This is a genomic window from Microbacterium terrae (assembly GCF_017831975.1).
In the GTDB taxonomy this organism is placed as follows: Bacteria; Actinomycetota; Actinomycetes; order Actinomycetales; family Microbacteriaceae; genus Microbacterium; species Microbacterium terrae.
Window position 1 is genome coordinate 1,246,897 of the sequence record NZ_JAFDSS010000001.1, and the last position, 113,588, is coordinate 1,360,484.

Genomic DNA, 113,588 nt, shown 5'->3' on the forward strand with positions numbered 1-113,588 from the left:
GCGAGTGCGCTCGATGCGCTCCGCCAGCCGCTCGAGTCCGGCGAGATCACGATCCATCGCGCCGGGGTGACCGCCGCGTTCCCCGCGCGGTTCCAGCTGATCATGGCCACGAACCCCTGCCCGTGCGGTGACTTCGGCATCCGCGGCGGCACCTGCTCCTGCCCACCCGCGGCCATCCGGCGGTACCGATCTCGGCTGTCGGGCCCGATCCTCGATCGGATCGACATCGAGCTCACCCTCGCCCGGGTGTCGGTCGCGCACGGCACACCCGCCGCACCCGCGATGTCGACCGCGCACGCCCGGGGCATCGTCGCCGAGGCGCGGGCCCGCTCCGCGCGGCGACTCCGCGAGACGCCGTGGTCGACGAATGCGCAGGTGTCCGGCCAGTGGCTGCGGGACGGACCGTCGGCACCGCCGCCGCTCGTACGTCGGCCGTTGGATGCCGCGCTGCATCGGGGCGCGCTCACGCTCCGCGGGTACGACCGGGTTCTGCGCGTCGCGTGGTCGCTGGCCGACATCGACGGAGCCGCGCAGCTCGAGGTCTCGCACATCGGGCGCGCTCTCTACCTCAAGAAGGGAATCACCCCGTGACCGCCATCGACGTCTCAGCCGACGCAGCACGCCGGGCGCTGGGCGCCAGCGACGAGCCGGACGACGTGCTCATCGACCGCTTCGCACGCGCTGCCTGGAGCCATCTCATCGAGCCGGGCGACGGTGTGGCCGGGCGCCTCATCGCGCACCTCGGAGCCGGCGAGGCGCTGCGGCGCGCGTTGGCCGATGCCGACGTCGACGGAGCGCTCACCGCCCAGGAGTACCGAGACGGCCGCCGTCGCTGGCTGCCGCGGGCCGATGCGGCAGACGTCGCCCATGCGCTGATGGTGGCGCGGCGTCATGACATAGCGCTGCTCACCCCGCGCGACGCGAGCTGGCCTTCCCTCCTCGACGACCTCGGGCCGCATGCGCCGGTGTGCCTGTGGGTGCGCGGCGACGTGACGCGCATCGCACCGGCCCGCGCTGTCGCGATCGTCGGTGCACGGGCTGCGTCGGGCTACGGAGAGCACGTGGCGCAGGAGATGTCGGCCGATCTCGCCGGGAGCGGGGTGACGGTGGTGTCAGGCGCCGCGTACGGCATCGACGCCGCTGCCCATCGCGCGGCGCTCGCGTGCGACGGCCCCACCGTCGCAGTTCTCGCGGGCGGGGCCGACCGTGCCTATCCGGCGGGCAACACCCGCCTCATCGACACCATCGCCGCCTCCGGTGCGATCGTCAGCGAGTCGCCGCCGGGCGCGAGTCCCACCAAATGGAGGTTCTTGCAGCGCAACCGCATCATCGCGGCGGTCTCGCACGCGACAGTGGTCGTCGAGGCCGGGTGGCGAAGCGGGTCGCTGAACACGGCGAGTCACGCGCTCGCGATCGGCCGGCGCGTGGGCGCGGTGCCGGGACCGGTCACGAGCGCCGCATCGGCGGGGTGTCATCGCCTCCTGCGCACCGAGCCGGTCGACTGCATCACCTGTGCCGACGACGTGCGCGAGATGATCGGCATCGGGGGAGCGGTGCCGCTCGCGTTGCCGACTGACGGGCGACCGCCGACCGATGACCTCACGCGCATCCGCGATGCCTTGAGCGCACGCGCGTGGCGTGACCGCGACGACATCGCCCGCCGAAGTGGCCACGCGCCCGACGACGCCGCGTCCCTCCTCGGCATCCTCCTCCTCGGGGGTGAGGTGGAGAGCTCGGATGCCGGGTGGCGACTGGTGCCACGTGCGTCGGCGCGCAGTGCCTGAGGCCGGCGGCCCCGATGCGGGGGCAGGTGGCGGCCGGGCCGGTCGTGCCCGCTGCGCCGGCTGATGGTGCTGAGGGGCCGCGTCGGTCACCGCCGCACGGGCATGCCGCGCCGGCGCCCGGCGCGCCCGCCGCCGAGCCGAACCAGGTGCGGGCATCCTGGGGTGATGCAGTTCCACGCGGCATCCGACGCCTTCCTGACGCACCTCGCGCAGGTACGTCGGCTCTCCCCGGCGACGGTGCGGGCATATCGCTCCGATCTCGCCGACCTCGAGCGCTCGGCCTGTCGCCCGAGTGTCGCCGACGTCGATCTCGAAGACCTCCGGCAGTGGCTCTGGGTGGCGACGCAGCGCGGCGACGCGCGCTCCACGATCGCGCGCCGCACGGCTGCCGCCCGATCGTTCTTCTCCTGGGCGCTGGATGCCGGGGTGATCCCCACCGACCCGAGTCTGCGGCTCGTCGCGCCCAAGCGCGGGCGGACGCTGCCCCAGGTCGCGACCGCGACCGGGATGGCGGAGGTGCTCGATGGTGCAGCGGCGGCCGCGCGTGACGGCGACCCGGTGGCGCTCCGCGACCACGCCATGCTCGAGCTGCTCTACGGCGCTGCGATCCGTGTCTCCGAGCTGTGCGGCCTCGACGTCGACGACGTCGACCGCGGGCGGCGGACCGCGCGCGTCATCGGCAAGGGGTCGAAGGAACGCGTCGTTCCGTTCGGCGCGCCGGCCGGCACCGCGCTCGAGGCGTACCTCGTGCGCGGTCGCTCCGCACTGGCGGCGCGGTCGGGAGCGGAGCTGACTCGCCCCGGGGGTGCGCTGTTCCTCGGTGTGCGCGGCGCGCGGATCGGGCCCCGTGCGGTGTACGACGTCGTGGCGCGGGTGGTCGGCCCCGAGGTGAAGGCCGCGGTCGGGCCGCATGCGCTTCGGCATTCCGCAGCGACGCATCTGCTCGACGGCGGCGCCGATCTGCGGGCTGTGCAGGAGATGCTCGGACACGCGAGCCTCGGCACCACGCAGATCTACACGCACGTCTCCGCGGAGCGCCTCGCGGCGACGTATCGCCTCGCGCACCCGCGCGCCTGACCCCCGCGCCCGGTACCCTCGCGCCTGACCTCCGGCGCGCGGGCGTCAGCAGCAGGGGAGCAGCACGGCGCGGGGGACTCCGCCGAGCAGCAGCAGAGGATTCACGTACTCGCCGTGCAGCCGCACGCCGAAGTGCAGGTCTCCGTTCGCGGCATGCCCGCCGCGCGTCAGCGTGCCGACGGGAGCACCAGCGCCGATCGAGGCACCGACGCCCACCGATGCGTCGATCGGCTCCAGGGTCGACACCCACCCGTCGCCGTGATCGATCGTCAGCACGCCTCTGCCCGCCACGGATCCCGCGAACGCGACGACTCCTGCAGCAGGCGCCCGTACGGACTCGTCAGCCGTCGGCCGGAGGTCGATGCCGCGATGCCCCGGCCCATAGGCGTGAGGCGGGGCGACGAACGGCGCACTCACGCGCGCTCCGTGCAGCGGCCACGTCCAGGAAGGCTGGGCGGAGTCATCAGCATCCGCCAGGGCGGCGACCGGCTCGGCGGTCTCGGGCGCGTACATACGACCCGGCTGTGCTTCTGCCGCGGCTGAACCGCGCGCCACGGCAGCATCCTCGGAGATGGCGATCGCCGAGACGAGGATCATCGCCACCAGGGCGCCGGCCCGCAGCGCGACCACGGGCGCATGCTCACGATGGGGCGAGCGACGACGGCGGAGGGCGGCGCCGATGAAGGTCATCTGCTCACCCTGGAGGCGTGCCCTCGCATCCGGGGTGCAGCCGCATGTGGACTGTGGACACCGGGCGCGCACGGACAGCGGGGGAGGAGCCTCCTCCTGCTACACTGGAACCCGCATCCTGCTCGTCAGGATGACTCCGCGTGCCCAGAGCGCGTCGTCGGTTCACCGTGACGCGCGGCATCCACACCCAACGGTCCTTCCTCGATTCAGAGGCGGGCGGGAGTGCGCCGGGCACCAGGCTCGTCGGCAGATGTCCGACGCGAAACAACCGCAACAGGCGCGAACGCGCCGGATTAGGAGAACGGCCATGGCCGTCGTCACCATTCGCCAGCTGCTCGACAGCGGCGTCCACTTCGGACACCAGACCCGCCGGTGGAACCCGAAGGTCAAGCGCTTCATCCTCACGGAGCGCAGCGGCATCCACATCATCGACCTCCAGCAGTCGCTGTCGTACATCGACAAGGCGTACGAGTTCGTCAAGGAGACCGTCGCCCACGGCGGCACCGTCCTCTTCGTCGGCACCAAGAAGCAGGCGCAGGAGATCATCGCCGAGCAGGCGACCCGCGTGGGCCAGCCCTACGTGAACCAGCGCTGGCTGGGTGGTCTGCTGACCAACTTCTCGACCGTCTCCAAGCGCCTCGCGCGCATGAAGGAGCTCGAGGAGCTCAACTTCGAGGACCCCGCGGCGAGCGGCTTCACCAAGAAGGAGCTCCTGCTCAAGAAGCGCGAGCTCGACAAGCTGCACAAGTCGCTCGGCGGCATCCGCAACCTCCAGAAGACGCCGTCGGCGATCTGGATCGTCGACGCCAAGCGCGAGCACCTCGCGGTCGATGAGGCCACCAAGCTCGGCATCCCGGTGATCGGCATCCTCGACACCAACGCCGACCCCGACGAGTTCCAGTACCCGATCCCCGGCAACGACGACGCGATCCGCTCGGTGAGCCTGCTCACGCGCATCATCGCCGACGCCGCGGCCGAGGGCCTCATCCAGCGTCACCAGCCCAGCGAAGAGGCCGCAGACGCCGAGCCGCTCGCCGACTGGGAGCGCGAGCTGCTCGAGCAGCCCGCCGAGGTCGTCGAGGCGCCCGTCGCCGAGGCCGAGGTCGTCGAGGCCGCTGAGGTCGTCGAGGCTCCGGCAGCCGAGGCCGAGGCCGTCGAGGCACCCGCAGCCGAGGCTGAGGTCGTCGAGGCCGACGCTGCCGCGACCGACAAGTAAGTCGATCCGCTTCATATGAACTCCGTCGCGGCGGGGTCGTGCTGAGCCGCCAGGCCCGCACGATCCCGCCGCGTCATCCACGAGAACTCACAGAACCAAGGAGCCGCCACACCATGGCAAACTTCACGATCGCCGACATCAAGGCCCTGCGCGAGCAGCTGGGCACCGGCATGGTCGACACCAAGAAGGCGCTCGAGGAGGCCGACGGCGACCTCGAGAAGGCCGTCGAGATCCTGCGTCTCAAGGGTGCGAAGGGCAACGCCAAGCGCGCCGACCGCTCGACCAGCGAGGGCCTCGTCGCCGCCAAGGAGCTCGATGGCAAGGTGACCATCATCGAGCTCAACAGCGAGACCGACTTCGTCGCGAAGAACGAGCGCTTCATCGCCCTGGCCGACAGCGTCCTCGACGCCGCCGCAGCAGCCGGTGCCGACTCGGCCGAGGCCGCACTCGCCGCCCCCGCCGGCTCGCAGACCGTCGCCGAGCTCATCTCGGACGAGGCCGCGATCATCGGCGAGAAGGTCGAGCTCCGCCGGGTCAGCACGCTGGCGGGCGACAACTTCGAGATCTACCTGCACAAGACGAGCAAGGACCTTCCCCCGCAGGTCGGCGTGGTCCTCGCCTACAGCGGTGACGACGCCGAGACCGCTCGCAGCCTCGCGCAGCACATCTCGTTCGCGAACCCGTCGTTCCTCAGCCGCGACGAGGTCCCCGAGGCCGACGTCGAGAAGGAGCGCGAGATCGTCACCGAGATCTCGCGTAACGAGGGCAAGCCCGAGGCCGCCCTGCCGAAGATCGTCGAGGGTCGCGTCAACGCGTTCTTCAAGCAGGTCGCACTGCTCGACCAGGACTACGCGAAGGACAACAAGCTGTCCGTCGCGAAGGTCGCGCAGGACGCGGGTCTGACCCTCACGGGCTTCGCCCGCTTCAAGGTCGGCGCGTAACACGTGCGAAGGCCCGCACCGGATCGCTCCGGTGCGGGCCTTTTCCATGCCCGGTTCCCAGGCCCGGTTCGATAGGTTTGCCCCAACGAGAGGATCGTCGTGATCAGTGAGACCACCGGACGCCGCCGCGTCCTTCTGAAGCTTTCGGGTGAGGCGTTCGGGGGAGGCCAGCTCGGCGTCAACCCGGATGTGGTCGGCCAGATCGCCCGAGAGATCGCCGAAGCGGTCGACCGGGTCGAGATCGCCGTCGTCGTCGGCGGGGGCAACTTCTTCCGCGGTGCCGAACTCAGTCAGCGCGGCATGGACCGCGGACGTGCGGACTACATGGGCATGCTCGGCACGGTCATGAACGCGCTCGCCCTGCAGGACTTCCTCGAGCAGGCGGGCGCGGCGACGCGCGTGCAGTCCGCGATCGCGATGACGCAGGTCGCGGAGCCGTACATCCCCCGCCGCGCAGAGCGGCACATGGAGAAGGGCCGCGTCGTCATCTTCGGCGCCGGCGCGGGTCTGCCGTACTTCTCCACCGACACCGTCGCAGCCCAGCGCGCGCTCGAGATCGACGCGCAGGAGGTGCTCGTCGCGAAGAACGGTGTCGACGGCGTGTACACGGCAGATCCCAAGAAGGATGCGACCGCGACGAAGATCGACCGCATCACGTACATCGACGCGCTGCAGCGCGGCCTGAAGGTCGTCGACTCGACGGCGTTCAGCCTGTGCATGGACAACAAGATGGATATGCGGGTGTTCGGCATGGAGCCGGCCGGCAATGTGACGCGTGCGCTTCTCGGCGAGCCCATCGGCACGCTGGTCACGGCCTGACGCCGCCGCCTGAGTAGACTTGACGAAGCCCCAAACACCCAAGGAGACACTGTGATCGCGGACGTCTTGGCCGAATCCGGAGCGCGCATGGATCGCGCCGTCGAGGCCGCGAAGGAGGACTTCTCCACCGTGCGCACCGGGCGTGCGAACCCGCAGCTGTTCCAGAAGGTGCTGGTCGACTACTACGGCAGCCCCACTCCGCTGGCGCAGCTCGCGTCGATCAACAGCCCCGAGGCGCGCACCCTCATCGTGACGCCATACGACAAGTCGGCGCTCAAGGCGATCGAGCAGGCCATCCGCGATGTGCCGAACCTCGGTGTCAACCCGACAAACGACGGCAACATCGTCCGCGTGACGATGCCCGAGCTCACCGAAGAGCGCCGCAAGGAGTACGTCAAGCTGGTCCGCTCCAAGGGCGAGGACGCGAAGGTGCACGTCCGCGGCATCCGCCGCAAGTCCAAGGACGAGCTGGATGCGCTCAAGAGCGAGATCGGCGAGGATGAGCTCGCCCGTGCCGAGAAGGAGCTCGACGCACTCACGCGCGCGCACGTCGACGAGATCGACGAGGCGCTCAAGCGCAAAGAGGCGGAGCTTCTCGAAGTCTGAGGAACTGACATGACGGATGCTTCCGGGGAGGCGCCCGAGAGCGGCGGCTCCGCGGAGTCGCCGCCCGTCGGCGACAGTACGGCGGTGCGGCCGGGATCCGGCGACGGACGCCACGGCGCCCGACACCATCTCGACGGCACGGAATCGACCGGGAGCCTGCAGGAGCACGTCCGGGCGGCGCGGACCGAGTTCGAGTCGCATGTCGCGAGTGCGCGTGCCGAGTTCGAAGAGGCAAACGAGCGGATCAAGGCGCGCACCGGCCGCGATCTGATCGTCGCGACACTCATCGGACTGGTGATCGGCGGGGTGCTCCTCGCGTCGCTCGTGTTCGTGAAGTGGACGTTCATCGTCTTCGCCCTCGCGGCGGCGATCCTGGGCATCTTCGAGTTCTCCCGTGCGCTGACCGGCGCCGGGCGCCGCGTCGACGTCGTGCCGCACATCATCGCGGCAGTCGCACTGATCCTGACCGCGTACTACCTCGACCCGTGGCTCCACTGGGTGGGCGTCTTCGTCGCGGTGGCGTTCGTCATCGTCTGGCGGCTCGTCGCGCAGATGGCGGCCCACGACGGTCGCCGGTACGCGGATGTGCTCGGTGACACGGTCATCGCGGCCTTCCTGCAGCTCTACGTCGCGTTCCTCGCCAGCCTGTGCGTCGTGCTCCTGCGTCAGGAGGACGGCCAGTGGTGGGTGCTGGCGTTCATCGCCGTCGCGGTCTCGGTCGACACCGGCGCGTACGCCGCGGGGATCTCGTTCGGCCGGCATCCGATGGCGCCCAAGATCAGCCCGAACAAGACCTGGGAGGGCTTCGCCGGCGCTGCCGTCGCGGCAGTGCTCGCGGGTGTGCTGCTCGGCCTGTTCATGCTCGGCCTCACCTGGTGGATGGGCGCGATCTTCGGCCTGTGCGTGCTGGCGACTGCCACCGCGGGCGATCTCGGCGAGTCGATGATCAAGCGCGACCTCGGCATCAAGGACATGAGCTCCTGGCTGCCGGGGCACGGCGGCGTGCTGGACCGTCTCGACTCCATTCTTCCGTCCTCCATGGCGGCGCTTGCCCTCTACTACTTCTTCACCCCCCTGGTGGCATGATGACGATGACCGAACCGGCTCCCGCCGGCTTCCCCGATGTCCACGGACGCGCGAAGGGCTACGCCAAGCGCCCCGTCGACGAGTTCCTGGCGCGCGCCCGCGATGCCTTCGAGGTCGGCGGCGAGCCGATGAGCGCGGGCGACGTGCGCTCCGTCGCATTCCCGCTCGTGCGCGGAGGCTACTCGATCGCCGCGGTCGACGCCGCACTCGGCCGCATCGAGGATGCCTTCGCCGCCCGTGAGCGCGAGAGCGCGATGTCTGCCCTCGGTGCCCGCGCCTGGGTCGGACAGGCCCGCGAGACTGCCCAGGTGCTGCTCGACCGCCTGTCGCGCCCTGCGAAGGAGCGCTTCGACCGTGTCGGGGTCCTCCGGTACGGCTATCGGGTCGCCGAGGTCGACCTCGTCGCCGACAAGCTCGCCGCCTATCTTGCGACGGGGGAGGAGATCACTGTCGACCAGGTGCGGTCTGTGGCCTTCCGCATGGAGCGTCGTGGCTACCGCGAGTCGCAGGTCGACGCCGTCCTCGACGCCCTCGTCGAGGTCATGCTCGCCGTCCGCTGACGTGGTCGCGGTGACCTCCACCCATGTGCGGCGTGCGGCGGCGCGGCCCGATGGCCAGCCGCCCTCGCCGCAGGTACAATCGTGCTCACTGTGACTTCCGGAACCGAGCTGACCCCCACGCGCCGCTCCCGTCGTGAAGCCCTGACGACGACTCCCGCACCGGCACGCCGACCCGCCGCCGCACCTGCGGCCCGCTGGTCGCGTCGGCGTGGAGTGACAGGTGTGTTCGCGGCATTCGCCGTCGTCGGCTTCGCAGCGGCGTACATCGGACCGGCGGGCGTCACCTTCGCCGAGGCGAACGCGCAGGAGCCCGCAGTGACGCTGTACGCCAGCTCCGTGGGCGATGCGCAGACGCGCGCGGCCGACCTCGATGCCGAGCCCGCCGAGGCGGAGGGCTTCGACCGCGGCGGCTACTCCGTGCACGTCGAGGAGCCCGAGCCCGTCGTCGTGGCAGAGCCGGCGTCGAGCTCCTCCTCGGCATGGAGTCCGCCCTTCGTGAACCCCGACCCCGGATCGGCGCAGGCCGTCGCCTACGACATGGTGAAGGCGCGGGGCTGGGGCGACGGCGAGTTCGCCTGCCTCGTGGCGCTGTGGAACAAGGAATCGGGCTGGCGCGTGAACGCGTACAACGCGGGAAGCGGGGCGTACGGCATCCCGCAGGCGCTCCCGGGGAGCAAGATGGCCAGCGCGGGCGCCGACTGGGAGACCAACGCCGGCACGCAGATCTCGTGGGGCCTCGGCTACATCGGCGGACGCTACGGCACGCCGTGCGGCGCGTGGGGCCACTCGCAGAGCGTCGGCTGGTACTGAGCCCATGCCCCGGTCGAACCGCCGCCGCCCTCCAGGCGGCGGCGAGGATTCCTTCGAGCGGCTGCTCGCGGGGTGGAAGCGCACCGAGACGCGCCGCGGCGCGGAGTGGACGGTGCAGCCGGTGTCGGCTGCGCAGGCGCAGAAGGAGTACATCTGCCCCGGGTGCGGGCGCACCGTCGGCATCGGGGTGGCGCACCTCGTCGCCTGGCGTGCGGACGGGGTTCTGGGAGACGCGGCGGACCTCGCCGCGCGACGACACTGGCATCAGGCCTGTTGGAGGATCGGCTGACATGGAGATCCGGGGGCCCATCCTGCTTCCCGCGCGTCGGGAAGACATCGAACTCGAGACGCTCGACGGGCTGACGCTCGTCGGCGAACTCGCGCTGCCGGAGGACCGCGAGCCGGTCGCGACGCTGGTGACGCTGCATCCGCTTCCCACGGCCGGCGGATTCATGGACTCGCACATCCTGCGCAAGGCCGCAGGCCGGCTTCCCGCCCTCGCCGACCTCGCGGTGCTCCGGTTCAACACGCGGGGCACGACATCGCCGCGCGGCACCAGCGACGGCGCCTTCGACGGCGGGCGGGCGGAGGCGTTCGACGTCGCGGCGGCCATGGACTTCGTGCGCGAGCGCGCGCTCCCGCGTCCGTGGCTCGTGGGCTGGTCGTTCGGCACCGAACTCGCCCTCAAATACGGACGCGACCACGACGTCGAGGGCGCCGTCCTGCTCTCGCCGCCGCTGCACCGCGCGAGCGACACCGAGGTGGCGGCCTGGGCGGGGGATGACCGGGCGCTGATCGTGCTCATCCCCGAGTTCGACGACTATCTGCGTCCCGTCGAGGCGGCAGAGCGCTTCGCGGTCGTGCCGGAGGCGACGCTCATCCCGGTCGAAGGCGGAAAGCACCTGTGGGTCGGCGAGACGCAGACACGGCGGGTGCTCACCGAGATCGTCGCGGCGGTCAACCCCGACGCCCTGCCCCTGCCCACGGAGTGGCGCGGCGGGGCACCCGACACGGACTGATCGACTCAGTGCTCGTTCTGCCGCGGGATGATCACCTGGCGGTAGATGATGAGGATGCTCGCCGCGATGGGGATCGCGACGAGGGCACCGAGAAGGCCCAGCAGCGCGCCGCCGGCGAGGGCGGCGATCACCACGACCGCGCCGGGCACCGACACCGCACGGCCCATGATGCGCGGTGAGATCACATACGCCTCGATCTGCATGTAGATGAGGTAGTAGATCGCGGCGATGAGCGCGGTGGTCGGCGACCCCAGCACGAGGCAGGTCAGCACGATGATCGTCGAACCGGTGAGCGTTCCGACCAGCGGGATGAGTGAGAAGAAGAACGCGATCACGGCGAGCACCGCCGGGAACGGCGCCTGGATGATCGAGAGGAAGATCGCGCTCAGCACGCCGTTGATCACACCGAGGCTGAGCTGTCCGATGACGAAGAATCCGACGGAGTCGGTGATCTGCTCGGCGAGGTCGATGAATCGCTCGCGCTTCGAGGCCGGAACCAGCTGGTAGACGGAGCGCTTGAGGCTGGGCGTGGAGGCCGTGAAGTAGATCGTGAGGATGAGCACGATGAACGCGCCGGCGAGCCCGGCCAGGATCGCCCCGCCGACCGCGATGATGCCGCCGCCGATCTGCTCGCCGAGTGCCGCGTAGTCGAGGGTGTTCAGCCAGTCCTGCACGTACTCGAAGACCTCGTCGACCTGGAGGAGCGGGAAGGTGTCGGTCATCCAGGTGCGCAGCTCTTCGACGGGATCGTACGTCCCGCTCTCGAAAAGGCGGGCGACCTGGGCGACGAGCTGGCCGACCTGCTGCACGATGATCGGCACGACCATCAGGATGATGCCGGCGAACGCCGCGAGCACGCCGAGGATCGTGATGAGCACCGCCGCCCATCGGGGGAGCTTGCGACGCTCGAGCCAGGCGACCACGGGGTCGAGACCGAGGGAGAGGAAGAGTGCGGTGCCGACGTACAGCAGGATGGTCGACAGTGTCTGGATGCCGCCGATCACCAGAAGGCCGAGCCCGACACCGAGCGTGGCGACGAACGCGACCCGGAAGGGATTGTGCACCTTCATTGAGAACCGGCCTCCCATCGATGGACGCGTGATGCGCCCGCTCGGTCAGGATACGCACAACGGCGGCCACGACACGGCAATGGCGCCTCCCGGGCTGCTTTCAGGCGTCGTTCGCTAGTCTGAAACGTCGAGTCGAGTGTCTGCGCTCTCTGCGCGGGCCGTGAGAGGTGTAGTTCGTGCGTTTCGTGTGGGCCGTGGCGGCTTTCGTCCTCGCTGCCGTGATGATCGGGGCGGGCATCGCGCAGCGCACCGTCTTCCAGGGACCGACGACCGAGACGGCGACGATCTCCGTCGAGGAGGACGCCCCGTACCTGCTCATCGACGGCGCCGTGTTCAACACCGCGCCCGGCGCTCAGACGCTGCGCGCCTACGGCGAAGGCGAGATCTTCGCGTCCTACGGGCGCACCGCCGATATGGAGGCGTGGCTCGCCGACGCCGACTACAACGCGGCCACGGTGGCCGACGACGGGGCGATCACCACGACCCTGATCTCTCCCGAAGCACCCGACGAGTCCGAGGCGGGCGAGACGACCGAAGACCCGGCCGACGAGACTGCCGAGGAGGCGCCGGCGGAGGAGGGCGACCCTGAGGCGACGGTCGGCCGCGACCCCGCGGGCAGCGACCTCTGGCTCGACGAGTTCGAGCAGACCGACATCCTCATCGCCCCCCTGCAGCTCCCCGAAGGCATGAGCGTGCTCGTCGCGACCGACGGCACGGCGCCCGCGCCCGACCGGGTCTCGGTGTCGTGGCCCATCGCCAGCCCCACGCCCTGGGCCGGCCCGCTCATCGCACTGGGCGCCATCCTCATGGCCGTCGGCGTGTTCCTCTACATCCTCGCCATCCGCCACGTCCGCCGTGCGCGCGGGCCCCGCCGCAAGGGCCTGCCGCTGCCGGTCACCGAGCCCATCGACCTCGCGGTCGAGCAGGAGAGCAAGGGCGTCATCAGCTCGACGCCCTCGCGTCGCTCGATCGCAGACGGCAAAGGGCGCCGCGCGTTCGCGGTGATCCCCGTCGTCGCGGTGTCGGCGCTGCTGTTCACCGGCTGCACCGCTGACGCATGGCCGCAGCTCGCAACGACCCCCACCCCGACGCCGACGGCGACCGTCATCGTGCCCGAGGGGCAGCAGCAGCCGGCCGTCACGAAGGCGCAGGCCGAGCGAATCCTTACCCGCGTCTCCACCCGCGCAGCGGAAGCCGACGAAGCCCGCGACATCGATATGGCGGATGACCGACTCTCGGGCGCGACGCTCGAGGTGCGCAACACCAACTACGTGCTCCGCGGCGAACTCGATGACTACGAATCGCCCGATCCGGTGCTCAGCAAGCCGCTCGAGATCATCCTGCCGCAGGCCTACGACGAGTGGCCGCGCTCCTTCCTCGCCGTCGTCGACGACGAGGAGACCAAGACGTCGAGCATCATGGTGCTCACCCAGGACGACCCGTGGAGCGAGTACCGGCTGTCGTACACTGCCCGGCTCGAGGCGTCGACCCTCATGCCCGACCTCGCGGCGTACTACATCGGCGCGTCGCTGGTGGCTCCCGACTCGCCGTTCCTGATCATGCCGCCCGACGAGGTGGCCGCCGCGTACGCGGACGTCATCAACAACGGCGACGAGAGCGAGTACGCGAGCCTGTTCGACGCCGAGGGTGACCAGCTGCGCGTCAACATCGCGGCGGATCGCGAGCGGCGCCTCGCCGACTTCGAGAAGACGGGCAAGGACACCGGCGATCTGACCTTCTCGACCGAGGCCGGGCCGAACGAGCCGTGGGCAATCGCCACGCTCGAGAGCGGCGCGATCGTCGCGGTCGACATCCACGAGATCGACACCGCCACGCCGACCGAGGAAGGCGCGGCGATCAAGCTCCCCGAGAACAAGACCGTCGAGGCGCTCACGGGCGTCTCCGAGTCGCTGACCGGCTTCACGACGACCTACAAGGACCAGGTCTTCTTCTACGTCCCCGGTCAGGGCTCGAACGAGAAGATCCGGCTCCTCGGCTATTCCTCCGACATCCTCAACGCGAAGGTGATCAAGTGACAGACGCGTCCCCCGCCGCATCGCTCCGCGGCGCCGTCGACCTCTCCACGCTGCGCAATCGCCCGGCCCCCGGTGCGACCGCGCCCGCCGCGGCGCAGCCCGTCTCCGGTCTGGTGATGGACGTCACCGACGAGATGTTCCCCCAGGTGCTCGAGCTCTCGCGCACCGTCCCGGTCGTCATCGACCTCTGGGCCGAATGGTGCGGACCGTGCAAGCAGCTCAGTCCCGTGCTCGAGAAGGTGATCGCCGAGCTCGGTGGGCGGATGGTGCTCGCCAAGGTCGACGTCGACGCCAACCCGCAGCTCGCCCAGGCATTCCGGGCGCAGTCGATCCCGCTCGTCGTGGGGCTCGTCGCCGGCCAGCCGGTGCAGCTGTTCACCGGTGCCGTACCCGAGCAGCAGGTGCGCGAGATTCTCGCACAGCTCCTCGACCTCGCCGCGCAGAACGGCGTCACGGGCTCCGTCGACGCGGGAGACGGAGAGGGCGAGTCCGCCCCCGCCGAAGCGGTGGAGCCCCCGCTCGCGCCGCTCCACGCCGAGGCGTTCGCCGCGATCGAGGACGGCGACTACGCGCGCGCGATCACCGCCTACGAGAAGGCGCTCGCGGAGAACCCCCGCGACGCCGACGCGAAGGCGGGACTCGCCCAGGTGCGTCTCCTCGACCGCATCCAGGGAGCGGACCTGCAGGCTGCGCGTGCCGCGGCCGCTGCCGCACCGACCGACATCGAGGCGCAGTTCGCCGTCGCCGACCTCGACCTCGCCGGCGGGCACGTCGACGACGCGTTCGGTCGTCTCCTCGACCTCTTCGCCCAGCTTCCGGGCGACGCCCGCACGCCGGTGCGCGAGCGGCTCGTCGAGCTGTTCACGCTGATCGGCGATGCCGATCCCCGCGTCGTACGAGCACGTGGGCGCCTGGCGTCGCTGCTGTTCTGACCGCCTGACGCACGCGGCGGCCGGGGTGCCCGTGACGGCACCCGGCGCCGACGTCGCACGCTCAGCCCTGCGTGGGTGAGGGGATGTGCGCCTGCGGGTCGTGCCGCAGCCACAGCACGCCGAGCGGCGGAAGCGTGATCGAGGCCCGGCCGTCGGCGTCGGCGCTCACCACGCCGAGGTTTCCGACGCCGCTGCCGCCGAACTCGGTCGCGTCGGTGTTGAGCACCTCGTGCCAGACGCCGGTCTCCGGCAGGTCGAGCGCGAGCGCGCTGATGGGCACGCCCGAGAAGTTGCCGATGACCGCCACCGTGTTGCCGTGCCAGTCGCGCCGCGTGAACGCGATGACGTTGGGGTTCCAGGTCGGCGCGCCGAGACGGTGGAACGCCGCACCGTCGGCATCGCGCGCCCATAGCGCCGAGTGGTCGCGGTAGGTGCGGTTGAGGGTGCCCACGAAGGACTGCAGCTGGGCGTGGGCCGGCTGGTCGAGCAGCCACCAGTCGAGCGAGCGACCCTCGGACCACTCCGACATCTGCCCGAACTCCTGACCCATGAACAGCAGCTGCTTGCCGGGGTGCCCCCACATATAGGCGAGGAACGCGCGCATGTTCGCGAGCTTCTGCCAGTGGTCCCCGGGCATGCGGTGGAAGAGGCTGCCCTTGCCGTGCACGACCTCGTCGTGGCTGATGGGCAGCACGAAGTTCTCGCTGAACGCGTACACGAACGAGAACGACATCTCGCCTTCGTGGTGCGACCGGTACATCGGATCACGCGCGATGTACTGCAGGGTGTCGTTCATCCACCCCATGTTCCACTTGAAGCCGAAGCCGAGTCCGGCCCGGCTCGTCGGAGCGGTGACACCCGGGAAGCTCGTCGACTCCTCGGCGATCATCGCGATGCCAGGGTAGCGCTTGTACGCGGTGGCGTTGACCTCCTGGAGGAAGCGGATCGCCTCGAGGTTCTCCCGCCCGCCATGGATGTTCGGCACCCAATCGCCGTCCTCGCGCGAGTAGTCGAGGTACAGCATCGACGCGACGGCATCCACCCGGAGTCCGTCGACGTGGAACTCCTCCAGCCAGTAGAGCGCGTTCGCGACGAGGAAGTTGCGCACCTCGTTGCGGCCGAAGTCGAAGATGTACGTCCCCCAGTCGCGGTGCTCGCCGCGCCGCGGGTCGGGATGCTCGTAGAGCGCTTCGCCGTCGAAGCGCGCCAGCGCGAACGCATCCTTCGGGAAGTGTCCGGGCACCCAGTCCATGATCACGCCGATGCCGGCCTGGTGCAGACGGTCGATCAGGTACCGCAGGTCGTCAGGGTGCCCGAACCGGCTGGTCGGCGCGTAGTACCCGGTGACCTGGTAGCCCCACGAGCCGCCGAACGGATGCTCCGCCAGCGGCAGGAACTCGATGTGGGTGAATGCCTGCGCGGAGACGTACTCGATGAGCTGATCGGCCGCGTCGCGGTACGACAGACCCGGACGCCACGAGCCGAAGTGGAGCTCGTACACCGACATCGGCTGCGAGATCGTGCTGGTTCGTGCGCGCTGCGTCATCCACGCGTCGTCGTGCCACACGTGCTTCGCCTGCACGACGACGGATGCGGTGGCCGGCGGCACCTCGGCGGCGCGGGCCATCGGGTCGGCCTTCGTCACCCAGGTGCCGGCGCGGGCGAGCAGCTCGTACTTGTAGGTCGCGCCGGCGAGCACGTCGGGGACGAAGATCTCCCAGACGCCGCTGCCGCCCATCGACCGCATCGCGTGCCCCTGGCCGTCCCAGTCGTTGAAGTCGCCCACCACGCGCACTGCGCGGGCGTTGGGTGCCCAGACTGCGAACGCGGTGCCGTGCACGCCGCCGTACTCCCGCACGTGCGAACCGAGCACCCGCCAGAGCTCTTCGTGGCGTCCTTCGGAGATGAGGTGCAGATCGAGCTCGCCGATCGACGGGCCGAAGCGGTACGGGTCGTCGGCGTCGAAGTCGGAACCGCCGCTGTACTTCGCGACGATCCGGTAGGCGCGTGCGTCGCCGGCGCGGGAACCCTCCCAGATGCCCGCGCGCACGTGCTCCAGGGGCACGCTGGTGCCGTCGTCGAACCGCGCGGTCACGCTCGTCGCGAGAGGGCGCCGCACGCGGACGACCCAGGCGCTGCCCCCCTCGGCGTCGGCGACGGGATGCAGGCCCAGCACCGCGTGCGGATCGTGGTGCGACCCGGTGCCCACCGTGTCGAGCAGATCATCGGAGAGCGTCATCGGGGCTCCTTCACGTGCAGGATGTGCACCGGCTCGCTGAACGCGTCGAGTCGGACGTAGTTGTGGTCGGACCAGGTCCAGCGTGCTCCGGTGACGAGGTCCTCGACCTCGAAGACGTCTCCGGGTTCGACACCCCAGACGCGGGTGTCGAGGTGCACCGTGGTCTCGCGCACCGAGTGCGGGTCGGTGTTCACGACGACGATGATCGTGTCGGCAGCCCCCGTCGGAGACAGCTCGGCTTCGATGCGCTTGGCGTAGACGAGGATCGCGTCGTCGTCGCTCCAGTGCACCGAGAGGTTGCGCAGCTGCCGCAGTGCCGGGTGGGCGCGGCGGATCTCGTTGAGGCGCCGCAGGAAGGGCGCGAGCGAGTCGCCGGATGCCTCGGCGCCGGCCCAGTCGCGGAACTTGTACTCGTACTTCTCGTTGTCGATGTTTTCTTCGGATCCCGGCCGGGCGACGTTCTCGAACAGCTCGTATCCGGCGTAGACGCCGTAGACCGGTGCCGCGGTGGCGGCGATGGCCGCGCGGATGACGTAGGCGGCGCGGCCGCCGAACTGCAGGTACTCGGTGAGGATGTCGGGGGTGTTGACGAAGAGGTTCGGGCGCAGGAAGTCCGCCGTCTCGCCTGCAAGCCCGGTGAGGAACTCCTCGAGCTGCTCCTTGGTGTTGCGCCACGTGAAGTAGGTGTAGCTCTGCTGGAAGCCCGCGGAGGCGAGACTCTGCAGCGGTGCCGGGCGCGTGAACGCCTCAGCGAGGAAGACCACGTCGGGGTGCTCGGCGGTCACCGTGCGGATCAGCTGCTCCCAGAACTGCAGCGGCTTGGTGTGGGGGTTGTCGACGCGGAAGATGCGCACCCCCTGCGCGATCCAGTGGCGCACGACGCGCATCACCTCGGCGAGGATGCCCGCCGGGTCGTTGTCGAAGTTGATCGGGTAGATGTCCTGGTACTTCTTCGGCGGGTTCTCGGCGTACGCGATCGTGCCGTCGGGGAGCGTCGTGAACCACTCCGGATGCTCGGTCACCCACGGGTGGTCGGGAGCCGCCTGCAGGGCGAGGTCGAGGGCGACCTCGATGCCCTCCGCCCGAGCCGCCCGCACGAAGGCGCGGAAGTCGGCGAGGGTGCCGAGGTCGGGATGCACCGTGTCGTGGCCGCCCGCGGCGGAGCCGATCGCCCACGGCGACCCCGGGTCGGCGGGCCCCGCGTCGAGGGTGTTGTTCGGGCCCTTGCGGTTGAGCGTGCCGATGGGGTGGATCGGCGGCAGGTAGAGCACGTCGAACCCCATGCCCGCGACACCGGGGAGGCGCTTGATCGCGGTGCGGAAGGTGCCGCTCTTGACCGTGCCGTCGCGAAGACGCTTCGCTCCCTCGGAGCGGGGGAAGAACTCGTACCAGGCGCCGACGCCGGCGCGTTCGCGTTCGACCAGCAGCTCCGCCTCCGGACCGATCGACACGAGCGACATCAGCGGACGAGCGTCGAAGATCGCGGCGATGGCGGGGTCGTGCACGATCGCGAGGGCGGCGGTGTCGGAGGCGGCGTCGTCGCGGAGGGCCGCGGCGGCAGCCTCGAGCGCGCGCCGCTGAGCCACCGGTCGCGACTTCTCGGCGATCGCGCGGTCGAACAGCTCGGCGCCCATCCGCCGCATGAGCGGCGTGTCGACGCCGGCCGCGATCTTGAGCGACGCCGCGTGCTCCCAGGTGGCGAAGTCGTCGCCGAACGATTCGAAGCGGAATCGCCACACGCCTTCGGCCAGGAGCGCGATCTGCGCCTCCCACCGGTCGAACCCGTCGAGGAGCGGAGTGAGGCGGTGGAGGGATTCGTCGCCCGAGGGGCTGAACAGCCGCACCTGCACGCCGATGAGGTCGTGACCCTCGCGGAACGCGGTGACGCCGAACGGGACGACCTCGGTGGCGAACGCCTTCGGCCGGTGCGTCCCCCAGGGGACGGACGGGGTGGGCTTCGCCATCGGGATCCGCAGCGACTCGGTGGAGCGCTCGGCCTGCCAGGAGCGGGTCGGTCCGACGGGGATCGAGGTTGCGCTCTTCCAGGGCCGGGAGCGCGCGGAGCGCGAGGTCGTTGCCACGGTTCGAACCTATCGTGAGCGATCGCAGCGGGACAGGCGGCGCGGCACGAAGACGTTCAGGTTCGCCCGGTTCCGACGCGCGGTCACTGGGCGCGGAACAGATGCATCGATGTTCCGGGCAGCTCGATCACGGCGCCGGGTGCATGCACATCGTGAGCGGCTCCGGGCTGCTCGTCGGCGCTCGACCACAGCGAGGTGAAGCCGGTGACGCCGTCGATCTCGGGGAGCGTGACCGCGATCGGCCGTTCGTTCCCGTGGACCATGAGCAGGATGCGGTTGAACTCCTCGTTCTCCGGCGTCGATGCCGCCACGTACTGCAGCGTGCGGTGTGTGGGATCGGTCCAGCGCTCGATCGACATCGTCTCGCCGTGCTCGTCGTACCACTCCATGACCGAGGCGGACGGCGTGTGCTCGTCCAGGCGCGCGAAGTGGATGGGACGCAGTGCCGGGTTCTCGCGTCGGAGGCGCAGCAGCGTCTGGACGTGCGCGTGGATGTCCTCCTGCCACGGTGCGTGCTCCCAGGAGAGCCAGGTGAGAGGCGAGTCGTGGCAGTACGCGTTGTTGTTGCCGCGCTGGGTGCGTGCGAACTCGTCGCCTGCCGTGAGCATGGGGATGCCCGCCGACAGGAGCAGCGTGCCGAGGAGGTTGCGCATCGCCTTGCGGCGCGTCGCGAGGATGCGCTCGTCGTCGGTCGCACCCTCGGCCCCGTGGTTGAACGACCGGTTCGTGTCGGCGCCGTCGCGGTTGTGCTCGCCGTTGCCCAGGTTGTGCTTGACGTCGTACGAGACGAGGTCGCGCAGCGTGAAGCCGTCGTGCGCCGTGACGAAGTTGACGCTCGCCAGCGGACCGCGCTCCTGGCTGAAGGTGTTCGACGACCCGGCGAGGCGGGTAGCGAACCCGCCGACGCCGACGGGCGACGTCGAGGCGCGCCGGGCGTAGTCGACGTCGCTGAGCCAGAAGTTGCGCACGCGGTCGCGATAGCGGTCGTTCCACTCGTGCCAGCCGTCGCCGAAGTTGCCGGTCTGCCATCCGCCCATGCCGACGTCCCACGGCTCGGCGATCTTCTTGACGTCGGCGAGGGCCGGGTCGTCGAGGATCGCCTGCAGCAGAGGATGCTCCGGGGTGAAGCTGTGCGACTCGTCACGGCCGAGCGTGGCGGCAAGATCGAATCGGAAGCCGTCGATCTGGACGTCGTTCGCCCAGTAGCGCAGCGAATCGAGCACCAGCCGGGCCGCGGCATCCTGAGATGTGTCGACGGAGTTGCCGCATCCGGTCACGTCGATGTAGGCGCCGTCGTCCTGCTGGCGGTAGTACGCGCGGTTGTCGATGCCGCGCAGGCTCGACCGCGGTCCGCCGATGCCCTCCTCGGAGGTGTGGTTGTAGACGACGTCGAGGATGACCTCGAGACCGGCCTCGTGCAGCAGCTTCACCATTCCCTTGAACTCGCGCAGCACGGCCTCGGGGCCGGCCTGGCGCGCTTCGTCGGTGGCGTACGGCGCGTGCGGGGTGAAGAAGTTCAGGGTGTTGTAGCCCCAGTAGTTCGCCAGGCCGTGCTGGAGGAGGCGCGGTTCGGTGACGAAGGCGTGCACGGGGAGCAGCTCGATGCTCGTGACGCCGAGTCCCAGCAGGTGCTCGACCATCGCGGGGTGCGCGAGCCCGGCGTAGGTGCCGTGCAGGGCGGGCGGCACTTTCGGGTGGCGCTTGGTCAGGCCCTTGACGTGGCCCTCGTACAGCACGGTCCGATCCATCGCGACGCGCGGCTTGGTGACGCCGCCCCAGTCGAACGACCCGTCGACGACGACAGACCGCCAGTCCGAGAAGCCGCCCCGGTCGAGGCCGCGCGAGTACGGCTCGATGAGTAGCGAACCCTGGTTGAAGGTGTTCCCGGGGCCATGCGGTCCGTCGACGCGGATGCCGTAGCGCACGCCCGCGCGAAGCAGCGGGGTGGTGACCGACCATACGCCGCCGCCCACGGCGGTGAGGGGCTCGGTGTCGATGATCCAGTCCAGGTCGGTGTCGTCGAAGACCACCAGCTCGACCGACGATGCGGCGCCGGACCACACGCGCAGGGTGCCGCCGCCTTCGCCGAGGGTGACCCCGAGTCGGTCGAGTTCTGGACGGTGCAGACCGGCCGGAGGCGCGGTCACGGAAGCGGTCTCGGGCATGGTTCTACAGTAGTAACGCCGTGAGTCACGGAGGTTACGCCCGGACGGAGGTGGTCATGGCGGTCTATCTGGATCATGCGGCCACCGAGCCGCTGCGCTCCCAGGCGCGTGATGCGTGGCTGGAGGCATCGGTCGCGGTCGGGAACGCCTCGTCGATCCACGGCTTCGGTCAGGCGGCGAGGCGGCTGCTCGAGGAGGCGCGCGAGCGCGTCGCCGCCGTGCTGTCGTGCGATCCGATCGAGGTGGTGTTCACGTCGGGCGGCACCGAGTCGGTGAACCTCGCACTCCGGGGTCTGTGGACGAGCCGCGCCGCGGACGCGACCGCGATCGTGCTCCCCGACGGTGAGCACCACGCGACGCTCGACACGGTCGAGGCGCTGCGCACGCAGGACGCTGCGCAGGTGCGCCCGGTCGCGCTCGACAGCCTCGGCAGGATCCGGCCCGACGCCTTCGCACGCGAACTGCCGGGTGCGGCGCTCGCGACAGCACTCGTCGCGTCGAACGAGGTGGGGACGATCTCGGATGCCGCGGCCCTCGCCCGCACGGCGGCCGAGGCGGATGTACCGCTCCACCTCGACGCGGTGGCCGCGTTCGGCCACATCGACGTGGACTTCCGCTCCTGGCGCGGCGCCGCGAGCGGCACGACGGGCCTGGTCGCGTTGAGCGTGTCGGCGCACAAGGTCGGCGGTCCGGTGGGTGTCGGCGCGCTCGTCGCGGCGCGGACCGCGGCGATCGCGCCGCTGTTCCACGGCGGTGGGCAGCAGCGCGGAATCCGGCCGGGCACCCAGGACATCCCGGGGGCCGTGGCGTTCGCCGCGGCCGCCGAGGCGGCGGTGTCGGAGCGTGCCGAGGAGGCCGCGCGTCTGTCCGCGCTCCGCGACCGCCTCGTCGGCACCATCCTCGCGACCGTGCCGGAGGCCCGTCTCCTGGGCGACCCGGTGGACCGGCTTCCGGGGAACTCTCACCTGCTGTTCCCGGGCGCATCGGGTGAGACCCTGCTCTTCCTCCTCGATCAGGCCGGCGTCGCGGTCTCGACGGGATCGGCGTGCCAGGCCGGCATCCCCGAACCGTCGCACGTCGTGACCGCGATGGGGTTTAGCCCGGACGAGGCGCGGCAGGTGCTGCGGCTGACGCTCGGGCGAACCACCACCGACGCCGACGTCGACGTCGCGGTCGCCGCGTTCCCCGCGGCCGTCGAGCGGGCTCGCGCGGCATCCGGCCTCTCCTCAGGGGCCCGCTCGTAGACTGGTGTCATGCGGATCCTTGCGGCCATGAGTGGGGGAGTGGACTCCGCCGTCGCGGCTGCACGGGCCGTGGAGGCGGGGCACGACGTCGTCGGCGTCCACCTGGCGCTGTCGCGCGCGGGCGGGACCCTCCGCACCGGAAGCCGTGGCTGCTGCACGATCGAGGACGCCATGGACGCGCGACGGGCCTCCGACCGCCTCGGCATCCCGTTCTACGTCTGGGACTTCTCCGAGCGGTTCCGTGACGACGTCATCGACGACTTCATCGCCGAGTACCGCTCCGGCCGCACTCCGAACCCCTGCATGCGCTGCAACGAGAAGATCAAGTTCGCCGCCCTTCTGGAGCGCGCTCTCGAACTCGGCTTCGACGCGGTGTGCACGGGTCACTACGCTGCGCTGGTCGACGGTCCGGACGGGCGTGAGCTGCACCGCGCATCGGATGCCGCGAAGGACCAGTCGTACGTGCTCGGTGTGCTCACGGCCGAGCAGCTGGCGCACACGTACTTCCCGCTCGGGTCGACGCCCTCGAAGGCGGTCGTCCGCGCCGAGGCCGAGGCCCGCGGGCTGTCGGTCGCCCAGAAGCCCGACAGCCACGACATCTGCTTCATCCCCGACGGCGACACGAAGGGCTGGCTGGCCGACAAGGTCGGCGCCGCGACCGGCGATGTCGTGGACCGTACCGGCGCCGTGGTGGGCTCGCACGAGGGCGCGCACGCGTTCACGGTCGGGCAGCGCCGCGGGCTGTCGCTCGGCGTTCCCGCACCCGACGGGAAGCCGCGGTTCGTGCTCGAGGTGCGTCCGGTCTCCAACACTGTCGTGGTCGGACCCAAGGAGGCGCTCGCGACGGCCGAGATCTCGGGGGAGCGCTTCTCGTGGGCCGGCCGGCCGCAGTCCGAGGGGCGGTTCGAGTGCGAGGTGCAGATCCGCGCCCACGCAGACCCGGTACCCGCCCGCGCCGTGTTCGACGACGGCGTCATCACGGTGGTGCCCGAGACTCCGTTCGACGGTGTCGCCCCGGGCCAGACCGCCGTGCTCTACGACGGCACGCGCGTGATCGGGCAGTTCACGATCGACCGCACCGTCTCTGCCGTTCCCGTCGCCGTCGCCGGCTGATTTGAGCGGGGCGCACACGCGCGGTGCGCCCGGACGGGTGTCGGCGGGCACTCCTAGACTGACGTGGTGACAGATGCCGCATCACCTGTGGAGATGAGCCTCGACGACGCGCGCACCGAGGCTCGCGAGCTGACCGAGCGCATCGTCTCGGCCCGCGACGCCTACTACGGGCGCGACGCGGAGCTCGTCGACGACGCGACCTACGACGGGTGGATGCACCGCCTCGAGGCGCTCGAGCGACTTCATCCCGAATTGCAGGGACAGGACTCGCCGACCCAGACCGTCGGGGCGGCCGAGAACTCGATGTTCGCACCCGTCGAGCACGCGGAGCGCATGCTCAGCCTCGACAACGTGTTCTCGCCGGAGGAGCTGCGCGAGTGGTGCGTGAAGACCGCCGCATCGGCCGGTCGACCGGTGCGGTGGCTCACTGAGCTGAAGATCGACGGGCTCGCCATCAGCCTCCGCTACGAGCGCGGCGTGCTCATCTCTGCCGCGACGCGCGGCGACGGCCGCGTCGGCGAAGACGTGACGGCGAACGCCGTGCGGGTCACCGGCATCCCGCAGCGTCTGGCGGGAACGGGGCATCCGCCGATCGTCGAGGTGCGCGGTGAGGTGTTCATCCCGGTCGCGGCGTTCGAGCGGCTCAACGCCCTGCAGGCCACGATGCGCGACCGGGCGCTCGACGAGACGCGCGCCCGCAGCCGCAGCTTCGACGAAGCCAAGGCCCGACTGAGCGCGGAGCGCCGGTTCCCGTCGTTCGCGAACCCGCGGAATGCGGCGAGCGGGGGCCTCCGCCAGCAGCTCGAGAAGAAGGACGGCCTCGAGCTCGAGGCGGGGCAGGCGCGACTCGACTCCCTCCGGCTCTTCGTGCACGGTATCGGGGCATGGAATGAACCGCCGGTCGCCTCGCAGAGCGAGACGTACGCACTCCTGGCCGAGTGGGGTCTGCCGACGAGCCCGTACTTCCGCACGGCCGACGACATCGACGGCGTACTCGAGTTCGTCGCGCACTACGGCGAGCACCGGCACGACGTCGAGCACGAGATCGACGGCGTCGTCGTCAAGGTCGACGAACTCGAGCTGCACGACGAGCTCGGGGCGACCAGCCGGGCGCCGCGGTGGGCGATCGCGTACAAATACCCTCCGGAGCAGGTCAACACGAAGCTGCTCGACATCGTCGTGTCCGTGGGCCGAACGGGTCGAGCGACTCCGTTCGCGGTGATGGCGCCCGCGCGGGTTGCCGGCAGCGTGGTGCGCCAGGCCACGCTCCACAATCAAGACGTCGTGCGCGCCAAGGGCGTGCTCATCGGCGACACCGTGGTGCTGCGCAAGGCGGGCGACGTCATCCCCGAGATCCTGGGCCCGGTCGTCGAACTGCGCGACGGGACCGAACGCGAGTTCGTCATGCCGACCGGCTGCCCCGAATGCGGTTCGCCGCTCGCCCCGGCGAAGGAGGGCGACATCGACCTGCGCTGCCCGAATACGAGGGCGTGCCCGGCGCAGGTGCGGGGCAGGGTGGAGCACATCGGCTCCCGCGGGGCGCTCGACATCGAGGTGCTCGGCGAGGTGACCGCGGCCGCGCTCACACAGGCCGAACCGCCGGCTCAGGCGCCGCTCGAGACCGAGGCGGGGCTCTTCTCGCTCTCGCTCGAAGACATCGTCCCCGTCTCGGTCATCGTCCGCGACGCCGAGAGCGGTGAGCGCAAGGTCGATGAGACCACCGGTGAATTCATCCGGCGCACGCCCTTCCAGAAGCTCGGCCCTGCCCAGTACCCGCCCGGCACCGAGCACCTCGACGCGGCGGAGCGCCGACGGGCGGGCATCCGAAAGGATCACCGCGAGGTGCTCCCCTCCGAGCAGGCGGTGAAGCTCATCGCCGAGCTCGAGAAGGCCAAGACGAAGGAGCTGTGGCGTCTGCTCGTCGCGCTCAACATCCGGCACGTCGGTCCGGTCGCGGCCCGCGCCCTCGCTCAGTGGTTCGGCTCGCTCGACGCGATCCGCGCGGCCGACCGCGACGGCCTCGCCGATGTCGAGGGCGTCGGCGCCATCATCGCCGACTCGCTCCAGGACTGGTTCGCCGTGGAGTGGCACCGCGAGATCGTCGAGCGATGGGCGGACGCCGGAGTGCAGTGGTCGACTCCGGGGCACCCCGGTCCGGGCGCGGCGGCGGCGGCCGGAGGCGTGCTCGACGGACTGACCGTCGTCGCGACGGGATCGCTCGAGGGCTACACCCGCGAGGGTGCGCAGGAGGCGATCCTCAGCGCCGGGGGCAAGGCGGCGTCGAGCGTCTCGAAGAAGACCGACTTCGTCGCAGCGGGTCCCGGAGCCGGCTCGAAGCTGGCGAAGGCGGAAGAGCTCGGCATCCGCATCCTCGATGCCGCGCAGTTCCGCGTGCTCGTGGAGCAGGGTCCGGACGCGCTCGGCGCCGGGTAGCCGCCGAGGGCGGCGAACACCGTGCGGCGACTGTGCTCCGCAAGACCGGCTCCGCGAACCGCATCGAACTCGCCCGGTGGGCGAGCGCCGTCACGCGCCCGTCGTGAGCGCGAGAAGCCGGTCGCGCACCTGACGGCGGAGCACCTTGCCGATGAGCGACTTCGGCAGCTCGTCGACGACGAAGATCCGCCGCGGCACCTTGTACGGGGTCAGGATGCCGCGCACGAACTCGCGCACAGCCTCGACATCCACGTCGGCCCCGCCCGAGACGACGATGGCCGCCGCGACCTCTTCGCCGGAGTGATCGCTCGGCAGCCCGACGACCGCGGCGTCTTCCACCAGCGGGTGCTGACGCAGTGCGTTCTCCACCTCGGTGGGGGCGACGTTGAAGCCGCCGGTGATTATCAGCTCCTTGATGCGGTCGACGATGCGGATGAAGCCCTGCTCGTCGATCTGCACGATGTCGCCGGTGCGGAACCACCCGTCGACGAAGACGGCCTCCGTCTCCTCCGGCTTGCCGTAGTAGCCGCTGAACACCTGCGGTCCGCGCACGATCAGCTCGCCGCGCTCGCCCGCAGGCACATCCTCGGTGGGGTTGTCGGGGTCGACCACGCGGCATTCGGTTCCGGGCAGGGGGAGTCCCACCGTTCCCGGCACCCGGTTGTCGGCCACGGGGTTGGCCATCAGCACGGGCGAGCACTCGCTCAGGCCGTAGCCCTCCACGAGGAACCCGCCCGACGCCTCCTCGAACGGCACGACGAGTTCGTGGGGGAGCGCCATCGCACCGGAGATCGCCACCTGCGTGCCGGCGAGGGATACACCCTGCTCCCGCGCGGCCTTCAGCAGACGGTCGGCGATCGGCGGAACGAGCGGCAGGAAGGTGGCGGGATGCTTCTTCGTGACGGCGAGGACCATGTCGGGATCGAACCGCGGGAAGAGCACGAGGCGCGCACCCATCGACATCGCGAAGGTGAGGCACAGCGTCAGCCCGTACGCGTGGAACATGGGGAGCACCGCGTAGACGACGCATCCGTCTCCCCGCACGATCGACGGCACCCACGCCTGCGCCTGCGCCGCGTTCGCGAGCAGGTTGCGGTGGGTGAGTGTCGCGCCCTTGGGGGTGCCCGTCGTGCCGCTCGTGTACTGGATGAGGGCGACGTCGTCGGTGCCCGGCGCCGGGTGCGACGCGGGGAGCGGTGCGGAGCCGACGATCGTCTCCCACGACACGGTGCCGCTCACGCGCTCGTACAGCGCCTCCCGCGACTCTCGCGCCTTCGCGATCGGGAGCTTGAGCGCGAGGCGGGTCGCGAGCGGCATCGCCTGGATCACATCGACCGAGATGAGCGAGCTCACCTGCAGGTCGACTGGGAACTCCTGGACGCTCTTCACGACCTTCGTCCACACGATGGCGTGCTTCGCACCGTGGTCCTCGAACTGCTTGCGGAGCTCGCGAGGGGTGTAGAGCGGGTTGTGCTCGATGACGACGGCACCGAGCCGGAGGATCGCGTAGAACGCGATGATGTGCTGCGGGCAGTTGGGCAGCACGATGGCCACCGGGTCGCCGGCCTTGACGCCCTGAGCGCGCAGACCGGCGGCGGCCCGGTCGATCTGCTCCTGCATGGCCCGGTACGTGGTCTCGCGGCCGAAGAACTGCAGGGCCGGCGCATCGGGGTAGTCGCGGGCCGACGCCGCGACGATGTCGACCAGGGACCCGGTCACGGGAGCGAGGTCGTCGGGCACACCCTCGGCGTAACTGGCGATCCAGGGGCGAGGCGGGTCGTAGGTCGTCACGGCGAACAGCCTACGCGCACGGGTGCGACCGCCGAGGGACGATGGCCACGGTGGCGGGTGCGGTGCTGGCTAGACTTGACGGGTGTCTGAAATCACCCCTGATCTCGTGCGCCATCTCGGTGTGCTCGCCCGGATCCAGCTGAGCGCCGAGGAGGTCGAGCGCCTCACCGGGCAGCTCGACGCGATCGTCGACAACATCGCCAAGGTCTCCGAGGTCGCCACTCCCGACGTCGTCGCCACCAGCCACCCGATCCCCATGCAGAACGTGTTCCGCCCCGACGTGCCCGGCGACATGCTGACGCCCGCCCAGGTGCTGCAGAACGCGCCGGACTCGGCTGACGGCCGGTTCCGTGTGACGGCGATCCTCGGTGAAGAGCAGTAAGGGAAGCGCAGTGACCGATCTGACGAAGCTGAGCGCCGCCGCGCTCGCTGACAAGCTCGCCTCCGGCGAAGTATCGAGCGTCGAGGCCACCCAGGCCCACCTCGATCGCATCGCCGCGGTGGACGGCGACGTGCACGCGTTCCTCCACGTGAGCGACCACGCCCTCGACGTGGCGGCCGACATCGACCGTCGTCGTGCCGCCGGCGAGACGCTCGGCCCCGTCGCGGGGGTTCCGCTCGCCATCAAGGACGTCCTCGTGACGACCGACATGCCCTCCACGAGCGGATCGAAGATCCTCGAGGGGTTCATGTCGCCCTACGATGCGACTGTCGTCGCGCGCGCTCGCGCGGCAGGACTCGTGCCGCTCGGCAAGACGAACATGGACGAGTTCGCGATGGGCTCGTCCACCGAGCACTCCGCGTACGGTCCCACCCGCAACCCGTGGGACCTCGACCGCATCCCCGGCGGCTCCGGGGGCGGCTCGGCCGCCGCCGTCGCCGCGTTCGAGGCACCTCTCGCCCTCGGCTCCGACACCGGCGGCTCGATCCGCCAGCCGGCGCACGTCACCGGAACGGTCGGACTCAAGCCCACCTACGGCGGCGTGAGCCGATACGGCGCCATCGCGCTGGCCTCGTCGCTCGACCAGGTCGGCCCGGTCACCCGCACGGTGCTCGACTCGGGCCTCCTGCACGACGTCATCGGCGGGCACGACCCGCACGACTCGACCTCGCTCACCGACAGCTGGCCGTCGTTCGCCGCGGCCGCCCGAGAGGGCGCGACCGGCGAGGTTCTCAAGGGTCTCAAGGTCGGCGTCATCACCGAGCTCCCCGACAGCGGCTTCCAGGCCGGGGTGTCGGCATCCTTCCGGGCTGCGCTCGCGGCGATGGAGGCGCAGGGCGCGGAGATCGTCGAGATCAGCGCCCCGCACTTCGAGTACGGGGTCGCGGCGTATTACCTGATCCTCCCAGCGGAGGCGTCGAGCAACCTCGCCAAGTTCGACTCGGTGCGCTTCGGCCTACGTCTGGACGTCCCGGGCGGAACCGTCGAGGACGTCATGGCCAAGACGCGCGACGCCGGCTTCGGCGACGAGGTCAAGCGCCGCATCATCCTGGGCACCTATGCGCTGTCGGCGGGGTACTACGACGCGTATTACGGGTCGGCCCAGAAGGTGCGCACGCTCATCCAGCGCGACTTCGACCAGGCGTTCGCGCAGGTCGACGTCATCGCGACGCCGTCGGCGCCGACGACCGCCTTCCGCCTCGGCGAGAAGATCGACGACCCGCTGCAGATGTACCTCAACGACGTCACCACCATCCCCGCGAACCTCGCCGGGGTCCCCGGCATCTCGATCCCGTCGGGCCTCGCCGAGGAGGACGGGCTTCCCGTGGGCATCCAGTTCCTCGCGCCCGCCCGCGAAGACGCCCGCCTCTACCGGGTGGGTGCGGCGCTCGAGGCTCTGCTGGTCGACTCCTGGGGCGGACCGCTGCTGGATCGCGCCCCTGTCCTGCGACAAGCTCAGGGTCCGACGGGAGGAGCCCGCTGATGGCGAAGGACAAGCTGATGGACTTCGACAAGGCGCTCGAGCTCTTCGAGCCGGTGCTCGGGTTCGAGATCCACGTCGAGCTCAACACCGAGACGAAGATGTTCTCCGCGGCGGCGAACCCCGCGCACCCCGCGAACCACGACGCCGCGCCCAACACCCTGGTGGCTCCGGTCGACATGGGTCTTCCCGGTTCGCTCCCGGTCGTCAACGAGACCGCCGTGCGCTCGTCGATCAGCCTGGGCCTGGCGCTCGGCTGTTCGATCGCACCGTCGAGCCGGTTCGCGCGGAAGAACTACTTCTACCCCGACCTCGGCAAGAACTACCAGATCTCGCAGTACGACGAGCCGATCGCGTTCGAGGGCCAGGTCGAGATCGAACTCGCCGACGGCACCATCGTGGAGATCCCGATCGAGCGGGCGCACATGGAGGAGGATGCAGGCAAGCTCACTCACATGGGTGGCTCGACCGGCCGCATCCAGGGCGCGGAGTACTCGCTCGTCGACTACAATCGTGCGGGCGTGCCGCTCGTCGAGATCGTGACGAAGCCGATCATGGGGGCCGAGCACCGCGCGCCCGAGATCGCGAAGGCGTACATCGCAACGATCCGCGACATCGTCATCGGCCTCGGCATCTCGGAGGCGCGCATGGAGCGGGGGAACCTCCGCTGCGACGCGAACGTTTCGCTGCGCCCCCGCGTCGCGCCCGGCGAGACCGCGCACCCGCTCGGCACCCGCACCGAGACTAAGAACGTCAACTCGATGCGGTCGGTCGAGCGTGCCGTGCGCTACGAGATCCAGCGGCAGGCGGCGATCCTCGCCGGCGGCGGGTCGATCACGCAGGAGACGCGCCACTGGCATGAGGACACCGGCACAACGTCGCCCGGTCGCCCGAAGTCCGACGCCGACGACTACCGCTACTTCCCCGAGCCCGACCTCCTTCCGGTCGTCCCCGCTCTCGAGCTGATCGAGCAGCTGCGCTCGGAGCTGCCCGAGCCGCCGGCGGCACGTCGTCGCCGACTCAAGGCGGACTGGGGCTTCAGCGACATCGACTTCCAGGGCGTGGTGAACGCCGGGCTCCTGAGCGAGGTCGAGGCCACCGTGGCCGCCGGCGCCGCGCCGGCCGCCGCCCGCAAGTGGTGGACCGGTGAGCTTCTGCGCATCGCGAATGCCGACGACAAGGAGCCCGCGGAGCTCGTGAGCCCTGCCGAGGTGGCCGAGCTGCAGGGCCTCGTCGACGCGGGAACGCTCACCGACAAGCTCGCGCGTCAGGTGCTCGAGGGCATGATCGCCGGCGAGGGCACCCCGCAGCAGATCGTCGATGCCCGCGGCCTCGCGGTCGTCTCCGACGACGGCGCGCTCATCGCGGCCATCGATGAGGCCCTCGCCGCGCAGCCCGACGTGCTGGAGAAGATCCGCGACGGCAAGGTGCAGGCCGCCGGCGCCGTCATCGGCGCCGTCATGAAGGCGATGAAGGGCCAGGCGGATGCCGCGCGCGTGCGCGAGCTCGTCCTGGAGCGCGCCGCCGCACAGTAGCTCGCACGAACACCGTCGACGGACGAGGGGCAGACAGTCATCGCCCCTCGTCCGTCCGCGTCTTCGCCGATGGGCGGATGTCGTCGGAGGGGCGCAGAATGGACCTATGGGACGCGGTGACGGTACAGGACGCCTCGCGTCGCCTCCCGATGCAGACGACACCGGCGCCGGCATCCTGCACGTCGATATGGACGCGTTCTTCGCGGCTGTCGCGGTCCTCGACGACCCGACCCTGAAAGGGAAGCCGATCATCGTCGGTGCGCCGGAGGGGCGTGGCGTCGTCTCCAGTGCCTCATACGAGGCCCGGCGCTTCGGCGTCCGCTCCGCGATGCCCGTCGGACAGGCGCTGCGGCTGTGCCCGACGGCGATCGTGGTGAGCTCGCCGTACGCGCGGTATCTGGAGGAGTCGGCGAAGGTGATGGATGTGTTCCGCAGCTTCACGCCGCTCGTCGAGCCGCTCTCCATCGACGAGGCGTTCCTCGATGTGCGCGGTGCGCGGCGCCTCTGGGGCCCGCCCGGGCAGATCGCCCGGATGCTGCGCGAACGTGTGCTCGCCGAGACCGGGCTCACCTGCTCGGTCGGTGCGGCCGCCACCAAGCACGTCGCGAAGATCGCGTCGACGCTGAGCAAGCCCGACGGGCTGCTGATCGTCGCCGAGGCCGACACGGCGCGCTTCCTGGCGCCGTTGTCGGTGCGGGCGCTCTGGGGCGTCGGCCCGAAGGCGTCGGAGGCCCTCGAGAACCGGGGGATCCGCACCGTCGCCGACGTGCTGCAGACTCCCGACGCCGTGATCGACCGTGTGCTCGGCGCGGCGATGGGAACGCGGATCCGCCAGCTCGTGCGCGGAGTCGACGCACGCTCGGTGGAGACCACCCACGTCGAGAAGAGCATCGGCCACGAAGAGACCTTCGAGGTCGACATCGCGGACGATGCCGTGCTGCGCTCGGAGCTGCGCCGGCTCGCAGACCGCGTGGGTGGGCGTCTGCGCTCGCACGGCTGGGAGGCGATGACGGTCGCGATCAAGGTGCGCTTCGCGGACTTCACCACGATCAGCCGATCGCAGACGCTGGCCGAGCCGACGGACGTCGGACAGCGGATCGGCGACGCCGCGCACGAGCTGTTCGCGGGGGTCGATCGCCGCCAGGCGGTACGCCTCGTGGGCGTCCGCGCCGAGCGGCTGCGACCGGCCGGTCAGACGCCCACCGGCCTGTGGGACGACGACGCCGAATGGCGGCGCGTCGAAGGCGCGCTCGACGTCGCCGCCGCGAAGTTCGGTCGAGGGGCGGTCACGCGCGCGAACCTGCTCGGTCCGCAGCGCGGCGGCGGCACACTCCCGTCGAATCCACGGCCGGCGGGCCTCGACCAGGGCTGAGTGCCGCGAACGGTGGTGGGCGGCGCTGGACTGCGGGTAGCGTGGTGCCCATGCCCAACATCGCACTCGAGCTCGGTAAGCAGTCCGCCTCCTTCGGCGTCACGGGGGCGTACGGCGAGCAGCAGGACGTCGACGGCATCCGCATCATCCCGGTCGCTCTGAGCGGCAGCGGGTTCGGTGGCGGATCCGACGAGACCGGCAACGGCGGCGGAGGCGGGGGAGGCTGGTCTGTTCCGGTCGGCGCGTACATCCGCCGCGGTGACGACCTGCGGTTCGAGCCCAACATCGTCGCGTTCCTCGCCGTCGCCATCCCGTTCGTGTGGGTCGCCGGTCGCGCGCTCAGCCGTGTCATCCGCGTCCTCAAGAAGTAGCGGCGACGCGGTAGCCGACGCGCTCGACGACGCAGCCGACCGCATCATCCGCGCGGTCGCCGCCGTCGGCGCGGCGAATCCCGTCGTGCTCATCGACGGTCGAAGTGGTGCGGGCAAGACATCGCTGGCACGCCGTGTCGTCGGTCGGTGGCCCCTGAGCGGTCGGGTGCAGCTGGTCGCACTCGATTCGATCTATCCCGGCTGGGACGGGATGGATGCCGGCGTGGCGATCGCCCGCGACGAGATCCTGTTCCCGCACGCCCGCGGGCTCGTCGGGGTGTGGCAGCGGTGGGACTGGGAGCTCGGCGAGCCCGCGGAGGCGAATGCGGTCGACCCGTCGCTTCCGCTCATCGTCGAGGGCTGCGGCATCCTGACGCCGTCGACCGCGCGGGTGTCGGATGTGCGGGCGTGGGTGGACTCGCCGACGCTGTCGCGCAAGGGCCGGGCACTCGCGCGGGACGGTGACGCGTTCCGCCCGCACTGGGCACGGTGGGCGGCGCAGGAGGACGCGCACATCTCGCGGGACGATCCGCAGAGACTCGCAGGGATCGCCGTCCACGTTCCGTGAGGTCGGCTCAGTCTCCGTCGTCGAGAGCGGTGACGAGCCCGTGCAGGCGGAAGCCGAGCCAGTCGTAGATGCCGAAGCGGGGGTCGGCTTCATCGTGATCGTCCTCCGCCGCGATGCCGAGGCGCTCCGCGAGCACCAGCCGCAGGGCGGCGAGCGTGCGCAGCCACGCCTGGGTCTGCTCGGCGTCGAGGGCGATCGTCACGGTCTCGGTGAGGACCCGGTCGCCGGCATCGGGAGGAATGGTCGCGGCGTCGTGCACCGTGGCGAGCACGACGGCGGCGTCGGCAGCCCGGCGATCGAGGAGCTCGGACTCGGTGAGGGAGCGGAACTCGTCGGCGGCCTCGGCATCGCCGCGGTACGCATCGGGCACGAGACGCGCGATCGCCGGATCGGTGCGGGGATCGCCGTCGCCGGAGTCGTCGACGAGTTCGGCGAACTGCGTGACCAGCTCGGCGAGATGCGCGGCCTCGATGCGCGCGATGTCGAGGACCACCTGGTGCGCGGTCATCGCGGCGCCTTCCGAACCGTCGCCCAGAGGCCGTAGTCGTGCATCGCCCGCGCATGGAGCTCCATCTGCTCGCGCGCGCCCTCGCTCACGACCGCGTGTCCGTCGTTGTGGACGGCGAGCATGAGCTGCTCGGCGCGATCACGGGGGAACCCGAAGTACTCCCGGAAGACGTGGGTGACGTAGCTCATGAGGTTGACCGGGTCGTCCCAGACCACGGTCTGCCACGGTGTGTCGGGGTCGACCGCTGTGACGAGATCGGTGCGCTCGTCGACGTCGGGAGTCGTGATCGGCGACATCACGCCCACCCCAGTTCGTGCAGGCGGTCGTCGTCGATGCCGTAGAAATGCGCGATCTCGTGGACGAGGGTCGTGTGCACCTCGTCTCGCAGAGACTCGGCGTCGTCGCAGGCGGCGAGATGCGGCTCGCGATAGACGATGATGCGGTCGGGGAGTTCGCCCACGCCGTAGCGCTCGCGCTCGGTCAGGGCCCAGCCGTCGTACAGGCCGAGCAGGTCGAGGCTGCCGTCTTCCGGACGGTCCTCCACGACGAACACGACATTGTCGAGCCCGTCGACCATGTCGTCGGGGAGTCGATCGAGCTCATCGACGACCAGCTGCTCGAAAGCCGCGGCATCCATCTCGATCATGATGCTGTCCGCATCCACATGGGGTGAGTAACGGGACTTGAACCCGCGACCCCCTGGACCACAACCAGGTGCTCTACCAACTGAGCTATACCCACCATGTCTCCCGCCTGCGCGGGCAACTCGAATATTCTCTCACATCTCCGGTGCGAACTTTGACACCGCCGCAGCCGCCGCGCTGCGCGCGTCGTCACTCGTCGGGCCGGGTTCGGGCACGAAAACCGCCTGCCGATAATAGGCGAGTTCACGGATCGACTCGAGGATGTCGGCGAGGGCGCGGTGACCGCCGTCTTTCGAGGGAGCGTGGATGTACGCCCGGGGGTACCAGCGGCGCGAAAGCTCTTTGATGCTCGAGACATCGACATTGCGATAGTGCAGCCAGCGGTCGACGCGCGGCATGTACTTCGCAAGGAACATGCGGTCGGTGCCGATCGTGTTGCCCGCCAGGGGAGCCTTGCCCTCGAGCGGGACGAACCGCTGGATGTACTCGAGCACCTGGAACTCGGCGTCGCCCAGGCTGACACCGCCCGGGATCTCATCGAGGAGGCCCGACTTCTGGTGCATCTTCGTCACGAAGTCGTTCATGTTCGCCATGGCCGATGCGTCGGGCTTGATGACGACCTGGAAGCCCGGGTCGAGCGGTCGCAGTTCGAAATCGGTGACGACGACCGCGATCTCGACGAGTTCGTCGACCGACAGGTCGAGGCCCGTCATCTCGCAATCGATCCAGACCAGACGATCGTTTTCGGAAGCCCCCACCATGTGCTCCATCCTAGTGAGGCCTCCGACACGGGCGTCGACCTCGTGCCCGCAAGCCCGGCGGCTACGCTTATAGGGCCCTCGTAGCTCAATGGATAGAGCATCGGCCTTCTAATCCGGTGGTTGCAGGTTCGAATCCTGTCGGGGGCGCCACACTCTTCGGCCGCCGGAATCTTCGGCGGCGACACGCGGCGCGGCTCTGGTGCGCCCCGGAAGTCGGGCGTAGCGTCGGATGCGTCGGAAGGGGTTCGATGATGAGCATCACCGAGACACACCACCCGCTGTGGGTGGCATACGGCACACAGGGCGTGGTCGGTTCGATCCGCAAGTCGGACGACGGTTACACGGTGACGATGGCGGGCGCCGATGCCAGTGCCGGCACCTACCCGTCGATGGAGATCGCGAAGAGTGCGCTCCATGCGCACATGACTCCGGGGAGCGACTGGCCGGAGTTCCGCGAGCACTGAGGCTGCGACGCGTGCAGCCGCAGTGGCTGCACGCGCTTCAGCGTGCCGGCCGCCTCGTCGTCTGTGCGGTCTCCTTCTGGATCGACGTTCCGGACGGTGCCGGGGGCGTCTCCGCGCCGGAGCCGCGACGTGTATCGAGCAGCGGCAGGGTGACGTGCACGAGCGGCCCGATGAGCACCGCGAACAGCACGGTGCCGATGCCCACCGTTCCGCCGAGCATCCAGCCCGCGAACAGCACCGACAGCTCCACCGCGGCACGGCATGCCCAGATCGGCCAGCCGAAGCGGGAGTGCAGTCCCGTCATGAGGCCGTCGCGCGGGCCGGGACCGAACCGTGCCCCGATATACAGGCCGGAGGCGACCGCGACGAGCAGGATGCCGCCGAGGAGGGTCACGGCCTGCAGGGCGAACCCGCTGACCGGCGGGAGGAGCCACAGCAGAGCCTGCATGCTGGTGCCGACCAGGAGGATGTTCAGCACCGTGCCGATGCCGGGCCGCTGGTGGAGGGGAATCCACAGCAGCAGCACGAGGAACCCGATGATGTTCGTGACCCAGCCGATCCCGACGCCGGTCCGAAGCGACACGCCCTGGGCGAGCACCGTCCAGGGGTCGACGCCGAGGCCGGCGGCGACGGTCAGCCCGCAGCCGACGCCGTAGAGCACCAAGCCGATCAGCAGTTGAGTCACGCGACGAGTCATAGAGCGATCCAACCGCATGATTGGCCTGAGGATGCCATGCCAATTCGGCTAATGTGGCTCCATGGACTCCCGGATCTCCGCGCGCGCCCTCACCGCGGCGCTCGGCGGCTGGCGAACGCGCGAACCCGCGTACGAGGCACTGGCTGACGGCATCCGTCTGCTGTGCCTCGACAACAGGCTCGCGCCGCGAACTGCCCTTCCTGCTGAACGCGAACTCGCACACGCGCTGTCGGTAAGTCGGAGCACCGTCGCCGCCGCGTATCGCAGCCTGCGCGACAGTGAGCACATCGCGAGTCTGCGCGGCTCGGGCAGCGTGACGCTGCCGCTTCGTCGACGCGATGCGTCGCGTCTCGACGCCGTCGACGGGATGATCGACCTGCAGCAGGCCACTCCGCCGGCCTGGCCCGGATTGGCCGGGGTGATCTCCGACCTCGCCAGTCAATCCGCTGCGCTCGTGGCCCGCGTGGGGTACGACGTGCTCGGCCGCGCAGACCTGCGCGAGATCATCGCGCAGCGATACACCGACCGCGGGATCGTCACGTCGCCCGCCGAGGTGCTCGTGACGACCGGGGCGCAGAGTGCGATCCACCTGCTCGGCTCGCTGCTCCTCGGCCGTGGCGACCGTGTGGTCATCGAGACGCCGACCTACCCGCATGCCGCCGAGTCGCTGCGGCGTGCGGGAGCCCGCCTGGTCGGGGTGCCCGTGACTGTGGACGACGGATGGGATCTCGACCGCGCCGAGCAGGCTTTCGCGCGTACGCTGCCCGTGCTCGCCTACCTCATGCCCGACTTCCACAACCCGACGGGGCGATCCATGTCGGAGATCGAGCGGGCGACGATCCTGTCGGCCGCCGAGCGGTCGGGCTCGGTGCTGATCCTCGACGAGACCACAGCGGAGCTCGACATCGACCGCGGCCCGCTCGATCCCGGCTTCCCTGGCGACTCGGAGGCCGTGGTGCGGATCGGTTCGCTCGGCAAGACCGTCTGGGGAGGGCTGCGGGTCGGCTGGATCCGCGCCCACTCCGACCTGATCCGTCGCCTCGTCGCCGTGCGGCCGGCCCACGATCTCGGAACCCCCGAGTTCGAGCAGGCTGTCGCCGCATCCGTCCTGGCCGACTTCGATCCGGTCGTGGCGCAGCGCGGTGATCTTCTGCGCTCCGGCCGTGACCGCCTCGCCGCCGCGATCGCCGCTCGGCTGCCCGAATGGACAGTGCCCCGCGCACGCGGCGGTGTCTCGCTGTGGATCGAACTCGACGCGCCGCTCAGCACACCGCTCGTGCTCGAGGCGCGGTCGCGCGGGATCCTGTTGACTGCCGGACCGCGCTTCGCGGTAGCTGGCGGCTACGACCGGCACCTGCGGATCCCGTTCACGGCCCCGCCGGACGATCTGGAGTACACCATCGACGTGCTGGCCCAGTCCTGGCGGCACGTGCGCGAGGGCGCGCCGGCGCGATACCTCGAGACGCTGGACGCGGTGGTCTGACCGCGGATCTCATCGAGAGAACACGAGGCAGTCGATCGCATCGTCGGCAGACCAGAAGTCGCCGAGGTCGCGGAACCCCCGCGTCGGGGCGTGGAATCGCCTCGCGCGGAAGCGCGTCTCGCCGTCACTGGTGAGCGTCTGGATGTGGCCGATCACGCGACCGACCCCGTCGACGACGCGCCACAGGCCGGTGGCGGCTGCAGCGAGCCGGACGGCGTGCGGCCGGGCGAACGTGGGCGGCGGCGTGGGCGTGGCGAGAGCTGATGCGGACATGACTCCTCCTTCGCGTTCGAACATACATTCGACCTCGGACATCCCATCTCGTCCTCCCCAACCCGCCTGCGGCGAGCGCTCTCCCCAGTGCGCCCTGCGCGCCGGTCACGCACCGTCGGGCCGATGGATCCTGGATCCGCGTCGGTGCCCGCCGGGCACGCAGGCACCGACGCGGCCGAGGAGGGTCCTCGACCACAGCGAAGGAGGATCGCGCATGAGCGACATGATCACCATCACGGGCAACGTCGCGACGGAGCCCGAACAGAAGCGACTGCCGAACGGCGTCGCGCTCACGACTTTCCGGCTGGCGAGCGGTCGCCGTCGGCTGGATCGTGAGACCGGCGCGTGGGTGGACAGCGGGACGAACTGGTACCGGGTCTCGGTTTTCCGTCGGCTCGGAGATCACGCGTTCGCATCTCTGCGCAAGGGCGAGCGTGTGCTGGTGCTCGGCCGACTCAAGGTCCGCGAATGGGACAACGGGGTCAAGAGCGGCACCGACGTCGAGATCGAAGCCGATGCGCTCGGCCACGATCTGCTCTTCGGCACCTCGTCGTTCAGCAAGACCGCGAACGCCGGCTCGTCCGGCGAACGCGGCGAATCCGAGTGGGCCGCACCCGGCGTGGAGGCGGCGCAGGGCATCGACGATGACCCCGCTTCGTGGTCGGTGGCGGCGCTCGGGGCTGCGGCCGCCGACGATGGCATCGCCGACGGCGACGACGGGGAGGCGGACGCCGATTCCCCGACCGGACGCGACTCCGTCATGGCATCCTCCGGCTCGATCGGATCGGTCCTTCAGGACACGCCGTTCTGATCCGGCGCACGTCGGCCGCGCCTCGGCCGCGTCATAGACTCGTCGCGTGATCCGACAACCCGCGCATATGGCCGGGGCGCCACGGCGCGCGGCTGGCGTGTTCGCCGCGGGACTCCTGGCGACGGCAATCGGCCTGACGGGGTGCACGGGCACCGCGCCCGGTGGTGGCACGCCGACCCCGGCGCAGTCGTCCACCGGCGGGGGCGCGAGCGCCAGCGCGTCGCCCGTTCCATCGGAAGACGCCGGACCGCTGCTCGTTCCCGACGGGTCCGCGATCGACAACCTGCCGCTGTTCGCGTCGGTCACCGACACGGTGTGGGCGTCCGGCGACCGAGCCGCCGGCCGCGCGTACGTCGACGCCCTCGCCGCAGCCGGCTTCGACAAAGCGGCCATGCAGGTGACGCAGGATGTGTCGACGGTGGGCAACGCCGCCGAGAGCATCCAGTTCTCGGTGCTGTGGGGCGACGACTGCCTCGTGGGCCAGGTCGGGCCTGCGACAGGCGACCCGGTGGCCGTCGTCGTCACGGCGACGCTCGAGGGCACGTGCCTCGTCGGCGAGACGCGCCCCATCGACTGGTGATCCGCGGCGCGGATCCGCGGCCGCCGGGCAGTGGCGCTGCGGGTAGGCTGAGACGCTGACGTCGTCACGCAGAGGAGAGCTTTCGAACAATGGCTGAGTACATCTACTCGATGGTCCGGGCCCGCAAGGCCGTCGGAGAGAAGCTGATCCTCGACGATGTGACGATGGCGTTCCTCCCCGGGGCGAAGATCGGCATGGTCGGCCCGAACGGCGCCGGAAAGTCCACGATCCTCAAGATCATGGCCGGCCTCGACACGCCCTCGAACGGCGAGGCGAAGCTGAGCCCCGGGTTCACCGTCGGCATCTTGATGCAGGAGCCCGTCCTCGACGAGACGAAGACCGTGCTGGAGAACATCCAGGACGGCGTCGCCATCAAGGCGAAGCTCGACCGTTTCAACGAGATCTCGGCGCTGATGGCCGATCCCGACGCCGACTTCGACGCGCTGCTGGCGGAGATGGGATCGCTCCAGGAGGAGATCGACGCCGCCGACGCCTGGGATCTCGATTCCCAGCTCGAGCAGGCGATGGACGCCCTCCGCACGCCTCCCGGCGATGCCGCGATCGCGCCGCTGTCCGGTGGTGAGAAGCGCCGTGTGGCGCTCGCCAAGCTGCTGCTGCAGAAGCCCGACCTCCTGCTCCTCGACGAGCCCACCAACCACCTCGACGCCGAGAGCGTGCTCTGGCTCGAGCAGCACCTGCAGAAGTACGCGGGCGCCGTGATCGCGATCACGCACGACCGGTACTTCCTCGACAACGTCGCGGAGTGGATCGCCGAGGTCGACCGCGGCCGGCTCATCGGCTACGAGGGCAACTACTCGACCTACCTGGAGAAGAAGGCCGAGCGTCTCGCCATCCAGGGCAAGAAGGACGCGAAGCTCGCCAAGCGTCTCGCCGAGGAGCTCGACTGGGTGCGCTCCAACGCCAAGGGCCGCCAGGTCAAGTCCAAGGCACGCCTCGCCCGCTACGAGGAGATGGCCGCCGAGGCGGAGCGCACGCGGAAGCTCGACTTCGAAGAGATCACGATCCCGCCGGGACCGCGTCTGGGCAGCGTCGTGATCGAGGCGAAGAAGCTGCAGAAGGGCTTCGACGGACGCTCGCTCATCGACGGACTGACGTTCAGCCTGCCGCCGAACGGCATCGTCGGCGTGATCGGTCCGAACGGTGTGGGAAAGACCACGCTCTTCAAGACGATCGTCGGACTCGAGCCGCTCGACGGGGGAGACCTCAAGATCGGTGAGACGGTCAAGATCAGCTACGTCGACCAGTCCCGCGCGAGCATCGACCCGAACAAGACGCTGTGGGAGGTCGTCTCCGACGGTCTCGACATCATCACCGTCGGCAAGACCGAGATCCCCTCGCGCGCGTACGTGTCGAAGTTCGGGTTCAAGGGACCCGACCAGCAGAAGAAGGCCGGTGTGCTCTCCGGTGGTGAGCGCAACCGTCTGAACCTCGCGCTCACGCTCAAGGAGGGCGGCAACCTGCTGCTCCTCGACGAGCCGACCAACGACCTCGACGTCGAGACGCTGCAGTCGCTCGAGAACGCGCTGCTCGAGTTCCCCGGCTGCGCCGTGGTGATCACGCACGACCGCTGGTTCCTCGACCGCATCGCGACCCACATCCTCGCCTACGAGGGCACCGATGAGAACCCCGACCAGTGGTACTGGTTCGAGGGCAACTTCGAGGCATACGAGGAGAACAAGGTCGCGCGCCTCGGTGCCGACGCGGCGCGCCCGCACCGCACCGCCTACCGCAAGCTCACCCGTGACTGACCAGGACGACGCCGTGGAGGCAGTGGCCGCCGGTCACCGCCTCCACGTCCCCATCCATCTGCGGTGGGGCGACCTCGACGCGCTCGGGCACGTCAACAACACGTCGATGCTGAAGCTCCTCGAAGAGGCACGCCTGCGCGCCTTCTGGCGCCCCGAGGACGGGTCGGATGCCGCCCCGACAGCGGTGTTCGACATGTCGGTTCTCGAGGGAGGCGGCACGCGCGCGACGCTGATCGCCCGCCAGGAGATCGAGTACCTCCGGCCGGTGCCGTACGGGCAGCGTCCGCTCGACGTGCAGCTCTGGGTCGGCCGCATCGGCGGATCGAGCGTCGAGGTCTGCTACGAGGTGTTCAGCCCGGCCGGCGCCGAGCCGCAGACGCTGTACGCGCGCGCGTCGGCAGTCGTGGTGCTCGTCGACACCTCTACCGGCCGTCCGACGCGATGGGGCCAGGGCGAGCGCGCCGCGTGGTCGCCCTTCATCGGCGAGCCGATCCAGTTCGCGAACCGTCGCTGAGCGCGCTCTGCGCACACCGCGCTCAGTCCGTCGCGGCGTCCTCGGGCACGCGGACCATGACCTCCTGAGCGATGCTGGCCAGCAGCCGCCCGTCCGCTGAGAAGATGCGTCCGGTGGCGAGTCCGCGACCGCCCCGCGCCGACGGGGATTCCTGCGCGTAGAGCATCCACTCGTCGACCCGCCCGAATCGGTGCCACCACATGGCGTGGTCGAGGCTCGCGACCTTGAGGCCGCGCGTCTGCCACGGCACCCCGTGCCGGCGCAGGATCGACTCCTGGATGGTCAGATCGCTGAGGTACGCGAGGGCGGCGCGGTGGATGAGGGGCGAGTCGGGGATCGGGCGGCGCACCTTCATCCACACCGCCTGGCTGGGTCGCTGCTCGCCCTCGACCGACACGTAGATCGGCGATGGGATGTGGCGCAGCTCCACCGGCCGGTCGGTGAACAGCCGCTTCGAGACCGGGTGCAGGCCGACGAGGCCGGCCTCGACGTCGGGGAGCTCGTCGGGCATCGGCACATCGGCGGGGAACGGCGCCTGATGCTCGAGACCCGGATCCTCGTCCTGGAACGACGCGATCATCGAGAAGATCGGCACGCCGTCCTGATAGGCCTGCGTGCGGCGGGTCGAGAAGGAGCGGCCGTCGTGGATGCGGTCGACCGAGAACGTGATGCCCTTCGATGCGTCGCCCGGGCGCAGGAAGTACCCGTGCATCGAGTGCACGAAGCGGTCTCCCTCGATGGTGTGCTGCGCCGCCACGATCGACTGGGCGAGGACCTGACCGCCGTAGACCCGGCCGAGGGGCATCGACTGCGACACCCCGGTGAAGATGTCCTCGGTGGTGCGGGCATCCGATCCTGCGAGGTCCAGCACGGCGAGCATCGAGGCGACGGGGTCGTTCTCCGGGGCGATGCCGTCGGGCACGGGCTGGGTGGCGTCGGTCACAGTGTCTCCGTCTCGGGGCCGTGCCGGCCGGTCGGGGGCCGCGCGTTCCGCTTGGTAGTTTAGGGCGGATGTCGCAGCGCCTGATCTTCCCCGACGCCCATGCCGCCTCCGATGCCCTGACCTTCGCCGGCCGCACCCGCCAGCTCGGTGACGGCGCGGTGCGCCTGCGCGCCGCAGACGGGGTGCTCGTGATGACCTCGGCGCCCCTGGCCCCGCGCGGACTGTTCGACGCCACGCCGACCGTGCTCGGCATGCGGATGCTGCCGGTCGACCCCGAACTGGTCTGCGACATCGTCGTGGACGCGCAGTCGCTGGCCGGGGCGGTCGGAGAGACCACGGCGGTCGAACTGCCCGACGTCGCGGTCTCGGCGCCGTGGACGGGTGTCACCCCGCCGCGCTCGGGGTGGGACGAGGTCGCCGGCATCCGGGCATCCGTGCTCGCATCACGCGCGCAATGGGGCATCGCGTCGGTGGCGGAGGCGATGCCGCAGAACCCGGGTGAAGACGTCGTGCGCTCGATCCGCGCCTCAGTGTGGGGCGCTCCCGACGACGCGCTCGGCGGACTGCCGCTGGGCACCGCGTTCGCCGCGTTCGCGCTGGGTTTCATCGCCGGCGACGAGGTGGCCCGTGTGCGGACGGCTGGGCCCTGGACTCGGCTGACGCTGGAGCGCGGCCACGTGATCGTGCGGGGTCCGGTCCGCACCGGGCTCACCGACGTGCGCTCGACCGGCACGGCGAGCTGACCCGTTCTGCGTCGTGCGGGTGCGACACTTGCCCCATGGCTGTGATCGACAACGCGATCTACGTGGACGGGCATCGGGTGTCGACTCCGGATGACCTCGCGTCGACTTCCGAGGCCCTCGCCGAACACGGGGGATTCGCGTGGATCGGCCTCTACCGTCCGGGGCCCGACGAGCTCGGCCTGGTCGCGGGGGAGTTCGATCTGCATCCCCTCGCGGTGGAGGATGCGCTCGTCGGCCACCAGCGCTCCAAGCTCGAGCGCTACGGCGACACCCTGTTCCTCGTGCTGCGGCCGGCGCGATACCTCGACGATGTCGAGGCCATCGAGTTCGGCGAGGTCGATCTGTTCGTCGGCCGCGATTTCGTCGTCGCCGTGCGGCACGCGGAGTCGCCCGACCTCGCCCGCGTGCGCGCGCGCCTGGAGAGCGCACCCGAACTGCTCGGCCGCGGGACCATGGGGGTGCTCTACGCGATCCTCGACCAGATCGTCGACGAATACGCGCCCGTGATGGAGGGCCTCGAGAACGACATCGACGAGATCGAGGCGCAGCTGTTCAGCGGCGATCCCGCCGTGACCAAGCGCATCTACGATCTGGCGGGCGAGGTGATGGAGACCAAACGCGCCATCGCCCCGCTGCAGGGGATCATCACCGCGATCCGCGACGACCTCGAGTCGCGCGAGAGCGTCGACGACTCCGCTCTCGAGCTGCGGCGTGGCCTGCGCGACGTGCTCGACCACGTCCTGCGCACGGTCGAGAAGATCGAGGAGTACCGTCAGACCCTCCAGAACGCGCTGACCGTCCACGCAACGCTCGTCGCGCAGCGTCAGAACGAGACGAGCCTGGCGCAGTCCGAGCAGACGAAGCGCATATCGAGCTGGGCGGCGATCATCTTCGCTCCCTCGCTCATCACCGGCATCTACGGCATGAACTTCGTGTTCATGCCCGAGTTGGCGTGGCCGTGGGGCTATCCGCTCGCCCTGCTCGCCATGGCGGCTTTCGCGTTCACCCTGTACCGCATCTTCAAGAAGCGGAGCTGGCTGTAGCTCACACCGCCGCTGCGGCAGCCCGTCCGGCGATCCGTCCCGAGAACAGGCATCCGCCCACGAAGGTGCCCTCGAGTGCGCGGTAGCCGTGCACGCCGCCGCCGCCGAATCCGCTCGCCTCGCCCGCTGCGTACAGGCCCGGGATGGGCGATCCGTCGGCGCCGAGCGCACGGCCCGACAGATCGGTCTCGATGCCTCCGAGCGACTTGCGGGTGAGTACGTGCAGCTTCACCGCGATCAGCGGTCCGTTCTTGGGGTCGAGGATCCGGTGCGGGGTCGCCGTGCGGATGAGCTTGTCGCCCCGGTAGGCGCGGGCAGAGCGCAGCATCGCGATCTGGGCGTCTTTCGTGAAGTCGTTGTCGACCTCGCGGTCCCGCGACTCGACCTCGAGCCGCACCTGAGCGGGGTCGAGCACGTCGCCGCCCGGAAGGGCCTGCATGCCTGCGATGAGCTCGTCGAGGGTGTCGCGCACGACGAAGTCCGCCCCCTGGTCCATGAAGGCCTGCACGGGCCCGCCGGCGCCCTTTCCGAGCCGCGTCTTCGCGAGCAGGCGCACGTCCTTGCCGGTGAGGTCGGGGTTCTGCTCACTGCCCGAGAGCGTGAACTCCTTCTCGATGATCCTCTGCGACAGAACGAACCAGGAGTGGTCGTGTCCGGTCGCGCGCAGGTGCGCAAGCGTGCCGAGCGTGTCGAAGCCCGGGAAGAGAGGAACGGGCAGTCGTGCGCCGGTCGCGTCGAGCCAGACCGACGACGGGCCGGGGAGGATCCGGATGCCGTGCTCGGGCCACACCGGGTTCCAGTTCTGGATGCCTTCCACGTAGTGCCACATGCGGTCGCCGTTGATGAGCCGGGCGCCCGCCGCCGCCGTGACGGCATGCATCGAGCCGTCGACGTAAGCCGGAACGCCGGTGATCATCGTCTCCGGCGCCGTACCGAGCCGTGCCGGCCAGTTCGCTCGGACCAGATCGTGGTTGCCGCCGATGCCGCCCGACGACACGATGGTCGCGCCCGCCGCGATCTCGAACTCCCCGACCGTCTCGCGCGAGGTCGCGACGCCGCGTGCCGCCCCGCTCGGCGCCAGGACGTCGCCGCGCGCGCCCGTGACCACGCCGTCGACGTCGACCAGTGCCGTGACGCGGTGACGGGGGAGGACGGTCAGGCGCCCGTCCGCCTCGGCCTGTTCGAGCGCCGCTTGGAACGGTGCGACCAGCCCGGGCCCGGTGCCCCAGGTGATGTGGAAGCGCGGCACCGAATTGCCAGGCCCGGTCGCCGTGTAGCCACCGCGCTCCGCCCACCCCACGACCGGGAAGAAGCCGACGCCCTTCTCCCGCAGCCACGCGCGCTTCTCCTGATGCGCGAAGTGCAGGTACGCCTCCGCCCAGCGGCGGGGCCAGGCATCCTCGTCGCGATCGAACCCGGCGGTGCCGAACCAGTCCTGACGGGCGAGTTCGAGCGAGTCGGTGATGCCGAAGCGGCGCTGCTCGGGGGAGTCGATGAAGAACAGGCCGCCGAACGACCACCACGCCTGGCCGCCGAGGTTGCTGCGGGGCTCCTGGTCGATCACGACGACCCGTTTGCCGGCGGCGACGGCTTCGCCTGCGGCGACGAGGCCGGCGAGACCCCATCCGATGACGAGCACATCAGCGGTGTGCGTGGCGGTTGCGGGCATTGTCGACTCCTTCGTCAACGGGCGGGGGGAGGGGGGGGGGAGGAGAGTCAGTCGTCGTCGCGGGGCGCCGAGACGATCGGGATATGGGACCGGGGTGCATCGCCTGCGGGGGAGCCCGTCGTGGCGTCACGGCCCGCGGCGGCCGGTCCGATGCCCGTGGGCTCGAACGTGTTCACCATCGCATGCGCGGCGCGCTGCAGGTAGTCCCACAGCGTGGCCTCGTGCAGCGGCGAGAGATCGAGCTCGTCGACGGCGACGCGCATGTGCTGCAGCCAGCGGTCACGCGCGTCGGGGTTGACGTGGAACCCCGCGTGCCGCATCCGCAGCCGCGGGTGACCCCGCTGCTCGCCGTACGTGGTGGGGCCGCCCCAGTACTGCTCGAGGAACATCAGCAGTCGGTGCTCCGCCGGGCCGAGATCCTCCTCGGGATACATGGGTCGCAGCACCTCGTCGTCGGCGACGCCGCGGTAGAAGGCGGCGACGAGCCGCACGAACACGTCATGGCCGCCGACCTCGTCGTAGAAGCTCACCGGCGTGGCGTCGCTCACGGCTTGTCCTCGGCTTCGGAGGACTGGTCGTCGGATGCGTCGGGGGCGGTGTGCGGCTTCGACTTGGCCGTCCGCTTCGGGCGCCAGACCGGCCGCTCCGCGATGGGCTGAGCCACCGGGTTCGGCCGGGTCTTCGGCGGATTGGCGCCGCGCACGCGCAGGGCGCCCTCGATGCCCGTCGGCATGACGGCCGACAGCGACGGGAGTGCGATGCCCAGGTCGTCGAGCGCGTGCTTGATGCGCATGCGCAGCTCGCGCGCGACGTCGTCCTTCGCGTTCGCGCGGGTCTTCATGACGAGACGGATCACCAGCGCGTCTCCTGAGATCGACTCGAGGCCCCAGACCTCGGGCTGCTCGAGCACGCGGGTGCGCCACTTCGGGTCGGCCGCCAGATCGCGGGCGGTCGTGAGCAGGGTCTTCTCGACGAGGTCGATGTCGGAGTCGACGGCGACGGCGAGATCGATGATCACGCGCGACCAGCCCTGCGAGAGGTTGCCGATGCGGGTGATCTCGCCGTTGCGCACGTACCAGAGCGTGCCGTTCACGTCGCGGACGTGGGTGATGCGCACGCTGACGTACTCGACGACGCCCGATGCGAGCCCCAGATCGACGACGTCGCCGATGCCGACCTGGTCTTCGGCGACGATGAAGATGCCGTTCAGCACGTCCTTCACGATGTTCTGCGCGCCGAAGCCGAGCCCCGCGCCGATCGCCGCGCTCAGCAGCGTGAGCGAGGCCAGCACGTCGGGCGCGACGACCATGATGCAGAGCATGAACGCGATGATCACGATGATCACGCCCACGATGTTCTGCAGGATCGACCCGAGCGTGCGCGTGCGCTGCACCAGCCGAACCGAAGCCAGTGGCGACCGCTCGAGAGCCATGGTGTCGAGTACGCTCGCGCGGGACTTCGCGCCGTTGACGATCCGGTCGACGACGCGGCGGATCACGATCCGCAGGATCCACGCGACGATGATCGCGCCGACCACGATGCCGAGCATCGTCAGCAGGGTGACGCCCGCGTCCACGAGCCACTGGCCGATCGTCGCCCAGAAGGTGGGATCGGTGATTTCGGGCGTGTCGGTTCCGGTCGTGTCGCCGCCGGTCGAATCGAGGGGTGGTCTGATCATCGGGACGATCCTAACGACGGATGCCTCGGCCCGCCTGAGAGCGGGGCCGAGGCATCCGAGGGTCGATCACTGCGCGTCGCGCTCCTGCACAGCGAGTGCGCGCTCGACGCCGGCGAGGTTCTCGGCGACGAGGCGACGCAGGGCGGGGGCGGCGTCGGCGTTCGCCTCGAGCCAGGCGCGCGTGGCGTCGCGCAGCGCGACGTCCGCGAGCGGGGCCGGGTACAGGCCGACGATGAGGTACTGGGCGATCTGGTACGTGCGGGAGTCCCAGATCGGCAGCAGCGCTGCGAAGTACGCATCGACGAAGCCGGCGAGCAGGTCGCGCCCCGCGGGGTGGACGAAACCGGCCGCGGCCGAGCGCACGATGGTGTTCGGCTGGTCGGCGTTGTCGACCAGCGACGACCAGGCGATCTGCTTGGCCTCGGCCGTCGGCAGCGCGGCGCGAGCCTGCGCGGCGAACTCGCCGCCCTTGGCGGTGTTGTCCGCGGCGAGGGCGGAATCGACGTCGGCCGCGGTGACGAGGCCCCCGGCAGCGAGCGAGACGAGCAGCTGCCACGAGAGGTCGGTGTCGATCTCGAGGCCGGCGAACGTCGCGTCACCCGAGCGGAGGCTTGCGACCTTCGCCCACTGGTCCGCGGTCGCAGCGGCGCCGGCGAACGCGGTGACGAACTGCAGCTGGCTGTCGCTGCCCGCGTCGGCGCCCTCAGCGAGCGCCCAGAGCGCGTCGGCGACCTTCTCGCGGGTCGCCTCGCGCTTGGCCGGTGCGACGTACGCGTTCGCCGCGAGGAGCAGCTGTGCGAGCGTGGTGCGGACGGTGGTCGACTCCGTCTCGGAGCCGATGTTGCGCAGCACCAGGTCGACGTAATCGGATGCCGATGCCTCGGCGTCGCGGGTCTGGTCCCACGCCGCGCCCCAGACGAGCGAGCGCGCGAGCGGGTCGCTGATCTGTCCGAGGTGGTCGATCGCGGTCTTCAACGAACGCTCGTCGAGGCGGATCTTCGCGTAGGCGAGGTCCTCGTCGTTGAGCAGCACGAGGTCGGGGCGCGTGAGGCCCTTCAGCTGCGGAACCTCGGTGAGGTCGCCGTCGACGTCGAGCTCGATGTGGTGCACGCGCCCGAGCGCATCGCCCTCGAGGCTGTAGAAGCCGACACCGAGACGGTGGGGGCGGATCGTCGGGTAGTCAGCCGGAGCGGTCTGCACGATCGCGAACCGGGTGATGACGCCGTCGGCGTCGGTCACGATCTCGGGCGAGAGGGTGTTCACGCCGGCGGTCTCGAGCCACTTGCGCGACCAGGTCGACAGGTCGCGGCCGCTCGTGACCTCGAGCTCGGCCAGCAGGTCACCCACCTCGGTGTTCGACCACTGGTGCTTCTTGAAGTAGGCCGCCACGCCGGCGAAGAACTCCTCGATGCCCACCCAGGCGGCGAGCTGCTTGAGCACCGACCCGCCCTTGGCGTAGGTGATGCCGTCGAAGTTCACCTGCACGTCTTCGAGGTCGTTGATCGTCGCGACGACCGGGTGCGTCGAGGGGAGCTGGTCCTGGCGGTACGCCCACGACTTCTCCATGGCGTTGAACGTGGTCCACGCCTCGGTCCACTCGGTCGCCTCGGCAGTGGCGATGGTCGACGCCCATTCGGCGAACGACTCGTTGAGCCAGAGGTCGTTCCACCACTTCATGGTGACGAGGTCGCCGAACCACATGTGGGCGAGCTCGTGGAGGATCGTGACGACCCGTCGCTCCTTGACCGCGTCGGTCACCTTGGAGCGGAAGACGTACGTCTCTGTGAAGGTCACCGCGCCGGCGTTCTCCATCGCCCCCGCGTTGAACTCGGGCACGAACAGCTGGTCGTACTTCGCGAAGGGGTACGGGAAGTCGAACTTCTCCTCGAAGTACGCGAAGCCCTCGCGCGTCTTGTCGAAGATGTAGTCGGCGTCGAGGTGCTGCCAGAGGCTCTTGCGACCGTAGACGCCGAGCGGGACGACCCGGCCCGATGCGCTCGTGAGCTCCGAGAACGTCGACTCGTAGGGCCCGGCGACGAGCGCGGTGATGTACGACGAGATGCGCGGGGTCGGCTCGAACGTCCACGTCGCGACACCGTCGCCGGCGGCGGTGGGCTCGGGCGTGGGGGAGTTGGAGACGACCTTCCAGGCGGCCGGGGCGGTCACCGTGAACTGGAACGTGGCCTTGAGGTCGGGCTGCTCGAACACCGCGAATACGCGGCGCGAGTCGGGCACCTCGAACTGGGAGTACAGGTACACCTCGCCGTCGACCGGGTCGACGAAGCGGTGCAGGCCCTCACCGGTGTTCGTGTACAGCGCGTCGGCGTCGACGACCAGCTCGTTCTCCGCGGCGAGGCCGTCGAGGGCGATGCGCGAGTCGGCGAACGCGGAGGCGGGGTCGATCGTGCGGCCGTTCAGGGTGATCTCGCGCACCTCGCGCGCGATCAGGTCGATGAAGGTCGATGCGCCCTCCGTCGCGGTGAAGCGGATGACGGCGCGGGATCCGAAGACCTCGGCGCCCTTCGTCAGGTCGAGCGCTACCTCGTACGACTGCGTGTCGACGATCGCGCGGCGCTCCTGCGCCTCGATGCGGGTGAGGTTCTCTCCAGGCACTGCGATGCTCCCGTGGGTGTGGGTGGGATGAGCTCGGCCGGCGGCGACTGCCGCAGGCCGTTCCGTGGATGCCGGAGCGCTGCTGGCGCCGACGGCAACCCTCCCACCCTACGCTCCGCCTCGGCCCGATGCGCGCGCGATCACGCGTATGTGAACAGCGGAGGAAAGACCAGCACGACGACGACGGCCCAGGCGAGGTACACCGGCAGGTACGCGGTCTGCCAGCGCTCGAGTGTCGCGAACGGCGTGCGGCCGACCACGAAGCGCGTCTGGAGCACGATGGCCACGACCAGGTTCACGAGCAGGATCACGTTGAGACCGAGCGACGCCGCCTTGTTCGCGGTCAGTCCGAACTCCCCGATGCGGGTCAGCATGGCCACGAGCACGATGAGGTCGACGGCGACTGCAGTCGCGAGGAGTACGAGCTGCAGGCGCTCGAACCACGACGGCGGCGCGAGCGGGTCGCGCGCGCTCATCGCGTAGAGCACCAGTCCGAGCACGATCAGCAGCGTGATGTCGAACAGGATCAGGAGGTTCCGATCGACCTCACCGAGACCGCCCTGCAGCAGGCCGACGACGATGAGGGCGACCATGAGAGCGGTGAACAGCGGCGTGAAAGCGCGCGTGAGCACCGGAGCGATGTTCTCGATCACCGCCTGCTTCGCCTCGACGAGCCAGGCCGCCACGAGCACCGCGCCGGCGGCGCCGCACGGGATCATCCAGTCCTGGGCGAACCGCGCCGCATCCACGCCGATCGCGGAGAAGAGCGCGATCGTGAGCGCCACCAGCACCGCGCCGCCCAGCGCGATGAGCGCGTAGTACACGGCCCACTCGCCCGTGAAGCGGATGAAGTCCATGCGGGTCGCGGCGTTGCGCCACGCGCCGGCCGCGAAGACGATCCCCAGCAGCAGCCAGAGGGCGATCGGCGCGTGGACGATTGCGAGCATCTCGGTCATCCCGCCCGCGACGAACGGGTAGACGAGGTTGGCCGTCGTGATCGCGACGAACCCGACGGTCGCCGCGACGACGCCGAGGAGCGGAGCGCGGCGCACGACGGCGAAGTAGCCGGCCAGACACGCCAGCACGAGCGAGATCGACGCGGAGAACGCCGCAGGACCGCCCCCGAAGAACTGTTCGGCGCCGGGTGCGTCGAACAGCGTCGGGATCTTCACGAGGATGCCTGCCAGGAACGCGAACCCGAGTGCCAGGGCGAGCCCGGACGAGCCGCTCGGTCGCGCCGGTGCACCCACGAGCTGCTTCCACAGGCGCTCGGTGTGCTCGCGCGCGTATTCCTGCGACAGGTCGTCGACCGCGCCCAGGCGCTTCAGCGCGATGAGGAAGGCCTCGTCATCGGCGAGGCCGGAACCGGTGAGGGCGTCGATGCGCTCGCGCAGGTGCGCCTCGAGCTCATCGACGTCGGCGGGGGCGATGGCGCGCTGAGCGGCGACGGACGAACGCCACTCCGCGACCGCGGCGTCGAGCGAGAAGTCCGCCATGTCAGGCACCTCCCCACGCGAGGGCTGCTCCGCCGTCGCGCTCGGTCCAGACGCGGGCGAGCGCGGCGCTCACCACCGTCCACTGCGAACGCTGCTCGGCGAGTGCTGCCTCGCCCGAACGGCTGAGGCGGTAATGCTTGCGCGGGCGCCCGGCGGGCGACGACACCCACGACGACTCCACGTGCCCGAGCCGCTCGAGCCGGTGCAGCAGCGGGTACAGCATCCCGTCGCTCCACTCGAGCTGCCCGTCGGAGAGCTCGGCGATCCGCTGCAGGATCGCGTATCCGTAGCTCTCACCCTCCGAGAGGATGCCGAGCACGAGCGGCGTCGCCGTGGCGGCGACGAGGTCTTTGCCGATGCGCATCGCATGCACCTACCTTGCAGTTCTATGTACCTAGAGCTACAAGGTATCACTCGCACCTCGAGAGGTCGATCATCGCCCACACGGTGCGAGGATGGGGGAGTGACTGCGAGTGACACCGCCCCCGCCTCATCCGAACCGCTCGTCCCGTACGCGTCGCCGGCCGCCGCAGCCGGCGCGCCGTACATCGAGACGCCTGTCGCGTACGACGGAATCCTCCTGGCCGGATTCGGCGGCCCCGAGGGGCAGGACGACGTGATCCCGTTCCTGCGCAACGTGACGCGCGGACGCGGCATCCCCGACGAGCGGCTCGAAGAGGTCGCGCACCACTACCGGCATTTCGACGGGATCAGCCCGATCAACGCCCAGAACCGAGCGCTGAAGTCCGCGCTCGAGGCGGAGCTCGCCCGCCGTGCGATCGCCCTGCCGGTGTATTGGGGCAATCGCAACTGGGCGCCGTACCTCGAGGACGCGGTGCAGGAGGCGGATGCCGCCGGCGACCGCAATCTGCTCGCCCTCGCGACGAGCGCGTACTCGTCGTTCTCGAGCTGCCGCCAGTACCGCGAGGACTTCGCCCGCGTGCTCGACGAGACGGGCCTCGCCGCCAGCATCACCATCGACAAGGTGCGCCAGTTCTTCGACCACCCGGGCTTCGTCCAGCCGTTCGTCGACGGCGTGCGCGCGGCGGTCGCGGGGTTCCTCGCAGACGGCGTTGCGGCCGACGGCATCCGCGTGCTGTTCTCGACCCACAGCATCCCCACCGCCGACGCCGAGCGCTCCGGGCCCCGCGAGGGCGACCCGGCGCACCGCGACTTCGGCGAAGGCGGCGCCTACGCCGCGCAGCATCTCGCCGTCGCCGAGGTCGTGATGGATGCCGTCGCCGCCGAGGTCCCCGGATCGGAGGGCATCGCGTGGGAGCTCGTCTACCAGTCCCGCTCGGGCCCGCCCTCGCAGCCCTGGCTCGAGCCCGACGTGAACGACGTGATCGCGGGTCTCCCGGAGCTGGGTGCACAGGCGGTCGTGATCGTGCCGCTCGGATTCATGAGCGATCACATGGAGGTGCTCTGGGATCTCGACACCGAGGCGATGGATGCCGCCGCCGAGGCCGGTCTCCGCGCGGTGCGCACGCCCACCCCGGGAGTCGACCCCGCGTTCGTCGCGGGCCTGGTCGACCTCGTCGAGGAGCGCCTGAACGGCACCCCCGCGGCGGATCGCCCGCACCGGACCGCTCTCGGGCCCTGGTTCGATGTGTGCCGGCCCGCCTGCTGCGAGAACGTCCGCGCCGGCTTCAAGCCCGCGGCATCCGGCATCGCCCCCTGACCTCACGAGCTCCCGACGTCACAGACCGCCGTGCGAGCCGCCCCGGCGCGCACCGTCAATAGGATGAGACCCATGCGCATCCATATCGCGACCGATCACGCCGGCCTCGAGTTCTCCACGCAGCTGCAGCACCACCTGGCCGCCCAGGGGCACGATGTGATCGACCACGGACCGATCGAGTACGACGCGCTCGACGACTACCCGGCGTTCTGCATCCGCGCCGCGCAGGCGGTCGTCGCCGACCAGGAGGCAGGCGTCGAGGCGCTGGGCGTCGTGTTCGGCGGCTCGGGCAACGGCGAGCAGATCGCCGCGAACAAGGTGCGTGGCATCCGTGCCGCCCTCGCCTGGTCGATCGCCACCGCCGAGCTCGCCCGCGAGCACAACGACGCCAACGTCATCGCGATCGGTGCCAGGCAGCACACGTTCGATGAGGCGGTCGGCTTCATCGACCGGTTCATCGCGACCCCGTTCTCGGGCGAGGAGCGTCACGCCCGCCGCATCGGCCAGCTCGCGGCGTACGAGACCGACGGCACCCTCGAGCCCGACCCGCGCGCCGCGGTCTGAGCCGCTGTGCCCGAGGGTCACTCCGTCCACCGGATCGCACGACAGTTCGACCGCAACTTCGTCGGGCGCTCGGTCACCGCATCGAGCCCGCAGGGGCGGTTCGCCGAGGGGGCTGCCGTGATCTCCGGTCGTGCCGTCACCGCGGTGCGGGCGGTGGGCAAGCAGATGTTCGTCGAGTTCGACGACGACCTCTGGCTGCGCGTGCACCTCGGCATGTACGGGGCGTGGGACTTCGCCGGCGAGATCCTCGTCGACCCGACGATCGCCTCCGCGAACGGACGGATGGGGCAGACGAATCAGCGCGGCACCGACCTCGATGCGCCGGCGCTCGACGATGACCCGATCCTCGACGACGCCGGAGAGAACTCGCTCACGTCGATCGGAGCACCTCGGCGCACGCGCGTGCACGTGCGGATGTCGGAGCAGACCACCGGCCTCGGCGGTGACGACGCGCAGTGGCCGCCGGCCCCGGTCGGCCAGGTGCGGCTTCGCCTCCTCACCGATCTGACGTGCGCCGACCTCCGCGGACCCACCGCGTGCGAGCTGCAGACCCCCGACGAGGTCGCGGCAACCATCGCGAAGCTCGGTCCCGATCCCCTCGTCGACGACGTCGCCGAGGGCGAGGAGCGCTTCACCGCAGTGGTGCGCCGCAAGCCGACGGCGATCGGCCTGCTGCTGATGGATCAGAGCGTCGTGAGCGGGATCGGCAATGTGTACCGCGCAGAACTGCTCTTCCGCGCACGCCAGAATCCGCACACGCCGGGTCGCGACGTGCCGGAGGACGTCGTGCGCGGCCTGTGGCGCGACTGGGTGCGGATGCTCGCGATCGGCGTCGAGACCGGTCAGATGATGACCATGGACGACCTCTCGCCGGCCGACTACCGCAAGGCGATGGCCAGTCGAGACGACCGGCACTGGGTCTACCACCGCGCGGGGCTGCCCTGCCGGGTGTGCGGCACCGCGGTGATCGTCGAGGAGGCCGCCACCCGCAAGCTGTACTGGTGCCCGTCCTGCCAGGCGTGAACGCCTCCTAGGCTGGGAAGATGCGCCAGAACCCGAGCTTCGCGATGACCGACGTCGCCGAGATCCGCCGGCTGATCGAGCAGAATCCGTGGGTCACGCTCGTGAGCCACACGCCCGACGGCCTGGTGGCTTCGCACTACGCCGTGCTGCTCGACGACGACCGCGGCGATCTCACCATCGTCGGCCACGTGGGCCGCCCCGACGACCTCGTGCACGGGCTCGGCGCGACCGAGCTGCTGGTGGTCGTGCAGGGACCGCACGGATACGTCTCGCCCGGCTGGTACGGCGACGTCGCCGCGGTGCCCACCTGGAACTTCGTGTCGGCGCACCTGTCGGGCGTGCCCGAGCTGCTCACCCCCGAGGAGAACCTGCGGGTGCTCGAGCGGCTGGTCGCGCGGTTCGAGAGTTCTATGGACGCACCGCGACTCATGTGGGAAGCCCCGAACGACCCCGACTTCGTCCACAAGCTCGAGCGGGGCACGATCGGCTTCCGGCTCACGCCGACCCGTGTCGTGGGCAAGCGCAAGCTGAGCCAGAACAAGTCCGACGAGGTCGTCGAGAACGTCATCGTCGAGCTCGAGCGCGGATCCGGTGCGTACGCCGACCCCCGTCTGCCGGCCGAGATGCGCCGCGATCTCGCGACGCGAAAGGCCGCGCGATGAGCGTCGCGGCCGGGGAGACCGTCGACGTCGTGACCGACGTGCGCTTGGCAGCCCCCGAGCGCATGGACCCGTTCGGCGACGAGCCGGTCGACGTGCACCTCGCCGAGGGGGTCATCGTCGACATCGCACCGCCCGGGGCCCTGCCACGCCGGGGCGCGGTGCTCGACGGCGCCGGCGCCTGGCTCGCACCGGGGCTCTGGGACCATCACGTCCACGTGGTGCAGTGGGCCCTCGCCGCTCAGCGCACGCCGCTCGGCGACGCGACCTCGGCGGCCCAGGCGGCCGCGGTGATGGGCGCGGCGGCCGCAAGGCCCGACGGCCGTCGCATCGGCACGGGCTTCCGCGATGCGCTCTGGCCGGATCGACCGACCGTGGCGATGCTGGATGCCGCCACCGGCGACGTGCCGACGTACCTGATCAACGCCGACGTCCACAGTGTCTGGCTGAACTCCGCCGCGCTGCGGCGTGAGTCGATGACCGCCGACGACAGCGGGATGCTGCGGGAGGCTCCGGCGTTCGAGATCTCGCGACGCCTCAACGCGGTCGCGCCCGCAGACGCCGACGCCGCCGTCGCGGTGATGACCCGGGCGGCGGCCGCGAAGGGCATCGTCGGACTGGTCGATCTCGACATGGCGTGGAACGAGGAGGCCTGGGCCCGGCGCATCGGAGCCGGCTTCGACACCCTCCGCGTCGAGTTCGGGATCTACCCCGACCACCTCGATCGGGCGATCGCCGAGGGTCTCCAGACGGGTGATGTCGCGCGGGGCGCGGCATCCGACCTCGCCCGTGTCGGCGCCCTCAAGGTCATCACCGACGGGTCGCTCGGCACCCGCACCGCGGCGTGCTCGCACCACTATCCCGGCGACCCGTCCAACCACGGTCTGCTCACCGTCGACCCGGCGATGCTCGTCGACCTCATGACCGCCGCCACCGGGGCCGGCCTCGCGTGCGCCATCCATGCGATCGGCGACCTCGCCAACACGAATGCTCTCGACGCCTTCGCCGCGACCGGAGCCTGGGGCTCGATCGAGCACGCGCAGCTCGTCGCACACGCCGACATCCCGCGGTTCGGCCGCCTCGGCGTCTCGGCCAGCGTGCAGCCCGAGCACGCCATCGACGACCGCGACCTCACCGACACGATCTGGGCCGAGCAGACGGCGCAGCCGTATCCGCTCCGCGCCCTCGCCGACACCGGCGCGAACCTCCTCTTCGGGTCGGACGCTCCGGTGTCGGACCTCGACCCGTGGGCGGCCATCGCCGCAGCCGTGCACCGCACCCGCGGCGGTCGGCCCGCCTGGCAGCCCCAGCAGGGCGTGGACCCCGAGACGGCGCTGGCCGCCTCCACACACGGCGGTTCGGAGCGGCCCGCCCGCATCGAACCGGGACGACTCGCCGACCTCGTGCTCTGCGGCCGGGACCCGCTGACCGCGGGCGATGCGGACCTGCGGACGATGCCGGTCGCCGCGACGCTCCTCGGCGGACGCCTGACGCACGTCGGCTGACCGCCGGCAACCGGCCGGCCCCGCTTCGCCGGCGCGCCCGCAAGGGGGACAGCCCCCGCTCGCACTCGGGTGACGGTCGGATGCCGCGCGGACGGCGTCATCGCGAGGCTGGGTTGTATGCCAGCCGCTGTGCCCGCCCCGCCCGCCCCTCCCGCTCCTCCAGCTCCTCCAGCGCCTCCGCCCCGCCCGACGCGCAGACCGCGTCGCCGCCGCGGGGCGCTCCTGGCGCTGCTCATCGCCGCGCCGCTCGTCGTGGTCGTCGCCGCCGTCGCGATCTGGTTCGCGTTCAACAGCGGCCGGCCGACACCGGCGGCAGCGGGGTCGATCCCCGCCACGCAGGCGCTCCGCATCCCCGAGCTCGCGCCGTCGTCGATGGTCGACGGCGTGCGGGTGTTCCACCTCGAGGCGGCCGAGGGCCGCAGCGCGTTCCTGCCGGGCCTGTCGACCCCGACGCTCGGGTATGAAGGCGACTACCTCGGGCCGACCCTCGTCGCCGAGCGCGGCGAGAAGGTGCGCGTCGAGGTCGACAACGCGCTCGACGAGGAGACGAGCGTGCACTGGCACGGGATGCACCTGCCGGCCGCGATGGACGGGGGCCCGCACTCGCCGATCCCTCCCGGTGAGCGCTGGGCGCCGGAGTGGACCATCGACCAGCCCGCGGCGACGCTCTGGTACCACCCGCATCTGCACGAGCGCACGCGCGAGCAGGTCGACGCGGGGCTCGCGGGCATGTTCCTCGTGACAGACCCCGAGGAGGCGTCGCTCGCGCTGCCGCGTGCCTACGGCGTCGACGACATCCCGCTCATCGTCCAGGACCGCTCGTTCGCGTCCGACGGCGCGTTCGGCGGCGGCCTGAGCATGCAGTTCGACGGGGTCCTCGGCGACCGCATCCTCGTGAACGGCACCCTCGCGCCGTATCTCGACGTCTCGACCGAGCTCGTGCGGCTGCGGCTGCTCAACGGCTCGAGCGCGCGGATGTACGACTTCGCGTTCGCCGACGGGCGGGAGTTCGACCTCGTCGCGACCGACGGCGGTCTGCTGGCCGCACCGGTCGCCTCGTCGAGCATCCCCCTCTCGCCCGGAGAGCGGGCCGAGATCGTCGTCGCCCTGGCGCCCGGCGACCGCGTCTCACTCGTGTCCACTGCGCCCGATCCGGCTCTGCACGCCGGCGGAGCGGCATTCGACGTGCTCGAGCTGCGCGCCGGGGCATCCCTCGCCGCGTCGCCGCCGGTTCCCGCGAAGCTCGCGGACCTTCCCGCGCCCGATGCGGCGGACGCCGTCACGGAGCGCGCCTTCGAGATGTCGGGGCACGAGATCAACGGGGCCGAGATGGACATGTCGCGGGCGGATGCCGTCGTCACGGTCGACACCGCGGAGGTCTGGACGGTCGTCAACGACAACCCCCTCCCGCACTCCTTCCACGTGCACGACACGCAGTTCCGGGTGCTGAGCATCGACGGCGAGCCCCCGCCGCCGCGACTGTCGGGCTATAAGGACACGATCGCGCTGGAGTGGGACCGCGAGTACCGCATCCTCGTGCGCTTCGACGACTACGCCGATCCGACCACTCCGTACATGTATCACTGCCACCTGCTGTGGCACGAGGACCAGGGCATGATGGGACAGTTCCTGGTCGTCGAGCCGGGCGATGAGCCCGCATTGAAGAGTCCCGAAGGAGACGACGATGACCGCCACGACCACTGACCTCCCGTCCGCAGCCGCCCCGCCCGCCGCGGGGCGCGGGTTCTGGGCCTCGTACGGACTCGCCTGGGCGCGCACCCCCGGCAGCGCGCTCTACCTCCTCGTCGCCTTCGTGCTCGCGATGGTGTCGGTCAGCCTGCTGTGGTCGCTGTTCTGGACAGGCGTGGGGCTGCTCGTCCTCGTCATCGGCCTGCCGCTCGTCGTGCTGACGCTGTTCATCGCGCGGGGCTTCGGTCTCGCCGACCGTCAACTTCTTCGGCTCACCGGGCTGCCGCCCATCGGCGAGCCCGAGTGGAACCGCGACAAGACCGCCGGCGGATTCTGGATGACGCTCACCCGGTCGCTGCGCAACCCCCACTACTGGGTGTACCTCGTCCACGGAGCCGTGGTGGCGCCGATCGTGAGCACCATCACGTTCGTCGTCACCACCGTCTGGCTGAGCGTCTCGCTCGGAGGCCTCACCTACTGGTTCTGGAGCATCTTCCTGCCCCGCGGCGATCGCGGCGAGGGGGAGTGGGGGCACTACGTCTCCGATGCCGTGCCGCGCCTGTTCGGCGGCTGGCAGAGCGAGCAGGTCGAGATCGTGCTCTACCTCGTCGCCGGTGTGCTCTTCACCGTCACCCTGCCCTGGGTGCTCGGCGGGCTCGCCCGCGCCCACCACGCCATCGCCGAAGGCATGCTGGGCCGGTGGAACTCCGACGACCTCGCCGCCGAGGTGCGGGCAGAGGCGACGGCGCGCGACGCCGCCGTGCACGCCGAGGATGCCGCGCTCCGTCGCCTGGAGCGCGACATCCACGACGGACCTCAGCAGCGACTCGTGCGGCTGCAGATGGATCTCGCCGCCCTCGAGCGTCGTGCCGAGTCGGGTGACGCCGACGCCGCCGCCTCGCTCGCCCGCGACGCCCGCGCCCACGCCAAGGCGGCACTCGACGAGCTGCGCGCGCTCTCGAGCGGAGTGGCTCCGCCGCTCCTGCAGGATCGCGGGCTCGCAGCCGCCCTCGCGGCGGTGTCGGCATCGACGCCGCTCGACGTGCGCACAGAGATCGACCCCGCGCTCGACGCGCTCGTCGAGCCCGAGATCGCGCGGACGGTGTACTTCACCGTCGCCGAACTCCTCACCAATGCGGTCAAGCACTCGGGCGCGACCGGAGCGACGGTCAAGGCCGCGCTCCGCCCGCAGCCTGCCGATACTCTGCCGATGCTGGATGTCTGGGTCGTCGACAACGGCCGCGGTGGCGCCGCCTTCGTGACGGGGCACGGCCTCGAGGGGCTCCGACAGCGGATGGCGGGTCTCCGCGCGACGCTGAGCCTCGACAGCCCCGTGGGTGGCCCGACCGCGGTCGGCGCCCACATCCCGATCCGCCCGCGCGTGTCATGATCGCGCCGTATCCTGGCGCGATGGATCACGAGCCCGGCTCCGCACCGCTGCGCGTCGTCCTGGTCGAGGACTCCGTGCTGCTGCGCGAAGGCCTGGTGCGGCTGTTCGACGAGGCGGGCTACGTCACCGCCGGCGCCTGGGGTGACGCCGAAGACATCGTGCGGCGTGTCGCCGACGCGGCGGCGGATGTCGCGATCCTCGACGTGCGCCTTCCGCCGAGCTTCCGCGACGAGGGCATCCGGGCCGCCCTGGCACTGCGTGAAGCACTGCCGGGTCTCGGCATCCTGGTACTCAGCCAATACGTGGAGGGCGTGTACGCCCGGGAGCTCCTGGCGGGCGGCGACGGCGGGGTGGGCTACCTGCTGAAGGATCGCGTGACCTCGCTCGAGGAGTTCACCGACGCGGTGCGGCGCGTGCAGGCACGCGGGACGGTGCTCGACCCGCTCGTCGTGCAGGGGCTCCTCGCGGCGCGTCCCGACCCGCTGTCGACCCTCACGCCGCGCGAGCGCGACGTGCTGACGCTGATGGCGGAGGGGCGCAGCAACGGGAGCATCGCACAGCGGCTCTTCATCGGCGTCGGAGCCGTCGAGAAGAACATCAGCTCGATCTTCGCGAAGTTCGGACTCGAGGAGTCCGGCACCGAGCACCGGCGGGTGCTGGCCGTGCTGCGGTTCCTGCAGCGCGACTGACGCTCACCCGGCAAAGCGAAGCCCCGGAGCCGTCAGGCGCCGGGGCTTCGCTGGTGAGGTCAGGCCGCGATGTGCGCGAAGAGGAACCAGCGGTCCTTCTCGAGCGACTCGCGGATGCCGATCACGATGTCCTGGCTGGTGAGGTCGATCTCGTCGAGACCGTCGATCGCGGTCGAGACGTCGGCGATCACGGCGTCCATGTCGGCGATGATCGCGCGGACGATGTCGTCCCACTGCGTGAATCCGGCGGGCACCTCGGTCGCTGCGACCTTGGCGGTCACGGTCGCCAGTCGGGCGTCGATCGGCAGACCGAGGGCGACGATGCGCTCCGCAGCCTGGTCGGCGCCGGCCTGGGCGCGCGCGACGATGCCGTCGAGCAGTTCGTGGATCGCGATGAAGTTCGCGCCGCGGACGTTCCAGTGCGCCTGCTTGCCGTTCACGGCGAGGGCCTGGAGGCCGAGCACGACCGGGGTCAGGAACTGGGCGCTGCCGGCAGCGAGGGTGGGGTCGGTCGCGGCCTGGGGGGTGGTCTTCGTCTTCGTCATGATGTCGCCTCCGTCTCGGGCCGCCGTGCGGCTCTCGTCTGATGAAACGCTACTCAGCCTGTGACATTCCGCAAGCAAGATGAGGCTTGTCTCAGCAAGGCTCGGCTAACGAAGGTGAGGCTGTTCTTCCCTGCTCCCGGCGCCGGATCGGGCGAGTATGGTCGAGCCCATGACCATCGCCGACGACGCCTCCGTACTCGCCCTGGGCGGGAAGATCCCCGACCTCGATCCGAGTGCCTTCGTGGCGGCCGGGGCCCGAGTGGTGGGGGATGTCTCGCTCGGTGAGGAGTCGAGCGTCTGGTACAACGCGGTGCTGCGCGGAGACAGCGCGTCGATCACGCTCGGCGCGGGGAGCAACCTCCAGGACAACGTGTCGGTGCACGTGGATGCCGGGCATCCGGTCGTCATCGGCGAAGACGTGTCGGTCGGGCACAACGCCGTCATCCACGGCTGCACGATCGGGGACGGGTGCCTGATCGGGATGGGCAGCACGGTGCTCTCCGGCGCTGAGATCGGTGCGGGCAGCCTCGTCGCGGCCGGCGCCGTGGTGCTCGAGGGCACCGTGATCCCGCCGGGGTCGCTCGTGGCCGGCGTGCCGGGCCGGGTGCGGCGCGAACTCTCGGAGACCGAGCGCGAGGGCATCCTTCAGAATGCGCGCATCTACCGCGCGCACCTGACCGCGCACACCGACGCCGAGCCGACCGGTCGCTGACGTCTTCAGGGGCTCTCCGCGCGGGGATGGTTCGCCCCGCGGTGCACCTCGTACAAGCGCACGTGCCCCGGCCACTCGGGATCGTTCTCGATCGGCCTGTCGTCCATGAACAGCCGGATCACGTGCGCCAGCTGGTCGGGATGGCTGAAGTTGATCGCGTGCGCGGCGCCTTCGAGGAGAACCACGAGCACGTGGCTGTCGGTGCGCGAGGCGATCTCGCCGATGCGGTGCGAGTTCGGCAGCAGCGGATCGCGGCTGCCGAGCACGACGAGTGTCGGGATGCGCAGCTCGAGCAGGCGCTGCAGCGACGGATAGCGGGTGAGCGCCCGGAACAGTCGCATCGTGCTCGGCACCCCGAACCGGGCGTAGTCGGGCACCGCGACCCGCGCCATCCGCGCCGGCTCCCGCGGTGCATCACGGCTGAGCTGCGCGACGGCCCGACGCAGCGGCCGATTGAACGCGCCGCCGGCGGGGGAGACGAGCACGGCGCGGTCGACGCGCTCCGGGTACCGGTGGGCGCACTCGATGATGACGGGGCATCCCATCGAATTGCCGACGAGCGTCGCCCGGCCCACGCCGCGATCGTCGAGGAAGCGGATGGCCGCATGGGCGAGGTCGGGGATGTCGAGCATGTCGGGGCGGCGCCCGCTGCGACCGAAGCCGGGGAGATCCGGAACGTAGGTCTGGAACTCGTCAGCCAGCCGCTCCGCGGTCGGCAGCAGGTAGCGCCCCGACAGGCCGAACCCGTGGATGTGCGCGATGACCCGCGCCCCTTCCACGGGGGCGGGGGACTCGCGGAAGAAGACGTCCACGCCGTCGACCCGCGTCCAGCGCTCTGCGAGGTTCGACGCGGGGCGTCGAGGGAGGCGCCTGCCCTCACCGGCCGCGTTCACCATCTCGACCCCCAGGCGGCCGCGCGATCCCAAGCGTGCGACGCCGCAGCGCCAGTCTGCCGCGTGCGCGGCCGGCTCGAAAGGGGTTCGATTCGCAGCAACACGAAAGTCCCGCTGCGCCGCCTGCGGCGGCACATCGGGACTTTTGAGGGGATGACGGGAATCGTCCCCACCGCCTTCTCCACCCGCCGCTGCGCGGCGCGCGGAGCCTCGGGCGGCGTGGGCCCACCCAAGGGTTCGATCCGCTGCAACACGAATGCCCTCCCGCGCGGCCGGTGGCCGCCCGTGAGGGCATTTGAGGGGATGACGGGAATCGAACCCGCGCCATCAGTTTGGAAGACTGAGGCTCTACCATTGAGCTACATCCCCGCGTGCCCGATGACGGGCACCCGGTCAATGCTAGTACATCGTGACCGCCATCCTGTTCCGATCGTCGGCTCGACGCGCGGCCGACGGGGAAGGTGCGGTCATGGAACGGACAGGCAGAGACGTCGTCGAGGCGCTCATCGCCACGCTGAACGCCGGCGAGGTCGCGGGAATGGACCCGGTGTTCCATGAGGACGCCGTGATCGAGTGGCCGCAGTCGGGGGAGCGGATCGTCGGTGCCGACAATCGCCGAGCGATCTACGGCGCGTTCCCGCAGCTCCCGCACATCTCGCCGCGGCGCATCACCGGCGAGGGGGATCTCTGGGTGGTCGAAGCCGACCTCGACTACGGAGACGGCGACCCGTACCAGACGGTCTTCGTGTTCGAACTCCGCGGCGACCGCATCGCGCGCGAGACGGCGTACTGGACGAAGCCGTTCCCCGCCCCGGAGTGGCGCTCGGCCTGGGTGGAGCGGATCTGACCCCGCGCAGGCAGGCCACGGGCGCGTCGGCTAGACTCTTCGGGGCCACTCTGCTTTTCGAAGCAGGAGAAGGAGCACGCTTGTGCGTGCGCCCGCCCGGGGCGTAGCTCAGCTTGGTAGAGCGCCCGCTTTGGGAGCGGGAGGTCGCAGGTTCAAATCCTGTCGCCCCGACATCACGGCCTACAGAATTCCGAACCCAGACCTTCACACGCCGCGCTCTCGCGCGGTCCGATAGAGGAGAAGTAACAGGCATGGTGAACAGCACCGTCGAGAAGCTCAGCCCGACCCGGGTGAAGCTGCACATCACGGTCACGCCCGAGGAGCTCAAGCCCGCGATCGCGCACGCTTACGAGCACATCGCGCAGGACGTGCAGATCCCCGGCTTCCGCAAGGGCAAGGTCCCCGCCCCGATCATCGACCAGCGTGTCGGTCGCGTCGCCGTGCTCGAGCACGCCGTCAGCGAGGGCCTGGACGGCTACTACCGCGAGGCCGTGTCGTCGAACGAGCTGCGCGTCCTGGGCCGTCCGTCGGCCGAGGTCACCGAGTGGCCGAACGACAAGGACTTCTCGGGCGACCTGCTCGTCGAGGTCGAGGTCGACGTCCGCCCCGAGTTTGAGCTGCCCGCCTTCGAGGGCACGACCGTCGAGATCGAGGTCATCGAGGTCGACGACGCCGCGGTAGACGAGGAGCTCGACCGCCTGCGCGGCCGCTTCGGCACGCTCGTCACGGTCGACCGTCCCGCAACGAAGGGCGACTTCGTCGAGCTCGACCTCGTCGCCAGCATCGACAGCGCCGAGATCGACCGCGCCGAGGGCGTGTCGTACGAGGTCGGCTCCGGTGAGCTGCTCGAGGGCATCGACGAGGCCGTCGACTCGCTCACCGCCGGTGAGGACACCACGTTCCGCTCGAAGCTCGTGGGCGGCGACCACGCCGGCGAGGAAGCCGAGGTCGCGGTCGTCGTGAAGGCCGTCAAGGAGCGCGAGCTTCCCGAGGCCGACGACGACTTCGCCCAGATGGCCAGCGAGTTCGACACCATCGCCGAGCTGCGTGACAGCCTCAAGGCCCGCGCCGCCGAGCAGTCGGTGTTCACGCAGGGTTCGGCAGCTCGCGACAAGCTGATCGAGACGCTCCTCGAGCAGGTCGAGATCCCCGTTCCGCAGCAGCTGATCGACGACGAGGTGCACAACCACCTCGAGGGCGAGAACCGTCTCGAGGACGACGTGCACCGCGCCGAGGTCGCCGAGGCCAGCGAGAAGCAGTTCAAGACGCAGATGCTGCTCGACGCGATCGCCGAGAGCGTCAACGTTCAGGTCTCGCAGGACGAGCTGACGCAGTACCTCGTGCAGTCCGCCGCCCAGTACGGCATGGCCCCGCAGGACTTCGTCAACGCGCTGCAGGAGGGCAACCAGCTCCCCGCCATGATCGGCGAGGTCGCGCGCAACAAGGCCCTCGCGGTCGTGCTCGGCAAGGTGACCGTCGTCGACACCAACGGCAAGGCGGTCGACCTGACCGGATTCGTAGCCGTCGACGACGAGGACGAGAGCGACGAGGCCGCTGACGAGGCCCCCGCCGAGAAGCCGGCCAAGAAGCCCGCCGCGAAGAAGGCTCCCGCGAAGAAGCCCGCCGCCAAGAAGGCGGAGCCGGCTGACGACGCCGCCGCCGAAGAGGCCCCCGCCGAGGAGGCCCCGGCGAAGAAGCCCGCCGCGAAGCGCGCTCCGGCCAAGAAGAAGGCCGACGCCGCAGCCGAGTGATGCGCTGAACGAGAGGGGGACGGATGCTTCGGCATCCGTCCCCTTCTCGTCTCTGCACACCGCACACGACCGACCCCCGATCTGCCCACGGCGAACACGAGCGGGTCGGCCGCGACGCGCCGGTAGATTCGATGTCGACCCAAGGAATCAGGAGTACGCAATGGCCGAACCTCTTGTCGCGACGAGCGTCTTCGACAGGCTGCTGAAGGACCGCATCATCTGGCTGGGCTCGGAGGTGCGTGACGAGAACGCCAACGAGATCTGCGCGAAGATCCTCCTCCTCGCAGCCGAAGACTCCGAGAAGGACATCTACCTCTACGTCAACTCGCCCGGCGGCTCGATCACCGCCGGCATGGCCATCTACGACACGATGCAGTTCGTCCCGAACGACATCGTGACCGTGGGCATCGGCATGGCGGCCTCGATGGGGCAGCTGCTGCTCACCGCCGGCACGAAGGGCAAGCGCTACATCACGCCGAACGCGCGCGTGCTGCTGCACCAGCCCCACGGCGGCTTCGGCGGCACGTCGAGCGACATCCAGACCCAGGCGCAGCTCATCGTCTCGATGAAGAACCGTCTGGCCGAGATCACCGCCGCGCAGACCGGCAAGACCGTCGAGCAGGTCAACGAGGACGGTGACCGCGACCGCTGGTTCACCGCCGAGGAGGCACTCGAGTACGGCTTCGTCGACCACATCCGCGAATCGGCCGCCGACGTCATCGGCGGCGGCGGAACCGCGAGCTGACGGCACCGAAGGCGAAAGAGAGAACGACAATGCAGACCCCCACCTTCGGTGCGAACGCCCCCCAGGGCCTCCAGATGCCCGGCAGCCGCTACATCCTGCCGCAGTTCGAAGAGCGCACGGCCTACGGCTACAAGCGTCAGGACCCGTACAACAAGCTCTTCGAGGACCGCGTCATCTTCCTCGGCGTGCAGGTCGACGACGCCTCGGCGGACGACGTCATGGCGCAGCTCCTGGTGCTCGAGAGCCAGGATCCCGACCGCGACATCATCATGTACATCAACTCGCCCGGCGGCTCGTTCACGGCGATGACGGCGATCTACGACACCATGCAGTACGTGTCGCCGCAGATCCAGACCGTCGTGCTCGGTCAGGCGGCCTCGGCGGCGTCGGTGCTGCTGGCGGCCGGTGCCCCCGGCAAGCGCCTGGCGCTGCCCAACGCCCGCATCCTGATGCACCAGCCCGCGATGGGCGAGGCCGGTCACGGCCAGGCGTCCGACATCGAGATCCAGGCGGCGGAGATCCTCCGCATGCGCACCTGGCTCGAGGAGACGATGGCCAAGCACACCGGCCAGGACGTCAAGAAGATCAACAAGGACATCGACCGCGACAAGATCGTGTCCGCTCAGGAGGCCCTCGAGTACGGCATCGTCGATCAGGTGCTCACCACGCGCAAGCGCGGCGGGCAGCAGGCGCTGACGAGCTGACACCGATGTCGACGAAGCCCCGGGCACGCGCCCGGGGCTTCGTCGTTCCCCCGGGGCATCGTTCGAGCCGGTGCGGTGCGGATGCGTGCGCTGCGGGCGAACAGCCGGGTTGTCACATGCGGTGTCGTAATCCCACCCGTTGTCGTCGGCAGCGGTTAGGCTCGGAGGACATCCGGCCCGACCGGTCGACGAGGAGGAGCTCATGGCACGCATCGGTGAGAGCGCCGACCTGTTCAAATGCTCTTTCTGCGGAAAGAGCCAGAAGCAGGTCCAGCAGCTCATCGCGGGCCCCGGCGTCTACATCTGCGACGAGTGCGTCGAGCTGTGCAACGAGATCATCGAAGAGCGCATGGCCGAGTCCTCGTCGGGCGAGGTCGCCGAGTTCGACCTGCCCAAGCCGCGTGAGATCTTCAGCTTCCTCGAGGAGTACGTCGTCGGTCAGCAGGACGCGAAGCGCGCTCTCGCCGTCGCGGTCTACAACCACTACAAGCGCGTGCGCGCACACGGCACCATCCAGTCGGCGGAGCAGCGTGCAGACGAGATCGAGATCGCCAAGAGCAACATCCTGCTCCTGGGTCCGACCGGCTGCGGCAAGACCTATCTCGCGCAGACGCTGGCGAAGCGCCTCAACGTGCCCTTCGCGGTCGCGGATGCGACGGCGCTGACCGAGGCCGGCTACGTCGGCGAAGACGTCGAGAACATCCTTCTGAAGCTGTTGCAGGCTGCCGACTTCGACACCAAGCGCGCCGAGACCGGGATCATCTACATCGACGAGGTCGACAAGATCGCACGCAAGGCCGAGAACCCCTCGATCACGCGCGACGTGTCGGGTGAGGGAGTGCAGCAGGCGCTCCTGAAGATCCTCGAGGGCACGGTCGCCTCGGTGCCGCCGCAGGGCGGACGCAAGCACCCCCATCAGGAGTTCATCCAGATCGACACGACGAACGTGCTGTTCATCGTCGCCGGCGCGTTCGCCGGCCTCGAAGACATCATCTCGGCCCGTGTCGGCAAGCACGGCATCGGCTTCGGCGCCCCTCTGCACAACAAGGGCGACGACCTGAGCCTGTTCAGCGAGGTTCTCCCCGAAGACCTCCACAAGTTCGGGCTGATCCCCGAATTCATCGGTCGGCTCCCGGTCGTGGCCTCGGTGTCGCCGCTCGACCAGGAGGCGCTCATGGAGATCCTCACCGAGCCGAAGAACGCGCTCGTGAAGCAGTACGAGCGCATGTTCGAGCTCGACGGCGTCGCGCTCGAGTTCGACCGCGAGGCACTCGAGGCGATCGCCGACCTCGCCGTCGGCCGGAAGACCGGCGCACGCGGGCTGCGCGCCATCCTCGAAGACGTCCTCGGGCCGATCATGTTCGAGATCCCCTCGGCAGACGACGTCGACAAGGTGATCGTCACGCGTGCCTCCGTCGACGAGGGAGCCCCGCCCACCCTGATCTACCGCGAGAAGCGCAAGAGCGCCTGATCGCCGTCGCGCGGCCTCGGGCGCGGCGCAACTGCCGCGCATCCGCGGTGTCGGAGGTGCCGAGTAGGTTCGGCGCATGTCCACCGTCCACCCCTTCTCCGTCCATGTGACCGACGCCGAGCTCACCGACCTGCGAGAGCGCCTCGATCGGTTCAGACCGCTCGCGGACTCGCCGCGACGACCGGCGTCAGGAATGAGCGCGGACTATCTCGCCACCCTCATCGAGGCATGGCGCACGTGGGACTGGCGACCCCGCGAGGCGTGGCTGAACGCGCATCCTCAGTTCCTCGCCGACATCGACGACACGACGATCCATTTCGTCCACCGTCGCGCGCAGCGCGACGACGCGCCGGCGCTGCTCGTCATGCACGGCTGGCCGCACACGTTCGCCCTCCAACTCGACTTCGCCGACCTGCTGCCCGACTTCCACGTCGTCGTGCCGAGCTTCCCCGGCTTCGCGTTCTCGACGCCGTACGCCGACGGCCCGATGACCGAGGTCAGACTCGCCGCCACGATGCACGCCCTCATGACCGATGTGCTGGGCTACGACCGCTACCTCACCTACGGCGAGGACCTCTCGGCCAACGTGAACGACCTGATCGCGGGCTCGTACCCCGAGCAGGTCGCCGGCGTCCTCGTGACGCACGCGCACTTCCCCGCACATCACGAGCGCACCGCGCTCACCGCGCCCGACGAGGTGGCGTTCTTCTCACGGCTGGAGGCCTGGGGCGGGACCCACGGCGCCTACGGCCACATCCAGGCGACGCGGCCCGACACCCTCGCCGCAGCGCTGAACGACTCGCCGGCCGGGCTGCTCGCGTGGCTCACCGAGAAGCTCGTCGAGTGGAGCGACACCCCGCAGGGCGATCCGGGCGGGGTGGAGAGGCGGATCTCCCGCGACCGCATCCTCACGGAGGCGATGGTCTACTGGATCTCCCAGAGCATCGGCTCGTCGTTCCGCCCGTACTACGAAGGTGCCGATCAGCCCGACGCGATGCCGGCCGTGACGATTCCGGCATCCGTCCACATCCAGCGGCATGAGGCCGACTACCCGGAGTCGCTCGCGCGGCGGTTCTACCTCGATCTCCGCACGTTCGAGCGTCTCGACGCGGGCGGGCACTTCGCGATCGCGGAGGTCCCGGCCCAGATGGCCGAGCGGGCGCGGGCTTTCGCAGAGCAGGTGGGAGTGCTGTAGCCGCGCGGACTGGATGCGGACTGCTGCAGGCACCGGCGGGCGGGAGTCGGTTGGCTGTCCGACACCGCCCACCGGCTCCAACCGTCAGTCCGCCAAGCCGCGACGCTTCAGCAGCGGGGCGATGTCGGCGTCCCTGCCGCGGAAGTCGCGATACGCGTCGAGCGGATCGTTGGAGCCGCCGACGCCCAGCAGACGGCTGCGGAAGCGGTCGCCGTTGTCGCGGGTGAGTCCGCCGTTCTCGCCGAACCACTCGACGGTGTCGGCATCGAGCACCTCGCTCCAGATGTAGGAGTAGTACCCGGCGCTGTAGCCGCCGGAGAACACATGCGCGAAGTAGGTCGACGAGTAGCGCGTCGGCACGGCCGGCTCATCGAGCCCGACCTCCGAGAGCGACGACGCCTCGAATGCTGCGACGTCGATCTCGGAAGCGGCCGCAGCCGCGTCGAGGGAGTGCCACGACTGATCGAGCCACGCCGCCGCCAGATACTCGCTCGTGGCGAACCCCTGGTTGAACGTCTCCGAGGCGTGGATCTTGGCGACGACCTCGGCGGGGAGTGGCTCACCGGTGTCGACGTGACGCGCGTAGCTGTCGAGGATCTCGGGCCAGTAGATCCACATCTCGTTGACCTGGCTCGGGAACTCGACGAAGTCGCGGTAGACGTTCGTGCCCGCGAAGTGCGGATACGTGACCGTCGCGAACAGCCCGTGCAGCGCGTGGCCGAACTCGTGGAAGAGTGTCGTCACCTCGTCGAGCGTGAGCAGCGTCGGTGTGCCGGGAGCGGGCTTCGGGACGTTGAGGTTGTTGACCACCACAGGCTGCGTGCCCCGCAGCGTCGACTGCGAGACGATCGAGTTCATCCACGCGCCGCCGCGCTTGGTGTCGCGCGTGTAGAGGTCGAGGACGAAGAGGCCGAGCGCCGAGCCGTCGGCGTTGTGGATCTCGAAGACGCGCGCGTCGGGGTGATATGCCGGGATGTCCGAGCGTTCTGTGAACGTGATGCCGTACAGGTCGGTGGCGGCGCGGAAGACACCGTCGCGGAGCACGCGCTCCGCCTCGAACCACGGCCGCAGGGCCGCGCGATCGAGGTCGAACTCCGCGGCGCGCACCTTCTCGGTGTAGAAGGCCCAGTCGTGCGCCTCGAGGGGGAACGACTCGGCCTCGGTGTCGATGATCGCCTGCAGCGCGGCCTTCTCGTGCTGGGCGTTGCGCGCGGCCGGCACGGCGAGGCGCCGGAGCAGATCATGGACGGCCGCGGGGGAGCCCGCGGTCTCATCGGAGGTGACGTACTCGGCATGGGTGGCGTAGCCGAGCAGTGCGGCCCGTTCCGCGCGCAGACACACGATCTCGAGGAGCACGGTGCGGTTGTCGTGCTCGTTCCCTCGGGAGCCGCGGGTGCGGGAGGCGTCGAGGATGCGTCGCCGGCTCTCTCTGACGGTGAGCGACGAGAGGTACGGGTGCCCGGTGAAGAGGGTGAGCGTCACCGCCCACTTCCCGTCGAGGCCGCGGTCTGCGGCGGCCTGCGCCGCTGCCGAGAGCTCGCCGTCGGTCAGGCCGTCGAGCTCGGCAGCCGAATCGAACACCACCGCCAGGTCGTTCGTGTCGGCGAGGAGGTTCTTCTCGAACGTGTTCGTCAGCGTCGACAGGCGCTGGTTCAGCGCCGTGAGGCGCTCCTTGGCTGCATCGTCGAGGCCCGCGCCGGCCTGCGTCATCTCGCGGAAGTGGCGCTCCACCAGGTAGCGCTGCTCGGCATCGAGGTCGAGCGCGTCGAGCTGCTCGTGCACCGTCTTGATGCGCCAGTACAACTGCGCGTCGAGCTGGATGGCATCGTTGTGCGCCGACATGAGCGGAGCGAGCTTCTCGTCGATCTCCTGGATCGCCGTCGTCGCATCGGCGGACGAGACCGTGTAGAACGTGCGGGCCACGTCGCCGAGCAGCCTCCCGCTCTCCTCGAGCGGGACCAGCGTGTTCTCGAACGTGGGCATGGAGCGCACCCGGGTGATCGCGTCCACCTCGCGCCGGTGCGCGGCGAAGGCCTCCTCGAAAGCGGGCAGGTAGTGCTCGGGGGTGATGAGCGTGTAGTCGGGCATCCCGTACGGAAGCGTCGACGGATGCAGGAGCGGGTTCTCGTTCGCCATGGAGAGAGCCTATCCGGGGACACGTCGAAACGCAGACGAACGTTTGCAAACAATTGCTTGCAAAGACTTCTTTGCATTGCTATCGTCGAGTCATGACCGAGAACGAAGAGCAGTCGGATGCCGCGGCCCGGGCCGAAGAGCGTCACCGCGAGGACCGCGTTCTCGACACCGGCGCGCTTCGGGCACTTGCACATCCGCTCCGGGTGCGCATCTACGACATCCTCAGCCAGTACGGTCCGCAGACCGCATCGTCGCTCGCGGCGCAGCTGGGGGAGTCGAGCGGATCCACGAGCTACCACCTGCGGGCGCTCGCGAAGCACGACCTCATCCGCGAGTGCGCGGATCGGGGGACTGCGCGCGAGCGCTGGTGGGAGCGCCCCGTCGGGGGAGTGTCGTTCGCGAACCCCGACGCCCTGAAGTCGCCGGCCGGCCGCTCGGCGACGCAGCTCGTGATGAGCGAGTTCTTCCGCAACCGCAACGAGCAGCTCATCGAGTTCATCAACCGGGGGATCAACAACGAGGAGGAGGCCTGGCAGGAGAGCTCACTCATCTCCACCGCGACCACCCGTCTCACCGCCGAGCAGAGCCAGGAGCTCGGCCTGAAGATCATGGCCTTGATCGACGAGGCCGTGGACACGTACCGCAACCAGACCGGCGAGGACGTGCGACCCGTGACCATCCGGGCCGACATGTTCCCGCTGCCGAACTTGGGAGAACAGCAATGACCGCCATCGCCGCACCCCGCCCGGTTCGCCGAGCAGGCTCCGTCCGCACCACCCGCTTCGAGCGCACGCTGCTCACCACCGCCGCCTTCCTCGATCACGTCGTCGCCGTGCGCGTCGAGCGTCGTGCGGCGACGCGACCCATCCGCTCGGCCGTGGCCGGCGACGCGACGGACGCGCGCACGACCGCGCAGGCACTCGCCTCGATCGGAATCCTCCCGAGATGACCGGCGTGATCACCGACGCGAAGCCCAAGCCCGCCCGCGCCCCGCTCGGGCGGGACTTCGGCAAGCTCTGGACGGCCGCGGCGTTCAGCAACCTCGCTGACGGGCTCGGACGCACCGCCGTTCCGCTCATCGCCACCACCCTCACCGACGATCCGCTCGCCATCTCGGCGATCGCGGCCGTCGCCTTCGTGCCCTGGCTGCTGTTCGGCCTGCCCGCCGGCATGGTCGTCGATCACTTCGATCGGCGCATCGTGATGGCGATCGCGAATGCGCTGCGCGGCGCCGTCGCGCTGTGGCTCTCGGTGCTCGGCGTGACAGGGTCGCTCAGTCTGTGGGCGCTCATCGTCGGCACGCTGATCTTCGGCATCGGAGAGACGCTGTTCGACAACGCGACGAACGCGGTGGTTCCCGCCGTCGTTGGCAAGGACGGCCTCGATCGGGCGAACGGGTGGCTGCAGGCCGCGCAGATCACGATCGACAACTTCGTCGCGACGCCCATCGCCGGTGTGCTGTTCGCGGTCTCGCTCGCCCTCCCGCTCTGGACGAGCAGCGCCGCCTACCTGATCCCCATTGCGCTCGCGCTCTATCTGCCGGTGAGTGCGGCTCGTCCGCTGCGGGATGCGCCGGCGTCCGCCGTGCCCGATCCCGATGCCCCCGACATCGTCGCCGGCATGGCGGCCGAGCCTGTCGCCGTCGCACCGGCGCGCGCCGGTGCCAGTGCCCGCGAGGCGATCTCCTACCTGTGGCACCACCGATACCTGCGCACGATGGTGGTCTTCACGTCGCTCATCGGCTCAGCCCTGTCACTGTCGCAGGGCGTGATCATCCTGTACTTCCTCGACGAGCAGCACGTCACCTACGCCGCCGTGGGCTTCGTCACCGCGGGAATCGGCATCGGCGCCCTCGCGGGCTCTCTCATCGCCTCACCCTTGGTGTCGCGGTTCGGCCGCGGACCGATCATGGTGGCGGCGATCATCGTCGCCGGCGTCGGCTCGATCCTCACCGGACTCGCGCCCGAGCCCTTCACCGCCGTGGCGGCCTTCGCCTTGTCTGCCGGAGCCGTCTCGGTGTGGAACGTACCGTGGGGCGCCCTGCGCCAGCAGATCGTGCCCAACGAGATCTTCGGGCGGGTGCTGGGCGTGATCCGCACGCTCACCTGGGGACTCTTCCCCGTCGCGACACTCGTCGGCGGCTGGATCGGCCGCACCGATCTGCGGCTGCCGTTCTACATCGCCGGCGGGTTCATGATCGTCGCGACGCTGGTGGCGATCCCGCTGCTCATCGGCGGCACGCGCCGAGCGGGCGCCGAAGCGCCCGCCCCCGCAGGCATCTGACCTCGATTCGAGGCGACCTCAGGCGAAGTCGTCGTCCTCGTCGAGGGTGACCACCGGCTCACCGTCGGCACTGAGGGTGACGATCACCCCGGTGTCGAGCTCGGCGATCGGCCTGCCCTCGAGCCAGGTGAGCGTCCATCGCGGACGCGGCTGGCCGAGGGCGTCGCCGGGGATGGCCGCGTCGACGGAACGGATGCCGCGGACCAGGGCCTCGGGCACGGCCTTCGGCGGCTCGTCGCCCGAGGTCCAGCGGGTGCCGAGCTGCATCAGGCCTCCTCGACCGGCGCCAGCACGACGTCGGTGACCGCGAGGGCATCAGCCTCGACGAACACGATGTCGGCGATGCGACCCACGGCCTTGAGGTCGCCCTCGGCGAGGCGGATCGCGTCGAGCGCGGCGGCCGGGCCCGAGATGGTCAGCGACGCCACGGGCGTCTTCTGCGAGGCCTTCGCCTCGGTCTTCGCGCGGCGGACGCCGATGAGCGCCTCACTGAGGGTCGACAGCACGATCGGGTCGGCGGCGATGCCGAGCGGTTCCGGCCACGCGGCGGTGTGCACCGAACCCTCCTCGAACCACGACCACGATTCCTCCGCGGCGAACGACACGACGGGCGCGAACAGCCGCAGCAGGGTCGACAGTGCGGTGCGCAGGGCGAGCGCTGCCGAGGCCTGTCCGACGTCGGTCTGGTTGTACGCGCGCTCCTTGACCAGCTCGAGGTAGTCGTCGCAGAACGTCCAGAAGAACGATTCGGTCAGCTCCAGCGCCCGGGCGTGGTCGTATGATTCGAGCGCTCGCGTGGCGTCGCGCACGACGGCGTCGAGCGTCGCGAGCATCGATGCATCGAGGGCGTGCGTCACCTCGGCGCCTTCGGGCACCGGGAACGACAGCACGAACTTCGCCGCGTTGAGGATCTTGATCGCGAGGCGACGGCCAATCTTGATCTGCGTGGGGTTCTGCGGATCGAACGCGGCGTCGGTGCCGAGCCGGCTCGAGGCAGCCCAGTAGCGCACCGCGTCGGACCCGTGCTGGTCGAGGATGTCGGCGGGCGTCACGACGTTGCCCTTCGACTTCGACATCTTCTTGCGATCGGGATCGACGATGAAGCCCGAGATGGCGGCATCCGTCCAGGGGGCACGGTCGTCTTCGAGGGCGCTGCGGAGCATCGTCGAGAACAGCCAGGTGCGGATGATGTCCTGACCCTGCGGACGCACGTCGAACGGCGCCACGAGGTTCCACAGCTCCTCGTCGCGCTGCCAGCCACCGGCGAGCTGCGGCGTGAGCGACGACGTGGCCCACGTGTCGAAGATGTCCTTCTCGCCCTCGAAGCCGCCGGCGACACCGCGCTGAGCCTCGGTGTAGCCCGGGGGCACGTCGGTGGTCGGATCGACGGGAAGGGTGGCGAGGTCGGGGGTGAGGACGCGCCCGTAGTCCCGCTCGCCGTTCTCGTCGAGGCCGTACCAGACCGGGATCGGCACGCCGAAGAAACGCTGGCGCGAGACGAGCCAGTCTCCGGTGAGTCCGTTCGTCCAGTTCTCGAAGCGCACGCGCATGAACTCGGGATGCCACGACATCTGCTGGCCGAGCGAGACGAGCTTGTCGCGCAGCTGCGCGTCGCGCGCGCCGTTGCGCACATACCACTGACGCGTCGAGACGATCTCGAGCGGGCGGTCGCCCTTCTCGTAGAACTTGACCGGGTGGTTGAACGGCTTCGACACCTCGAGCAGGTCGCCCGACTCCTCGAGCAGCTCGACCATGCGCTTCTTGGCGCTGAACACGGTCTTGCCTGCGAGCTCGGCGTAGGCCGCGACACCGGTATCCGTCACGATCGCATCGGGCGCGTCGGGGACGATGCGTCCGTCCATGCCCAGGATGGTGCGGTTGGGGAGATCGAGCTCGCGCCACCACACGATGTCGGTGACGTCGCCGAACGTGCAGACCATCGCGATGCCCGAGCCCTTGTCCTTCTGCGCGAGGTGGTGCGCGAGCACCGGAACCTCGACGTCGAACATCGGCGTGCGCACGGTCGAGCCGAAGTACGGCTGGTACCGCTCGTCATCGGGGTTGGCGACGAGCGCCACGCAGGCGGCGATGAGCTCGGGACGCGTCGTCTCGATCACGATGTCGCCCGAGCCGTCGGACTTGTGGAACGCGACCTTGTGGAACGCGGCGGGCTGCTCGCGGTCTTCGAGCTCGGCCTGCGCGATGGCGGAGCGGAAGTCGATGTCCCACAGCGTCGGCGCGAGCGACTGGTACGCCTCGCCGCGCTCGATGTTGCGCAGGAACGCGCTCTGGCTGGTGCGGATCGTGTCGTCCGAGATGGTGCGGTAGGTCTGGGTCCAGTCGACGGAGAGGCCGAGCTGGCGGAACAGGTCCTCGAAGTGCTTCTCATCCTCGATCGTCAGCGCTTCGCACAGCTCGATGAAGTTGCGGCGGCTGATCGGCACCTGGTCGGCGGGCTTCAGGCTCTTCGCGTCGCCCTGGAACGGCGGGGTGAAGGCGGCGTCGTACGGCAGCGACGGGTCGCACCGCACCCCGTAGTAGTTCTGAACGCGACGCTCGGTCGGCAGGCCGTTGTCATCCCAGCCCATCGGGTAGAAGACCGTCTTGCCGCGCATGCGCTCGAAGCGCACCTTGATGTCGGTGTGCGTGTAGCTGAACACGTGACCGATGTGCAGGCTCCCCGACGCGGTCGGCGGGGGAGTGTCGACGGAGTAGACACCTGCGCGGCCGGACTCCGCGGCGCGAAGGCGGTCGAACAGGTACGTGCCCTGCTCGCGCCACGCGGCATCCCACTTCGATTCGAGACCCTCGAGGGCGGGCTTGTCGGGAATGGCCATGAGGATCTCCTTGGCGATATATGCGGCACTGTGTGAGCGTGCCTGAGTGTGGGATTGCGCTCGATTCTACCGGCACCCCGGCGGGCGGGCGGAAAGCGGTCAGTCCTGCACCCGGATGCCGAGCGCTGCGGCGAATGCGGGGGCGAGGCGCTCGACCTGCCACGGCGCGAGCGTCGCGCCACGGAGCGCCGTCGGGTCGAGGAACGCGCCGGCGTCGAGTCCGCGGAGATCCAGGTGGGTCGCCGTGAGGGCCCGCGTGTCGACCTCGTCTGCGCTCGTGTCGACGAACGCCGTGCGTGTGAGCGTGGCCTGCGGCACGTCGACCGCGCCGAGCGTGCAGCCGCGCACGCGCAGATCGGCCACGCGTGCGCCGGCGAGGGAGACGTAGTCGATGCGCACGCCGTCGAGCTCCACCTCGTCGACGTCGGCGTCGGCGAGGTCGAGGGTGCCGATCCGACCGCCGGTCAGCCGCACCCGGCGCCAGCGTGCGCCTCGCGCGCGCACCTGCGTCGCGCGGAGCTCGGTGATGTCGACGTCGACGACGGAGGCGCCGGTCAGATCCAGCACCTCGATGGCCAGCGGAGACACCGCGCACTCCGAGATCGACAGGTGCGAGGCATCCGTCTGCGCCTCGAGGGCCGTGAACCGGAGCTGGAAGATCTCGTCCGCGTGCAGACCCGACACCTCGGTGAGCACACGCGGAAGGTCGGGGGCGCCGATGCGCGGGACGGCGAGGGCGGCGTTGCGAGGGGGCATGCCTCGACGCTACCGGCCGCGACGCGGACGCGTCCCGGCCGGCCACGCCGTCGGACTCAGACCGTGACCGGCTCCGCCGGAGTGGATTCGGGCTCGACCGCGCGGCGAGACGCCGCCCAGGCGGAGAGGAGGGTCACTGCCGACATCACGGCGAGGATGACACCGGGGTGCCACCACGCGAAGTCGGTCGCGTCGCCGAGCATGAGGGTGAGGTAGGGCACGAAGCCGCTGATCGTCGCCGCGAGGGCGTAGGCGAACGACAGTGCCGAGTAGCGGAAGTGATCGGGGAACAGGTCGTTCATGAGGCCCCCGAGCGCCGCCCACGCCATCGTGGGCAGGATGCCGCCGATGATCATGGTGCCCACGAGGATCGGGAACGTCGCGAACTGCAGCAGCCAGTACATCGGGAACGCGATGAGGAGCGTGCCGAGGGCGCCCCAGACGACGACCTTCGCCGACCCGATGCGCGCGGCCCAGGCACCGAACGCCGGGATCGTCACGAGCTGCAGGAGTCCGCCGATCGTCGTGGCCACGAGCAGGTCCTGGAAGCTGAAGCCCAGCTGCGCGACGCCGTAGTTCACGGTGTACGTGTTCATGAGGCTGTACGAGCCGATGCCCAGCAGGGCTGCGCCCACGGCGATGACCATCGCGGTCGGACGCTTCGCGAACATGGCGACGAACGGCACGCGGTCGCGACGGCCTTCGGCGACGACGCCCTCGAACACGGGTGTCTCCGAGATCGACACGCGCAGGTAGAGCGAGACCGCGAGCAGCGGCAGGGCGAGGAGGAACGGGATGCGCCAGCCCCACGCGGCGAGCTGGTCGGCGGGGAGCGCGGCGGTGAGCACCAGGAAGACCACTGCCGAGAGGATCGAGCCGACGGGGGAGCCGAGCTGCGGGATGGCGGCGTAGAACGCGCGCTTGACGCGCCCGGAGTGCTCGGTGGCGAGCAGGATGGATCCGCCCCACTCGCCGCCGAGCGAGAGCCCCTGCGCGACGCGGAGCAGCATGAGGAGCACTGCGCCGAGCCATCCCGCCTGGGCGTAGGTCGGAAGCAGGCCAATGAGACCCGTGGCCACGCCCATGATTCCGACGGTCCACAGCAGGGTCGTGCGCCGTCCGAGCCGATCGCCCATGTAGCCGAAGATCACGGCGCCGACCGGGCGCACGACGAACGCCACGGCGATGCCGAGGAACGCGAGGGCGGTCCCGCCGACCTCGCCGAGCGGCTCGAAGAAGAGCGGGCCGACGAAGAACGCCGAGAAGTACGCGAAGAGGTAGAAGTCGAAGGATTCGAGGGAGGTTCCGACCATCGACGCCCAGGCCACGCGGCGGGCGGGGCTGGCGGATGCGGGAACGGCTTCGGGTGCGGTCACGAGGTTCAATCTTGGCACGGGTCCAACAACCCGGATCGACGCCCGGGGATTCCCCCTTGCGCAGGGTCGGTAGAATCGGAGTACAGGCGTCGATCCGGCCATCACCGGGGAGCTCTCGGAAGAACAGGCCCGCTCGCGAGCGCGGACCCCACTAGACCCGAGCGGGGCAGGCCCGACACAGCCGCAGTGAAAGGGGTCAGCCGCATCGCGGCGGGCAAAGCAGGGTGGTACCGCGGTCGGTCTGGAACAGTCCAGACGGGTCGTCCCGGCAGGATCAGCACCAGCGAGCACCTGCGAGAGAAATGACCTACCCCCGCCCTTCACGCTCAGGGACCGACTCCGCGTTCGGCCCCGCGGCCGATGCGCCGGCATCCGTCGTCCCCAGCCCTCGCTTCCCCGACATCGAGCGCGAGACCCTCGCGTTCTGGGAGGCCGACCAGACCTTCCGCGCATCGATCGCGAACCGCGAGGGCGCCGAGGAGTGGGTCTTCTACGACGGCCCCCCGTTCGCCAACGGGCTGCCGCACTACGGGCACCTGCTCACCGGCTACGCCAAAGACCTCTTCCCCCGCTTCCAGACGATGCGCGGCAAGAAGGTCGACCGCGTGTTCGGGTGGGACACCCACGGCCTGCCCGCCGAGCTCGAGGCGATGAAGCAGCTCGGAATCACCGAGAAGAGCCAGATCGAGGAGATGGGGCTGGGCGCGTTCAACGCCAAGGCCCGGGAGTCCGTGCTCGCCTACACGCGCGAGTGGGAGGACTACGTCACGCGGCAGGCCCGCTGGGTCGACTTCGACAACGGCTACAAGACGCTCGACACCGGCTTCATGGAGTCGGTGCTGTGGGCGTTCAAGGAGCTGCACGGCAAGGATCTCGCCTACGAGGGTCACCGCGTGCTGCCGTACTGCTGGCGCGACGAGACCCCGCTGTCGAACCACGAGCTGCGGATGGACGACGACGTCTACAAGATGCGGCAGGACCCGTCGGTGACCGTCACGTTCCCGCTCACCGGGCTCAAGGCGGAGGCGCTCGGCCTCACCGGCGTCCGGGCCCTGGCGTGGACGACGACGCCGTGGACGCTGCCGACGAACCTCGCGCTGGCCGTCGGCCCCGACATCGCCTACGTCGTCGTGCCGGGCGGGCCCGCGGGCGCCGCCGACGTGCACGCCGGAGACGACCCGATCGAGGCCACGGCGCACCGCTACCTCCTCGCCGAGCCGCTCCTCGCGAACTACGCCAAGGACCTCGGCTACGAGTCCGGCGACGCGGCGCGCGACGCCGTCGAGCAGACCGTGCTCGGCCGCGACCTCCAGGACGTCACCTACGACCGCCTGTTCGACTACTACGCGGATGCCGACACCTGGGGCACCGGCGACGCCTGGCGCATCCTCGTCGACGACTACGTCACCACCGGCGACGGCACCGGCATCGTGCACCAGGCGCCCGCCTACGGTGAGGACGACCAGCGCGTCACCGAGGCCGCCGGCATCCCGCTCATCATGAGCCTCGACGACGGGGGACACTTCCTGCCGCAGGTGACCGACGTCGCCGGCGAGCTCTGGATGGACGCCAACACCCCGCTCGTGCGCCTGCTGCGCGCCGAGGGGCGCCTTCTCCGTCTCGCGAGCTACGAGCACTCGTATCCGCACTGCTGGCGGTGCCGCAACCCTCTCATCTACAAGGCGGTGTCGAGCTGGTTCGTGCGCGTCACCGCGATCAAGGACCGGATGCTCGCGAACAACGAGCAGATCACCTGGGTGCCCGAGAACGTCAAGCACGGCCAGTTCGGCAAGTGGCTCGAGGGCGCGCGCGACTGGTCGATCAGCCGCAACCGCTACTGGGGGTCGCCCATCCCGGTGTGGAAGAGCGACGACCCCGAGCACCCGCGCGTCGACGTCTACGGCTCGCTGGCGGAGCTTGAGGCCGACTTCGGACGCCTGCCGGTGAACGAGGCGGGCGAGGTCGACCTCCACCGGCCGTACATCGACGATCTGACGCGACCGAACCCCGACGACCCGACGGGGCGGTCCACGATGCGCCGCATCGAGGACGTGTTCGACGTCTGGTTCGACTCGGGGTCGATGCCGTACGCCCAGGTGCACTACCCGTTCGAGAACCACGAGTGGTTCGACGAGCACGCGCCGGCGGACTTCATCGTCGAGTACATCGGGCAGACCCGCGGCTGGTTCTACGTGATGCACGTGCTCTCGACGGCGCTGTTCGACCGCCCGGCGTTCACCGGCGTCTCGTGCCACGGCATCGTGCTCGGCTCCGACGGCCTGAAGATGTCGAAGTCGCTGCGCAACTATCCCGACGTCAGCGAGGTGTTCGACCGCGACGGCTCCGATGCGATGCGCTGGTTCCTGATGGCCTCGTCGGTCCTCCGCGGCGGCAATCTCGTCGTCACCGAGGAGGGCATCCGCGCGGGCGTGCGGGAGTTCATGCTGCCGCTGTGGAACGCCTGGTACTTCTTCGCGACGTACGCCAATGCTGCGGGCGGCCCCGACGGCGACGGCTACGAGGCGACCTGGCGAACCGACTCGACGAACGTGCTCGACCGGTACATCCTCGCCCTCACCGGCGACCTCGTGCGGGGCGTGGCGGAAGACCTCGAGGGCCTCGACTCGACGACGGCCGCCGCGAAGCTGCGCGACTTCGCCGAGGCGCTGACCAACTGGTACATCCGCCGCTCGCGCGACCGGTTCTGGGTGGGGGTGGATGCCGCAGATCCGACCAGCACCGAGGCGTTCGACACGCTCTACACCGTGCTCGAGACGCTGACCCGCGTCGCTGCACCGCTCATCCCGCTCGTCTCCGACAAGGTCTGGCAGGGGCTCACCGGCGGCCGGAGCGTGCACCTCGAGGACTGGCCCGACGCCGACCGCTTCGCCGCCGCAGACGACATCCGCAGCGCCATGGACGCGGTGCGCGAAGCGTCGAGCGTCGCGAACGCGATGCGCAAGCGCGAGGGCAAGCGCGTGCGCCTGCCGCTGCCGCTGCTCACGGTCGCGGTGCCGGATGCCGCGGCCCTGGCCCAGTTCGACGGCATCCTGCGCGATGAGCTCAACGTGAAGGCCGTCGAACTCGTGGAGCTGTCGGAGGACGTGGCCGAGCGCTACGGCATCTCGAAGCGGCTGAGCGTGAACGCGCGCGCCGCGGGACCGCGCCTGGGCAAGCAGGTGCAGCACGTGATCGCCGGCGCGCGATCGGGCGTGTGGGACGAGGTCGACGGCGTGGTCGTCGTCGACGGCGTCGCGCTGCAGGAGGGGGAGTACGAACTCACCCTCGAGGCGGGCGGCGTCGCAGAAGGAACCGCGATCGCCCTGCTCGCCGACGGAGGATTCGTGCTGCTCGACACCACGACCACTCCCGAGCTCGAGGCGGAGGGGCTGGCCCGCGACGTCGTCCGCGCGATCCAGGACACCCGCAAGGCCGCCGGCTTCGACGTCAGCGACCGCATCCGTCTCACTCTCGCCTTCGACGACGACGCGGACGGCGCAGCCGTCACGGCGGCGTTCGAGGTCGCGGACGTCGCCGGCGAGACGCTCGCGGTCGAGCACGCGGTGCACGTGGGAGCCGACGCCCTCGTCGACGGCCACGACCATCGCGCGCGCTTCGACGCCGGCACGTTCGCGAACCGCGGGGGCTTCACCGTCGCCGTGTCGAAGACGGAGGTGACGGCATGAACGATGCCGCACGCGCTGACGCGGTCTACGCCGCCCTCCTCGCCCGCGCGGGCGAGCGCTGGGTGCAGCCGCGCAAGGAGCGCACCGCACGCCTGCTCGAGTACCTCGACGACCCCCAGAAGACGTATCGGGTGATCCACGTCACCGGCACGAACGGCAAGACGTCGACGAGTCGGCTCATCGAGAGCCTGGTGCGCGCTCACGGCCTCCGCACCGGTCTGTTCACGAGCCCGCACCTCGAGCGCTTCACCGAGCGCATCATGATCGACGGCGAGCCCATCGACGACGCCGCGGTCGCGGATGCGTGGGACGAGATCGCGCCGTTCGTCGAGATCGTCGACGCCGAGCTGGGGGCCGCCGGGGAGGAGCCGCTCACGTTCTTCGAGCTGCTCACCGCGCTGGCCTTCGTCGCCGTCGCCGACGCGCCCGTCGACGTGCTCGTGCTCGAGGTGGGCATGGGCGGCGCGTGGGACTCGACCAACACCGCCGACGGCGACGTCGCCGTGTTCGCACCCGTCGACATCGACCACGCCGACCGTCTCGGTGAGACGCTGGTCGAGATCGCGACCGTGAAGGCGGGGATCATCAAGGATGGCGCCGCAGTCGTGTCGGCGAAGCAGGATGCCGCCGTCGAGGCGGTCCTGCGGGCCGAGGCGGCGAAGCACGGCGCCACCATCGCCTTCGAGGGGACCGACTTCGCCCTGGTCGAGCAGCGCCTCGCCGTGGGCGGCCAGCAGCTCACGGTGCGCGGCCTCGCCGGCACGTACGCGGAGGAGTACCTTCCGCTCTACGGCAGCCACCAGGCCTTCAACGCCGCGCTCGCGATCGCAGCGGTGGAGTCCCTGGTCGGCGGCGGCGCCCAGGCCATCGCCGGCGACATCCTCGCCGAGGGCCTGGGGGAGGCCACCTCGCCCGGTCGGCTGCAGCTCGTCGGCGCAGCGCCCACCGTGCTCGTCGACGCCGCGCACAACCCCCACGGCGCCCGCGCGCTCGTCACGGCGCTCCGTGAATCGTTCGACTTCGACGAATGGGGCGTGGTCCTCGGTGTGCTCTCCGACAAGGACGCCGCAGGCATCGTGGACGAGCTCGCCCCGATCGCCGCGCACGTGTTCGCGACGACGCCGAACTCGGACCGCGCCGACGGCGCCGAGGAGATCGCCGATCTCGCCGAGGCGCGCGATCTGCGCGTGACGGTGCACGACGACCTGTCCGGGGCCGCCGAGGCGGCCCGCGAATGGGCGGCGGCATCCGATCGTCGTGCTGTGGTCATCGCCGGATCGGTCCTCCTCGCCGGCGAGGCGCTCGGTCTCGCTTCAGCCGAGGACTGGAAGGCGGGGTGGTCGGCATGAGCGGCGCCGCCGTTCCCGCTCCCGCACCCCGCGCCCGCCGCCCGCGCGGTGCCGCGGAGTCTCTCGCCTCGATCGTGCTCGGCTCCGAGTCGCTCATCGCGTTCCTCGGCGGACTCGTCATCTACGGAATGGACGATCTTCCGGGCGGGATCCCCGCGTGGTGGGGGATCGTCGCAGGTGTCGGGCTCGCCCTGCTCATGCTCGTGACCGCCGGTCTCACGCGGTATCGGTGGGGCATCGCGCTCGGCTGGGCGCTGCAGGTCGTGGTCGCGCTGGGCGCGTTCCTCGTGCCCGCACTCGCGATCGTCGCCGTGATTTTCGGGCTCCTGTACGGGTATGCGACGATCAAGGGAGCGGCGCTGGACAAGCGCAATGCGCGCCTCGCCGCCTCATCCCTCGACGAAGCCGAAACGGCGAACGGAGACTGACATGGCCACCGAAGAGACTCTCGTCCTCATCAAGCCCGACGGTGTCGCACGCGGACTGACCGGTGCGATCCTCGCCCGCATCGAGGCGAAGGGATACTCCCTCGTCGACATCAAGCTCGTCGAGCCCGAGCGCGATCTGCTCGAGCAGCACTACGCCGAGCACGCGGGCAAGCCGTTCTACGAGCCGCTCCTCGAGTTCATGCTCTCGGGTCCGTCCGTGGCGATCCGACTCGCGGGCAACCGCGTCATCGAGGGCTTCCGCTCGCTCGCCGGCACCACCGACCCGACGACCGCCGCGCCCGGCACCATCCGGGGCGACCTCGGCCGCGACTGGGGTCTGAAGGTGCAGCAGAACCTGGTGCACGGATCCGACAGCCCCGAGTCGGCCGCGCGCGAGCTCGCGATCTGGTTCTGACGCGACGCATCCGCATCTGTCATCGTTCGGCGTCCCGCACCGCGGGGCGCCGAACGCGTCTCAGCCGACGATCGTCTGCCAGATGTTCGGGATGGCGTTGAGCCGCACCTGCGCGAGCAGGATGACGATCGCGTAGCTGACGATCGTCGCGAGAGGCACCCAGGCCATCGACCGGCCGGCGAGGCTGCGCACCCGCTCGGAGGCGGTCACCTGGCCGGAGCGGAACAGGTGCACCGTGACGGCGTAGAACGTCGGGATCGTCACCGCCCACGTCACCATGCACCACGGGCACAGCGTGCCGAGGTCGAAGATGCTCTGGCTGATGAGCCAGACGACGAACCCGAACGCGAACGCGATGCCGGCCCAGAAGCACCACCAGAACCAGCGCGCGAACCTGGCGCCCGCGACGAGCGCCATTCCCACCACGATCGGGGCCATCCAGCCGGTGAGCCCCAGGATCGGGTTCGGGAATCCGAACACGCTTCCCTGCCAGGAGTCGAGGTTCTTCGTGCACTGCACCAGCAGGCTGAAGTCGCAGGATGCGCCCGTGCCGGGCTCGGCGAGAGCGGCGAACTTCTCGACGGTGAGCTGGAATGCAGCCCACCAGCCGACCACGCCCGCGATCACGAGCCACACGGCGAGACCGGTCGGGCGGGTTCGTGAAGCGGCTGTCGACATGGTTCGGATTATGGCATCGGCACCTGCGCGGAGGCTCATCGGCGGACCGTGCGAAATCTCCGGCGCGCCGCCGACGAGCGATCGACGGGGGAAAGTGCGATAATGATGGTCGATGCACAGCGGCCGCGCCGCGGAACGCATCACCAGAAGACTTCAGGGCGACGGACGCCCGTGGCAGTGAGAGCTCCCGCTGAGAGCTGGGATCCCGCTGCAGACCGAGTGAGTTCGCGGCACCGCAGGTGCGGCGCCGCACGAGATTTCGCCGGGCGACGCGCGGTGTCGCCCCGCCAGGGAGTACGGCAGTGATGGCCGATGGAACACAAGACGAATTCGACCCCCAGAACGACACGGATGCAGCGGTAGCGGGCCCCCCGGCCAGCGCCGACGTCTCCGATGCGGAGGTCGCCGCCTCGATCGAAGCGGTCGAGGTGCTCGACCTGACGGTCGCGGACTCGGGCCTGCAGGCCGATGAGACGCCCGCCGCCGACGAGCCCGCGGGTGTCGACGCGCCGGCGTCGGTCGACGACGAGCGGGCCCCCTCGGCCGACGAGTCGGCGGCTGCCGAGCAGCCCGCAGCGGATGCAGCGCCTGACGACGCACAGGAGCCCGCAGAAGCGCCGGCTGAGATTGCCGCGCCTGCTGACGAAGTTGCACCTGCTGACGAAGCTGCCCCGGCTGAGAGCGCCGCAGCGGAGGATGCCGCACCCGTCACCGCGGTGAGCCTGGGCCTGCTGCCCGAGGACTTCACCTCGGCGGTGAGCACCGTCCTCAACTTCTACGCACCCGAGTTCGTGCCGCTCCCGGCCCGCCCGGAGTCGTCGTTCGGCCGCGCCGCGAGCGAGGTCGAGCAGGGCGGTTCGTCGAGCAGCCGCCGCCGCAACCGCCGCAGGGGCGGTGACGCGCCCGAGACCGGCGAGGCCCCCGAGCCGCGCCACCAGGCTCCCCGCCAGCGGGCCGTCGAGCTCATCACCGAGCCCCAGCGCATCAAGGGATCCACGCGACTCGAGGCGAAGAAGCAGCGTCGTCGCGACGGTCGCGAGGCCGGCCGCCGCCGGGCCGTGGTCACCGAGGCGGAGTTCCTCGCCCGCCGCGAGGCGGTCGACCGCGAGATGATCGTGCGCTCGAAGAACGGACGCGTGCAGATCGCGGTGCTCGAAGACAACGTGCTCGTGGAGCACTACGTCGCCCGCAACCAGGATGCGTCGCTGATCGGCAACGTCTACCTCGGCCGCGTGCAGAACGTGCTCCCGAGCATGGAGGCCGCGTTCGTCGACATCGGTCGCGGTCGCAACGCGGTGCTCTACTCAGGCGAGGTCGACTGGGACGCCGTCGAGACCGGCAACCAGCCGCGCCGCATCGAGCTGGCGCTCAAGACCGGCGACAAGGTGCTCGTGCAGGTCACGAAGGACCCGGTCGGCCACAAGGGCGCCCGCCTGACGAGCCAGATCTCGCTCCCCGGCCGCTACCTTGTGTACGTTCCCGGCGGCGCGATGAACGGCATCTCCCGCAAGCTCCCCGACACGGAGCGCGCGCGCCTGAAGAAGATCCTCAAGGAGGTGCTCCCCGAGTCGTCGGGCGTCATCGTGCGCACCGCCGCGGAGGGCGCCACCGAAGATCAGCTGACGCGCGACGTGCAGCGGCTCACCAACCAGTGGGAGCACATCTCCAAGCAGGTGCAGTCCATGCAGGCTCCCGCCCTGCTGCACTCCGAGCCCGACCTCCTGGTCAAGATCGTCCGCGATGTCTTCAACGAGGACTTCACGCGCATGCTCATCCAGGGCGAGGACGCGCACCACACCATCACGAAGTACCTCGAATCGGTCGCACCCGATCTGCTCGAGCGGGTCGACGCGTTCGTGGGCGACCACGACCCGTTCGACGAGTTCCGCGTGACCGAGCAGATCGAGAAGGCTCTCGACCGCAAGGTCTGGCTCCCCTCGGGCGGTTCTCTCGTCATCGACCGCACCGAGGCGATGACGGTCGTCGACGTCAATACGGGGAAGTTCGTCGGGTCCGGCGGAAACCTCGAGGAGACCGTCACCAAGAACAACCTCGAAGCGGCCGAGGAGATCGTCCGACAGCTGCGTCTGCGCGACATCGGCGGCATCATCGTGGTCGACTTCATCGACATGGTCCTCGAGTCCAACCGAGACCTCGTGCTTCGACGCCTCGTCGAGTGCCTGAGCCGCGACCGCACCAAGCATCAGGTCGCCGAGGTCACCTCGCTCGGCCTCGTGCAGATGACGCGCAAGAAGCTGGGTCTGGGCCTGCTCGAGACCTTCAGCGAGGCCTGCGAGGTCTGCGCCGGGCGTGGAGTGATCGTGCACCACGACCCCGTGGTCAAGCACCGCGCCCAGTCCGGGGGAGCACCGCAGTCGTCGAACCGGCGCCCGCGCAGCAGTGCGCCCGCGCCGGCCAGCCAGCCCAACGGCGGCGGGACGCACACGATCACGGAGGGCGTGAAGTCGGCGCTCGCGCAGATCGCGGCATCCACGATCCACCACGCCGACGAACAGGGTGAGTCCGCCGTCGAGGCGCCGGCTGCGTCCGCTCCGGTCGACAAGCCGGAACGCGCGAAGAAGCCGCGCAAGAAGCGCGCCGACTCCGGCAAGGGCGGGGCTCCCCGCACCGAGAAGGACCTGCTTCTCGACTCGGTGCTCAACGCGCTCCCGGAGCCCAAGGCACCCGGTCAGGGCCGCGCACGGCGCCGGGTCACGACGGCGGCGCTCACGGGCACGCCCGTGTCTCACACGCCCCCGACTCAGGACTGATGCTCAGGTGGCTGCGCGGCGCTGCCGCGCAGTCACCCGCAGTCCGGAGGCGATGAGGCGCTTGACGAGCTCATGACCGTCCACGTGATGTGCTCCGGCGGCGACGAGGCGTGCGTGCGCGTCGTCGGGCACGTCGTAGTGGTCGAGGTCGAATCCGCGGCGCGGGATTCCGTTCGCCGCGGCGAAGGCGTGCAGCTCATCGAGGTCGCTGTCGCTGACCAGATGCGCCCACAGTCGGCCGTGCGCCGGCCATCGCGGGTCGTCGATGAGGATCACACGGCCGATCCTACGAGAGCGCGGTGCGACACGGCGCCGGATGCTTTTGCCAGTTGTCCGACCATCCGGTAAAGTAGATCCTTGGTGCGCCGCTTTCATCGCGGTTTCGGCACACGCTCCGCAACCCAGCGATCGAAATCGAGCGTGGCATCCGCACCAGGACTTCCCTCTCCCGCACGGGGAGAGAGTCTCGCAAAGACAACCGGAGCTGTGCGCTCCCAAGACGAAACAGGTGTGAAGTGGTTTACGCAGTTGTGCGCGCCGGCGGCCGGCAGGAGAAGGTGGAGGTCGGCACGATCGTCGTCCTCGACCGCCAGAAGGCCAAGATCGGCGACAAGATCGAGCTGCCCGCGGTTCTCTTCGTCGACGGTGACACCGTCACGACCGACGCCGACAAGCTCGCGAAGGTCACCGTGACCGCCGAGGTCCTCGGCGAGGAGCGCGGCCCGAAGATCGTGATCCAGAAGTTCAAGAACAAGACCGGCTACAAGAAGCGCCAGGGCCACCGCCAGGACCTCACGCGCGTCAAGGTCACCGGCATCAAGTAAGCCAGGGAGAGACGCAGAGATGGCACACAAAAAGGGCGCAAGCTCCACCCGTAACGGTCGTGACTCCAACGCACAGCGCCTCGGCGTGAAGCGCTTCGGCGGTCAGCAGGTCCTCGCCGGCGAGATCATCGTCCGCCAGCGCGGCACGCACTTCCACCCCGGCGCCAACGTCGGCCGCGGTGGCGACGACACCCTGTTCGCCCTCGCCGCCGGTGCGGTCGAGTTCGGCAGCAAGGGCGGCCGCAAGGTCGTCAACATCGTGGCGGCTGCGGAGTAATCCACACTGCACACGCAGATCTTCCAGGACGGGGCGGGCTTCGGCTCGCCCCTTCCCTTTACCCTGGGCTAGGCCCGACAACTGAGGGGGACGCATGGTCACGTTCGTCGACCGGGTGACGCTGCATCTGCGCGCCGGAAAAGGCGGCAACGGATGCGTCTCTGTCCGCCGCGAGAAGTTCAAGCCGCTCGCAGGCCCGGACGGCGGCAACGGCGGCCACGGCGGCGACGTCGTGCTCGTCTCCGACCCGCAGGTCACCACGCTGCTGTCGTACCACCACTCGCCGCACCGCTCCGCCGGCAACGGCGGCTTCGGTATGGGCGACAACCGGTCCGGCGCGATCGGCGAGTCCCTCGAGCTGACCGTGCCGGTCGGCACGGTGGTGAAGGACCCGAGCGGCGACGTGCTCGTCGACATGCTCGAGCCGGGCATGCGCTTCGTCGTCGCCCCGGGCGGTCTCGGCGGCCTCGGCAACGCCTCGCTCGCGAACCCCAAGCGCAAGGCGCCGGGCTTCGCGCTGCTCGGCACGCCCGGGTGGGAGGGCGATGTCCTCCTCGAGCTCAAGACCGTCGCCGATGTCGCACTCGTCGGCTACCCGTCGGCGGGCAAGTCGAGCCTGATCGCCGCGATCTCCGCGGCGCGGCCGAAGATCGCCGACTACCCGTTCACCACGCTGCACCCCAACCTCGGAGTGGTCCAGGCGGGCGATGTGCGGTTCACCGTCGCCGATGTGCCCGGACTCATCGAGGGCGCGAGCGAGGGCAAGGGCCTCGGACTCGAGTTCCTCCGGCACGTCGAGCGCTGCACCGCTCTCGTGCACGTGCTCGACTGCGCCACGCTCGAGCCCGGACGCGACCCGCTGAGCGATCTCGACGTCATCCTCGCCGAGCTCGCGGCGTACCCCGTGCCCGACGGTCAGGTCTCCCTGCTCGAGCGGCCCCAGCTGGTGGCGCTCAACAAGGTCGATGTGCCCGAGGCGAAGGACCTGGCCGACCTCGTGCGACCCGAACTCGAAGCGCGCGGCTTCCGCGTGTTCGACATCTCGACGGTGAGCCACGAGGGCCTGCGCAACCTCACCTTCGCCCTCGGCGATCTCATCACCCGCCACCGCGTCGAGCAGGCGTCCGCGCCGGCACCGGAGCGGATCGTCATCCGCCCGAAGGCTGCGGAGCGCGACTTCTCGGTGCGCGTCGAAGGCGGCACGTACGGCAACATCTACCGCATCCTCGGCGAGAAGCCGGTGCGCTGGGTGCAGCAGACCGACTTCCAGAACGAGGAGGCCGTGGGCTACCTGGCCGACCGCCTCGAGCGTCTCGGCGTCGAGGACCAGCTGTTCCGCTCCGGCGCGACGCCGGGCGCGACAGTGGTCATCGGCGAGGGCGACGGCATCATCTTCGACTGGGAGCCGTCGGTGACGTCGGCCGCCGAGCTGATGACCGCACCGCGCGGCACCGATCCGCGATTGCTGCAGAGCACGCGTCGCACGACGTCGGAGCGTCGCGAACGCTACCACGACTCGATGGACGCGAAGGCTGCCGCGCGCGCCGAACTCGAAGCCGAACGCCGCGCCGAGCGCGGCCAGGACGGCGGAGACGCCGAGTGACGGCGCTGCAGCGCGCCGACATCCCGGCTGCGCGCCGCGTGGTCGTGAAGGTCGGCTCGTCGTCGATCTCGGGTGAGAACGCGCACAAGATCGCGCCGATCGTCGAAGCCCTCGCCGCCGCGCACGGTCGCGGCACCGAGGTCGTGCTCGTCTCGTCGGGCGCGATCGCGACCGGCATGCCGTACCTGAACCTCGACGCGCGTCCGAACGACCTGGCCACGCAGCAGGCCGCTGCCGCCGTCGGCCAGAACGTGCTGATCTACCGCTATCAGGATTCGCTCCGCCCGTTCCGCATCGTCGCCGGCCAGGTGCTGCTCACCGCGGGCGACCTCGAGAACGCCACGCACCGCTCGAACGCCCGGCGCGCCATGGAGCGCCTGCTCGGTCTGCGCATCCTCCCCATCGTCAACGAGAACGACACGGTCGCGACCCACGAGATCCGCTTCGGCGACAACGACCGGCTCGCGGCCCTCGTCGCCCAGCTCATCGGGGCCGACGCGCTCGTGCTCCTCAGCGACATCGAGTGCCTCTACACGCGGCCTCCGCAGGAGCCCGGCGCCCGACCGATTGCAGCCGTCGCGTACGGCGACGACCTGCACGGCTTCGAGTTCGGCTCCGTCGTCGTCAACAGCGTCGGCACCGGCGGAGCGGCCACGAAGGTCTCCGCCGCGAGGCTCGCGGCAGACGCCGGCATCGGCGTGCTCGTGACGAGCGCAGACCTCGTCGGCGAAGCGCTGTCGGGCGCCGAGATCGGCACGTGGTTCCAGCCCAATCCCGAGCCGGCGGCTCCCGCCGCGACGGGGCCGCTGCGCACGGCCGTCGATACACTGACGGGATGACCGCCACCACCACGACCGCCCGTGATCGGATGCTGTCGGCCCAGGCCGCCGCCCGCACCGTGGGCCTGCTCTCCGACGAGGCGAAGCGCTCGGCGCTCCTCGCGATCGCCGACGCCATCGAAGCGGCGGACGGCGAGATCGTGGCCGCGAACGCGGAGGATCTCGAGCGCGGCCGTGCCACCGGCCTGTCGGATGCACTGCAGGACCGGCTGCGGCTGGATGCGCCCCGCGTCGCCGCCCTCGCTGACGCCGTGCGCGACATCGCGGCACTGCCCGACCCGGTGGGCCGCGTTCTCGACGAGCGGACGCTCACGAACGGCCTCACGCTCACCAAGGTCGCCGTGCCGTTCGGCGTGGTCGGGTCCATCTACGAGGCTCGCCCCAACGTGACGGTCGACATCGCGTCGCTCGCCCTGCGCGCAGGCAACGCCGTCGTCCTCCGCGGAGGCTCGGCCGCCGAATCCACGAATGCCGCACTCATCCGTGCGATGCGCGGCGCCCTCGAAGCACAGGGGATCGACCCCGAAGCGATCCAGACGGTCGACGAGTTCGGTCGCGACGGCGCCCGCGAGCTGATGCACGCGCGAGGTGTCGTCGACGTGCTGGTGCCTCGGGGGAGTGCGCAGCTTATCGAGACCGTCGTCACCGAATCGTCGGTGCCCGTCATCGAGACCGGCGCCGGCGTCGTGCACATCGTCCTCGACGCGAGCGCGTCGCTCGACTGGGCACGCGACATCGTCGTCAACGCGAAGACGCAGCGGCCGAGCGTGTGCAACGCCGCAGAGACGGTGCTCGTGCACCGCGATGCGGCCGACCGGCTGATCCCGCCCGTGGTCGCCGCGCTGCAGAGCAGCGGCGTGACCGTCCACGGCGACCCCGCTGTCGCCGCGCTCGCGTCGGGCGTCGTGCCCGCCACCGACGACGACTGGGCAGCCGAGTACCTGAGCCTCGACATCGCGATCGCCGTGGTGGACGACCTCGACGAGGCGCTCGCGCACATCCGCCGCTACTCCACGAAGCACACCGAGTCGATCATCACCGACGATCCCGTGAACGCCGAGCGGTTCCTCGCCGAGGTCGACTCTGCGGTCGTGATGGTGAACGCCTCGACCAGATTCACCGACGGCGGCGAATTCGGCTTCGGCGCCGAGGTCGGCATCTCCACGCAGAAGCTCCATGCGCGCGGTCCGATGGGCCTCGCCGAGCTCACCAGCACCAAGTGGCTCGCGCGGGGTGCCGGGCAGGTGCGCGCCTGAGCGCATAGACTGGAGCCTGCCTCGCCAGCAGGCGAATCCGAACGGAGCACGAATGACCATCGCCACGATCGCCGCCCTCGTCGCGGAAGAAGCCGAGCACCACGGCAACGTCGCCCTCGAGACGGTCTGGTACGGCCTCGTCGCCGCTGCCGTGTTCGCGGCGCTCGCGCTCGTGACGGCGTCGTACCGCAACGTCGCCAACCGCCACTCCGACAAGGCGGAGGCGTACGCGAAGGCCCACGCGAACGACGTGCAGCAGGCGGGCCACGGCCACTGAGGCTCATGCCGGCGACGCGGACCCCGAGGATCGGGGTGATGGGCGGGACGTTCGACCCGATCCATCACGGCCACCTCGTGGCCGCCAGCGAGGTCGCCCAGTGGTTCGATCTCGATGAGGTCGTCTTCGTCCCCACCGGTGAGCCGTGGCAGAAGTCCGAGGTGTCGGAGGGGGAGCACCGGTATCTGATGACCGTCATCGCGACGGCGTCCAACCCCCGATTCACCGTCAGCCGGGTCGACATCGACCGTGACGGGCCCACGTACACCATCGACACGCTCCGCGATCTGAAGGCTCAGCGCCCCGACGCGGAGCTGTTCTTCATCACCGGCGCAGACGCCATAGCGCAAATTCTCAGTTGGAGGGACCATGATGAGTTGTGGGACCTCGCGCACTTCGTCGCCGTCTCCCGACCCGGCCATGTACTGAGCACCGACGGTCTGCCGACCGACGATGTGAGCCAGCTCGAGATCCCCGCCCTGTCGATCTCGTCGACCGACTGCCGTGAACGCGTCGAACGCGGACATCCGGTGTGGTACCTCGTACCAGACGGGGTCGTCCAATACATTGCGAAGCATCATCTCTATCGGAGCAAGGAATGAGCACACCCGAGCACCACGCGCCGGCTCCGCTGACGCGCAAGCAGATGCGCGACATCCGCAACACCGGCGCGACCCCGGTCATCACCGCTGACGCGCCCTCCGCGGCCCCCGTCGAGTCGGAATCCGGCGCCATGACCGCCGCGAGTGCCGCACCGGCACCCGTCGCCACGATCCCGCCGCCCGCGCCACTGGCGCGCCCCGCGGCGCCCGTCGAGCTCGCACCGCCGCCCGGCGCGGACTCGGCAGTCGACCTCGGCGTATCGCCGCTCACGCGGCGGCAGGCGCGCCAGCAGGAGCGCATCCGCACCGCCTCGGTTCCGGTCATCACCCCCGAGGTCGCGGCCGCGCACGCTGCGCTGCACCCGCCGGTCATCGCCGCGATGCCGGTCGCCCCCGATGCCGCGGCGCCGGCCGTCGCCGCCGAGCCCCAGCCCGCTGCCCCGTCGACCGATTCCGGCGTCCACGCGCTGTTCGGTCTGGCAGGTTCCGCCGATCAGGGCGAGCGGGCTGCCGAGCCCGTACCGGTCATCGCCCCGATGCCCACCTGGCAGGCGGCCGAACCCGCAGTGCGCGACGAGGCGGAAGCCTCCCCGTTCAGCCCCGCGGCGAAGGATGCCGAGCCCGAGGCAGCGCCGGCGGACGACTCCCGCTCGGTGAGCCCCGCCATCGGCGCGAGCCTCCTCGGCGGCACGCCGGCGGACGTCTCGGTGCCCCCGTCGTTCGACCAGCTGCTGACCCACTCGTCGTCGGGTACGGCATCCGCCCCCAACGCGCTCATCATGTCGCAGGCACCTGAGGTCTCGGCGATGGTGGCGCCGGTCACCGCGACGGGCGACGTGCTCATCACCGGGTCGTTCAACCTGCCCGAGGGACTCGGCTCGACCGGTCACGCCGCCGGCACCGCCGACGGAAAAGAGGTCGATGCGGTCCTGGTCGACGGTGAGCTCCCCGCCCACTCGTCTCCGACGCCGATCGCTGCGAGTGCCGCGGTGAGCACGGTCAAGGCAGCCGGAGAGGTCATCCAGCCGCCCGCTCCCGAGAAGGGGAGTCGCCTCATGATGGTCCTCGCGATCACCGCGGGCGTGCTCGCGTTGGCGCTCGTCGGCGTCCTCATCCTCGCGTTCGCGACGGGGGTGCTGTGATGTCGGTCGACAAGGTCCAACTCGACATGCTCGCCATCGCCGCCGCCGCGGCCGACGCGAAGGGCGGCGAGGATCTCGTCGCGCTCGACGTCTCCGCACCGTTGCCGCTCGTCGACATCTTCCTGCTCGTCACCGGCCGCAGCGAGCGCAACGTCGCCGCGATCGCCGACGAGGTCGAGGACCAGCTGCTCCAGGCCGGCTACAAGCGGCTGCGCCGCGAAGGTCGCCAGGAGTCGCGCTGGGTTCTCCTCGACTTCGGCGACCTCGTCGTGCACGTCTTCCACGAGCAGGAGCGCGTGTACTACGGCCTCGAGCGCCTCTGGAAGGACTGCCCCACGGTTGCCATCGAGCTGCCCGAACGGACCGCATCCGAAACGTCGTGATGGTCAAGACCATCGCCTCTCGTGTTGTAAGCTAGACGAGTTGCCCCGCCACGGCGGGGAGGCGAACAAGGGCCTGTGGCGCAGCTGGTAGCGCACCTGCATGGCATGCAGGGGGTCAGGGGTTCGAGTCCCCTCAGGTCCACCGTGTGATGAGTCGCGACATAGATGACATCTGAGTCGTGACATAGGAGACATTCAAGAAAGAGAGCCCGGCCATCGGCCGGGCTCTCTTTCGTTGTTTCGCCAGTAGGTTCGGGTGGGTTCGATGGTGTTGGTCGCGATGATTTCGCCGGTGTCGAGGTGGACGACGGTGACGGTGTGTTTGTCGGCGATGAGGATGCAGCGTTTTCCGCGGTGTTCGACGCCGATGCCGAGGTGATGCATGCGAGAGGCTCTGCGGAAGCTGATCTTCCCGTTGGTGCCGACGTGGTCGTAGCGGATCCGGTAGTGGACGGCGTCGGTGCGGGCGCCGGCGGGTAGGGCTTTCGGGGTGGCGGCGTAGGCGGTGGCGGGGGTGCTTCCCTCGCGCGCGCGATGCGGGCGTGCCGTGTTGTAGTGGTCGCGGAATGTGTCCAGCTGGGTTTGCAGCTCGACGATGTCGCGGGCGCGTGGGTGGGCGGTGAGCCAGCGTTTCAGGGTCTGGTGGAAGCGTTCGATCTTCCCTTGGGTCTGTGGGTGGTTCGGGGCGCCGTTCTTCTGTCGGATGTTCAGGGCGGCGAGGACGTACTCGAATTCGTTGCGTCCCCCGCCGTGGCGGGCGGTGTAGACGCGGCCGTTATCGGTGAGCGTGGACGCGGGCGGCCCGTAGCTGTCGACGGCGGTGAGGAAGGTGTCGACCACGTGTCTGCCGGTGACGGGCCGGTGGGCGGTGCACGACAGCAGCAGACGGGAGTGGTCGTCGAGCCAGTTCAGGATCTCGACGTCGGTGCCGTCGGCGAGGCGCCAGTGGGTGAAGTCGGACTGCCAGGTCTCATTAGGCTGGGCAGCCTCGAACCGGACGTACGAGCTTCTGGGGCGTTTGCGGGGTTCGGGAGCGATCAGTCCGGCAGCGTGCAGGATGCGGCGGATCGTAGACGTCGATGGTGCCCGCAGCCCTTCTTGCTCGAGGTGCCACGCGATCGTGACCGGGCCTGCATCCGTACCGGCCGCGGTCAGCGACTGCCGCAGCTGCACGACCCGATCCCGGACCTGTTCGGTGGTCGCGTGCGGGCTCGTCAACGGGGCGCGCGAGAGCGGGTCCAGCCCGTCGAGGCCGCGGTCGCGGTATCGGGCGAGGAGTTTATGCAGATACTGGCGCGAGATCCCGAACTCGGCTGCTGCCGCGGTGACCGACAGTTCTCCCGCGACGATCTTCAACACCACGACCCGATGCTTCGACGACATGCCCGAGTGTCGCCTATGACGCGACTCATGTGTCGCCTATCAACTGTCGCCTATGTCGTGAACCCAGACACCCTCAGGTCCACCGAATGAAAGCCCCGGCACCGCCGGGGCTTTCGGCATTCCATCACCCTGTTGCGTCGGGCGCGGCTGTGCACCAGGGTGGGCGCCATGACCGATGTCACGCCCTTCCTCTGGTTCGACGACGATGCCGAGGAGGCGATCTCGCGCTACGTCGCACTGATCCCCGGTTCGGAGGTCGTGACGCTCAGTCGGTACCCGGCCGAGGTGCCCGGCATGGGCGGAAAGGTCATGCACGCGCACTTCCGACTCGCCGGCCGCGACTATCAGGCAATGGACGCCGGCCCGCAGTTCCCGTTCACGGAGGCGATCTCGATGTACGTCTCGTGTGCCGATCAGGCGGAGGTCGACCGCTATTGGGATGCGCTCACCGCGGACGGCGGCGAGGAGCAGCCCTGCGGCTGGCTGAAGGACCGATGGGGACTGTCGTGGCAGATCGTGCCCGACCGGCTCATCGAGCTCATCCGACACTCCGACCCTGCGGTCTCGCATCGAGCCGTCCAGGCCATGCTGCGCATGCGCCGGATCGACATAGCGGAACTGGAGCGAGCGGTGGCCGGGTGATCCACAAGCGGTGCGCGGCGGCAGCCGAGGCGACAGGTACGGTGAGACCGTGAGCACCCAGCCCCGTTGTCCGCACTGCCGCCACTTCGTCTACCTCGACGTCCTCCGCTGCCCGAACTGCGCCGGCGAGCTCGGCTACCACATCCCCACCCGGCAGTTCGTGGGCCTGGTGCACGGACGCGCCACGGTCGGCGATCAGGTCTGGTACACGTGCAGCAACCGCGAGTGGTCGTGCAACTGGCTGGTATGGGAGAACGCCCCCGCCGGCCGCTGCTTCTCGTGCCGGCTCACCCGACGGCGCCCCGCCGCGGACGACACCGTCGCACTCGAGAAGCTCGCCAAGACCGAGGAGGCGAAGCGACGCCTGCTCCTGCAGCTGAGCGACCTCGGCCTTCCGATCACCCCGTGGGACGTCGAGGAGGGCGGACTCGGCTTCGACCTGCTCTCGAGTCTCAGCGAGGGCCGCCCCGTCATGATCGGCCACGCCAACGGCATCGTCACCATCGATCTCGCCGAGAGCCTCGACGACCGGCGCGAGGCGCTGCGCGTGCGGCTCGGGGAGCCGTACCGCACCATGCTCGGCCACCTGCGGCATGAGGTCGGTCATTACTACCAGAACGTGCTCCTCGTCAACGACCAGCTGTGGGCGCGGTCCCGGGCGATCTTCGGCGACGAACGGGCCAGCTACCGCGACGCCCTCGACCGCCACTACCGCCTGGGCGCCCCCGAAGGGTGGGCGGACTCCTTCATCTCCGAGTACGCGACGATGCACCCGTGGGAGGACTTCGCCGAGACCTTCGCGCACTACCTGCACATCACGGGCACCCTGCAGACCGCCGCGGCGATCGGCATCCATCTCGATGCCGCAGCGACGAACCTGCGCGACACCGACGTCGTGCCCCTCGACTCGTACGCCGCCGCCCCCGTGCAGCTCCTGCTCGCCGACTGGGAATGGCTGTCGCAGGCGTTCAACCGGGTGAACCGGTCGATGGGGCTCGGCGACCTGTACCCCTTCACCATCGCGCCGCCGGTGCGCGAGAAGCTGGCCTTCGTGCACGAGATCATCACCCGTGCCCCGCTGTCGCCGGCGGATCAGCTCGCCGCGGCCCTCCGTGAGGAGACGGAGTTCGCGTGAGCGCCCGGACGCGCGGCGTCTCGGCTCGCGCGAGCGTCGCGCGATCTACGCTGGGAGGGTGACGATCTCGGGGCGGGTGGGTTCCTGGCTTCTGGTGGTCGCAGTCGGCGCGCTCGCGTCGCACCCCGCTGCGGCCTCGACGGCCGCGCCGAGCGACGCTGCAGGCGACGGACAGGTCAGCGTCGTCGCCGCCGCCCCCGACCGCGTCGACGACGCCGCCCGAGCGGCGGTCGCCGCGATGTCGCTGCGGGAACGCGCGGCATCCGTGGTCATGGGCCACATCCCCACCGCCGATCCGGCGCAGCTGCGGGAGTACATGACCGGCACCGCCATCGGCGGGTTCATCCTCATGGGGGCGAACGTCCCCGGCTCCGAGGCGGAGCTCCGCCGGTTGTCCGACGCGCTGACCATCGACCGGGCGCTGCCGGCGCTCCTCGCGATCGACCAGGAGGGCGGCGACGTGTCGCGGCTGCCGTGGGACGCCTTCCCGTCGGCGCTCACTCTCAAGGACGAACCGCCCGCGGCGGCGGGCACCGCGTTCGCCGGGCGAGGAGCGCTCGTGCTCCGTGCCGGGCTCGGGGTGAACTTCGGCGTCGTCGCCGATGAGACGGACGATCCGTCGTCGTTCATCTACCGACGCGCGCTCGGCACCGCACCCGGACCCGCGGGCGAGCGGGTCGCTGCAGCCGTCGCAGGAGAGTCCGAGTCGGTCGTCGTCTCGACGCTGAAGCACTTCCCGGGGCACGGCGCCGCGCCGGGGGACTCGCACCAGGGCATCCCGTCGACCGCGATGTCGAAGCAGCAGTGGCGCGAAGCAGACGCGGTGCCGTTCGTCGCAGGCATCGACGCCGGCGCCGGCATGCTGATGTTCGGACACCTCGCCTACACAGCGGTCGACCCGCGGCCGGCCAGCCTGTCGGCGGAGTGGCATCGCATCGCCCGCGAGGAGCTCGGGTTCACCGGCGTCGCGATCACCGATGACCTCGGCATGCTGCAGGCCTCGGGGGATCCGGCCTACGCGGATCCCGTCCGCAACGCGGTGGCCGCCGTCGCCGCGGGAAACGACATGGTGCTCGCCGTCATGTTCTCGGGTCCCGACACGGCGGCGCGGATCGTCGACGGCCTCGTCGCCGCAGTCGAGGCCGGCGATCTCAACGAAGCGCGACTCAGCGAGGCTGCGGAGCGCGTGACGGCTCTCCGATTGGCGCAGGCGGCCGCGGGCACTCCGTTCCAGCCGTGCGACGACTGCGCCGGGTGAGGGTCAGGCACCGAGGCCGATGACGGCCAGCATCCGTTCGCGAAGCGTCTGGGCCCGCTCTGCGAAGGCCCGCTGCCGGCGGACGTACTCGGCCTTGCCTGCGGCGGTCTCGATGCGCACCGGCTCGTACCCGTGGTCGGCGAGGTCGTACGGCGAAGCCTGCATGTCGAGCACGCGAATCTCGCTCGACAGCGCGAATGCGTCGAGCAGCACGTCGCCGGGGAGCAGCGGTCCGAGCTTCACCGCCCACTTGTAGAGATCCATGCCCGCGTGCAGGCATCCCGCCTGCTCCCGCTCGGGCTGCAGATCGCGCGTCAGCGGCTCACGGTTGAGGGGCACCGCTTCGGCCGTGAAGAAGCGGAACGCATCGAAATGCGTGCACTTCAGGTCGTGGGCTTCCACGACGGCGTCGGTGTCGGCCTGCCCAAGACGCAGGGGGATCGGATGCCGGTGCTCGCCCTGCCGGTAGACCATCGCCCACTCGTGGAGGCCGAAGCAGCCGAACTGCGGTGCGCGGTCGGCGGTGGCACGCAGGATTCGCTCCACGTTCCCGAGCAGCGTCGACCGCTCCGCGCTGAAGCCGTGCGTGTCGACGCGCAGCGACCGGTCGGCAGAGCCGGGCTGGTACCACCGCCACTGCGCGCGGTCGGTGGCGGCGGCATCCGCCAGTTCGACACCGGCACCCGGATGCCAGCGCGTGAGGAGCGACGGCTTGTACGAGTAGTAGGTGAACAGGAAATCCTCGACGGGATGCTTCTCGCCGCGCGCTGCGCGATCGCGGTGGCCGCTCGTCATCGAGAGCGCCCGCTCGATGTGCGCAGCCTCGAGCGCGCGCCAGTGCCCGGCCACGAGGAGCGTGGGCGGGGCGAGAGACGACGCGTGCACCGTTCGAGGATACGCGGGCGCCCTGGGCGCCGGCCGGGTCAGGGGGCCGCGGGCTCGATCAGCTCGGGGGAGTTGTTGCGCACATTGCCGACCGCCCGGGAGACCACGTGCTCGCTGAGTTCGTCGGCGAGAAGGGGAGCGGCGTCGATGGCTGCGTCGAGCACGTCGCGCACGTTGTCGGTCGTCGGATCGAGCCACGCGTCGGCGTGATCGGGATCGAGGAACAGAGGCATGCGGTCGTGGATGGAGCCGAGGTGGCCGATCGATTCGCGCGTGAGGATCGTGAAGCTCAGCACCCACTTCTGCGGGTCGTCGTCGGCCTTGGCCGGATCGCGCCACCACTCGTAGAGCCCGGCCATGAGCAGCGGCTCGTCGTCCGCGGGATGGATGTAATGCGGCACCTTCTCACCGTCGACCACGGTCCACTCGTAGTAGCCCGACGTCGGCACGACGGCGCGGCGCTTCTCGAGGGCACCGCGGAACATCGGCTTGTCTTCGAGCTCCTCCGAGCGGGCGTTGAAGGCGCGGGTGCCGATCTTCACGTCTTTGGCCCACGCGGGCACGAGACCCCAGCGCGCGGATTCGAGGCGACGGGTCGGCGGTTCGGTCTTGGCCGAATCGAGGACGATCGCCGCGCGGTCGGTCGGTGCAACGTTGAACGACGGCTCGGGGAGATCATCGCCCTCGACGTCGACGCGGAGAACGCCGACGAGCTCGGAGGCGACGCTTGCGACCACGAATCTCCCGCACATGCCGCACAGCCTACGCGCGGCCGCCGACATCGCGCCCACTCAGTCCTGGATGACGCCGACGCTCTCGAGACGCTCGAGGAGCGCTGCGCCGTCGTTGCCCGCGACCCACGGGACCGCCGCCCCGGCGTGGTCGCTGACGGCGGTGCGACCTCCGGCGAGCACGGCCTCGGTGGGCGACAGGCGCCGGATCGCGACGGCGGCGACGTTCGCCGGGTGCTCATCGGTGAACCGGGTGTAGATCTCGTCGTCATGCTGCCCGTCGTCGCCGATCAGCAGCCAGCGCACCTCGGGGAATTCCTCCGCGAGGCGGGTGAGGTTCGCCGTCTTGTGCGCCTTGCCGCTGCGGAACCAGCGGTCGTGCGTGGGGCCCCAATCGGTGAGCAGCATCGCGCCGGGAGGGAAGAGGTGGCGGCGCAGGAAGCGGGCGAGGGTCGGAGCGATGTTCCAGGCGCCGGTAGACAGGTACACCAGCGGCGCACCGGGATGCTCGCGCACGACGCGTTCGGTCAGCACCGCCATTCCGGGCACGGGCTGGCGGGCGTGCTCGTCGACGACGAACGAGTTCCACGCGGCGATGAGCGGGCGGGGGAGTGCGGTGACCATCACGGTGTCGTCCACGTCGGAGACGACGCCGAACCGCACGTCGGGGTGCACGATGAACGTGCGCGCCTCGATGGGGGCTCCACCCTCGACCGACATCTCGAACGTCTGCCAGCCCGCTTCGAGGTCGGCCGGGAGGACCGTGTCGATCACACCACCGCGATCGGCGACCACCTCGTAGGTCTTGCCGCTGATCGTCACCGACACCTGGGCGTAGCCGATGGGCACCGCGGCGAAGCTGCGCCACCCGCGCACGCCCGCGTAGTCGCCGGAACCCCGCGGGCGGATCGGCGGGACGATCATCACGCGTCCGAGCACGCGGACCCAGTCCGGGCGGCCGTAGCCGGGGAACGGCGTCACCGTGGGCGTCTGCCCGCGGCCTCGCGCGCGGCGCTCGCGCCACGCGTGCAGGCGGCGCTCGAGACGGGCGAACCAGTGCACCTTGGTGCTCGCCGGCGCGTGGGTCGTCTCGGGCATCCCCTCAGTCTTCCACGTCCTCCTGGACGACTCGTGCACCCGAGGTGTCGCCCTCGATCGTCATCACCGGGTGCGTGTGCTCGAAGTGACGTCGCTCCAGCCGGTGGATCACGAGCTTCACCACCCCGGCCAGCACGAGGAAGGCGACGATCGCCGCGACGAAGAGGTAACCCGCCGAGTGCAGCTGGTCGGCGAGCTCGCGGTACGTGCCTGCCGCGAGCGCGGCGACGGAGACGTACGCCGTCGACCAGACGACGCACGCCGGGATCGTCCACGCGAGGAAGCGCCGGTAGGAGACGTGGCTCATCCCGACGGTGAGCGGAACGAGCGAGTGCAGCACGGGGAGGAATCGCGACAGGAAGATGGCCGGTCCGCCGCGGCGCTGGAGATACCGCTCGGCACGCTCCCAGTTGTGCTCGCCGACGCGGCGCCCGAGGCGGGAGTGACGGATGCTCGGACCGAGCACGCGCCCGAGCCAGAACCCGATGCTCTCGCCGACGAGCGCGCCGATCACCACCGCGACGATGAGCACGATGGCCTCCACCGGACCGGCGACGGCGGTGCCGGCGACGATGACGATCGTGTCGCCCGGGACCACCAGTCCGACCAGCACGCTCGTCTCGAGCAAGATCGCGAGGCCCGCCAGCAGAGTCCGCACGATCGGGTCGACACTCTGCACGGTGTCGAGCAGCCACGTGAGGAACTCGTTCACCCTCCGAGCCTAGGACGCCGGAGCCGCCTCTAGCCTGGGAGTATGTCGGATCCGCGCGTCGCCGTCGCCCTGCCGCACTGGGTCGACCCGGCATCCGTCTTCTCAGCACTGTTCGCGGGCGAGGAGCACGCCTTCTGGCTGGACGCCGGACCCGACGCGCAGTCGGGCTGGAGCTGGATGGGAGCGGGGGCGCCCGACCCCACCGGGCCGGGCGCAGTCCGGCTGCACGGCGGTGCGCACGCGCTGCCGGGCGGGTTCGACGGGGGATGGGTCGGCTGGCTCGGGTACGAGCAGGCGGCGGCACGCGCCGGCGCCCCGATCGCGGAAGACCCGCACGACGTGCCGCAGCAGAGGTGGCTGCGGACGGCGACGTTCGTCGCCTTCGACCACGGCTCCGGGCGGGTCTGGACGATCGGCACCCCGGACGAGGCGGTGCGTCTCGCGGAGAGCGCGGGCTCGGCGCCTGCGCACGCTCTGCCGCGGGCACTCCCGTCACCGTCGGCCACGGCATCCGCTCGCCACACCGCCGACGAGTACGCGGGTCTCATCGCGCACTGCCGTGCCGCGATCCGCGAGGGCGACGCCTACCAGCTGTGCCTCACGACGCGCTTCGAGGTGCCGGGCGTCCACGACCCGCTCGCCGCCTATCTGCGACTGCGCGCCGCGACTCCCGCCCATCATGGCGGATTCATCCGCTCCGGAGAGTGGGCGCTGGCGAGCGCGAGCCCGGAGCGCTTCCTCGAGGTGGCGGAGGGGGTGGTGCGCACCCATCCGATCAAGGGCACGCGCCCGCGTGGTGCAGACGAGTCGACGGATGCCGCGCTCGCGCGCGAGCTACTCGCGAGCGAGAAGGAGCGCGCCGAGAACGTGATGATCGTCGACCTCATGCGCAACGACCTCTCGAAGGTGTGCCGCAGCGGGACGGTGAGCGTCGACCGGCTCCTCGAGGTCGAGTCGTACCCCGCGGTTCATCAGCTCGTCAGCGCGGTCTCCGGCAGCCTGCGCACGGGCGTGACGCTCGACGACCTGCTGGCGGCCGCGTTCCCGGCGGGATCGATGACCGGTGCGCCGAAGCTGTCGGCGATGACGATCCTGCACCGACTCGAAGCCTCCCCCCGCGGCGTCTTCGCCGGATGCTTCGGCTGGGTCGGCGACGGCGGCGCGCTCGACCTGGCGATGGTCATCCGCTCCGCCGTGGTGGGTCCGCAGTCCGCCCACGTCGGGGCGGGCGGCGGAATCACCTGGCACTCCGATCCCGGCGCGGAGGTCGCCGAAGTCGGGGTGAAGGCGCGCGGGCCGCTGGCGGCCCTCGGGGCGATGCTGCCGCCCGGCTGGTGAGTCGTCTGTCGGGTAACCTGGGAGTTCGCGCCCACGCGCAGTTCCGGCATCCCAGGATTGGTTCCTCCCCCGTGTCACAGACCTCGCACACCGACACCGACGCGCCGTCCGACGGCTACGACGCCTACGCCATCCAGCAGAAGTGGCAGCAGCGCTGGCTCGAGGCCGACCCGTTCCGTGCCGGCGGCAGCGAAGACACGCGCCCGCGCAAGTACGTCCTCGGCATGTTCCCGTACCCCTCCGGCGACCTGCACATGGGGCACGCCGAGAGCTACGCGTACGTCGACATCGTGGCCCGCTTCTGGCGTCACCGCGGCTACAACGTGCTGAACCCCATCGGCTGGGACTCGTTCGGCCTGCCCGCCGAGAACGCGGCGATCCAGCGCGGCGCCGACCCGCGCGAGTGGACTTACGCCAACATCGACCAGCACAAGAAGAGCTTCCGCGAGTACGGCTCCTCCTACGACTGGTCGCGCATCCTCCACACCAGCGACCCGGAGTACTACCGCTGGAACCAGTGGCTGTTCCAGCGCATGTACGAGCGCGACCTCGCCTACCGCAAGGAGAGCCCGGTCAACTGGTGCCCCAACGACCAGACGGTGCTCGCGAACGAGCAGGTCGTCGACGGGCGCTGCGAGCGCTGCGGCGCCGAGGTCGTGAAGAAGAAGCTGACCCAGTGGTACTTCAAGATCACGGACTACGCCGACCGCCTGCTCGACGACCTGAACCAGCTCGAGGGGTTCTGGCCGCAGAAGGTCATCCGGATGCAGCGCAACTGGATCGGCCGCTCGGTCGGCGCCGACATCGACTTCGAGATCGAGGGTCGCGACGAGAAGGTGACCGTGTTCTCGACGCGTCCCGACACTCTCCACGGCGCCACCTTCATGGTGGTCGCCCCCGACAGCGACCTGGCCGCCGAGCTCGCCGCCGGATCCTCCGCCGAGGTGCGCGCGCGGTTCCAGGACTACCTCGAGAGCGTGCAGCGCGAGACCGAGATCGAGCGCCAGGCCACCGATCGCCCGAAGACCGGCGTCTTCCTCGACCGGTTCGCGATCAACCCCATCAACGGCGAGCGTCTGCCCATCTGGGCCGCCGACTACGTTCTGGCCGACTACGGCCACGGCGCGGTCATGGCGGTGCCCGCCCACGACCAGCGCGACCTCGACTTCGCGCGCGCCTTCGACCTGCCCGTCAAGGTCGTCGTCGACACGACCGCGCCCATCACGGGCGCGATCCCGGTGATCGACCTCGATGAGAACGGCGACCCGATCCTGCCCGAGGGCGAGTCGCTCGACTCGATCGACCCGGCGAAGACCGGGATCGCGCTGACCGGCGAGGGGCGGATGATCCACTCCGGGTCGCTCGACGGGCTGAGCAAGCGCAACGCCATCGCCCGCATCATCGACGAGCTCGGCGCAGCCGGCACCGGTCGCGCCGCCAAGTCGTACCGCCTCCGTGACTGGCTGATCTCGCGTCAGCGCTTCTGGGGCACGCCGATCCCCATGATCCACACGCAGGACGGCCGCATCGTCCCGGTGCCCGAGGATCAGCTGCCCCTCCGTCTGCCCGACGCCGCAGGCCTCGACCTGAAGCCCAAGGGCACGTCGCCGCTCGGCGGCGCGACCGAGTGGATGCAGACGACAGACCCCGAGACGGGCGAGGCGGCGCTGCGCGACCCCGACACGATGGACACCTTCGTCGACAGTTCGTGGTACTTCCTGCGCTTCCTCGCGGCGAACGACGACACGCAGGCGTTCCCGACAGCGGAGGCCGACCGCTGGGCTCCGGTGGACTCGTACATCGGCGGCGTCGAGCACGCGATCCTGCATCTGCTCTACGCGCGCTTCATCACGAAGGTGCTGTTCGACCTCGGGCTGATCGACTTCACCGAGCCGTTCACGAGCCTCATCAACCAGGGCATGGTGCTCCTCGACGGCTCGAAGATGTCGAAGAGCAAGGGAAACCTCGTCGAGTTCGCCGCGAGCATGGTCGACCCGGGCGCCGACGCAGTGCGCACCGCGATCGCGTTCGCCGGTCCGGTCGAAGACGACATCAACTGGGAGGACGTCTCGACGACGGGGGCGCAGAAGTTCCTCGCCCGCGCCTGGCGCATCGCCTCCGATGTCACGAGCGAGACCGACGTCGTGTGGGCAGAGGGCGATGTCGCGCTGCGCCGCGTCACCCACCGGCTCCTCGCCGATGCGCCCGGGCTCATCGAGCACACGAAGTTCAACGTCGTCGTCGCCCGCCTCATGGAGCTCGTCAACGCGACGCGCAAGACCATCGACACCGGCGCCGGTCCCGCCGACCCCGCGGTGCGTGAGGCAGCCGAGGCGACCGCGATGATCCTCGACCTGTTCGCTCCGCACCTGGCGGAGGAGATGTGGGAGATCCTCGGCTACGACGGCTTCGTCGGGCTCGCCACGTGGCGCACCGCTGACCCCACCCTCCTCGTCGAGGACTCGGTCACCGCGGTCGTGCAGATCGACGGCAAGATGCGGGCGACCCTCGAGGTGCCCGCACGCATCGATGCCGCCGAGCTCGAGGCGCTCGCGCGCGCCGACGCCCGTGTGCAGCGCTCGCTCGGCGACCGCGAGATCACCCGCGCGATCGTGCGTGCCCCGAAGGTCGTCAGCTTCAGCACCCACTGAGCATCGACCCGTTCCTCCCCAGTGCGGGAGGAACGGGTGGTCTCCACACCACTCCCGCCCGCACGCGGGTGCGCCGCGGTGGGCTCCTAGCGTGGCCTGGTGACCGAGCCCGCCCGCGACCGCCGAGCTCGCGGACGGTTCGGAGTGGGGGTCGCCGTCGTCGTCGTGATCGTGGCGCTCGGCGTCACGGTGCTCGTCGGCGTGGTCCGCAGCGCGGGTACCCCCACGGAGACGGTGCCGCTCACCGGAGCGTCGACGGATGCGCCCGCGCTCGAGCCTGCCGAGGTCTACGTCCACGTGTCGGGTGCTGTGCGCCACCCCGGGCTCTACGTGCTCGACCAGGGCGCGCGCGTGGTCGACGCGATCGCCGCGGCAGGGGGATACGCCGACGGCGCCGACGGCGCCGCGGTGAACCTGGCGCGAGCGGTCGACGACGGCGAGCAGCTCCACGTGCCGATGCAGGGCGAGGATGCCGGTGCCTCCGGCGGTGGCGCCACGGGCGGTTCGGGTGTGGCCGGCGACGGACGTGTGAACCTCAACACCGCGGATGCCGCGGCGCTCGAGACGCTGCCGCGGATCGGCACCGCTCTCGCAGAGCGCATCCTCGCGTGGCGGGACGAGAACGGCCGTTTCACCAGCGTCGAGGACCTTCTCGCCGTGCCGGGCATCGGCGAGAAGATGCTCGAGTCGCTGCGCGACCTGGTGAGCGTCTGAGATGGCGGGCGCACGCGCCCTGCGGCTGGTGCCGGTGGCCGGCGCCGCCTGGATCGGCGCAGCACTCTCCGCGGCACCGGCTCTCGCGGCACCGGTGTCGTTCGCCGCGTGGTCGATCGTCGGCGCACTGCTCGTGGGCGCGGCAGCGCTGGGCCGTGGCAGGCGCTGCCGCCTGGCGCCCCTCGTGGGGGCGATCATCGCGCTCTGCGCCCTCGCCGCCGCCGCGTCGCACGTCGCCCTCGCCGAGCACGATCGCTCGCTCGCCGGCGTCGGCGACCTCGGCGGCGGGCGGGCGGTCACCGCGCTCGTCGAAGTGACGGGCAAGGTGGAGCGCACACCCACCGGGCTGAACTTCGATGCGGTGATGCTCGAGGTGCGGGCGGGATCGATCGGCCTGCGTGCCCGCACCCCGGCGGTCGTCCGGGTGACGCTCGACGACGTGTCCGGAGGCCGCCTCGACGTCGGCGCCGTCGCCGAGGCGCGCGGCACCCTGCGCGCGGCCGACGTCGGACGACGCGAGACCGTCGTGGTGACGGCTGCACGTGGCGTGGTGGTCATCCGTGAGCCTGGGGGAGCGGCAGCCGTCACCTCCGACCTGCGCCGCGGTCTGGTCCAGGCTTCGGCGGGTCTCCCCGGCGACGGCGCCGGACTGCTGCCCGGGCTCGCCGTGGGCGACACCTCGGCTGTTCCGTCCGACCTCGATGCGGCGATGAAGGCATCGTCGCTGTCGCATCTCACCGCGGTGTCGGGCGCGAACTGCGCGCTCGTCGTCGGCATCGCCTATGCGGTCGCCGCCGGGCTCGGGCTCGGCCGCCGCAGCCGCGTCGCCGCGGGAGTGGTGGTGCTCGGCGGCTTCGTGATGCTCGTCACCCCGGAGCCCAGCGTCGTCCGCGCCGCCGTGATGGCAGCGATCGCGATGGTGTCGCTCCTGCTCGGTCGCACCCCTGCCGGGGTGGCCACCCTGTCACTCGCGGTCGCGGGGTCGCTCGTCGTCGACCCATGGCTGGCCACCTCGCTCGGGTTCGCCCTGTCGGTCGCCGCAACCGCTTCACTGCTCGTGCTGGCGCGCCCGCTCGCCCGCGGCCTGGAGCGGGTGCTGCCGCGCGGGATCGCCCTGCTCCTCGCGGTGCCGATCGCGGCTCAGCTCGCCTGCGGGCCGCTGCTGATCCTCATCGAACCGGTCGTGCCCGCATACGGCGTGGTCGCGAACGTGCTCGCCGGACCCGCGGCGCCCGCGGTGACGGTGATCGGGCTCGCCGCGTGCCTCGCGGCGCCGTTCCCGCTCCTGCAGGCCGGACTCGTCGCGATCGCCTGGATGCCCGCAGCATGGATCGCCGCCACCGCGCGCCTGTTCGCGGCGCTCCCGGGGAGCGGCCTGGCATGGATCGACGGGGTGATCGGTGCCGCACTCCTCGCGACAATCGGCGCGGCGGTCGCCGTGCTGATGATCGGTCCCCGCGGCACGCGGCCGCAGAGAGTGGTGGGACGCATCTCCGCGGTGGTCGTCGCCGTAGCCGTGGGGCTCGTCGGCGGACAGTCCGCGCTGTCGTCGATCGCTGCGCCCCTGACGGTGCCGCAGGCGTGGGCGGTGCTCGCCTGCGACGTCGGACAGGGCGACGCGCTGCTGATGCGCTCGGCGGGTGCCGTCGCGCTCGTCGACACCGGGCCGGACGACGCTGCGCTGGCCCGGTGCCTCGCGCGGGCAGGCGTCTCGCGCATCGATCTCCTCGTCCTCACTCATTTCGACGCCGATCACGCCGGCGCGGCACCGTCGCTGACCGGACGAGTCGGCACGGTGCTCCACGGACCGACCGACGACGACGGCGTCCGGACGCTCGAACTCCTCGCCTCTGCCGGTGCCGCACCGGTGGAGGCGCACACCGGCATGACGGGTCATCTCGGTGAGGCGACGTGGACCGTGCTGTGGCCCGACGCCGGACTGCGCGCGTTCCCGCCCGGCAACGATGCCAGCGTGGTGCTCGACGTCCGCGGCGCAACGGTGCCGAGCATCCTCCTGCTCGGCGACCTGTCTGCGTCGCCGCAGCGGATGGTGCTGTCGTCGGGGCTGCTCGAGCCTCCGTACGCCGTCGTGAAGGTCGCGCACCACGGCAGCGCCGACCAGGCGATGGAGCTCTACCACGAGGCGGCGGCGGGCATCGCGGTGCTGAGCGTGGGCGCGGGCAACACCTACGGACACCCGCGCGACGAGGCACTGACCCTCCTCGGCGAGACATCGACGAAGATCGCCCGCACCGACCGGGAAGGCATGATCGGCGTCTGGCTCGAGGGCGGGGCGCTGCGCCTCTGGCGGGAGCGGGGCGGCGCCGTCGGCGGCCCTGGCTAGGCTGGGGGGATGCCGACACCCGCCCGCCGCCCCGCAGTCAAGAGCACGCGCAGCGCGATCCCGCAGCTCTCGTGGCGCGCGGCCCAGCCGGCGCCCGTCGTGCTCGTCTCGGGGCCTGAAGAGGTATGCGCCGAGCGCGCGATCGCCGGCGTCCGCGACTACCTCAAGGCCGAGGATGCGAGTCTCGAGGTGACCGATCTGCGCGCCGACGACTACGCGCCCGGCACCCTGCTCGCGGTCACGTCGCCGTCGCTCTTCGGCGAACCGCGGCTCGTGCGCGTCTCGGGGGTGGAGAAGTGCTCCGACGCCTTCCTCTCCGAAGCGGTGTCGTACCTCGCGGCTCCCCAGGACGGGGCCACCGTCGTCCTCCGCCACACCGGGGCGACGGTGCGCGGCAAGAAGCTGCTCGATGCGATCCGCGCAGGGGAGGGGAGCGGGGTCGAGATCGCCTGCCCCGCCGTCAAGCGCGACTCCGACCGCTTCGACTTCGCCGCGGGGGAGTTCCAGGACGCGAAGAAGCGCATCGCGCCCGCGGCGCTGCGCTCTCTCGTCTCGGCGTTCGCCGACGACCTCACCGAGCTGGCGGCAGCCTGCCGTCAGCTCATCTCCGACGTGCCGGGCGACATCACCGAGGAGGTCGTGCAGCGGTACTACGGCGGCCGCGTCGAGACCTCGGCGTTCGCCGTCGCCGATACCGCGATCGCGGGGCGCTACGGCGACGCGCTCATCGCGCTGCGGCACGCCCTGGCCTCGGGCGCAGACCCCGTGCCCCTCGTGGCGGCGGTGGCGATGAAGCTGCGCACCATGGCGCGCGTCGCCGGCAGCCGCGAGCCCGCGCGGGCACTCGCGTCGCGCCTCGGCATGAAGGACTGGCAGGTCGACCGCGCGCGACGTGATCTCACGGGGTGGAACGAGCAGTCGCTCGGGCTCGCGATCCAGGCGACGGCGCGCGCCGACGCCGAGGTGAAGGGCGGCTCGCGCGACTCGGTGTTCGCGCTCGAGCGCATGATCACCGTCATCGCGACGCGCGCACCGTACGGCGGCTGACCCGTCCAGCGCCGGCACCGCGAACGCGCGCCCGACCGCGACGCCCGCCCGGAAACGGCGAGCCCCGCCCGGTAACGGCGAGCCCCACCCGGTAACGGCGGAAGCCCGCCCCCGAGTGGGGGGCGGGCTTCCGAATCCTGCGGCGGCTGGGCCTCAGAGCGCGGCGACCTGCTTGGCGATGGCCGACTTGCGGTTCGCTGCCTGGTTCTTGTGGATGACGCCCTTGCTGACGGCCTTGTCGAGCTTCTTCGACGCCTTGTGCAGCGCCTTCTCGGCGGCGGCCTTGTCGCCGGCGGCGACGGCCTCGCGGGTGCGACGCACCTCGGTCTTCAGCTCGCTCTTGACGGCCTTGTTGCGCTCACGCGCCTTCTCGTTGGTCTTGTTGCGCTTGATCTGCGACTTGATGTTCGCCACGTGTCGACGTCTTTCGTTTCGATGGGAATCGGATTTGTTTACCGGGCGGCGAGAGAGGGGCGCGTTCCGGCGGTCGTGAGGGCGAACCCACACGCAAGCCAAACAAGGATTCTACCAGGTCTGATCGAGAGTCGTGATCGCGACGTTGAGGACCGCGTTGAACACCTCGGGCCGCATCGCTGTGACCAGGTGCGTGGTGCGGGGCACGACGATCAGCTCGGCGTGCGGCGCGACTCGGCGGAAGAGGCGCTCGTTCACCCGCAGCTGGTCGAACTGGCCGTTGACGAACCACAGCGGCACGTCGATGCGCCCGAGCGCGGCGAGCAGGTCGAGCACCGACAGACTGCGCAGCGCATCGTCCTGGGTGTCGAACGCGTACCCGCCTGCTCCGAAGTCCAGGCGCGTGTGCGGCGGCAGCGTCCCGTCGAGCACGCGGTCGGTGAGCCACATGCCGCGGTCGGGGAGCGAATCGAACCCGCGAGCGAGCATGCGGTACGTCGCGAGCCCGGCGCCTCGCGGGATCGCCGTGCACGACGCCGCGACGAACCCGGCGACGGGGGGCGGCGACTCCTGGCCGACGTAGGCGATCGACACGAGTCCGCCCATCGAGTGGCCCGCCAGCAGCACCGGGCCGCGGGAGGCGGCATCCCGCACCGCGCCGTCGATCGTCTCGAACACCGCATCGAGCGAGAACGGCTCGGCCATGCGCGAGCCGTGGCCGGGGAGGTCGACCGCGGTGACCCCGTTGCCGCGCTCGCGCAGGTACTCCACCTGCGCCCGCCACATCGTCGCGGACGTGCGGATGCCGTGCACGAGCACGACCTGGACGACCATCACCACACGCTAACGCGGGTCGCCTCCCGCCTAGCATGGCGACATGCCCGACATCGCCCCGCACATCTCGGCCATGCCCGGTTCGGGGGTGCGCCACATCCTCGAGCGCGCGCTCCGCCGCCCCGGCACGATCGTGCTCGCCGTCGGCGAACCGGCGGAGGTGGCCGGGACGCCGATCCGCGCAGCCGCGGCCGACGCCTGGAGCGCGGGGGCGATCCGCTACACGCCGAACGGCGGCATCCCCGAGCTCCG

The 113,588-nt window shown here is 70.3% G+C and carries 107 protein-coding genes and 5 tRNA genes (2 of these 112 only partly in view); 75 read left to right on the forward strand and 37 right to left on the reverse strand.

Going from position 1 to position 113,588, the window contains the following annotated elements; genetic code table 11:
• The 3 genes from JOD63_RS05740 to JOD63_RS05750 all read left to right on the forward strand — a co-directional run.
• A protein-coding gene (locus JOD63_RS05740; RefSeq protein ID WP_045276233.1) for a YifB family Mg chelatase-like AAA ATPase crosses the window boundary here: on the forward strand, window positions 1–591 show its 3' portion. 936 nt of this gene lie to the left of the window's left edge; only the last 591 of its 1,527 coding nucleotides appear in the window; its start codon lies beyond the left edge, outside the window; the stop codon is at window positions 589–591.
• Window positions 588–1,784 (forward strand): DNA-processing protein DprA, encoded by a 1,197-nt coding sequence (dprA, locus tag JOD63_RS05745; protein WP_052682536.1) that lies wholly within the window; start codon window positions 588–590, stop codon window positions 1,782–1,784. The genes JOD63_RS05740 and dprA overlap by 4 nt, the downstream gene beginning before the upstream one ends.
• A 165-nt stretch (window positions 1,785–1,949) precedes the next feature.
• A complete protein-coding gene (locus JOD63_RS05750; RefSeq protein WP_045276232.1) occupies window positions 1,950–2,861 on the forward strand; it encodes a tyrosine-type recombinase/integrase in 912 nt (303 codons plus the stop codon).
• 45 nt (window positions 2,862–2,906) lie between these two features.
• Here the strand turns inward: JOD63_RS05750 and JOD63_RS05755 are convergent, their stop codons facing one another.
• Window positions 2,907–3,551: a murein hydrolase activator EnvC family protein gene (locus JOD63_RS05755; protein ID WP_245243878.1), complete on the reverse strand. Its 645-nt coding sequence runs from the start codon at window positions 3,549–3,551 to the stop codon at window positions 2,907–2,909.
• Between the two features lie 307 nt (window positions 3,552–3,858).
• Between JOD63_RS05755 and rpsB the strand changes: the two genes are divergently transcribed.
• From rpsB to JOD63_RS05800, 9 genes are all read left to right on the forward strand, one after another.
• Window positions 3,859–4,767 (forward strand): 30S ribosomal protein S2, encoded by a 909-nt coding sequence (rpsB, locus tag JOD63_RS05760; protein WP_045276231.1) that lies wholly within the window; start codon window positions 3,859–3,861, stop codon window positions 4,765–4,767.
• Between the two features lie 113 nt (window positions 4,768–4,880).
• Complete coding sequence (tsf, locus tag JOD63_RS05765) at window positions 4,881–5,708, forward strand: translation elongation factor Ts (RefSeq protein ID WP_045276230.1); 828 nt, start codon at window positions 4,881–4,883, stop codon at window positions 5,706–5,708.
• A 99-nt stretch (window positions 5,709–5,807) separates the two neighbouring features.
• Window positions 5,808–6,527: a UMP kinase gene (pyrH, locus tag JOD63_RS05770; RefSeq protein WP_045276229.1), complete on the forward strand. Its 720-nt coding sequence runs from the start codon at window positions 5,808–5,810 to the stop codon at window positions 6,525–6,527.
• A 51-nt stretch (window positions 6,528–6,578) separates the two neighbouring features.
• Complete coding sequence (gene frr / locus JOD63_RS05775; RefSeq protein WP_045276228.1) at window positions 6,579–7,133, forward strand: ribosome recycling factor; 555 nt, start codon at window positions 6,579–6,581, stop codon at window positions 7,131–7,133.
• Window positions 7,134–7,142: 9 nt separating this feature from the next.
• The gene (locus tag JOD63_RS05780; RefSeq protein ID WP_052682535.1) at window positions 7,143–8,219 is read left to right on the forward strand and encodes a phosphatidate cytidylyltransferase; all 1,077 of its coding nucleotides are present in this window, start codon (window positions 7,143–7,145) and stop codon (window positions 8,217–8,219) included.
• A gap of 5 nt (window positions 8,220–8,224) precedes the next feature.
• Window positions 8,225–8,779, forward strand: a complete 555-nt coding sequence (locus tag JOD63_RS05785) for a DivIVA domain-containing protein (protein ID WP_045276323.1) — start codon at window positions 8,225–8,227, stop codon at window positions 8,777–8,779.
• Window positions 8,780–8,869: 90 nt separating this feature from the next.
• Window positions 8,870–9,589, forward strand: a complete 720-nt coding sequence (locus JOD63_RS05790) for an aggregation-promoting factor C-terminal-like domain-containing protein (protein ID WP_045276227.1) — start codon at window positions 8,870–8,872, stop codon at window positions 9,587–9,589.
• 4 nt (window positions 9,590–9,593) lie between these two features.
• Window positions 9,594–9,878, forward strand: a complete 285-nt coding sequence (locus JOD63_RS05795) for a hypothetical protein (protein ID WP_045276226.1) — start codon at window positions 9,594–9,596, stop codon at window positions 9,876–9,878.
• A gap of 1 nt (window position 9,879) precedes the next feature.
• The gene (locus JOD63_RS05800; RefSeq protein WP_045276225.1) at window positions 9,880–10,608 is read left to right on the forward strand and encodes an alpha/beta hydrolase; all 729 of its coding nucleotides are present in this window, start codon (window positions 9,880–9,882) and stop codon (window positions 10,606–10,608) included.
• A gap of 5 nt (window positions 10,609–10,613) precedes the next feature.
• Here JOD63_RS05800 and JOD63_RS05805 read toward each other — a convergent pair whose 3' ends face one another.
• Complete coding sequence (locus tag JOD63_RS05805) at window positions 10,614–11,678, reverse strand: AI-2E family transporter (protein ID WP_045276224.1); 1,065 nt, start codon at window positions 11,676–11,678, stop codon at window positions 10,614–10,616.
• A 176-nt stretch (window positions 11,679–11,854) separates the two neighbouring features.
• Here JOD63_RS05805 and JOD63_RS05810 point away from each other — a divergent pair, with 176 nt between their 5' ends.
• Entirely contained in the window at window positions 11,855–13,714 is a 1,860-nt protein-coding gene (locus JOD63_RS05810; RefSeq protein ID WP_045276223.1) for a hypothetical protein, read from the forward strand.
• Window positions 13,711–14,646 (forward strand): tetratricopeptide repeat protein, encoded by a 936-nt coding sequence (locus tag JOD63_RS05815; protein ID WP_045276222.1) that lies wholly within the window; start codon window positions 13,711–13,713, stop codon window positions 14,644–14,646. The genes JOD63_RS05810 and JOD63_RS05815 overlap by 4 nt, the downstream gene beginning before the upstream one ends.
• Window positions 14,647–14,707: 61 nt before the next feature.
• Here the strand turns inward: JOD63_RS05815 and glgB are convergent, their stop codons facing one another.
• The 3 genes from glgB to glgX form a co-directional block, all read right to left on the reverse strand.
• Window positions 14,708–16,885, reverse strand: coding sequence for a 1,4-alpha-glucan branching protein GlgB (gene glgB / locus JOD63_RS05820; protein WP_045276221.1), 2,178 nt, complete (start codon window positions 16,883–16,885; stop codon window positions 14,708–14,710).
• Window positions 16,882–18,849 carry a maltotransferase domain-containing protein gene (locus tag JOD63_RS05825; protein ID WP_045276322.1) on the reverse strand — a complete coding sequence of 656 codons (1,968 nt, stop codon included), beginning with the start codon at window positions 18,847–18,849 and terminating at the stop codon, window positions 16,882–16,884. The genes glgB and JOD63_RS05825 overlap by 4 nt, the downstream gene beginning before the upstream one ends.
• 200 nt (window positions 18,850–19,049) lie before the next feature.
• Window positions 19,050–21,131: a glycogen debranching protein GlgX gene (gene glgX, locus JOD63_RS05830; protein WP_045276220.1), complete on the reverse strand. Its 2,082-nt coding sequence runs from the start codon at window positions 21,129–21,131 to the stop codon at window positions 19,050–19,052.
• Window positions 21,132–21,187: 56 nt separating this feature from the next.
• On the opposite strand from glgX, the gene JOD63_RS05835 reads away from it, so the two are divergent.
• The 3 genes from JOD63_RS05835 (at window position 21,188) to ligA (ending at window position 25,921) form a co-directional block, all read left to right on the forward strand.
• Entirely contained in the window at window positions 21,188–22,375 is a 1,188-nt protein-coding gene (locus JOD63_RS05835) for a cysteine desulfurase family protein (protein WP_045276219.1), read from the forward strand.
• A gap of 9 nt (window positions 22,376–22,384) precedes the next feature.
• Window positions 22,385–23,488 (forward strand): tRNA 2-thiouridine(34) synthase MnmA, encoded by a 1,104-nt coding sequence (mnmA, locus tag JOD63_RS05840; protein ID WP_084613584.1) that lies wholly within the window; start codon window positions 22,385–22,387, stop codon window positions 23,486–23,488.
• A gap of 93 nt (window positions 23,489–23,581) precedes the next feature.
• Entirely contained in the window at window positions 23,582–25,921 is a 2,340-nt protein-coding gene (ligA, locus tag JOD63_RS05845) for an NAD-dependent DNA ligase LigA (RefSeq protein WP_211088174.1), read from the forward strand.
• Between the two features lie 90 nt (window positions 25,922–26,011).
• Here ligA and JOD63_RS05850 read toward each other — a convergent pair whose 3' ends face one another.
• Window positions 26,012–27,712 carry a long-chain-fatty-acid--CoA ligase gene (locus JOD63_RS05850; RefSeq protein WP_045276217.1) on the reverse strand — a complete coding sequence of 567 codons (1,701 nt, stop codon included), beginning with the start codon at window positions 27,710–27,712 and terminating at the stop codon, window positions 26,012–26,014.
• Between the two features lie 82 nt (window positions 27,713–27,794).
• On the opposite strand from JOD63_RS05850, the gene gatC reads away from it, so the two are divergent.
• The 6 genes from gatC to JOD63_RS05880 all read left to right on the forward strand — a co-directional run bounded on the left by gatC (window position 27,795) and on the right by JOD63_RS05880 (window position 33,480).
• Window positions 27,795–28,094 carry an Asp-tRNA(Asn)/Glu-tRNA(Gln) amidotransferase subunit GatC gene (gene gatC / locus JOD63_RS05855; protein ID WP_045276216.1) on the forward strand — a complete coding sequence of 100 codons (300 nt, stop codon included), beginning with the start codon at window positions 27,795–27,797 and terminating at the stop codon, window positions 28,092–28,094.
• Between the two features lie 10 nt (window positions 28,095–28,104).
• Entirely contained in the window at window positions 28,105–29,637 is a 1,533-nt protein-coding gene (gatA, locus tag JOD63_RS05860) for an Asp-tRNA(Asn)/Glu-tRNA(Gln) amidotransferase subunit GatA (RefSeq protein ID WP_045276215.1), read from the forward strand.
• Window positions 29,637–31,169, forward strand: a complete 1,533-nt coding sequence (gatB, locus tag JOD63_RS05865; RefSeq protein ID WP_045276214.1) for an Asp-tRNA(Asn)/Glu-tRNA(Gln) amidotransferase subunit GatB — start codon at window positions 29,637–29,639, stop codon at window positions 31,167–31,169. Before gatA ends, gatB begins: the two co-directional genes overlap by 1 nt.
• A 106-nt stretch (window positions 31,170–31,275) precedes the next feature.
• Window positions 31,276–32,541 carry a DNA polymerase IV gene (gene dinB / locus JOD63_RS05870; RefSeq protein WP_045276213.1) on the forward strand — a complete coding sequence of 422 codons (1,266 nt, stop codon included), beginning with the start codon at window positions 31,276–31,278 and terminating at the stop codon, window positions 32,539–32,541.
• Window positions 32,542–32,591: 50 nt separating this feature from the next.
• Window positions 32,592–32,912: a hypothetical protein gene (locus tag JOD63_RS05875; RefSeq protein WP_045276212.1), complete on the forward strand. Its 321-nt coding sequence runs from the start codon at window positions 32,592–32,594 to the stop codon at window positions 32,910–32,912.
• Window positions 32,887–33,480 (forward strand): nucleoside/nucleotide kinase family protein, encoded by a 594-nt coding sequence (locus JOD63_RS05880; RefSeq protein ID WP_245618020.1) that lies wholly within the window; start codon window positions 32,887–32,889, stop codon window positions 33,478–33,480. Before JOD63_RS05875 ends, JOD63_RS05880 begins: the two co-directional genes overlap by 26 nt.
• 7 nt (window positions 33,481–33,487) lie before the next feature.
• Here JOD63_RS05880 and JOD63_RS05885 read toward each other — a convergent pair whose 3' ends face one another.
• The 5 genes from JOD63_RS05885 to orn form a co-directional block, all read right to left on the reverse strand.
• Complete coding sequence (locus JOD63_RS05885; protein WP_045276211.1) at window positions 33,488–33,988, reverse strand: DUF2017 family protein; 501 nt, start codon at window positions 33,986–33,988, stop codon at window positions 33,488–33,490.
• On the reverse strand, window positions 33,985–34,284 hold the full coding sequence (gene clpS, locus JOD63_RS05890; protein ID WP_157004022.1) for an ATP-dependent Clp protease adapter ClpS: 300 nt from the start codon (window positions 34,282–34,284) through the stop codon (window positions 33,985–33,987). The genes JOD63_RS05885 and clpS overlap by 4 nt, the downstream gene beginning before the upstream one ends.
• Complete coding sequence (locus JOD63_RS05895) at window positions 34,284–34,652, reverse strand: metallopeptidase family protein (protein ID WP_084613582.1); 369 nt, start codon at window positions 34,650–34,652, stop codon at window positions 34,284–34,286. The genes clpS and JOD63_RS05895 overlap by 1 nt, the downstream gene beginning before the upstream one ends.
• Before the next feature lies 1 nt (window position 34,653).
• Window positions 34,654–34,729 (reverse strand) — tRNA-His (locus tag JOD63_RS05900).
• A gap of 37 nt (window positions 34,730–34,766) precedes the next feature.
• On the reverse strand, window positions 34,767–35,393 hold the full coding sequence (orn, locus tag JOD63_RS05905) for an oligoribonuclease (protein WP_045276209.1): 627 nt from the start codon (window positions 35,391–35,393) through the stop codon (window positions 34,767–34,769).
• Between the two features lie 74 nt (window positions 35,394–35,467).
• On the opposite strand from orn, the gene JOD63_RS05910 reads away from it, so the two are divergent.
• Window positions 35,468–35,543: transfer RNA gene (locus tag JOD63_RS05910), tRNA-Arg, on the forward strand.
• Between the two features lie 101 nt (window positions 35,544–35,644).
• Window positions 35,645–35,857, forward strand: coding sequence for a hypothetical protein (locus JOD63_RS05915; RefSeq protein ID WP_045276318.1), 213 nt, complete (start codon window positions 35,645–35,647; stop codon window positions 35,855–35,857).
• Window positions 35,858–35,894: 37 nt separating this feature from the next.
• Here the strand turns inward: JOD63_RS05915 and yczE are convergent, their stop codons facing one another.
• A complete protein-coding gene (gene yczE, locus JOD63_RS05920; protein WP_045276208.1) occupies window positions 35,895–36,554 on the reverse strand; it encodes a membrane protein YczE in 660 nt (219 codons plus the stop codon).
• A 61-nt stretch (window positions 36,555–36,615) separates the two neighbouring features.
• On the opposite strand from yczE, the gene yczR reads away from it, so the two are divergent.
• Window positions 36,616–38,037: a MocR-like transcription factor YczR gene (yczR, locus tag JOD63_RS05925; protein ID WP_045276207.1), complete on the forward strand. Its 1,422-nt coding sequence runs from the start codon at window positions 36,616–36,618 to the stop codon at window positions 38,035–38,037.
• 9 nt (window positions 38,038–38,046) lie between these two features.
• On the opposite strand, the gene JOD63_RS05930 is transcribed toward yczR, so the two are convergent.
• Window positions 38,047–38,310, reverse strand: coding sequence for a hypothetical protein (locus tag JOD63_RS05930; RefSeq protein ID WP_045276206.1), 264 nt, complete (start codon window positions 38,308–38,310; stop codon window positions 38,047–38,049).
• A 214-nt stretch (window positions 38,311–38,524) separates the two neighbouring features.
• Here JOD63_RS05930 and JOD63_RS05935 point away from each other — a divergent pair, with 214 nt between their 5' ends.
• From JOD63_RS05935 to JOD63_RS05950, 4 genes are all read left to right on the forward strand, one after another.
• Window positions 38,525–39,121, forward strand: a complete 597-nt coding sequence (locus JOD63_RS05935; RefSeq protein ID WP_045276205.1) for a single-stranded DNA-binding protein — start codon at window positions 38,525–38,527, stop codon at window positions 39,119–39,121.
• Window positions 39,122–39,167: 46 nt separating this feature from the next.
• A complete protein-coding gene (locus tag JOD63_RS05940) occupies window positions 39,168–39,701 on the forward strand; it encodes a DUF6993 domain-containing protein (protein WP_245618018.1) in 534 nt (177 codons plus the stop codon).
• An 89-nt stretch (window positions 39,702–39,790) separates the two neighbouring features.
• Entirely contained in the window at window positions 39,791–41,470 is a 1,680-nt protein-coding gene (ettA, locus tag JOD63_RS05945) for an energy-dependent translational throttle protein EttA (protein ID WP_045276203.1), read from the forward strand.
• Window positions 41,463–41,984: an acyl-CoA thioesterase gene (locus JOD63_RS05950; RefSeq protein ID WP_245618016.1), complete on the forward strand. Its 522-nt coding sequence runs from the start codon at window positions 41,463–41,465 to the stop codon at window positions 41,982–41,984. Before ettA ends, JOD63_RS05950 begins: the two co-directional genes overlap by 8 nt.
• A 22-nt stretch (window positions 41,985–42,006) precedes the next feature.
• Here JOD63_RS05950 and JOD63_RS05955 read toward each other — a convergent pair whose 3' ends face one another.
• A complete protein-coding gene (locus JOD63_RS05955; protein WP_045276316.1) occupies window positions 42,007–42,864 on the reverse strand; it encodes an acyl-CoA thioesterase in 858 nt (285 codons plus the stop codon).
• A gap of 131 nt (window positions 42,865–42,995) precedes the next feature.
• On the opposite strand from JOD63_RS05955, the gene JOD63_RS05960 reads away from it, so the two are divergent.
• Window positions 42,996–43,670: a hypothetical protein gene (locus tag JOD63_RS05960; RefSeq protein WP_045276202.1), complete on the forward strand. Its 675-nt coding sequence runs from the start codon at window positions 42,996–42,998 to the stop codon at window positions 43,668–43,670.
• 35 nt (window positions 43,671–43,705) lie between these two features.
• A complete protein-coding gene (locus JOD63_RS05965; protein ID WP_045276201.1) occupies window positions 43,706–44,713 on the forward strand; it encodes a magnesium and cobalt transport protein CorA in 1,008 nt (335 codons plus the stop codon).
• A 1-nt stretch (window position 44,714) separates the two neighbouring features.
• On the opposite strand, the gene JOD63_RS05970 is transcribed toward JOD63_RS05965, so the two are convergent.
• The 6 genes from JOD63_RS05970 to JOD63_RS05995 all read right to left on the reverse strand — a co-directional run bounded on the left by JOD63_RS05970 (window position 44,715) and on the right by JOD63_RS05995 (window position 52,533).
• Window positions 44,715–46,382, reverse strand: coding sequence for an FAD-binding dehydrogenase (locus tag JOD63_RS05970; RefSeq protein ID WP_045276200.1), 1,668 nt, complete (start codon window positions 46,380–46,382; stop codon window positions 44,715–44,717).
• 47 nt (window positions 46,383–46,429) lie between these two features.
• On the reverse strand, window positions 46,430–46,930 hold the full coding sequence (locus JOD63_RS05975) for a globin (protein ID WP_211088062.1): 501 nt from the start codon (window positions 46,928–46,930) through the stop codon (window positions 46,430–46,432).
• Window positions 46,927–48,060, reverse strand: a complete 1,134-nt coding sequence (locus JOD63_RS05980) for a mechanosensitive ion channel family protein (RefSeq protein WP_045274056.1) — start codon at window positions 48,058–48,060, stop codon at window positions 46,927–46,929. Before JOD63_RS05980 ends, JOD63_RS05975 begins: the two co-directional genes overlap by 4 nt.
• A gap of 66 nt (window positions 48,061–48,126) precedes the next feature.
• Window positions 48,127–50,673, reverse strand: a complete 2,547-nt coding sequence (gene pepN, locus JOD63_RS05985; RefSeq protein ID WP_045274055.1) for an aminopeptidase N — start codon at window positions 50,671–50,673, stop codon at window positions 48,127–48,129.
• 140 nt (window positions 50,674–50,813) lie between these two features.
• On the reverse strand, window positions 50,814–52,169 hold the full coding sequence (locus tag JOD63_RS05990) for a permease prefix domain 1-containing protein (RefSeq protein ID WP_045274054.1): 1,356 nt from the start codon (window positions 52,167–52,169) through the stop codon (window positions 50,814–50,816).
• Window position 52,170: 1 nt separating this feature from the next.
• A complete protein-coding gene (locus tag JOD63_RS05995) occupies window positions 52,171–52,533 on the reverse strand; it encodes a PadR family transcriptional regulator (protein WP_045274053.1) in 363 nt (120 codons plus the stop codon).
• A gap of 99 nt (window positions 52,534–52,632) precedes the next feature.
• Between JOD63_RS05995 and JOD63_RS06000 the strand changes: the two genes are divergently transcribed.
• The 8 genes from JOD63_RS06000 (at window position 52,633) to JOD63_RS06035 (ending at window position 61,369) form a co-directional block, all read left to right on the forward strand.
• Window positions 52,633–53,850, forward strand: a complete 1,218-nt coding sequence (locus JOD63_RS06000) for a ferrochelatase (protein ID WP_045274052.1) — start codon at window positions 52,633–52,635, stop codon at window positions 53,848–53,850.
• Window positions 53,851–53,922: 72 nt separating this feature from the next.
• Window positions 53,923–54,414 (forward strand): ribose-5-phosphate isomerase, encoded by a 492-nt coding sequence (locus tag JOD63_RS06005; RefSeq protein ID WP_045274051.1) that lies wholly within the window; start codon window positions 53,923–53,925, stop codon window positions 54,412–54,414.
• Window positions 54,415–54,420: 6 nt separating this feature from the next.
• Window positions 54,421–55,437 (forward strand): Fpg/Nei family DNA glycosylase, encoded by a 1,017-nt coding sequence (locus JOD63_RS06010; RefSeq protein WP_045274050.1) that lies wholly within the window; start codon window positions 54,421–54,423, stop codon window positions 55,435–55,437.
• Between the two features lie 20 nt (window positions 55,438–55,457).
• Entirely contained in the window at window positions 55,458–56,099 is a 642-nt protein-coding gene (locus JOD63_RS06015) for an FMN-binding negative transcriptional regulator (RefSeq protein ID WP_045274049.1), read from the forward strand.
• Window positions 56,096–57,601, forward strand: a complete 1,506-nt coding sequence (locus tag JOD63_RS06020) for an amidohydrolase (RefSeq protein ID WP_045274048.1) — start codon at window positions 56,096–56,098, stop codon at window positions 57,599–57,601. The genes JOD63_RS06015 and JOD63_RS06020 overlap by 4 nt, the downstream gene beginning before the upstream one ends.
• A gap of 117 nt (window positions 57,602–57,718) precedes the next feature.
• Window positions 57,719–59,305, forward strand: coding sequence for a multicopper oxidase family protein (locus tag JOD63_RS06025; RefSeq protein WP_245243879.1), 1,587 nt, complete (start codon window positions 57,719–57,721; stop codon window positions 59,303–59,305).
• Window positions 59,286–60,680, forward strand: coding sequence for a sensor histidine kinase (locus JOD63_RS06030; RefSeq protein WP_045274345.1), 1,395 nt, complete (start codon window positions 59,286–59,288; stop codon window positions 60,678–60,680). The genes JOD63_RS06025 and JOD63_RS06030 overlap by 20 nt, the downstream gene beginning before the upstream one ends.
• Before the next feature lie 20 nt (window positions 60,681–60,700).
• Window positions 60,701–61,369: a response regulator gene (locus tag JOD63_RS06035; protein ID WP_045274346.1), complete on the forward strand. Its 669-nt coding sequence runs from the start codon at window positions 60,701–60,703 to the stop codon at window positions 61,367–61,369.
• A gap of 59 nt (window positions 61,370–61,428) precedes the next feature.
• Here JOD63_RS06035 and JOD63_RS06040 read toward each other — a convergent pair whose 3' ends face one another.
• On the reverse strand, window positions 61,429–61,914 hold the full coding sequence (locus JOD63_RS06040) for a Dps family protein (RefSeq protein WP_045274347.1): 486 nt from the start codon (window positions 61,912–61,914) through the stop codon (window positions 61,429–61,431).
• Between the two features lie 169 nt (window positions 61,915–62,083).
• Here JOD63_RS06040 and JOD63_RS06045 point away from each other — a divergent pair, with 169 nt between their 5' ends.
• Window positions 62,084–62,626 carry a gamma carbonic anhydrase family protein gene (locus tag JOD63_RS06045; RefSeq protein ID WP_211088063.1) on the forward strand — a complete coding sequence of 181 codons (543 nt, stop codon included), beginning with the start codon at window positions 62,084–62,086 and terminating at the stop codon, window positions 62,624–62,626.
• Between the two features lie 5 nt (window positions 62,627–62,631).
• On the opposite strand, the gene JOD63_RS06050 is transcribed toward JOD63_RS06045, so the two are convergent.
• Window positions 62,632–63,522 carry an alpha/beta fold hydrolase gene (locus JOD63_RS06050; protein WP_045274348.1) on the reverse strand — a complete coding sequence of 297 codons (891 nt, stop codon included), beginning with the start codon at window positions 63,520–63,522 and terminating at the stop codon, window positions 62,632–62,634.
• A gap of 295 nt (window positions 63,523–63,817) precedes the next feature.
• A tRNA-Gly gene (locus tag JOD63_RS06055) sits at window positions 63,818–63,888 on the reverse strand.
• A gap of 100 nt (window positions 63,889–63,988) precedes the next feature.
• Here JOD63_RS06055 and JOD63_RS06060 point away from each other — a divergent pair.
• The 7 genes from JOD63_RS06060 (at window position 63,989) to JOD63_RS06090 (ending at window position 70,232) form a co-directional block, all read left to right on the forward strand.
• Window positions 63,989–64,366: a nuclear transport factor 2 family protein gene (locus JOD63_RS06060; RefSeq protein WP_052682304.1), complete on the forward strand. Its 378-nt coding sequence runs from the start codon at window positions 63,989–63,991 to the stop codon at window positions 64,364–64,366.
• A gap of 97 nt (window positions 64,367–64,463) precedes the next feature.
• Window positions 64,464–64,537, forward strand: a tRNA-Pro gene (locus JOD63_RS06065).
• 80 nt (window positions 64,538–64,617) lie between these two features.
• Window positions 64,618–66,117 carry a trigger factor gene (gene tig / locus JOD63_RS06070; RefSeq protein ID WP_045274349.1) on the forward strand — a complete coding sequence of 500 codons (1,500 nt, stop codon included), beginning with the start codon at window positions 64,618–64,620 and terminating at the stop codon, window positions 66,115–66,117.
• Window positions 66,118–66,277: 160 nt separating this feature from the next.
• The gene (locus tag JOD63_RS06075) at window positions 66,278–66,862 is read left to right on the forward strand and encodes an ATP-dependent Clp protease proteolytic subunit (RefSeq protein ID WP_045274350.1); all 585 of its coding nucleotides are present in this window, start codon (window positions 66,278–66,280) and stop codon (window positions 66,860–66,862) included.
• A gap of 29 nt (window positions 66,863–66,891) precedes the next feature.
• Window positions 66,892–67,566, forward strand: coding sequence for an ATP-dependent Clp protease proteolytic subunit (locus JOD63_RS06080; RefSeq protein WP_045274351.1), 675 nt, complete (start codon window positions 66,892–66,894; stop codon window positions 67,564–67,566).
• Between the two features lie 202 nt (window positions 67,567–67,768).
• On the forward strand, window positions 67,769–69,037 hold the full coding sequence (clpX, locus tag JOD63_RS06085) for an ATP-dependent Clp protease ATP-binding subunit ClpX (RefSeq protein ID WP_045274352.1): 1,269 nt from the start codon (window positions 67,769–67,771) through the stop codon (window positions 69,035–69,037).
• Between the two features lie 76 nt (window positions 69,038–69,113).
• Window positions 69,114–70,232 (forward strand): epoxide hydrolase family protein, encoded by a 1,119-nt coding sequence (locus JOD63_RS06090; RefSeq protein WP_052682303.1) that lies wholly within the window; start codon window positions 69,114–69,116, stop codon window positions 70,230–70,232.
• Window positions 70,233–70,316: 84 nt separating this feature from the next.
• Here the strand turns inward: JOD63_RS06090 and JOD63_RS06095 are convergent, their stop codons facing one another.
• On the reverse strand, window positions 70,317–72,368 hold the full coding sequence (locus JOD63_RS06095; protein WP_045274353.1) for a M3 family metallopeptidase: 2,052 nt from the start codon (window positions 72,366–72,368) through the stop codon (window positions 70,317–70,319).
• A gap of 92 nt (window positions 72,369–72,460) precedes the next feature.
• Between JOD63_RS06095 and JOD63_RS06100 the strand changes: the two genes are divergently transcribed.
• Genes JOD63_RS06100 through JOD63_RS06110 form a run of 3 tightly spaced genes read left to right on the forward strand, consistent with a single transcriptional unit; the run spans window position 72,461 to window position 74,651 of the window.
• Window positions 72,461–73,093 (forward strand): winged helix-turn-helix domain-containing protein, encoded by a 633-nt coding sequence (locus JOD63_RS06100; protein ID WP_045274354.1) that lies wholly within the window; start codon window positions 72,461–72,463, stop codon window positions 73,091–73,093.
• Window positions 73,090–73,317 carry a hypothetical protein gene (locus JOD63_RS06105; protein ID WP_045274355.1) on the forward strand — a complete coding sequence of 76 codons (228 nt, stop codon included), beginning with the start codon at window positions 73,090–73,092 and terminating at the stop codon, window positions 73,315–73,317. Before JOD63_RS06100 ends, JOD63_RS06105 begins: the two co-directional genes overlap by 4 nt.
• Window positions 73,314–74,651: an MFS transporter gene (locus tag JOD63_RS06110; RefSeq protein ID WP_045274356.1), complete on the forward strand. Its 1,338-nt coding sequence runs from the start codon at window positions 73,314–73,316 to the stop codon at window positions 74,649–74,651. The genes JOD63_RS06105 and JOD63_RS06110 overlap by 4 nt, the downstream gene beginning before the upstream one ends.
• Window positions 74,652–74,669: 18 nt before the next feature.
• On the opposite strand, the gene JOD63_RS06115 is transcribed toward JOD63_RS06110, so the two are convergent.
• The 4 genes from JOD63_RS06115 to JOD63_RS06130 all read right to left on the reverse strand — a co-directional run bounded on the left by JOD63_RS06115 (window position 74,670) and on the right by JOD63_RS06130 (window position 79,620).
• A complete protein-coding gene (locus JOD63_RS06115) occupies window positions 74,670–74,918 on the reverse strand; it encodes a hypothetical protein (protein ID WP_045274357.1) in 249 nt (82 codons plus the stop codon).
• Entirely contained in the window at window positions 74,918–77,488 is a 2,571-nt protein-coding gene (gene valS, locus JOD63_RS06120; RefSeq protein WP_045274358.1) for a valine--tRNA ligase, read from the reverse strand. Before valS ends, JOD63_RS06115 begins: the two co-directional genes overlap by 1 nt.
• A 99-nt stretch (window positions 77,489–77,587) precedes the next feature.
• Window positions 77,588–78,244 (reverse strand): pentapeptide repeat-containing protein, encoded by a 657-nt coding sequence (locus tag JOD63_RS06125; RefSeq protein ID WP_045274359.1) that lies wholly within the window; start codon window positions 78,242–78,244, stop codon window positions 77,588–77,590.
• A gap of 56 nt (window positions 78,245–78,300) precedes the next feature.
• A complete protein-coding gene (locus JOD63_RS06130) occupies window positions 78,301–79,620 on the reverse strand; it encodes an MFS transporter (RefSeq protein WP_245617929.1) in 1,320 nt (439 codons plus the stop codon).
• A gap of 302 nt (window positions 79,621–79,922) precedes the next feature.
• On the opposite strand from JOD63_RS06130, the gene ileS reads away from it, so the two are divergent.
• From ileS to ndk, 4 genes are read left to right on the forward strand one after another with little or no spacing between them, the layout of a single operon-like run.
• Window positions 79,923–83,306 (forward strand): isoleucine--tRNA ligase, encoded by a 3,384-nt coding sequence (gene ileS, locus JOD63_RS06135; RefSeq protein WP_045274361.1) that lies wholly within the window; start codon window positions 79,923–79,925, stop codon window positions 83,304–83,306.
• Window positions 83,303–84,655 carry a bifunctional folylpolyglutamate synthase/dihydrofolate synthase gene (locus JOD63_RS06140; protein WP_045274362.1) on the forward strand — a complete coding sequence of 451 codons (1,353 nt, stop codon included), beginning with the start codon at window positions 83,303–83,305 and terminating at the stop codon, window positions 84,653–84,655. The genes ileS and JOD63_RS06140 overlap by 4 nt, the downstream gene beginning before the upstream one ends.
• Window positions 84,652–85,083: a DUF4233 domain-containing protein gene (locus JOD63_RS06145; protein WP_045274379.1), complete on the forward strand. Its 432-nt coding sequence runs from the start codon at window positions 84,652–84,654 to the stop codon at window positions 85,081–85,083. The genes JOD63_RS06140 and JOD63_RS06145 overlap by 4 nt, the downstream gene beginning before the upstream one ends.
• 1 nt (window position 85,084) lies before the next feature.
• A complete protein-coding gene (gene ndk, locus JOD63_RS06150) occupies window positions 85,085–85,498 on the forward strand; it encodes a nucleoside-diphosphate kinase (protein ID WP_045274363.1) in 414 nt (137 codons plus the stop codon).
• A 60-nt stretch (window positions 85,499–85,558) separates the two neighbouring features.
• Here ndk and JOD63_RS06155 read toward each other — a convergent pair whose 3' ends face one another.
• Window positions 85,559–86,176 (reverse strand): vitamin K epoxide reductase family protein, encoded by a 618-nt coding sequence (locus tag JOD63_RS06155; protein ID WP_045274364.1) that lies wholly within the window; start codon window positions 86,174–86,176, stop codon window positions 85,559–85,561.
• A 305-nt stretch (window positions 86,177–86,481) separates the two neighbouring features.
• Between JOD63_RS06155 and JOD63_RS06160 the strand changes: the two genes are divergently transcribed.
• Window positions 86,482–88,947: an Rne/Rng family ribonuclease gene (locus tag JOD63_RS06160; protein WP_045274365.1), complete on the forward strand. Its 2,466-nt coding sequence runs from the start codon at window positions 86,482–86,484 to the stop codon at window positions 88,945–88,947.
• 3 nt (window positions 88,948–88,950) lie between these two features.
• Here the strand turns inward: JOD63_RS06160 and JOD63_RS06165 are convergent, their stop codons facing one another.
• The gene (locus JOD63_RS06165; protein WP_045274366.1) at window positions 88,951–89,223 is read right to left on the reverse strand and encodes a DUF4031 domain-containing protein; all 273 of its coding nucleotides are present in this window, start codon (window positions 89,221–89,223) and stop codon (window positions 88,951–88,953) included.
• A gap of 239 nt (window positions 89,224–89,462) precedes the next feature.
• Here JOD63_RS06165 and rplU point away from each other — a divergent pair, with 239 nt between their 5' ends.
• The 10 genes from rplU (at window position 89,463) to JOD63_RS06215 (ending at window position 96,292) form a co-directional block, all read left to right on the forward strand.
• On the forward strand, window positions 89,463–89,771 hold the full coding sequence (gene rplU / locus JOD63_RS06170) for a 50S ribosomal protein L21 (RefSeq protein ID WP_045274367.1): 309 nt from the start codon (window positions 89,463–89,465) through the stop codon (window positions 89,769–89,771).
• Window positions 89,772–89,790: 19 nt separating this feature from the next.
• Window positions 89,791–90,048, forward strand: coding sequence for a 50S ribosomal protein L27 (gene rpmA / locus JOD63_RS06175; protein WP_045274368.1), 258 nt, complete (start codon window positions 89,791–89,793; stop codon window positions 90,046–90,048).
• A gap of 94 nt (window positions 90,049–90,142) precedes the next feature.
• Window positions 90,143–91,651 carry a GTPase ObgE gene (gene obgE / locus JOD63_RS06180; RefSeq protein ID WP_045274369.1) on the forward strand — a complete coding sequence of 503 codons (1,509 nt, stop codon included), beginning with the start codon at window positions 90,143–90,145 and terminating at the stop codon, window positions 91,649–91,651.
• Window positions 91,648–92,490, forward strand: a complete 843-nt coding sequence (proB, locus tag JOD63_RS06185; RefSeq protein WP_045274370.1) for a glutamate 5-kinase — start codon at window positions 91,648–91,650, stop codon at window positions 92,488–92,490. The genes obgE and proB overlap by 4 nt, the downstream gene beginning before the upstream one ends.
• The gene (locus JOD63_RS06190) at window positions 92,487–93,746 is read left to right on the forward strand and encodes a glutamate-5-semialdehyde dehydrogenase (protein ID WP_045274371.1); all 1,260 of its coding nucleotides are present in this window, start codon (window positions 92,487–92,489) and stop codon (window positions 93,744–93,746) included. Before proB ends, JOD63_RS06190 begins: the two co-directional genes overlap by 4 nt.
• A gap of 52 nt (window positions 93,747–93,798) precedes the next feature.
• Window positions 93,799–94,023, forward strand: coding sequence for a hypothetical protein (locus JOD63_RS06195; RefSeq protein ID WP_045274372.1), 225 nt, complete (start codon window positions 93,799–93,801; stop codon window positions 94,021–94,023).
• A 5-nt stretch (window positions 94,024–94,028) separates the two neighbouring features.
• The gene (nadD, locus tag JOD63_RS06200; protein ID WP_084613325.1) at window positions 94,029–94,625 is read left to right on the forward strand and encodes a nicotinate-nucleotide adenylyltransferase; all 597 of its coding nucleotides are present in this window, start codon (window positions 94,029–94,031) and stop codon (window positions 94,623–94,625) included.
• On the forward strand, window positions 94,622–95,767 hold the full coding sequence (locus tag JOD63_RS06205) for a hypothetical protein (RefSeq protein ID WP_045274374.1): 1,146 nt from the start codon (window positions 94,622–94,624) through the stop codon (window positions 95,765–95,767). The genes nadD and JOD63_RS06205 overlap by 4 nt, the downstream gene beginning before the upstream one ends.
• Window positions 95,767–96,150 (forward strand): ribosome silencing factor, encoded by a 384-nt coding sequence (gene rsfS / locus JOD63_RS06210; protein WP_045274375.1) that lies wholly within the window; start codon window positions 95,767–95,769, stop codon window positions 96,148–96,150. Before JOD63_RS06205 ends, rsfS begins: the two co-directional genes overlap by 1 nt.
• Before the next feature lie 69 nt (window positions 96,151–96,219).
• Window positions 96,220–96,292, forward strand: a tRNA-Ala gene (locus JOD63_RS06215).
• Between the two features lie 53 nt (window positions 96,293–96,345).
• Here JOD63_RS06215 and JOD63_RS06220 read toward each other — a convergent pair.
• On the reverse strand, window positions 96,346–97,533 hold the full coding sequence (locus JOD63_RS06220) for an IS481 family transposase (RefSeq protein WP_045274019.1): 1,188 nt from the start codon (window positions 97,531–97,533) through the stop codon (window positions 96,346–96,348).
• Window positions 97,534–97,701: 168 nt separating this feature from the next.
• Between JOD63_RS06220 and JOD63_RS06225 the strand changes: the two genes are divergently transcribed.
• The 3 genes from JOD63_RS06225 to JOD63_RS06235 are packed head-to-tail and all read left to right on the forward strand — an operon-like array spanning window position 97,702 to window position 100,568.
• On the forward strand, window positions 97,702–98,175 hold the full coding sequence (locus tag JOD63_RS06225; protein ID WP_045274058.1) for a VOC family protein: 474 nt from the start codon (window positions 97,702–97,704) through the stop codon (window positions 98,173–98,175).
• A gap of 49 nt (window positions 98,176–98,224) precedes the next feature.
• On the forward strand, window positions 98,225–99,310 hold the full coding sequence (locus JOD63_RS06230; protein WP_045274068.1) for a zinc-binding metallopeptidase family protein: 1,086 nt from the start codon (window positions 98,225–98,227) through the stop codon (window positions 99,308–99,310).
• Between the two features lie 58 nt (window positions 99,311–99,368).
• On the forward strand, window positions 99,369–100,568 hold the full coding sequence (locus tag JOD63_RS06235; protein WP_045274059.1) for a glycoside hydrolase family 3 N-terminal domain-containing protein: 1,200 nt from the start codon (window positions 99,369–99,371) through the stop codon (window positions 100,566–100,568).
• Window positions 100,569–100,571: 3 nt separating this feature from the next.
• Here JOD63_RS06235 and JOD63_RS06240 read toward each other — a convergent pair whose 3' ends face one another.
• The 4 genes from JOD63_RS06240 to JOD63_RS06255 are packed head-to-tail and all read right to left on the reverse strand — an operon-like array spanning window position 100,572 to window position 103,994.
• On the reverse strand, window positions 100,572–101,453 hold the full coding sequence (locus JOD63_RS06240) for a 3-methyladenine DNA glycosylase (RefSeq protein WP_407664974.1): 882 nt from the start codon (window positions 101,451–101,453) through the stop codon (window positions 100,572–100,574).
• Between the two features lie 38 nt (window positions 101,454–101,491).
• Complete coding sequence (locus JOD63_RS06245; protein WP_045274060.1) at window positions 101,492–102,205, reverse strand: SOS response-associated peptidase; 714 nt, start codon at window positions 102,203–102,205, stop codon at window positions 101,492–101,494.
• Window positions 102,206–102,244: 39 nt separating this feature from the next.
• On the reverse strand, window positions 102,245–103,282 hold the full coding sequence (locus tag JOD63_RS06250; protein ID WP_045274061.1) for an App1 family protein: 1,038 nt from the start codon (window positions 103,280–103,282) through the stop codon (window positions 102,245–102,247).
• Between the two features lie 4 nt (window positions 103,283–103,286).
• Complete coding sequence (locus JOD63_RS06255) at window positions 103,287–103,994, reverse strand: DedA family protein (protein WP_045274062.1); 708 nt, start codon at window positions 103,992–103,994, stop codon at window positions 103,287–103,289.
• Window positions 103,995–104,036: 42 nt separating this feature from the next.
• On the opposite strand from JOD63_RS06255, the gene JOD63_RS06260 reads away from it, so the two are divergent.
• From JOD63_RS06260 to holA, 5 genes are all read left to right on the forward strand, one after another.
• Window positions 104,037–105,332: an anthranilate synthase component I family protein gene (locus tag JOD63_RS06260; RefSeq protein ID WP_045274063.1), complete on the forward strand. Its 1,296-nt coding sequence runs from the start codon at window positions 104,037–104,039 to the stop codon at window positions 105,330–105,332.
• Window positions 105,333–105,403: 71 nt separating this feature from the next.
• Window positions 105,404–107,983 carry a leucine--tRNA ligase gene (gene leuS, locus JOD63_RS06265; RefSeq protein ID WP_045274064.1) on the forward strand — a complete coding sequence of 860 codons (2,580 nt, stop codon included), beginning with the start codon at window positions 105,404–105,406 and terminating at the stop codon, window positions 107,981–107,983.
• 99 nt (window positions 107,984–108,082) lie between these two features.
• Window positions 108,083–108,697, forward strand: coding sequence for a ComEA family DNA-binding protein (locus tag JOD63_RS06270; RefSeq protein ID WP_045274065.1), 615 nt, complete (start codon window positions 108,083–108,085; stop codon window positions 108,695–108,697).
• A 1-nt stretch (window position 108,698) separates the two neighbouring features.
• On the forward strand, window positions 108,699–111,041 hold the full coding sequence (locus tag JOD63_RS06275; protein WP_045274066.1) for a ComEC/Rec2 family competence protein: 2,343 nt from the start codon (window positions 108,699–108,701) through the stop codon (window positions 111,039–111,041).
• A 9-nt stretch (window positions 111,042–111,050) separates the two neighbouring features.
• The gene (gene holA, locus JOD63_RS06280; protein ID WP_045274067.1) at window positions 111,051–112,088 is read left to right on the forward strand and encodes a DNA polymerase III subunit delta; all 1,038 of its coding nucleotides are present in this window, start codon (window positions 111,051–111,053) and stop codon (window positions 112,086–112,088) included.
• 153 nt (window positions 112,089–112,241) lie between these two features.
• Here the strand turns inward: holA and rpsT are convergent, their stop codons facing one another.
• A complete protein-coding gene (gene rpsT / locus JOD63_RS06285; RefSeq protein WP_045276771.1) occupies window positions 112,242–112,502 on the reverse strand; it encodes a 30S ribosomal protein S20 in 261 nt (86 codons plus the stop codon).
• A gap of 111 nt (window positions 112,503–112,613) precedes the next feature.
• The gene (locus tag JOD63_RS06290) at window positions 112,614–113,336 is read right to left on the reverse strand and encodes an alpha/beta fold hydrolase (RefSeq protein WP_045276772.1); all 723 of its coding nucleotides are present in this window, start codon (window positions 113,334–113,336) and stop codon (window positions 112,614–112,616) included.
• A gap of 43 nt (window positions 113,337–113,379) precedes the next feature.
• Between JOD63_RS06290 and JOD63_RS06295 the strand changes: the two genes are divergently transcribed.
• On the forward strand, window positions 113,380–113,588 hold the 5' portion of the coding sequence (locus JOD63_RS06295; RefSeq protein ID WP_045276773.1) for a pyridoxal phosphate-dependent aminotransferase. The gene runs 934 nt beyond the window's last position; only the first 209 of its 1,143 coding nucleotides appear in the window; the start codon lies at window positions 113,380–113,382; the stop codon falls past the right edge of the window.

Coding starts and splice junctions, on each gene's coding strand:
- JOD63_RS05750 (WP_045276232.1), top strand. CDS start 1,950: ATGCAGTTCCACGCGGCATCCGACGCCTTCCTGACGCACCTCGCGCAG.
- JOD63_RS05755 (WP_245243878.1), bottom strand. CDS start 3,551: ATGACCTTCATCGGCGCCGCCCTCCGCCGTCGTCGCTCGCCCCATCGT.
- rpsB (WP_045276231.1), top strand. CDS start 3,859: ATGGCCGTCGTCACCATTCGCCAGCTGCTCGACAGCGGCGTCCACTTC.
- tsf (WP_045276230.1), top strand. CDS start 4,881: ATGGCAAACTTCACGATCGCCGACATCAAGGCCCTGCGCGAGCAGCTG.
- JOD63_RS05780 (WP_052682535.1), top strand. CDS start 7,143: ATGACGGATGCTTCCGGGGAGGCGCCCGAGAGCGGCGGCTCCGCGGAG.
- JOD63_RS05785 (WP_045276323.1), top strand. CDS start 8,225: ATGACCGAACCGGCTCCCGCCGGCTTCCCCGATGTCCACGGACGCGCG.
- JOD63_RS05795 (WP_045276226.1), top strand. CDS start 9,594: ATGCCCCGGTCGAACCGCCGCCGCCCTCCAGGCGGCGGCGAGGATTCC.
- JOD63_RS05800 (WP_045276225.1), top strand. CDS start 9,880: ATGGAGATCCGGGGGCCCATCCTGCTTCCCGCGCGTCGGGAAGACATC.
- JOD63_RS05805 (WP_045276224.1), bottom strand. CDS start 11,678: ATGAAGGTGCACAATCCCTTCCGGGTCGCGTTCGTCGCCACGCTCGGT.
- glgB (WP_045276221.1), bottom strand. CDS start 16,885: ATGACGCTCTCCGATGATCTGCTCGACACGGTGGGCACCGGGTCGCAC.
- JOD63_RS05825 (WP_045276322.1), bottom strand. CDS start 18,849: ATGGCGAAGCCCACCCCGTCCGTCCCCTGGGGGACGCACCGGCCGAAG.
- glgX (WP_045276220.1), bottom strand. CDS start 21,131: ATGCCCGAGACCGCTTCCGTGACCGCGCCTCCGGCCGGTCTGCACCGT.
- JOD63_RS05835 (WP_045276219.1), top strand. CDS start 21,188: ATGGCGGTCTATCTGGATCATGCGGCCACCGAGCCGCTGCGCTCCCAG.
- mnmA (WP_084613584.1), top strand. CDS start 22,385: ATGCGGATCCTTGCGGCCATGAGTGGGGGAGTGGACTCCGCCGTCGCG.
- ligA (WP_211088174.1), top strand. CDS start 23,582: ATGAGCCTCGACGACGCGCGCACCGAGGCTCGCGAGCTGACCGAGCGC.
- gatB (WP_045276214.1), top strand. CDS start 29,637: ATGGCGAAGGACAAGCTGATGGACTTCGACAAGGCGCTCGAGCTCTTC.
- dinB (WP_045276213.1), top strand. CDS start 31,276: ATGGGACGCGGTGACGGTACAGGACGCCTCGCGTCGCCTCCCGATGCA.
- JOD63_RS05875 (WP_045276212.1), top strand. CDS start 32,592: ATGCCCAACATCGCACTCGAGCTCGGTAAGCAGTCCGCCTCCTTCGGC.
- JOD63_RS05885 (WP_045276211.1), bottom strand. CDS start 33,988: ATGACCGCGCACCAGGTGGTCCTCGACATCGCGCGCATCGAGGCCGCG.
- clpS (WP_157004022.1), bottom strand. CDS start 34,284: ATGTCGCCGATCACGACTCCCGACGTCGACGAGCGCACCGATCTCGTC.
- orn (WP_045276209.1), bottom strand. CDS start 35,393: ATGGTGGGGGCTTCCGAAAACGATCGTCTGGTCTGGATCGATTGCGAG.
- JOD63_RS05915 (WP_045276318.1), top strand. CDS start 35,645: ATGAGCATCACCGAGACACACCACCCGCTGTGGGTGGCATACGGCACA.
- yczE (WP_045276208.1), bottom strand. CDS start 36,554: ATGACTCGTCGCGTGACTCAACTGCTGATCGGCTTGGTGCTCTACGGC.
- yczR (WP_045276207.1), top strand. CDS start 36,616: ATGGACTCCCGGATCTCCGCGCGCGCCCTCACCGCGGCGCTCGGCGGC.
- JOD63_RS05930 (WP_045276206.1), bottom strand. CDS start 38,310: ATGTCCGCATCAGCTCTCGCCACGCCCACGCCGCCGCCCACGTTCGCC.
- JOD63_RS05935 (WP_045276205.1), top strand. CDS start 38,525: ATGAGCGACATGATCACCATCACGGGCAACGTCGCGACGGAGCCCGAA.
- ettA (WP_045276203.1), top strand. CDS start 39,791: ATGGCTGAGTACATCTACTCGATGGTCCGGGCCCGCAAGGCCGTCGGA.
- JOD63_RS05955 (WP_045276316.1), bottom strand. CDS start 42,864: ATGCTCGCCGTGCTGGACCTCGCAGGATCGGATGCCCGCACCACCGAG.
- JOD63_RS05960 (WP_045276202.1), top strand. CDS start 42,996: ATGTCGCAGCGCCTGATCTTCCCCGACGCCCATGCCGCCTCCGATGCC.
- JOD63_RS05965 (WP_045276201.1), top strand. CDS start 43,706: ATGGCTGTGATCGACAACGCGATCTACGTGGACGGGCATCGGGTGTCG.
- JOD63_RS05970 (WP_045276200.1), bottom strand. CDS start 46,382: ATGCCCGCAACCGCCACGCACACCGCTGATGTGCTCGTCATCGGATGG.
- JOD63_RS05980 (WP_045274056.1), bottom strand. CDS start 48,060: ATGATCAGACCACCCCTCGATTCGACCGGCGGCGACACGACCGGAACC.
- JOD63_RS05990 (WP_045274054.1), bottom strand. CDS start 52,169: ATGGCGGACTTCTCGCTCGACGCCGCGGTCGCGGAGTGGCGTTCGTCC.
- JOD63_RS05995 (WP_045274053.1), bottom strand. CDS start 52,533: ATGCGCATCGGCAAAGACCTCGTCGCCGCCACGGCGACGCCGCTCGTG.
- JOD63_RS06005 (WP_045274051.1), top strand. CDS start 53,923: ATGCGCATCCATATCGCGACCGATCACGCCGGCCTCGAGTTCTCCACG.
- JOD63_RS06015 (WP_045274049.1), top strand. CDS start 55,458: ATGCGCCAGAACCCGAGCTTCGCGATGACCGACGTCGCCGAGATCCGC.
- JOD63_RS06020 (WP_045274048.1), top strand. CDS start 56,096: ATGAGCGTCGCGGCCGGGGAGACCGTCGACGTCGTGACCGACGTGCGC.
- JOD63_RS06025 (WP_245243879.1), top strand. CDS start 57,719: ATGCCAGCCGCTGTGCCCGCCCCGCCCGCCCCTCCCGCTCCTCCAGCT.
- JOD63_RS06030 (WP_045274345.1), top strand. CDS start 59,286: ATGACCGCCACGACCACTGACCTCCCGTCCGCAGCCGCCCCGCCCGCC.
- JOD63_RS06035 (WP_045274346.1), top strand. CDS start 60,701: ATGGATCACGAGCCCGGCTCCGCACCGCTGCGCGTCGTCCTGGTCGAG.
- JOD63_RS06040 (WP_045274347.1), bottom strand. CDS start 61,914: ATGACGAAGACGAAGACCACCCCCCAGGCCGCGACCGACCCCACCCTC.
- JOD63_RS06045 (WP_211088063.1), top strand. CDS start 62,084: ATGACCATCGCCGACGACGCCTCCGTACTCGCCCTGGGCGGGAAGATC.
- JOD63_RS06050 (WP_045274348.1), bottom strand. CDS start 63,522: ATGGTGAACGCGGCCGGTGAGGGCAGGCGCCTCCCTCGACGCCCCGCG.
- JOD63_RS06060 (WP_052682304.1), top strand. CDS start 63,989: ATGGAACGGACAGGCAGAGACGTCGTCGAGGCGCTCATCGCCACGCTG.
- tig (WP_045274349.1), top strand. CDS start 64,618: ATGGTGAACAGCACCGTCGAGAAGCTCAGCCCGACCCGGGTGAAGCTG.
- JOD63_RS06075 (WP_045274350.1), top strand. CDS start 66,278: ATGGCCGAACCTCTTGTCGCGACGAGCGTCTTCGACAGGCTGCTGAAG.
- JOD63_RS06080 (WP_045274351.1), top strand. CDS start 66,892: ATGCAGACCCCCACCTTCGGTGCGAACGCCCCCCAGGGCCTCCAGATG.
- clpX (WP_045274352.1), top strand. CDS start 67,769: ATGGCACGCATCGGTGAGAGCGCCGACCTGTTCAAATGCTCTTTCTGC.
- JOD63_RS06090 (WP_052682303.1), top strand. CDS start 69,114: ATGTCCACCGTCCACCCCTTCTCCGTCCATGTGACCGACGCCGAGCTC.
- JOD63_RS06095 (WP_045274353.1), bottom strand. CDS start 72,368: ATGGCGAACGAGAACCCGCTCCTGCATCCGTCGACGCTTCCGTACGGG.
- JOD63_RS06100 (WP_045274354.1), top strand. CDS start 72,461: ATGACCGAGAACGAAGAGCAGTCGGATGCCGCGGCCCGGGCCGAAGAG.
- JOD63_RS06105 (WP_045274355.1), top strand. CDS start 73,090: ATGACCGCCATCGCCGCACCCCGCCCGGTTCGCCGAGCAGGCTCCGTC.
- JOD63_RS06110 (WP_045274356.1), top strand. CDS start 73,314: ATGACCGGCGTGATCACCGACGCGAAGCCCAAGCCCGCCCGCGCCCCG.
- JOD63_RS06115 (WP_045274357.1), bottom strand. CDS start 74,918: ATGCAGCTCGGCACCCGCTGGACCTCGGGCGACGAGCCGCCGAAGGCC.
- valS (WP_045274358.1), bottom strand. CDS start 77,488: ATGGCCATTCCCGACAAGCCCGCCCTCGAGGGTCTCGAATCGAAGTGG.
- JOD63_RS06125 (WP_045274359.1), bottom strand. CDS start 78,244: ATGCCCCCTCGCAACGCCGCCCTCGCCGTCCCGCGCATCGGCGCCCCC.
- ileS (WP_045274361.1), top strand. CDS start 79,923: ATGACCTACCCCCGCCCTTCACGCTCAGGGACCGACTCCGCGTTCGGC.
- JOD63_RS06140 (WP_045274362.1), top strand. CDS start 83,303: ATGAACGATGCCGCACGCGCTGACGCGGTCTACGCCGCCCTCCTCGCC.
- JOD63_RS06145 (WP_045274379.1), top strand. CDS start 84,652: ATGAGCGGCGCCGCCGTTCCCGCTCCCGCACCCCGCGCCCGCCGCCCG.
- ndk (WP_045274363.1), top strand. CDS start 85,085: ATGGCCACCGAAGAGACTCTCGTCCTCATCAAGCCCGACGGTGTCGCA.
- JOD63_RS06155 (WP_045274364.1), bottom strand. CDS start 86,176: ATGTCGACAGCCGCTTCACGAACCCGCCCGACCGGTCTCGCCGTGTGG.
- JOD63_RS06160 (WP_045274365.1), top strand. CDS start 86,482: ATGGCCGATGGAACACAAGACGAATTCGACCCCCAGAACGACACGGAT.
- rpmA (WP_045274368.1), top strand. CDS start 89,791: ATGGCACACAAAAAGGGCGCAAGCTCCACCCGTAACGGTCGTGACTCC.
- obgE (WP_045274369.1), top strand. CDS start 90,143: ATGGTCACGTTCGTCGACCGGGTGACGCTGCATCTGCGCGCCGGAAAA.
- JOD63_RS06190 (WP_045274371.1), top strand. CDS start 92,487: ATGACCGCCACCACCACGACCGCCCGTGATCGGATGCTGTCGGCCCAG.
- JOD63_RS06195 (WP_045274372.1), top strand. CDS start 93,799: ATGACCATCGCCACGATCGCCGCCCTCGTCGCGGAAGAAGCCGAGCAC.
- nadD (WP_084613325.1), top strand. CDS start 94,029: ATGCCGGCGACGCGGACCCCGAGGATCGGGGTGATGGGCGGGACGTTC.
- JOD63_RS06205 (WP_045274374.1), top strand. CDS start 94,622: ATGAGCACACCCGAGCACCACGCGCCGGCTCCGCTGACGCGCAAGCAG.
- rsfS (WP_045274375.1), top strand. CDS start 95,767: ATGTCGGTCGACAAGGTCCAACTCGACATGCTCGCCATCGCCGCCGCC.
- JOD63_RS06220 (WP_045274019.1), bottom strand. CDS start 97,533: ATGTCGTCGAAGCATCGGGTCGTGGTGTTGAAGATCGTCGCGGGAGAA.
- JOD63_RS06225 (WP_045274058.1), top strand. CDS start 97,702: ATGACCGATGTCACGCCCTTCCTCTGGTTCGACGACGATGCCGAGGAG.
- JOD63_RS06245 (WP_045274060.1), bottom strand. CDS start 102,205: ATGTGCGGGAGATTCGTGGTCGCAAGCGTCGCCTCCGAGCTCGTCGGC.
- JOD63_RS06250 (WP_045274061.1), bottom strand. CDS start 103,282: ATGCCCGAGACGACCCACGCGCCGGCGAGCACCAAGGTGCACTGGTTC.
- JOD63_RS06260 (WP_045274063.1), top strand. CDS start 104,037: ATGTCGGATCCGCGCGTCGCCGTCGCCCTGCCGCACTGGGTCGACCCG.
- JOD63_RS06275 (WP_045274066.1), top strand. CDS start 108,699: ATGGCGGGCGCACGCGCCCTGCGGCTGGTGCCGGTGGCCGGCGCCGCC.
- holA (WP_045274067.1), top strand. CDS start 111,051: ATGCCGACACCCGCCCGCCGCCCCGCAGTCAAGAGCACGCGCAGCGCG.
- JOD63_RS06290 (WP_045276772.1), bottom strand. CDS start 113,336: ATGGTCGTCCAGGTCGTGCTCGTGCACGGCATCCGCACGTCCGCGACG.